Genomic DNA, 112,992 nt, shown 5'->3' with positions numbered 1-112,992 from the left:
AATTCGATTCGCCCGAAGGGCTGCTCAAGATCGACCCCGGCAACCATCACGCGATCCTCACGCCGAGGGTCGCTGTCTGCCGTCCGGACGGCGCGTTCGACGTGGTGTGGGAAAGCCGCGGCGTCGTGAAGCCGGACCCGTATCTGACGGCTTACGGCTTCGGTGAATTCTGGCTGGATGGGGACCCGGCATGAGCGGCAGCGCGCGTCGCCTGTTCGACGATCTGCGCACGCTGCGGGTCGCCATCATTCATCCACCGGGCGAGGACCGTGGCGTGCTTGAGGAACAGCTGCGCCGGATCGGCTGCCCGGTTCGCGCGGTCTGGCCGTTTCCCGCGCAGTTGCCGGCGGATGCCGACGTGATCTTCTTTCTCGTCGGGCCGGAGTGTCGCAGCGCGGGCCACTGGTGCGCGGCGGACAGCAGCGCGACGCTCATCGCGCTGTCCGACTACGAAAACCCGACCGCGCTGAAGATGCTGGTCGACACGCAGCCGCATGGTGTCATCACGAAGCCGTATCGCTCCACCGGCATTCTCAGCACGCTGGTGCTCGCGCGTGCGTCGTCGGGGTATCAGCAGCGTTTGAACAGCAAGATCGCGAAGCTCGAAGAAGCGATCAAGGCACGGCGGCACATCGAAAAGGCCGTGCGTATCCTGATGGACTCGCAGCGGCTCGGCGAAAACGAAGCCTACGAGCATATGCGGGCGCGCGCGACGAGCCTGCGCATCACGGTCGGCGAGATCGCGACGATGGTGATCGACGCGCATGAAGCGATGGAGAAGCTGGGCTTCGGCAAGCACGCTGGCTCATAATGCGGCCATGACCGCGGCCGGAGCAGCCTCGCATGAATCTTCACCGTCTGGACCTCGTCTCGCTTTCGCTGTTCGCGCTCGTGGTGCGCACGGGCAGCATCAGCAAGGGCGCGGAGCTTGCCCATCTCGCGGTCGGTGCCGCCAGCAAGCGGATCGCGGACCTCGAAACCGCGATCGGCACCGAACTGTTCGAACGTCACTCGCGCGGCATCACGCTCACCGCGGCGGGTGAAGCGCTGAAGCAGCACGCGCAGCGCATCCTCAACGACGTCGACCTGATGACCGCCGACATGTCCGACTACGCGGCGGGCGTGGTGGGCGTCGTGCGGATGTGGGCCAATACGTCGGCGGTCACGCAGTTCCTGCCGTCGGACATCGCCGAGTTCATCGCGGCCAATCCGGAGATCCGCATCGAGCTCGAAGAGCAGGACAGCGAGCAGGTCGCGCTGGCCGTGGTGGACGGCAATGCCGACTTCGGCATCATGGCCGACCAGATGCCGACCTTCGGCCTGCAGACCATGGTGTACCGCCAGGATCACCTGGTGCTCGTCGTGCCCCGCAATCATCCGCTCGCGCGCCAGCAGTCCGTCGCGTTCAACGACGCGCTGGAATTCGACTTCGTGAGCCTGTCTCGCAACACCTCGCTCGCGAAGCGCCTGCAGGCCGCCACCAGCGATGCCGGCGGACGCCTGAAGCTGCGTATCCAGGTGCGCAGCTTCGATGCGATGTGCCTGATGGTGGCGGCCGGGCTTGGCATCGCCGTGTTGCCGGATGCGGCCGTGAGCCCGCATCTGCGGTCGATGCATCTGCACCGGATCCCGCTTGCCGAAGACTGGGCGCACCGCGAACTGCTGATCTGCGCGCGCGACTTCAAGGCGCTGCCGAAGCCCGCGCGCCTGCTCGTCAACCATCTGACGCGCGCGACGCCGGATATGGCGCTGGCGGGCTGAGCGCGACGACCATCAACGCGCGAGCGACCCCGCGCAACGCCGCGCCGGCCGGTGTTTTCGCAGCTTTCGCGAATCGAGAAAGCTCGCTTCCGCGATGTGTCATTCCCTCGCGCTCGCGTCCCGCGCACAATTGTCTTCATCAAGCGCCCAACCGCAAAACTGCAGAAGCAGCGCATGTTGCATCGCGGTGAGGCGACACCAGACAAGCTTTTGTCTGAATGTTCGGAGACATCCCCATCATGAGTGGTCAACTTTCCTTCCCCACCCCCGCCGCGCTGAAGGGCGTGCGCGTGATCGAGATGGGCCAGCTCATCGCCGGCCCGTTCGCCGGCAAGACGCTCGGCGAGTTCGGCGCGGACGTGGTCAAGATCGAGCCGCCGGGCAGTGGTGACCCGCTCCGCAACTGGCGGCTGATGAAGGACGGCACCTCGGTCTGGTGGCAGGTGCAGTCGCGCAACAAACGTTCGGTGGCGCTGGACCTGCGTAGCGCCGAAGGTCAGGACATCGCGCGCAAGCTGATCGCGGAAGCGGACGTGCTGATCGAGAACTTCCGCCCCGGCACGCTCGAAGGCTGGGGCATGAGCTACGAACAGCTCTCGGAACTCAACCCGCGGCTCGTCATGCTGCGCATCTCCGGTTACGGGCAGACGGGCCCGTATCGCGATCTGCCGGGCTTCGGCTCGATCGGCGAAGCGATGGGCGGCCTGCGTCATCTGACCGGCGAGCGGGGCCGCGTGCCGGTGCGCTGCGGCATCTCGATCGGCGACACGCTTGCCGCGCTGCATGGCGTGATCGGCGTGCTGACCGCGCTCTATCACCGCGATGCGAACGGCGGCAAAGGCCAGGTCATCGACGTTGCGCTGCACGAAGCGGTGTTCAACGTGATGGAGAGCCTGACTCCCGAATACAGCGCGTTCGGGAACGTGCGCGAAGCGGCGGGCAGCGCGTTGCCGGGCATCGCGCCTTCGAACGCCTACCGTTGCAGCGATGGCTACGTGCTGATCGCGGGCAACGGCGACAGCATCTTCAAGCGGCTGATGGCGGCGATCGGCCGCGACGACCTCGCGAACGATGCGGCACTCGCGAACAACGCGGGCCGCGTCGCGCGGGTCGACGAGCTGGATCAGGCGATCGATGCCTGGACCGGGCAGCGTTCCACCGAACAGGTGCTGGCTGCGCTGACCGAAGCGCGCGTGCCGGCGGGCAAGATCTACACGGCCCGCGACATCGCCGAAGACCCGCACTACCGCGCGCGCGACATGATCCTGCAGCAGACCACGCGCGACGGCTACGACGTGGAGGTGCCGGGCATCGTGCCGAAACTGATGGGTACGCCGGGCTCGATCCGGAACTCGGCGCCGAAGCTCGGCGACGATACCGACGACGTATTGCGCGAACTCGGCGTATCGGAAGAACGCATCGCCGAACTGCGCGACAAGGGAGCAATCGCATGAACATCTGGAATGGCGAGCATCGTCGCATCTACATGCAGGAAGTCGGCACGCGTGACGGCTTCCAGTCGGAAGGGACGTTTGTCGAGACGCGCGACAAGATCGCGCTGATCGACGCGCTCTCGAACACCGGCATGGCGAAGATCGAAGTGACGGCCTTCGTGTCGCCGCAGGCGATTCCCGCGCTGCGCGACGCCGAGATTGTGCTGCGCGAGATCCAGCGCAAGCCGGGCGTCGTCTATACGGCGCTGGTACCGAACGTGCGCGGCGCCGAACGCGCGATCGACGCGCGCGCCGACGAACTGAACCTCGTGATGTCGGCGAGCGAAAGCCACAACCTGTCCAACCTGCGCATGACGCGCGAGCAATCGTTCAATGCGCTGAAGCAGGTCGCGACCCTCGCGCGCGGCGCGGGCCTGCCGGTGAACATCTCGCTCTCCTGCGCATTCGGTTGCCCGATGGAAGGCGACGTGCCGGTGAGCACGGTGCTCGAATGGACGCGACGCTTCATCGAAGAGATCGGCGCGCGCGGCGTCACGTTGTGCGACACCACCGGCATGGCGTATCCGCGCCAGGTCGCGGACCTGACGGCGCAATGCATCAAGCGCTGGCCGCACAGCGAGTTCACGCTGCACTTTCACAACACGCGCGGCATGGGTCTCGCGAACGTGCTCGCCGCGATCGATGCGGGCGCGGACCGCTTCGACGCGTCGCTGGGCGGCATCGGTGGATGTCCGTATGCGCCGGGCGCGAGCGGCAACGTGTGCAGCGAGGAGATCGTGCACGCGCTCGAGCTGATGGGCTTCGACACCGGCATCGATCTCGATGCGCTGATCGCCGCGTCGAAGTGCCTGCCGCCGCTGATCGGCCACGATACGCCGAGCCAGATCGTGAAGGCCGGGCGCAGGCTCGACCTGCATCCGCTGCCGGCGGATTTCGCGGCGATCCGCGAGCGCGCATGGCAGCGCGATAGCCCGGAACGCGCGCGCGGCTGATTGCGTGGCGGGCGAAGCGCATGCCGGAGTGATCGGGTGTATCGTGACGACGGTGCGGGCTTCTGTAAGCTTGGCCGGCCGCGCACCCCTCGGCGGGCGAAGCCCGGTCACCACGCGCGGCCATGGACGCTACACACGGATTCGATGCGGATCGCGGCTTCCATATCCTGTGGGAGGACGGCGAACGCGTGTTCTGCCGCGAGCGGTCGCGCGACGGTAGCAACAGCGTGCTGGTGGCGCGCATCGCGGTAGAACATCCGCCGCCGGCCAGCTATGCGCGCCTCGCGCACGAATTCGCGCTGCGCGATCAACTGGGCGACGCGTGGGCGGTGCAGCCGAAGGAACTGCTGCGGGCTGATGGCCGTACGGTGCTGGTGCTCGCGGACCCTGGCGGCGAGCCGCTCGAACGGCTGATCGGCGCGCCGATGGAGGTGGCTGCGGTGCTCAGAGTGGCCGCCGGCATCGCGGCGGCGCTCGCCAAGCTGCATCAGCGCGGCCTCGTCCACAAGGACCTCAAGCCTGCTCACATTCTCGTGAACTGCACCGATGGCCTGGTGCGGCTCACCGGCTTCGGCATTGCCTCGCAACTGCCGCGCGAACGGCAACGGCCCGAGCCGCCCGAGACCATCGCCGGCACGCTGGCGTACATGGCGCCCGAGCAGACCGGCCGGATGAACCGGTCGATCGACTCGCGCAGCGACCTGTACGCGTTCGGCGTCGCGCTCTATCAGATGCTCACCGGCGCGCTGCCGTTCACCGCGGCGGACCCGATGGAATGGGTGCACTGCCACGTCGCCCGCAAGCCGATGCCGCCCAGCGCGCGCGTGGACACCGTACCCGCCGCCGTCTCCGCGCTCGTGATGAAGCTGCTCGCGAAGACGCCCGAGGAGCGCTATCAAACGGCAGCCGGCGTCGAGCGCGATTTGCGGCACTGTCTGACGGAATGGGTGCGCCTGCGTCGTATCGATGCATTCCGGCCGGGCGAACACGATACGCCGGATCGTCTGCTGATTCCCGAAAAACTCTATGGCCGCGAGCGCGAGGTCGGTGCGCTGGTCGCCGCGTTCGATCGGGTGATGAACAGCGGCGCGCCGGAACTGGTGCTCGTGTCCGGTTACTCCGGCATCGGCAAATCCGCGGTCGTCAACGAGTTGCACAAGGTGCTGGTGCCGCCGCGCGGACTGTTTGCGTCGGGCAAGTTCGATCAATACAAGCGCGACATTCCGTATTCGACGCTGGTGCAGGCGTTTCAGGGACTCGTGCGGCCGCTGCTCGGCAAGCGCGAGGCAGAGCTCGCGATCTGGCGCGACGCGCTCAGGAAGGCGCTGGAGCCGAATGCTCGGCTGATGACGGACCTCATTCCGGAACTGAAGCTGATCGTCGGCGATCCGCCGCTCGTTCCCGAGCTCGAACCGCATCAGGCGCAGCGCCGTTTCCAGCTCGTGTTCCGGCGCTTCATCGGCGTCTTCGCGCGGGCCGAGCATCCGCTCGCGCTGTTCCTCGACGATCTGCAATGGCTCGATGCCGCAACCGTCGATCTGCTGGAAGATCTGCTGACGGGCCCCGACCTGCAGCATGTGCTGCTGATCGGCGCGTATCGCGACAACGAGGTCGATGCCGCGCATCCGCTGCGTCACAAGCTGCAGGCCATCCGCAACGCCGGTGCGCGGCTCGATGAGATCGCGCTTGCGCCGCTCGCGCGAGACCACGTCGAACAGATGATCGCGGAGGCGCTGCGCTGCACGATGGAACGCGCCGCACCGCTCGCGCAGCTGGTGCACGAGAAGACCGCCGGCAATCCGTTCTTCGTGATCCAGTTCCTGCACGAGCTCGCCGACGAGGGCCTGCTCACGTTCGATCATGATCGCGTGTGCTGGTCGTGGCATCTGCCGCACATCCACAGCAAGGGCTATACGGACAATGTGGCCGACCTGGTGGCGGCCAAGCTGACGCGCCTGCCCGCCGATACGCAACAGGCGTTACAGCAGTTCGCGTGTCTCGGCAACACGGCGTCGATCGCGATGCTGTCGAATGTGTCGGTGCGTTCGAAGCAGCAGGTTCGCGCGCTGTTGCAGCCGGCCGTTCAGCAGGAGCTGGTCGAGCATCTGGACAGCGCGTACCGGTTCGCGCACGACCGCGTGCAGGAAGCCGCGTATTCGCTGATTCCGGTTGGCTCGCGCGCGGCGACCCATCTGCGGATCGGACGCGTGCTCGCGAAGCTCGCGCCGCCCGCGAAACGCCAGGACGTCATCTTCGAGATCGTCAATCAGCTGAACCGCGGCACGGCGCTCGTTTCGCTGCAGGAAGAACGCGAGCAGCTGGCGGGCTTCAACCTGATGGCCGGACAGCGCGCGAAGGCGTCGTCCGCGTATGAATCCGCGCTCACGTATCTGACGGCCGGCGCGGAACTGCTGACCGACGATTGCTGGACGCGCAAACGCGACCTGATCTTCGCGCTGGAGTTGAACCGCGCCGAATGCGAATTCCTGACCGGCCGCCTCGCGGCGGCCGAAGCGCGCCTCGAAGCGCTGTCGCATCGCGTCGCGAACGTGCCTGAACGCGCGAACGTGACCTGCCTGCGCATCGACCTGTACATGACGCTCGACCGGGCCACGCGCGCGGTGGCCGTCGCGTTGGATTACCTCGAACATCTCGGCATCCGCTGGTCGCCGCATACCGCGGAAGAGCAGGCGCGCCGGGAATACGAGCGGATCTGGCTGCAACTGAGCGACCGCACGATCGACGAACTCATCGATCTGCATCTGATGACCGACCCGGACTCGCTCGCGACGATGGACGTGCTGGTCAAGGTGATGCCCGCTGCGCTCTTCACCGATACCAACCTGTGGTTTCTCGTGGTCTCGCGGGCCGTCAATCTGAGCCTCGAAAGCGGCAACTGCGACGGATCGTCGTCGGCGTACATCCGGCTCGGCATGACGGTCGGCGCGCGCTTCGGTCACTACACGATCGGCTTTGAGTTCGGACAGCTCGGCTTCGATCTGGTCGAACGGCGCGGGTTGATGCGGTTTCGCGCGCGCACCTACATGCACTTCGGCAACGTGATTCTGCCGATGACGCAGCACCTGCGCGCCGGCCGGGAGCTGATGCGCCGCGGCCTCGAAGCGGCGAGGAACACGGGCGATCTCGTGTGCGAGGCGTACTGCTACACGCACATGATCACCAACCTGCTGATGGCGGGCGATCCGCTCGCGGACGTGCAGCAGGAAGCGGAAGCGAGCCTCGCGTTCGCGCAGAAAGCGCACTTCGGATTCGCGATCGACGTCAGCGCGACGCAGCTCGCGCTGACCCGAAGCTTGCGCGGTCTCACGCCCGCGTTCGGCACGTTCGACGACGGGCAGTTCGACGAGAAGCGCATCGAGCGGCACTTCAAGGACAACCCGGACCTCGTGATCGCGCATTGCTGGTACTGGATCCGCAAGCTGCAGGCGCGCTTTTGCGCGGGCGATTACGCGGCCGCCGCCGATGCCGCGGAACAAGCAGCGAGCCTGATGTGGGCGTCGGCATCGTACCTGGAAGAGGTCGAATATCACTTCTATGGTGCGCTCTCGCTCGCCGCATGCTGCGACGATGCAACCGTGGGCGCCGAGCGCAGCGAGATGCTGGACACGATTGCCGCGCATCACAAGCAGCTGCAACTACGGGCCGAAAGCTGCGCGGACAATTTTGCGAACCGCGCGGCGCTGGTGAGCGCGGAGATCGCGCGCATCGAAGGACGCGATGTCGACGCGATGCGGCTCTATGAAGAGGCCGTGCGGTCGGCGCGTGCGAACGGCTTCGTGCAGAACGAAGCGCTGGCGAGCGAACTCGCGGCGCGCTACTACGTGGCGCGCGGCTTCGAAAAAATCGCGCGCGTGTATCTGCAGGACGCGCGGCAAGGCTATCGACGCTGGGGCGCGGACGGCAAGGTGCGGCAGCTCGACGAGCAGTACCCGTATCTGCACGAAGGCGAGCAGGCGCTGGGGCCGACGAGCACGATCGGCGCGCCGGTCGAGCATCTCGATCTCGCGACCGTGATCAAGGTGTCGCAGGCAGTATCCGGCGAGATGGTACTCGACCGGCTGATTGATACCGTCATGCGTACCGCGATCGAACAGGCCGGCGCCGTGCGCGGTCTGCTGATTCTTCCCGACAGCGACGGCCCGCGCATCGCCGCCGAAGTGACCACCGATGGCGACACGCCGAGCGTGCAGCTGCGCAATGTGCCGGTCAGCGCGGCGATGCTGCCGGAGTCGGTGCTGTATCACGTGCTGCGCACGCGAGAGAGCGTGATGCTCGACGATGCCGCAAGCGAGCCGCCGTTTTCCACGGACCCGTATGTCCGTCAGCATCGCGCGCGTTCGTTGCTGTGCCTGCCGCTGATGAACCGCGCGACGCTGATCGGTGCGCTCTACCTCGAAAACAATCTGATCACGCGCGTGTTCGCGCCGGCACGCATCGCGGTGCTGAGGCTGCTGGCGTCGCAGGCCGCGACGTCGCTGGAGAACACGCGGCTGTATCGCGATCTCGCGGAACGCGAGTCCAGGATCCGGCGGCTCGTCGACGCGAACATCATCGGCATCTTCGTGTGGCGCACCGACGGCGATATTCTCGAAGCTAACGACGCGTTCCTGCGCATGGTCGGCTACGAGCGCGACGATCTGGTGTCGGGCCGCGTGCGCTGGTGGGACCTGACGCCGCCGGAGTGGCGCGAATCCACCGAGCACGCGCTCGAAGAACTCGGCAAGTCGGGCAGCGTGCTGCCCGCGGAGAAGGAGTACCTGCGCAAGGACGGCTCGCGTGTGCCCGTGATGATCGGCCGCGTCGCATTCCAGACCGGCGGCAGCGAGGGCGTGGCCTTCGTGGTGGACCTGACCGAGCGAAAGGAAGCGGAGCACCGGCTGCGCGAATCGTACGAGATGCTGCGCGAACTCACGTCCCGCCGTGAGACCGCGCGCGAAGAAGAGCGCAAACACATCGCGCGGGAAATGCACGACGAGCTCGGGCAGTATCTGACCGCGCTGCGCATGCGCGCATCGACGTTGCGGATGCAGTTCGGCAACGACCCGCGGCTGTTCGACGAGACACGCGCGCTGATCGCGCTGGTGGACGAAACGATGCACGTGGTGCGCGGGGTGATCACGTCGCTGCGTCCGCCGGCGCTCGATCAGGGCATCGTGGCCGCGCTCGAATGGCTGGCCGCCGAATTCAACCGCAATGGTCGGACGGTATGCCGGCTGCGCGTGCAGGACGAGAACATCGCGATGAGCGAGGACTGCGCGATCGTGCTGTTCCGTCTCGTGCAGGAAGCGCTGACGAATGTCGCGCGTCATGCGGCCGCGAAAGAAGTGACCATTGTGCTCGAACGTACGCACGATGCCTTCGTGCTCGAAGTGCGCGACGACGGACTCGGATTCGACGCGCAGGCAATCAGAAAAACTTCATTCGGCCTTGCCGGCATGGAAGAACGCGTGATGATGCTGGGCGGCCATATCGAGGTGGCCAGTTCGCCGGGAACCGGCACCGCAATCAAGGTCACGCTGCACGACCAACGCGCCCCTTCGGCGTAGCCACGCCTTAGCCTCTGCCTTTTTGTATCGCTCTGTATCTGTCACGTACGCAGATACGGAGCCTCGCACATCCCCCTCTCCCGGGACACAAGCCGGATACTTCCGCGCCTTCAAATACGTCCCATGCCAGGCGATGACGCCGCCCCGGAAAAAGACAGGGCGCGGCGGTAGCGAAACCCAGCCTGGACGCCCTGTGTCGGGATCGGTCCCGATCCATCCATTCTTCTCTTGCTGGAGTCCATCATGAAACTCGTTCAATCGCTGATCGTTGCCGCTGTCGTTGCTATCCCCGCTCTGTCGTTCGCACAAACGAGCCAGCCCGTCACGCGCGCCCAGGTGCGCCAGGAACTGATCGATCTGGAGAAAGCCGGCTACAACCCGGCCGGCGATCAGGCGCAGTACCCGGACAACCTCGAGCAGGCGCAAGCGAAGCTCGAAGCGCAGAAGGGTGACGCTGCTGCTTCGTACGGCGGCGCGGTCGCGAGTACGTCGGCTTCCGGTTCGGCTGTGCATGGAATCCACCTGCACCTGCACCTGCACGTGCCGCACGCGCTCGACAGCGCCGACGCATCGCACGCATACAACGGCTCGGACGTCGTTGGCCTCGGCCCGATTTACGCGCATCAGTAAGCACCGCGATTCGCCGCTCGTCTGGCGCGCACTCAAAGGAACCCAACAGGAACCGAATATGTTCGCTTCGCTGAAAACCGTCGCGGCCGCCTGTGCGTGTGCCGCCTTCACCGCCGCGTGCGGCGGTGCCGTGGCGGGCACGCCGTCCGTCGTCGGCACCGCGGCGCCGGAATTCGTCGGCATCGATCAATGGATCAACAGCCAGCCGCTGACGGTGAAGCAGTTGCGCGGCAAGGTCGTGCTTGTGGACTTCTGGACCTATAGCTGCATCAACTGCGTGCACACGCTGCCGTACGTGAAGAGCTGGTACCACAAGTACAAGGACCAGGGCCTCGTCGTGATCGGCGTGCACACGCCGGAATACGCGTTCGAACGCGTGACCGGCAACGTGAAGACGGCGATCCGTCAATACGGCATCGACTACCCGGTCGCGCAGGACAACCAGTACGCGACGTGGAACGCGTACGACAACCAGTACTGGCCGGGGTTCTATCTGATCGATCGCAACGGGCAGATTGCATACACCCACTTCGGCGAAGGCGATTACGCGCAGACCGAAGCGAAGATCGCGAGCCTGCTCGCGCAGAAAGGTTGAGAGTCGACATGCCTGAACAACACCTTCTCGAGTCGACGTCGCTAAGAGCGTAGCGGCGAGTTCGAAACGAAGGTAGCTCAGCGACGCGGATCAGGGCATCAGATGCCTTGATTCCCGTCGTCGTCATCCTTGCCGTAGAACTTCACGCCGATCCGGATCGGTTCGCGATGGTTGGCTTTGCGATGCAGGTTGGTGTCGCGCAGCGAATACGCGCAGCCGCAGTATTCCTGCTGATAGAACGCCTCGCGCTTGCTGATTTCGACCATGCGCGCGGAACCGCAGCCTTTGCGCCAGTTGTAGTCCCAGTAGGTCAGATCCGGATAGTGCGAGGCCGCGCGAACGCCGCAGTCGTTGATCTGCTGCATGTTCTTCCAGCGCGAAATGCCAAGCGAACTGGTCATCACGGGAAAGGCATGCTCGTGCGCATAGAGCGCGGTGCGCTCGAAGCGCATGTCGAAGCACATCGTGCAGCGTGCGCCGCGCTCGGGTTCGTTCTCCATGCCCTTCGCCCGTGCGAACCAGTTGTCGCGGTCGTAGTCGGCATCCACGAACGGGATGCCGAACTGCTCGGCAAAGCGGATGTTTTCATCCTTGCGCAGGTCGTATTCCTTGCGGGGATGGATGTTCGGGTTGTAGAAGAAAATCGTGAAGTCGATGCCCGACGCCACCATCGCTTCCATCACCTCGCCGGAACACGGCGCGCAGCACGAATGCAGCAGGACCTTGCGATGGCCATCCGGCAGCGGAAGCGGCTTGCGTTCAGCGGTGGAGGTCATCGCAGGTCCTGTGGGTCGGTCAGTGCAGCTCAGCGATACACCGGGAAGCGGCGCGTGAGCGCGGCCACCTGTTCACGCACGCTGGCGATGGTCGCCGCATCGTGCGGATTATCCAGCACGTCGGCGATCAGGTTGCCCGTGAGGCGCGCTTCCTCTTCGCCGAAGCCGCGCGTGGTCATCGCGGGCGAGCCGAGACGGATGCCGCTCGTCACGAACGGCTTTTCCGGGTCGTTCGGAATGGCGTTCTTGTTGACGGTGATGTGCGCCTCGCCCAGCACGCGCTCCGCTTCCTTGCCCGTGATGTGCTTCGCGCGCAGGTCGACCAGCATCACGTGGCTTTCCGTGCGGCCGGAGACGATGCGCAGACCGCGCGCGATCAGCGTTTCGGCCAGCACGGCTGCGTTCCTCACGACCCGCTGTTGATACGCCTTGAATTGCGGCGATGCGGCTTCCTTGAACGCGACGGCCTTGCCAGCGATCACGTGCATCAGCGGACCGCCCTGAATGCCGGGGAAAATCGCCGAGTTGATCGCCTTCTCGTGTTCCGCCTTCATCAGGATCACGCCGCCGCGCGGACCGCGCAGGCTCTTGTGCGTCGTCGTCGTGACGAAGTCGGCGTGGGGTACCGGGTTCGGATACACGCCCGCGGCGATCAGGCCCGCGTAGTGCGCCATATCGACCATGAAATACGCGCCGATCGCTTTCGCGACGCGGCCGATACGCTCGAAGTCGATATGCAGCGCGAACGCGGAAGCGCCCGCGATGATCAGCTTCGGCTGCTTCGCGCGCGCTTCGGCTTCGAGCGCGTCGTAGTCGATGTCTTCCTGCGCGTTCAGGCCGTAGCTCACCACGTTGAACCACTTGCCGCTCATGTTGAGCGCCATGCCGTGTGTCAGGTGGCCGCCTTCCGCGAGGCTCATGCCCATGATCGTGTCGCCGGGCTTCAACATCGCGAAGAAGACACCCTGATTCGCCTGCGAACCGGAATTCGGCTGCACGTTCGCCGCTTCGGCGCCGAACAGCGCCTTCACGCGGTCGATCGCAAGCTGTTCGACGATATCGACGTACTCGCAGCCGCCGTAGTAGCGCTTGCCCGGGTAGCCCTCGGCGTACTTGTTGGTCAGTTGCGAACCTTGCGCCTCCATGACGGCCGGCGACGTGTAGTTTTCCGATGCGATCAGCTCGATGTGATCTTCCTGCCGCTGATTTTCCTGACGGATGGCAGCGGTGATTTCGGGGTCGATCTGGTCGAGAGTGTAGTGGCTGCGTTCGAACATGGCGGGAGAGGACTCCAGTGAGGGCCCAAATGAAGCGTCCCGAGACCGGCTCGGGACGTGATGTGAATAGTGCGTTGCGTCGGCGCGCCGCGTGCGGCATGCAGCACGCAGCGGACCGGCGTCAGCGTTACTGCGCCTGGCTACGCAGCGTCTTCGCCGCCGCAACCATGTTCGTCAACGCGGGAATCACTTCTTCCCACTGACGCGTCTTCAGGCCGCAGTCCGGGTTCACCCACAGGCGTTCCGCCGGAATACGTTCGGCGGCTTTCTTCATCAGCTGAGCGATGTGATTCTGCGTCGGGATGTTCGGCGAGTGAATGTCGTACACACCCGGGCCGATTTCGTTCGGATACTTGAAGTGATCGAACGCGTCGAGCAGTTCCATATCGGAGCGTGACGTCTCGATAGTGATCACGTCAGCGTCCATATCGGCGATCGACGCGATGATGTCGTTGAACTCCGAATAGCACATATGCGTGTGGATCTGCGTTTCGTCGCGCACGCCGTTCGCGGTGATACGGAACGATTCCACGGCCCAGCGCAGGTACTCGTTCCATTGCGCGCGGCGCAGCGGCAGACCTTCGCGCAGCGCGGCTTCGTCGATCTGGATCACGCGCACGCCGGCCTTTTCAAGGTCTAGCACTTCGACGCGGATCGCGAGTGCGAGCTGATAGCACGACACCGAGCGCGGCTGGTCGTCACGCACGAACGACCAGTTCAGGATCGTCACCGGGCCCGTGAGCATGCCCTTCATCGGCTTGTTCGTGAGCGACTGTGCGTACGTGATCCATTCGACGGTCATCGCGTTCGGGCGGCTGATATCGCCGAACAGGATAGGCGGCTTCACGCAGCGCGAGCCGTACGACTGCACCCAGCCGAACTGGCTGAACGTGTAGCCGTCCAGCTGCTCGCCGAAGTATTCGACCATGTCGTTGCGTTCCGCTTCGCCATGCACCAGCACGTCGAGGCCGAGCGATTCCTGCTCGCGCACGCTGCGTTCGATCTCGCGACGCATCGCGGCCTGGTAGCCGGCGTCGTCGAGTTTGCCGGCCTTGTACTCGCTGCGCGCGTGACGGATCTCGGCGGTTTGCGGGAACGAGCCGATCGTCGTGGTCGGATACGCCGGCAGGTTCAGGATCGCGGACTGCTTGTTCGCGCGATCGCCATACACGCTCGTACGCTTGCCGAGCGCCGCGTCGATTTTCTCGACGGCAGCCTTCACGGCAGGGTTGTGCACACGCGGCGACGTGCGGCGGCTTTCGATCGCGGCGGCGTTCGCAGCCAGCGCGTCAGCCACCGATGCGCGGCCATGGTTCAACGCACCAGCCAGCACCTTCAGCTCGTCGAGCTTTTGCAGCGCGAACGCGAGCCACGAGCGGATTTCGTTGTCCAGCTTCTGTTCGCTTTCCAGATCGACCGGCACGTGCAGCAGCGAGCACGACGGCGCGATCCACAGCCGCGAGCCGAGCGTCTTCGCGAGCGGTTCGAGCCATTCGAGCGCGGCGGTCAGGTCCGTCTTCCAGATGTTGCGGCCGTTGATCGCGCCAACCGACAGCACGCGGTCGGCCGGCAGCGTTTGCGCGGCCTTGGCGACTTCGTCGCGCGCGTTGATCGCGTCGATATGCAGACCGTCCACCGGCAGCTTGCACGCCAGCGCGAGGTTGTCCTGCAACTGGCCGAAGTACGTGGCGAGCAGCAGCTTCACACGGCGCGTCTCCAGCGCCTCGTAGGCCGTCACGAATGCTTGTTGCCACGCCGGATCGAGTTCGGTGACGAGCGCCGGCTCGTCGATCTGCACCCACTCCACACCTTGCGCCGCGAACGTGTCGAGTAGCGCGCCGTACACCGGCAGCAGCTTCGGCAGCAGCGCGAGGCGATCGGAGTCGTCCTTCGCTTTGCCAAGCCACAGATATGTGACCGGTCCGATAATGACCGGCTTCGCCGTCACGCCGGCGGCGCGCGCTTCGGTCAGCTGCGTGACGAGGCGCGATGCGTCGAGCGAGAAGCTCGTCGATGCGGTGAATTCCGGCACGATGTAGTGATAGTTCGTATCGAACCACTTGGTCATCTCGCCCGCCGCGACGCCGCCGCAGCATGCGCTATGGTCTTCGGCACCCTGCGCCGAACGGCCGCGCGCGACGCGGAAGTAGTTGTCGAGCGCATCGCCGTGGAAGCCTTGCACGCGTTCCGGCAGGTTGCCGAGCGTGAAGCTCATGTCGAGCACCTGGTCGTAGAACGCGAAGTCGCCGACCGGCACGAGGTCGAGGCTTTGCTGCTGCGCCCAATGGCGCTGCCGTAACGACGCACCCAGTGCCTTCAGTTCGTCGCGCGACGATTGACCTTTCCAGTAGCTTTCGAGAGCGAACTTGAGTTCGCGCTTCGCGCCGATGCGCGGGAAACCGAGATTGTGCGTCGTGACCATGTGGGACCTGTGAGGCGAATTGAAAAAGGACAGGCCCGATGATAGGGATTTCGATGCATGAAATAAAATGGCATTATTTCATTCATCGATTAAATTCGTTCATGGATTGGTGAAATCATGCTGGAACGCATCCATCTCGTCATCATTCGCGAAGTCGAACGGCAGGGCTCGCTCACGGCCGCCGCCGGCGTGCTCAACCTCACGCAGTCCGCATTGAGTCACACCGTGAGGAAAGTCGAGCAGCAGCTCGGCACGCCGGTCTGGGACCGCGAGGGCCGTAGCCTGCGGCTCACGCAAGCCGGCCAGTATCTGCTCGCGCTCGCGAACCGGCTGCTGCCGCAGTTCGAGCTGGCCGAGGCGCGCATGAAGCAGTACGCCGAAGGTCAGCGCGGCACGCTGCGCATCGGCATGGAATGTCACCCGTGCTACCAGTGGCTGCTGAAGGTCGTGTCGCCGTATCTGTCGCGCTGGCCGGACGTCGACGTGGACGTGAAGCAGCGCTTCCAGTTCGGCGGCATCGGTGCGCTCTTCGGCTACGACATCGATGTGCTCGTCACGCCCGATCCGCTGCAGAAGCAGGGCCTGCGCTTCGAACCTGTGTTCGACTACGAGCAGGTGCTGGTGGTCGCGGAGCAGCATCGGCTGGCGAATGCGCGTTACGTGAAGCCCGAGCAGCTCGCGGACGAGATCCTGATTACGTACCCCGTCGAGACCGACCGGCTGGACATCTACAACCAGTTCCTCATACCAGCGGGTGTCGTGCCGAGACGGCACAAGACGATCGAAACCACCGACATCATGCTGCAGATGGTGGCGAGCGGTCGCGGCGTGACCGCACTGCCGCGCTGGCTCGCGGACGAATACGCGGACCGTATTCCCGTGATGCCGGTGAAGCTCGGCAAGGAGGGCATCGCGAAGCAGATTTTCCTCGGTACGCGCGAAGCGGATGCATCGATCGACTACCTGAAGGCGTTCGTCGAACTCGCGCGCGAATCGGACTGGGCGTCGTCGCGGATGCGTCGATAGCGGGCTCGCGTTTGCCGTTCGCGTGGGCCGTTATGCAACACCCGTGGCCCACGAACATTGACTGCATCGCGCATAAATCGTTACGCTTGCGCCCTGATGGTTCCCGTCACCGGGATCAAAAGGGAACGCAGTAGAAGCGCTCATGCTTCGAGTCTGCGGCTGCCCCCGCAACTGTAAGCGGCGAGCTCGTGCCAATCGCGACCACTGGACACATCCGGGAAGGTCGGCACGGGCAGCGACCCGCGAGCCAGGAGACCTGCCATCAACCGAGGTCCAAGCAGCCGCAAAGGGCGGGGTGTCCCGAAGCGCCAGCACCGCATTGCGCGGATGCATGTTGCAAGGACAGTTCCGACCTCAGGATCTGTCATGTCCACCACCATCGTCAAAATGACTCCCGTCCAGGGAGCTTTGTGCCGTCGCGTTGCCGTAGCCGGCACGTGTACGGTCCTCGCGCTTTCGTTCGGCGCGCAGGCCGCCCACGCCGCGGACGATTCCGCCTCTCAGCAGGCTGCTCAATCCGCCGCGCAGATCACGCTGCCCAATATCGTCGTGACCGGCGATACGCAGCATCTGCCGCAGTCGTTCGACCAGCGCTATGCGACGACCAACGTGCTCACGCGCCAGGACCTCGACCGCCTGTCTCCCGCCGACCCCAGCATCGCCGATGCGCTGGCTACGCTGCCCGGCATCACGGTGTCGCAGAACGGCGGGCCGGGTTCGTCGGCGTCGGTCAGCATTCGCGGCTCGACGGGCGAACAGGTCGCGGTGTTCATCGACGGCATTCGCGTCGGCTCCTCGACGCTGGGCGTCGCCGAATGGGCGGACCTGCCGACCGCGGCGTTCGATCGCGTCGAAGTGATTTCCGGGCCCGCGGCCGCTTCGTTTGGCGCGGATGCGGTGGGCGGCGTCGTGCAGTTGTTCACGCGCCATGCGTCGGGACAGCCGAACCAGACCACGGTGTCGTTCGGCGGCGGCTCGAACAAGACCTTCGATACGCAGGTGCGCACCAGCGGCACCGTGCCGTCGACCGGTCCGCTGTCGGCGCTGGCCGGACTCACGTATTCGCTAGGCTTTCACGACTACAACACCGCCGGCATCGACTCGACGCAGCCTTGGCAGTACGGTCATGAAGACGGCCGCAATCCGTATCACGCGCAGGACTTCGATGCGCGCCTCGGCTACGCGCACGGCGACTGGTCGGTGTCCAGCTTCATGCTGTATCACCAGTCGAACCTTTCGTACGACAACGCCGGCGGCGACGACTGGCAGCGCGATCACCAACTGACCACCGGCCTTGCGTTCCACTTCGATATCGCGCCGGATACGCAGTTCGATCAGTCAGTCGGTTATTCGACCGACCGTCAGTTCCTCTACGCGGCCGACCCGACCATTCCGACCGATGAAATCGATTCGACGCGCCTGAGCACGTCGACGTCGCTGACGCATCAGGAGCGCGGCTTCAAGCTGTTCGGGCTGCCGCTGTCAGGCGAAACGAAACTCGCCTACGACTTCTCGCGCGAGCAGGCTTTCCTGCCCATCGACATTCCGGATGGCGTGCCGACCCGCAACGACTCCGCGGTGTCGCTGCATCAGTCGACGACGCTCGGCGCGTTCACGGTGTTCCTGGCGGGACGTCACGAGATCGCGGAAGGACAGCCGGTCAATACGGGCAACGTCGCGCTGTCGTATGCGATCACACCGGTCTACACGGCGCGGCTCTCGTACGGCAACGCATTCCGCCTGCCGACCTTCGACGAGCTGTACTACCCGGACTTCGGCAATCCGAACCTGCGGCCCGAACGTAGCGATACGGTGGAAGCGGCGCTCGACGCGAACACGTCGTTCGGCAAGTTTTCCGCGGCGGTGTACGACACGCGCGTGCACGATCTGATCGCGTACGACGCGGAGACGTTCATCCCGAGCAACATCGGCGAGGTGCACATCAAGGGCGTCGATCTGTCGTACAAGGGGACGATCGCGTCGACGACCGCGGTGAGCGTCGCGGTCGGTCTGCTCGATCCGCAGGACGTGTCGGATGGCACGTGGCTCAATCGGCGCCCGCGTCAGACCGCGAGCGTGAGTGTCGATCACACGTGGGACGAACTGCATCTGCACGCGCTCAGCACGGGTATTTCGCTGCTGTACGGCGGCACGACCTTCGACGACGAAGCGAACACGATTCCTCTGGGATCCTATACAACGGTCAGCCTGCGTGCGTCGTACAAGATCAACGCGCATCTGACTGCGTCCGCGAACCTGTCGAACGTGTTCAACCGGCAGTACATCACGGCTGCTGGGTACAACTCGCTGGGCCGCACGGCGTTCGCGAAGCTCGCCTATACGTTCTAGGCCAGCTGCTCGCGGCCGGCGGAGAGTCGCAAATGTCGACACTGCAGCTATCCGAAGTCGACTGGGCGCCCGGCGCGCAGCGTGAGCGCGCCGCGAAAGTGCTGCGCTCGGTCAGCCTGACGACGCAGCCAGGTGAGTTCGTCGGGTTGATCGGACCGAACGGCAGTGGCAAAACCAGTCTGCTGCGCTGTGCGTTTCGCTACACCACGCCGTCCGCAGGCACGATACGCGTGGACGGCGAAGACATCTGGAAGCAGTCGCCGAAGTGGCTCGCGTTGCGCGCCGCGGTCGTGTTGCAGGAATTTCCGGAGGACTTCGGGCTGACCGTGCTCGACGTCGTCTACATGGCCCGCACGCCGCACAAGACCCGCTTTGGCGGCGATACGCCGGAGGATGCCGCCATCGTGGACGGAGCGCTCGAACGGGTCGGTCTGTCGGCATGCCGCGACCGGAATTTCGACACGCTCTCCGGCGGCGAAAAGCAGCGCGTGCTGCTGGCGCGTGCGCTGGCGCAGCAGCCCTCGCTGCTGATCCTCGACGAGCCGACCAATCATCTCGATCTGCGGCATCAGATCGAACTGCTGTCGCTGGTGCGTCGCATGGGCATCACCACGCTGGCGACGATTCACGACCTCAATCTGGCCGCGGCGTTTTGCGATCGCCTGTACGTGATCCACCACGGGGAGATCGTCGCGCAGGGCACGCCGCGTGAGGTCATCACCGAGTCGCTGCTTGCGGACGTATTCGAAGTTCGGGCGATCGTCGACGCCCATCCCGTGTCCCGCTATCCACGCATTACCTTGCTCACCGATGGAGAGAACGCCCGTGCATAACCGCCCGTTGTTTCGCCTGATGCTGCGTCTGACGACCGGCGCACTCGCCGCCGGATGGCTGGCCGCGGCCACCTTGTCGACGGCGTCGGCCACCACCTATCCCGTGACGATCCGTAGTTGCAACCGTGACGTGACGTTTGCGGGACCGCCGCAACGCGCGATCAGCAACGACGTGAATCTGACCGGCATGATGATCGCGCTCGGCCTGAAGGACCGGATGGTCGGCTACACCGGCGTGAGCGGCTGGAACACCGGCACCGATGAACTCCGGCAATCGCTCGGCTCGCTGCCGGAGCTTTCGAAGGAATATCCGTCCGTCGAGACGCTGGTGGGCGCGAACGCGGATTTCTACTTTGCCGGCTGGAACTACGGAATGAAGGTGGGCGGCGAGGTCACGCCCGCCACGCTGGCGCCGCTCGGCATCAAGGTCTACGAACTGACCGAATCGTGCGCGCACGTGATGAAGCGGCCGCCCGCGTCGCTCGACGACGTGTATCGCGATCTCGCCAACCTCGGCACGATTTTCGATGTCGAGAGTCGTGCCAATGCGCTGATCGAAAGCATGCGCGCGAAGATCCGCGCGATCTCGTCGAAAGCGGCCCACGACGGCAAGCCGGTCAGCGTGTTCGTCTATGACAGCGGCGAGGACCGGCCATTTACCGCGGGCCGCGAGGCGATCCCGACAGCGCTGATCGCGGCCGCGGGCGGCCGCAACGTGATGGACGATCTCGACGACAGCTGGACGCGCGTGAACTGGGAAACGGTGGTGGCGCGCAATCCGCAGGCGATCGTGATCGTCGACTATGGGAATGTCACCGCGGCCCAGAAGGAAGCGTTCCTGCGTGACAATCCGGCGCTCAACGGCATGGATGCGGTAAAGCACAACCGCTTCATCGTCGTGCCATATGACGACGCGACTCCCGGCGTCGCCAATGTGCGCGCGATCGCGACGATCGCGAAGGTGCTGCATCCTGCCGCGTTCCAGCCATGATGGCGGTCTTCATCGATGTCAGGCGAGGGCTGTGACGAGATGAGCCGACCGTCATCGAGCCCGGCCTGGGTGACTGCTATGGAGGCCCGGTCGTTCGGGCATACGCTGCTGATCGGCTGTCTGCTGGCGCTGCTTGCCGTTTCGGTGGTGGTGGCAGTCGGCATTGGCCCGGTGCCGATCGCGCCGGCGGTGACATGGAAGATCCTGTCGAGCCGTGTGGTCGCGTGGCTCACCGGGCACGAAGCGTCGGCGGCCTGGACCGGCGGCCAATACAGCATCGTCTGGCTGATCCGCTTTCCGCGCGTGATTCTGGGCGGGCTGGTCGGCGCGGGGCTCGCGCTGGTGGGCGCGGTGTTGCAGGCCGTCACCCGCAATGCACTCGCCGATCCTCATCTGCTTGGCGTGACATCCGGCGCGACGCTCGGCGCGGTGGTGGTCATTCTGTACGTGGGCGAGTCGATCGGCATCGCAACGCTGCCTGTTGCGGCGTTCGCGGGCGCGTTGCTTGCGATGCTCGTGGTGATGTCCGTGGCGATGCGGCATGGCCGCCTGAATTCCGACCGGCTGCTGCTGTCGGGTGTCGCGGTGTCGTTCTTCCTGATGGCGATGGCGAACCTGTTGCTGTTCCTCGGAGACCATCGTGCGTCGTCATCGGTGCTGTTCTGGATGCTCGGCGGTCTCGGGCTTGCGCGCTGGAATTTGCTCGCGATTCCGGCCATCGTGCTGACCGGCGGATTCGTGATGCTGACGACGTCCGCGCGCTCGCTGAACGCAGTGATGGCGGGCGATCAGACGGCGACGACGCTCGGCATCGCCGTCACTTCGTTGCGCATTCGCGTGTTCGTGGTCGCCTCGCTGATGACTGGCGTGATGGTCGCGATGAGCGGCTCGATCGGCTTTGTCGGGTTGATGATTCCGCATATCGCGCGACGCTTCGTCGGCGCTGATCATCGGCGGATGTTGCCAGCGACCGCGCTGCTTGGTGCGATCTTCCTGATCTGGGTCGACGTCGCGGCGCGCACGCTGATCGCTCCCGAGGATCTGCCGGTTGGCGTCGCGACGGCCGCGCTGGGTGGCCTCTTCTTCATCTGGCTGATGAAGCGCCGCTAGCTTCGCGGCGCGAACTGCCGCTCGTCAGGCGCGCGACCCAACCAGCGCGCCACGCTCGACCCACGCGCCGAACAGCAGGCCGATCGTGGTCCACATGATCACCTGCATGCCGATCGCCGCGACGCGGAACTTCCACAGCACGACCGCCGGGAACGCCGCCGGCACTTCATTGATCACGGGCAGCCCAAGCTGCACCGCCGCGATGATCACGATGAACACGAGCCCCGCCACGATCGATGCGTTCCATTGCCCCAGCTTCGCCGACAGATGACGGCGCAGGTTCAGCGAGAACACCATCGTCGCGATCGAGATCGCGATCATCAGGAAGAACAGGCCTGTTCGATAGCCGATCGTTTCCGGGTCGCCCACCGAAGGTGGATTCGCCGGGTACTTGATGTTCGGCACGATCACGAGCGTGACGAATGCCGCGAGCGCGAGCCACGCAGCCAACGGCCGCGCCGCGATGCGACCGACGCGGCCATACGCATACGCGAAGGTGAGCGCGAAGAGGCCGCCGAACGCGGCGCCATAGGTGACGACGCCCGTTAGAAGACCGAGGCCCGCCTGCGTGTGGCGGCTGACGATTTCAGGTTCCGGCGCTTCACCCTTGGCGGCGTCGAGCTTCGCTTCAAACGAAATCGCCTGATCGACCTGAGGTTCGCCGACCACCTTGGCGAATGCGAACGTGAGGAGGCCCGCGGCGATGCCTGCGAGCATCCCGCGCATGAGCAATTTTCCGACCATCTTGAACTCCGCGTTAGTGGCAGGGGAAGCCGAGCAGATGGCGGCCGTCATGCACGAACTCATGCACGTACATGCCGGGCACGATCGACGTCGCGCCTTCTTCCGCGCCGACGAAGTAGATTGCGAGCAGCAGGATCAGGCCGACGAACACGACCCATGGCAGGAGTTCACGAACCGGGATGGGAGCCGGCGCAACCGCCGGCTTCAGGACTGCTTCGCTCATATGGCACCTCTGGGGGTATCGCGCCCCGATGGAAGGTTTAAGGGAGAGTCGAAACGGGGTCTGGCTTCCGGGATTCGCTATGCCCGGTTACAGTGGCGCGACCGCGCCGGATTTGCACCGGCTTCCGCATTTCGTAACGAGGGATTGTACGCGTGAACGTAGGGCCATTGAAAACCGATTGCAAGAGCCTTTCCGGGCTTTGTCGGATGGCGTGGGGTACGGCGTGAGCGCTCAGGCATCGCTGCGACTCGTTGCGCATGCCGCGACCCACGCGATGCGCGCCGGCTGCTTTCCGGACGACGACCCACTCGACGAGCGGGGCCTTGCCGAAGCGACCGCGCTGCGTGACCAATGGTCGATTGCAACGGAAGCGACGACGGTGCTGTGCAGCCCCGCGCGCTGCGCGCGGCAAAGCGCGGTGGCATTGGGCGTGCAGGCAAGCATCGATGCGGCGCTGCGCGACGCCGACTACGGCTGCTGGCGCGGCAAGCGCCTGCGCGACGTGACTCGCGACGCGCCCGCGGATCTCGACGCCTGGATCCATGATCCGCGTTCCGCGCCGCATGGCGGCGAGTCGTTCGAAAGCGTGCTGCGCCGCGTCGGTGCGTGGATGGATGCGTTGCCGGCACAGGGCGATGTGATTGCGATTACGCACGCGGTGGTGGTTCGCGCCGCGATCCTGCATGCGCTGCGCGCCGAGCAGGACGCGGTGCCCAGAATCGACGTCGTGCCGCTGTCGTGTACGACGTTCGCGCTTTCGTCCGATGGGTGGAAGCTCGCCGCCGGCTGATTGCGCGCGCCGCCGCTATACTGGTGCGGCCAAACAGCAATCCACGCGTCATCGCGCCCCTCATTGCGTCATTCCCATGCCTGAATACGTGCAATACCAGCGAATTTCCGAGGTGCCCGGCCTCGTGCTGGGCACGGCGCGCTTCGCGGAATTCGGTTTCGAACGGCACTTTCACCTCGATGTGCATGTGGGCATCGTGACCGAAGGCGTGCAGCGTCAGCGGAACAACGGCAGAACGGAATGGCTCGCGCCCGGGAGCGTCTACCTGATGCCGCCCGGCGAGATTCACGACGGCATGCCGGAAGGCGACAGCGCGTACACGCTGAAGACATTCCGGCTGGCGCCGGAACTCGTCGCGAGCGTGGCGGAAGAAATCAGCGGCATGCACCGCGAGCCGGCATTCACGGGCACGCTGCTCGAAGACCCGGTGCTTGCGGGTCATCTGCTGCGGCTGCACGATGCGATGCATCGCAGCAACGGCGCGAGCGGCCTCGAAGTGCAGTCGGAATGGCTGACCTTGCTGGCGTTTCTGTTCGCACAGTCGCGCGCGGTAGTGCCCGAAAACGTGAAGGGCGCGTTGTCGCCGGTGCAGTGGCGACTCGTGCGGGACTACTGCTTCAGTCATCTCGCCGACAAGATCACCCTCGATGAACTGGCCGCGCTGTGCGGGCTCGGCCGCTTCCAGTTTCTCAAGCAGTTCAAGCAGACCATCGGCATGACGCCGCATGCGTGGCTCGTGCGGCTGCGGCTGGAGCGTGCGTGTTCGCTGCTGTCGCGCGGCCCGCAGGCGATCGCGGACGTTGCGCAGGAGGTCGGCTTCTACGACCAGAGCCACTTCAATCGCGCGTTCCGGCAAGCGTTCGGCGTTGCGCCGTCCGGATATCAAACGTAAGCGCGTCATCTTCGCGTGGTGTTCGCGTTTGCGTCGCTCGATCAATTTTTTACAAGCGACGCGGTTCCGTTCCGCCTACGATGCATCGATCGTAGGCAAGCTCTTCGAACAGGAAACGCAACATGACGCAACGTCTCTATCTGCAGCGTGACGAACTGGACGCACAGTCCACCGTGATCAGCTGTGCTCCCACCGACGACGGCACGTATCACGTCATGCTGTCTGCCACGCTGTTTCATCCGCAAGGCGGCGGGCAGCCTTCGGATGTCGGCACGATCGGCGAGGCGAACGTGATTCGCGTCACGCAGGATGGCGAGCAGGTGATCCACGTCTGCGACCGGGCGGTGCCCGTTGGCGAGGCTCATCTTCAGGTGCTGCCCGCGCCGCGTTTGCTGCACGCGCGGCTTCACTCGGCCGGCCATCTGATCGGCTACATCGGCGAGACGCTAGGTTGGCGCGCGGTGAAGGGGCATCACTGGCCTGGCGAAGCGCGCGTCGTGTTCGAAGGCGGCGAAGCGTTGCAGCCGATGACACCCGACGTTATCGAGCGTCTGGTGAACGAGCAGGTGGCGGGCGATCTGCCGCGTCACACCACGCTGGAAGGCAGTTTGCGCAAGATCGGCTTTGGACCGCAACCGGCGTATCCGTGCGGTGGAACGCATGTGACGTCGTCGGGTGTGGTGGGCAAGGTGACGATCTCTAAGGTCAAAGAGAAGAAAGGGCAGGTCTCGGTTCACTACGCGCTAGCGGAGCAGTGAGCGTCAGTCGTTTTCTTTAGCGACCGTCGCTCCCGCAATATGATGGCGCGCCAGCGACGCTGCCACGAACCCCGATGCCTTCATCGCTTCGACGAATTGCGATAGATACGCCGCTGCGTCGTTCCCTCTTGCCTTAGGTACGCCGACTGCCTGGCGAATCACCATGAAGCGCTGATCGAGCAGACGCAGCCCGCTGGTTTGAGCGGCGTCGGCTTCGAGCTGCTGCTTGACGCCTGCCGCCACGTCCAGATGCTGATCCATGAAGCTCTGCACCACAGCCGGCGACGTGGGAATGCGCACGATCGTCGCGTGATGCAATTCGCGGGAGAGGTACAGGTCGTACGCGCTGCCTTTGCCGACCGCGACGGTCACGCCCGCCCGATCGACCTGATCGTTGGTCTTGATCGGCGAGGCGTCACGCACAAGGTAGAAGCCTTCGATCAGCACATACGGCCTCGTGAAGCTGATTTCATCTCCGCGCTTAGGGTCGACGGCGAAGAAGCCGATGTCCGCCTGATCGTGATCGACGTTATCGACGGATGCCGCGGCCGATTTGACCGCAACGAGTTCGAGCGGCACGCCGAGGCGTTTTGCGAATTCGGTGGCGAGGTCGACCGAAACGCCAACGGGCTTGCCGGTTGCGGGATCGAGGGTGGCCAGCACCGGATTGCCGAGGTTGATCGACGCGCGCAAGGTGCCGGTGGGGGCGAATAGTTTGGTGATCGCGGGGCTCGCCTGGATTACTGGTGCGGCGGCTTGCGTGGTGGCATCGGTCTGCGCGAGTGCGGGCAGTGTTAGCGCGATGCACGCTGCCAGCGCGACGTATTGTGTTGCGGCGAGGTGGAGACGGGGGCGGCGCGTCATGGTCGGTCGATTCCTCGTGTCGGAGGGGTCCGTTGCTCAGGGGAATTCTTGCACAACGGGGAATATTACGGACGCCACCTGAGCGTCGCCTCGATGGAAGTTTCGGTAACGACTTCGAAGCCGAGCCGCTCGTAGAGTCGCCGCGCCGGGTTTCCGTGCAGTACGCTCAGCGACATATGCACGCCCTTACATCTTGCTTCGTCCAATACTGCGCTCAAGACGCGCTTGCCGATGCCGCTGCCTTGATGTGTGGGCAGGATCTGGATCTGGTGCACATGCCACTCGTCAGGCGCCCGGTTCAATTTGAGCAGCCCGATGCTTTCGTCATTCGCGCGAATGATCTGTGCGTCATCGAAATTCGACCAGACCCGCTGCAAGTGGGCGTCTTCGTCGACCGGCTCGCCCATTCGTTGCAGATGCTCCGTCATTGTGAGCTTGCGAAGCTGCAGGAGAAACGGCACGTCGGCCGGGGTTGCAGGGCGGAGGTCGATGCGCGGAGTCATGAAGTTCATTGTATTCGACCACCTGACGCCTGCATCCCATACCGACGCCGCTTCCGTTCTATCGGCAGCTTTTGCGCTTTGCTCTACTGGTGGCTTACCTCAGCGTCGGATAAAGCACGATGAAGCTGACCAGGTTCGCCTTCGTTCTGCTCGGACTCGTCTGGGGATCGAACTTCATCTACATGAAGTGGGCCTCGGTTCTCATCACGCCCACGCAGATCGCCTTCCTGCGGGTGCTGTTTGGTTTCCTGCCGCTGGCGTGTGCAGCATGGCGCGCACGCGCGATCAATCGACGCCAGGTGCGCCATCTGCCTCACTTCTTCGTGATGGCCGCCGTGGCCACGGCGTTCTACTACGTGTCGATCGTCAAAGGAACCGCACTGCTGCCTTCGGGCATCGCGGGTGTGCTGGGCGGCTCCATCGCGTTGTTCACCGCGCTCTTCTCGGTGCTGTTCCTGCGATCGGAAAAGCTCAACTGGCTGATGGCGCTTGGCGTGACATGCGGATTCGCCGGCATCGCGCTGATTGCGCGACCGTGGGAAGGCGCGTCCAGCCCTATCGATCCGGTCGGCGTGTCGTGGATGGTGGCTGGCGCGTCCGTCTTTGGGCTGTCGTACGTATACGTACGCCGCTTTCTGTCGCCGCATCAATTGCCGCCTTTAGCGCTGGTCACATGGCAGATGGGCATCGCGCTCATTCTGCTGGCACTGGCGACGGACTTCACGGGCATCGGGCGGCTATTCACGGATTGGCGCGCGGCAACCGGAGTTATCGTCGGGCTCGGGATTTTCGGAACCGGTATCGCATTCCTGATCTACTATTTTCTGCTTCAGGAACTGGGTGCGGTTGCGGCCTCGAGTTCGACCTACATCACGCCTGTCGTCGCATTGTTGATCGGCCAGGCGTGCGGAGAGCGCATCGGCATTCTGGAGGGGATCGCGATCGTCGTGATACTCGGTAGCGTCGCGATCCTGCAGATCGGCCGACAGCGCGCAGCAATCGTTCAACCCTCCGCTGCACCCCAGCCCGCGATCCGCTCCACATCCAGCCCGAACTGATCCGGCGCCTGGGTTATCGCAGCAAGAACTCCGCGATAACCGCCGCAATTTCCGCGGCATGCGTTTCTAGCGCGAAGTGCCCGGTATCGAAGAACCGCACTTCCGCATTCGGCATGTCACGCTTGAACGCTTCGGCACCCGGAGGCAGGAAGAACGGATCGTTCTTGCCCCACACCGCGAGAAACGGCGGCTGATGCGTGCGGAAATACGCCTGAAACTCCGGATACAGCGCGACGTTGTTCCGATAGTCGCGGAACAGATCGAGCTGCACTTCGTGCGCGCCCGGACGGCTCATGTAGAAGTCGTCGAGCGAATAGCCGTCGGGCGATACCGAGGCCGCGTCCTTCACGCCATGTGTGTATTGCCACACAGTCGTCTCGTGCGTGAGCAGCGCGCGCAGCGCATCGCGATTCGCTTGCGACGGGTCCTTCCAGTACGCGCGAATCGGGTTCCAGCCGTCGCTCAAGCCTTCTTCGTACGCGTTGCCGTTCTGCGAAACGATCGCCGTGATCCGCTCGGGGTGCTTGAGTGCGAGACGAAAACCGGTGGGAGCACCGTAGTCGAACACGTACACCGCGAACCGGTCGAAGCCGATCACTTCCGTGAAGCGCTCGATCACGTTGGCGAGGTTGTCGAACGTATACGCGAACTCGTCGCGTGACGGCAGATCGGATTGCCCGAAGCCCGGCAGATCTGGCGCGACGATATGAAAGCGGTCCGCGAGCAGCGGCATCAGATCGCGAAACATGTGGCTGGAGCTCGGGAAACCGTGCAGAAGCAGCAGCTTCGGCGCGCCCGCGCGGCCCGCTTCGCGATAGAACACGTTGAAGCCGTCGACGTTCGCGCGGCGATAGGTGATGGTGCTCATGATTTCTATCCTCGAATGCAGTGAACAAAGTTAGTGCGCTTATCGCGCGGCAACGGACTGAACGGCTTCGACGATCACGTTCGCGACTGCATCGGGCGCCGTGACGATGGGCGTGTGATCAGCGTCGTACGAACGCACGTGCGCCTTCATCCGGCGCGCCATAAAGTGCTGCGTCGCCGGGTTGATCATCCGGTCCTGTTCCGCGATCAGGAACCAGCTCGGCACGTCCTTCCACAACGGCCGCTTCACCGCTTCGCCAATGCACACCGCAGCAATCGGCCGCTGCACCGCGGCGAGCACCGCAAGCTCTTCTGGCGTCGCGTGCTGCGCGAATGCGGATGCAAATGCGTCGTCGGGAAGCCAGATCCAGCCGTGCGCGTCCGGCGCGAGCTTCGGCGCCTGCGGATGCGTCTCGTCGCGATAGAACACATCCGCGACGGTTTCGCCTTCGTCCGGCGCAAGCGCGGCCGCATACACGAGCGCGGCGACGTTCGGCGCCCGCGTTGCACCGATCACGGCGCCCGCGTACGCGTGCCCCACCAGCACGACCGGCCCGTCGATCCGTTCCAGTGTGCGATCCAGCGCGGCCACGTCGTCGCCCAGCGACGTCAGCGGCAATGGCGCCGCGACAGCACGGATGCCGTGACCCTTCAGACGCTCGATCACCTTGCCAAAGCTCGATCCGTCAGCCCATGCGCCGTGCACCAGCACCGCGCTCACATTGCCAAGAGACATGTCCTGCTCCTTTGAAGAAAAAGGTTGCCGCTCGTGACGCACACCTGTCTGTCGTGCTCTATGTAACCTGCAAATTTATGTTTTAGAGGTTACTAACGAGATATGTAACTTGTCAAGATGATTTTTAGTGGTTACACTATTTTCATCGTGATTCCGATCGTCATTCATTCGTCAGGTTGCTTATGGACTACCGTCAGATTCCCGCGATCTTGGTGGCCGACGCGCCCGGACTCGATTTCCTGAACTCGATCGCCACGCCGGTGGACGAGGAAGTCGACTGGATCAGCGATGGCGAAGGGCTACTCGGCTGGCTCGAACAGGCCGGGCTCGTACCCGCTGCCGCGCTTGCGGCAATGCGCGCGCAGTCCACCGCCGCGCAGCTCGATGCGGTTGCGGACCAGGCGCGCGGGCTGCGCGAATGGTTCAGAGGCTTCGTGCAGAAGCGCAAGGGCCGGCCGCTGACGGCGAAAGACGCGCGCGAACTCGCACCGTTGAATCAGCTGCTGGCGCGCGACGAGCGCTTTGGCGAGGTCGTCGCGCACGTCGAAGAGGGCGCCGCGCGCTTCGAATTCCGCGAGAACCGGCGCTGGACTTCGGCGGAATCGTTGCTGATGCCGATTGCGGAAGCATTGGCGAAGCTGGTATGCGACGAAGACTTCACACACGTGAAGGCATGCGAAGGGCCGCGCTGCACGCTGCTGTTCGCGGACCACACGCGCGGTCACGCGCGCCGCTGGTGCAGCATGGCGATCTGCGGCAATCGCGCGAAGGTCGCCGCGCATCGCGCGCGGCTGAAGGAGCGGGAAGGGCATTGAGCTGCATCGTGTCGCGCATGCTGGAACGCCGCATGCGGATCCACATCAGGACAACGATCGATCTGTTCCGCCCAATGAGGCAGAGCGGCGATCCGCACCCGGATGTGTGATGAAAGGAGATCGACATGACCAGCAGCACACTGGACCCCGACAACGAATTGCCGCAGAAAGGCAGCCCAGGGAACACCACAGGCGCATTGGGCCCGAGCGACTCGTCGGATAGCGGGAGCGACGTGGCGGGCGCGAAGCGTCACGACTTCGATCGGGATACCGAGCTGGACAACCACGCGCTGGAAACCGGCGACACGGAGCTGGATAGCGATACGGACCGCGCGGGCACCGGCGAGCGCGCCGCGGCCGACGGTGACGAGACGTTGCAGTTCGACAGCGATATCGAACCGGATCGCGTCGGCGATGCGTTCGCGCCGGATGAAGACGCGCTGAATGAAGAAGCGCAAGAGTCGCCGAAAGCGAAGAAGGCGCAGCGGCGCTGACTCAACGCTGATTCACGCCGCCTCTGCCACCACCCGGTGCGATTTCTTCAATCGCACCGGTATCGATTTCGCGGCCGGCACCTTGCTCGATTCCGCGTGATGCGACAGCGGAATCAGCGGGTTGCATTCGGGGTAGTAGCCCATCAGGCAGCCGCGCGGAATATCGAACGCATGCACGCGCATACCGTCAATTTCGCGCGTCACGTTGTCCCGGGAGACCGTTGAAATACAGACCGCATCCCCTTCGCTCAAGCCGAGCCGTTCCATGTCGTCGCGATGCATCAACAGCACGTTGCGCGTGCCTTTGACGCTACGGAAGCGATCGTCGAGCGAATAGACGGTGGTGTTGAACTGGCTGTCGCCGCGTGTCGTCATCAGGCGCAGCACGTCGGGGCCTGAGGAGGGCATGTCGGCGTCTTCGTCGAGCGTCTCGGGTACGATGAAATTCGCCTTCCCGTTCGGTGTTTTCCAGGTCCGCTCGGTGGCCGGCAACGGACGATGGAAGCCGCCGGGTTGCCACATGCGCCGGTTGAAGTCCTTGAATTGGTCGGGATACGTGCGCTCGATCGCATCGCGCACCAGCGAGTAGTCGTCCACCCATGCGTCCCAGTCGACGTGCGGATTGCGCGGCAGCAGCGCTTTCGCGATGCCCGCGACGATCGCGGGCTCGGAAAGCAGCATGTCGCTAGCGGGTTCCGCATAGCCATGTGAACCGTGGATGCACGCGGTGCTGTCTTCCACCGTCACCGCCTGTTCGCCGCTTGCCTGCCGGTCCACCTCGATGCGTCCAAGGCAGGGCAGCAGATAGGCCACCTCGCCGTGCAGCAGATGGCTGCGGTTGAGCTTCGTCGCGATCTGCACCGTGAGGCGCGTGTTGCGCCACGCGGGTTCCATCACATGATGATCCGGTGTCGCGACCTGGAAATTGCCGCCCAGTCCGATGAATGCCTTGACGCTGCCATCCAGCACGCCTTTGCAGGTATCGACGGTGGTGAGTCCTGTGTCACGCGGCGGTTCGAACGCGTAGAGCTCCTTCAGCTTGTCGAGCGGCGCGAGCGCGGGTTTTTCGGTAATGCCCACCGTGCGCTGACCCTGCACGTTCGAATGGCCGCGAATCGGACAGATGCCCGCACCGCGCTTGCCGATGTTGCCGCGCAGTAGCAGCAGGTTCACCAGCATCTGCACGTTGTGCACGCCGCTGCGATGCTGCGTAATGCCCATCCCGTACAGCACCATCACCCGCTCCGCGGCCGCGTATTCGGCAGCGGCTTCCGCAAGCGCTTCGCGCGTCAGTTGCGAGTGCCGCTCGATCTCCTCCCATGTGAGTCGGCGCATCGCATCGACGAAGGCGTCGAAGCCTTGCGTGTGCTCCGCGATGAACGCGTGATCGAGCACCGGCGTCTCGCCTTTCGCGCGCGCCGCGTCGTCCCATTTGATCAAATGCTTGCAGAGGCCCGCTATCGCGGCCGCGTCGCCGCCCACCTTGACCTGATGGTATTGCGTGCTGATCTGCGTGCCGCCTGGCTTGAGCATCTCAGGCACCGATTGCGGGTTCGCGAATTCCACGAGCCCGCGTTCGCGCAGCGGGTTGAACGTGAGGATCTTCGCGCCGCGGTTACGCGCATCCTGAAGCTGATGCAGCATGCGCGGCGCGTTGGTGCCGGTGTTGTGGCCGAAGAAGAACAGGCAGTCGGTGTGATCGAAATCCTCGAGCGTCACCGTGCCGACCGACGCGCCGATCGAAGGCGGCAAACCCACGGACGTGCTCTCGTGGCACATGTTCGAACTGTCGGGCAGGTTGTTCGTGCCGTACATTCGCGCCAGCAGCTGGTACATATACGACGTTTCCAGCGATGCGCGACCCGACGCGTAGAACACCACGCTCTTCGGGTCCAGCGCTCGCAACTCGCGCGCGATGTCCGCGAATGCGTGTTCCCAGGTGGTCTGCACATAGCGGTCGGTGTCCGGGTCGTAGCGCAGCGGAGCGGTCAAGCGTCCGGACGACTCCAGCTCGAAGCCGGACCTCGACATGAGCTCGGTCACCGTGTGTTCGGCGAAGAAATCCGCGTCGATACGTTTGTTCGTGATCTCCCACGCGGTTGCCTTGGCGCCGTTCTCGCAGAACTCGAACAGATGCGGATCCGCCGGCTTCGCCCATGAACAGCTGACGCACGCGAAGCCGTCCGGCTTGTTCTGGTGCATCAGTATCTGGCTGCCTGGCACTACGACGTGTTCCTGCACGAGGATCGACGCAACCGCTTTCGCCGAGCCCCAGCCTCCTGCCGGATGCCGGTATGCCTTGAGTGGAGTGGTATCGCTCATCGTGGTGTCCTCAAGCATGGCGGATGCGCATGCGCATCCCGAACGTGAATGACACCGCAAGCGGTGGGCCAGCTTTGATTTCGCATCACGTGGATCGAGCAGCGCGCGCACGTCCACGCATCGATTTCGCGTTGCATTGCAGCGAACGAGGTATGGCGGTTGCTGCGTGTTGCGCGAGAACGGCAACGTTCGTCGCGGATCCTTGCGGATCCATCCAGAGTCCGAAGAACCGAAGGAGAAGTTCATGAAATCATGCAGACAGGCACTGCCGGTACTCCTCATCTCGCTGCTGTGCGCGTCGGGCAGCGCGTTTGCGCAGGGTAACGGGGGCGGCGGCACAGGTGGCGCGGCAGGCGCCGGCGGCGGCTCCCAGGACACGCAGAACGCCGCCGATGCAACGATGGGCGCATCGCACGCGAAGGCATCGCACAAGAAGATCATGCATCACAAGAAGGCAACCAAACCGGCGACCGACACCACCAACATGCCGGGTGCGGACGCAAGCAGCGATACGAAGGGGAAATAGCGCTTTCCAGCCAAGCGGGTGTCACGACCGCCAGCGCAGATGGCCCGCGCCGGCGGTCGTTCTTTGAGGCCGCGCGTGCTGCGCAATGCGCTCAGCCGTCTCGACGCGTCAACATCCAGAAGCGTTCCGGTGCGTCGAGATCGCGCACGGGCAGATGGGTGAGCGCCGGCAACTGGCTGCGGTAAGCCTGTATCGCGGCATGCTTGCGATGTCGATGCTGCGCCTGTGCCGCTTCGTTCATCGCCGCGTGGGGCGGCTCGAATCGCGTCAATTCGAACTCGGGGTGTCGCGCTGTGAGTTCGGCGATGCGCGCGTCGACGGTGCCCGGTAGCGCGCGATACAGCGCTTCTTCGTAGACGATGCAGCGTTCCAGTTTCAACGCCTGCAGCACGAGCAGACACGCGTCGCTCGCGAGCGTATGGTCCGGATGCGCGAGCCCGAGCGGCATCGCCAGCCGATGCGCGCCGCGCTGGCGCAATTCATCCGCGATCGCCTGCGCGATCTCGCGCGGCGTGGCCGGCTGGCCGTACTGATGATCGAAGAACGGTAGATGCAGCGCGGTGGCATGCAGGAAGACCAGCGCGTCGTGGTCTTCGTGCAGACGTGTACGCATCGCTTCGGTCGAATCGCGAAATCCTGCGCCCCGGTCCCACTCGGTCCGTATCGCGACCGGCGGTATCGCGGCGCACACGGTGCACACTGTCGAACCCGGTTGCGCGGCCAGCCACGTGCCGCAGCCGAACACGCCATCGTCCAGGTGCGGCGAAACGACGAACAGCGGCGCTTCGTGCGCCGTGGAGTTAACCGTCATCGCGCTTGGCATCGTCACGCTGCGCATCGTCGATCAGGTTCTTCGCCGCATCGACGCTGAGCGTCTCGCGCATGGCCTCGGCAAGCACCGCCACCGCGCGCTCGCGGTTGCAGGCCAGCACAGCGAGCACCTGGCCGTTGCGCGCGAACAGCGTGACGAAATCGTCGTTATCGAGCGAACCGACGGTCAGTTGCTGATCCCATTCGCCCGCGCGCACGTGACCTACGTAGTCGAACTGTTTGTCGTAGTGGTAGGTCCAGAAAAACGGCACCGCCGCTTGCGCGGCTTTGAGGCCGAGCATCGCGCGTGCGGCTGCGCGGGCCTGTTGCTGCGCGACGCGCCAGTGCTCGATGCGAATGCGCTGCGCGCCGGGGCCGAAACGCGCCGCGGCGATATCGCCGGCTGCATAGAGCGCATCGGCGACGCGCATCGATTCGTCGACATCCACGCCGCCATCGTCGTTCCTGTCGACACCTTTCAGGAACTCGGCGGTTGGCTGCACACCCGTGCCGATGACGACGAAGTCGCACTTCAGCGTTTCGCGGCCCTGTAGGTGCACGCTTAATTGCGCACCGGCGGCGTCGATCGCTTCGACCTGCGTGTCGAGCCTGAACGTGGTGCCGTTCTGTTCGTGCAGACGCTGAAAGTGCGCGCCGATCGCGTCGCCGAACTGCGCGGCAAACGGCGTGCTTTCAGGCGCAACGACGGTCACCTGCAGTTTGCGATTGCGCAGCGCCGATGCGACTTCGAGGCCGATGAAGCTGCTGCCGATCACGACCGCGTGTCCGCCCTTGTCGGCAAGACCATCTAGACGGCGCGCGTCATCGAGATTGCGCAGCATCACGGTTCGCTCGCGAACGGCCGGGTCGTCGAGTCCGCGAATATTCGGTGCTTTCGGCACGCTGCCGGGTGCGACGAGCGCGGCGTCATAGCGTAGCGTCTGCGCGCCGTCGATCGTGATCTCGCGTGCATGCGCATCGAGCTTCATCACCTGTCCGCGCAGGCATTCGACGTGATGCGTGCCGAAGAAATCGTCGGGCAGCAGCGGATAGACGTCGTCGGGTTTCAGTTCGCCGGCGGGCACGAATTTGCTGAGCGCGGTGCGATCGTATGGCACGTCGGTCTCGGCATCGATCAATACCAGGCGCCCCGCGAAGCCGAATTCGCGCAGCGACGCGCACGCGGCCGCACCGGCCGCTCCTCCGCCGACGATCGCGAAGGTCTGGTTCTTGCGCGAGTTTTCTCCATCGACCTGTGCGGCGGGAAGCGGATCGTCCGCGGTGGCGGACACCAGCACGTCGTCGCCTTCCACCTCCACGGAATAGCGCGGCAAACCTTGCAGCGCGGGCGGTTCGAGCAGCGCGCCATTACGGATGTCGAAGGTGGCCTTGTGCCACGGGCACACCAACCGGCCGTGGCAGATCGCGCCTTCATCGAGCGGCGCACCCGCGTGCGGACAGTCGGCGCCGAATGCGCGCACGCCGTCGTCATCGCGAATCAGCAGGATCGCCGTTTCGCCTGCCTGGACCCGTGTCGGCACGCCTGAACGCAGCCCGGCAAGCGACGCGACCTTTTGCATGGGCGTGGAAGCGGTCATCGCGAACCTCTCGTAAGTGATCGCTTACGCTGCCGCAAATTGCATGCCGTCCATGGCCTCGGTTGCCAGCTATCACTCGGTCGACCACGCAGCCAGCGTATCGCCGAAGCCGCCGCGCGCGCGGCTGTCCAGGCGGCCGCTCGTCGTGACGCGCGGCGCGGCGCTCCACGCGATGCGCGCGCCGGTGACGATCAGCATGTTGACGAGCGCGACGTCCTCGTCGCACGCGAGCGGCGGGAAACCTCCCGCGCGCTGATACGCGTGCGCGGCGACGCCGAGATTCGCGCCGTGCACATGCCGGTGGCCATCGATGGGCTGGTAGCGGCGCTGCCAGATTTCGCGGGTGCGCGTCGGATGCATCTGCCAGTCGTCGACGTGGACCGATACACAGCCGCACACGGCTTCGACGTCGAGCATCAACTGCGTGATGAGCCAGTCGTGCGCGACCACGCTATCGGCGTCGGTAAACGCGAGCCAGCGCGCGCCACGCGCGAGCAGCAGATCCGCGCCCGCGGCGCGCGCCTTGCCGACGTTGCGTTCCGCGACGACGATCGTTTCGATGCACAGCGTCCGCGCGATCGCATGCGAGCGGTCGGTGCAGCTATCGAGCGCGACGATGATGCACACCTCTTCGCCACCCAGCGACGGATGCGCGGCCGCGATGCACACCGCGCCGAGACAGGTGGCGAGAAACGCCTCCTCGTTATGGGCAGGAATCACGACGCCGATCATGCGATGCCCTCCCGCGCCGCGACCGGGCGTGCATCGTTCGACCAGACTTCGAGCAGCAGATCGGCCTCCATATGCCTCACGAGCTTCGTGAGGCACATGCATGCATCGAAGGCGGCGTGCGCCTGGCGTGCGGATTGCAGAGCGCCTTCGAACGGATGCGTCCAGTGGCACGCGAGCAGCGTGCCGTCTTTCGCGAGCGATCCCTGCGCGAGCGCGGCGAGTTGCGCAGTCGCCTGCGTGGTGAGGTAGTACAGGAGTTCGCTGATGACGATCAGGTCGAAGCGCCCGTCGTCGGGCCATTCCGTAGGCATCGTGCGCTGTTCGACGCGCACGTGCGGCCATGACTTGCAACGCTGCGTGGCGAGTTCGACCGCGCGTGCGTTCAGGTCGGCGCACAGCAACGCATCGCAGCGCGGCGCGAGACTCGCAGCCAGTTCGCCATTCGAGCAGGCCGGTTCGAAGCCGCTGCGATAACGCTCGCGCGGCAGACAGGCGAGCGCGAGCTGACGCTTGCGGGACTCGTACCAGCGGCCGCGATAGTCCCACGGGTCGTCGCTCGTCGCGTACAGCGCATCGAAGTAGGCGGCGTCACAGATCGTGGCCGTCGTCGTGGCGCTCATGCGTGCGCTCCGCCTGTGGGTTCGAGCGACCAGTGCGCGAGATCGCCTGCGATCAGCGTGTCGGCCAACACTGCTGCATCGCGTTCCGCATGGCTCTGTCGCAGGAAGACGGGCAAATCGGCCATCGCGCGCGCGAACCAGCGATCGCCGCAGAACGGCATTGGGCCAAGCACGCGGCCAGTTCGCTCGATGATGTCGAACGCGGCAGCCTCGACCGAAAGGCGCGCGCGCAGTGCCCACGCACGCGCGTCGGTGCGGGGCGCGCGATCGATCGCCGCGGCGGTTTCGCGCAGCAGTGCGGCCACTTCGCTGATGCGCGCATCGACGGCGCCAAGATGTGCAATCGCGTGCGGGTCGCGCGGATCGGCGCGACCCGCGATGCCCGCATGCAGTGCCCGTGCGATCGCTTCCAGCGAGCCGAACCAGCACGCGGCGATGCCCGCGCCGCCATGCCAGAAGCCGGGCCGCGCCAGATATGCGTCAGCGGGTCCGATCTGCCAGCCGAGCGAGCGTTCGAACGTCACATCGCTGGTACCGGTGGCTGCCATGCCGAGCGCCTGCCAGCGGTGGCCGTCGATCGTAACCGACGGTTGTGCGAGGTCGATGGCCACGAGTATCGGGTCGCCATTGAGCCACGCCGTGACGAGTGCATGCGAGCAACTCGGGCCGCCCGAGCACCACGGCTTCATGCCGTCGAGTCGAACGCGGTCGTCGCGATCGGGCGTTGCGATCACGCGCTGGCGCGGCGGGTCCGCGGCCCACACGCCCCAGATGCCGGTGGCGACGAGTGGATGTGCGCCGAGTTCGGTGAGGATCGTGAGCGCGTCGGTGTGGCCTTCGTACAGTTTCACGAGCGCGAGATCGCACGCGGCGACGGCAGCGAGCGCAGCCCATCGTTCGAGCGTACGGCCGCGGCCCGGCAGCGGCAGGCACGCGAGGCCCTGTTCGTGCAGTGTGCGCAGCGCGGCAGCGCGATCTTCCGCGCGTTCGTCTTCGAAGTGGAAGGTCGCGAGCATACGGCGCAGCGCTGCGATATCCGAGAATGTCGCTGTGTCGGCTGCGTTTGCCGTATCGCGCCGACGGCTACGCGTGCGCGGCGCAGTCGTCACGCGTTCGGGGTGGCTGTCGATCTCGCTCATCGCTGCTCCTGCACAAGAGGTCGGCATGACGTGGTGCGGCGTTACGTGCCACTGCGATGGTCTGCAGCAGAGCGCTCGCGGCAAATAAAGCGCAAGCGTCATGCCACACGGTTCGTGTGGCGCGGTGAGGGGCAGATGGGGTTCGGGTTTTGCGCTGAGGTTCGAGCGCAGGGATTTACTTCCTCTTGCGCACCGCCACCTTCGCGGTCGATTCGCGCACCTCGAGCGTTGCGTGAAGTTCGTGGCCGGCGATCGTGCCGCGACCGTTCATCACGTCGAGCAGTTGCTGCGCGGCGAGCCGGCCGATTGCGCCGGTGTCGACGCGCATCGTGGTCAGCGCCGGCTGAATTTCTTTGGCCAGCGCGAGGTCGTCGAAACCCGTGACTGACAAATCGCGCGGCACGTCGATGCCGAGCGCCTGCGCTTCGAGCAGCACGCCGACGGCGAGCGAGTCATTGCCGCAGACGATGGCCGTTGGCCGTTTCGCCGACTGCCGCCAGATCGAGCGCAAGCTTTCGCGGCCAAACGCGATCGTGGACGGGCCTTCGCGCACGTTGTCGGGCCGCACCGCGAGTCCGTGCCGCGCGAGTGCCTCGCGAATGCCGCGCACGCGCGCCTGCACGCGGTCGTTGTCGTGCGTGGGCTGCATCACGACGCCGAGTTCGCGATGCCCCAGCGCGATCAGATGGCTCGTCACATCGAAGAATGCCTTCGCGTTGTCGAAGCCGACGCACGGATGCGGACTGTCCGCGCGATACGCGTACGTGACGACATACGGCACGCGATACTGGCTGAGCGCCTGGAACAGCTCGGGCGAATAGGCCTCGCCGACGATCGCCATGGCTTCGACGCCGCGCGCGAGCATCGCGCGGACCTGCGTCAGCGCCTGCGCCGGATCGTAGTTCGAGCAGCCGAGAAACAGCGTGATGCCATGTTCCGCGAACACGGCCTGCATCTCCGCGACCTGCGAAGCGAACACCTGATCGTCCAGCGTCGGAATCACCGCGCCGGCGATGTGCGTGCGTGTCGACGCGAGCGCGCGGCCCGCCGCGTTCGGAATCCAGTTCAGCGTGAGGGCGGCCTGGCGCACGCGTTCCTGCACGTCGGCGGAGACCTTTGCCGGTTCGTTGTAGACCCGCGACACCGTTGCTGTGGAAACGCCCGCGAGCTTCGCGACGTCGCTCAGCACCGAACGGCCGGTCGAGCGGCGCGAACGCGGCGGTGTGGGCGTCGTGGCGGTGGAAGGCGAGGAACGGCTCATCGGTGCGAAAGAGGTGGAGGACGGACGTGAACGGTCGCGGTGGGCGTGCCGTCGCCATCTTACCCGCGATGCAGGCACTCAGACGCGGGTCGGAATCGATAAACCATGCGGCCCGGCGTGAGTCTCCGCGTAAACCCCGAAGTGCTCATCCAGGGGCTTGCTTCAAAAGCCAGTTATGGTAAAAATGTAAGCGCTATCATGAATGCCTCCGAGGGCCATGGGCTAACAAAAGCCGTAAAAAATAGGGAACTGAGAGCCCTGCCGAACGGCCCGTCACAGTTGGCGGGCCGTGATGGCGAAGCAGAGTGTAAGCGCTAATATCAAGATGCGCGCTCAACAGCGAACCAGCGAATACCAATGCACGGAGACGACGGGCATGAGCGAAAACCAGGCGCAGCCGGTGCCGCGCCGCATACGCCGCGCGCAGACGGTTGCGCTCGCGCTGCTGATGGTGAGCGGTATCGTCAACTACCTCGATCGCGGCACGCTCGCGGTCGCCAATTCGTCGATCCGCTCGAGCCTTGGTTTGTCGCTCGGTGAGATGGGGCTCCTGCTGTCCGCGTTTTCGTGGAGCTACGCGATGTGCCAGTTGCCGGTTGGCGGCCTCGTCGATCGCATCGGGCCGCGGCGCCTGCTGGGGGTGGGGCTGATCGTGTGGTCGCTCGCGCAGGCGGCGGGCGGTTTCGTCGGTTCGTTCGGCGCGTTCATCGTCGCGCGCATCGTGCTGGGTATCGGCGAAGCGCCGCAATATCCGTCGGCGGCGCGCGTCGTCACCAACTGGTTTCCGCTGCGCGCGCGCGGCACCCCCACCGGCATCTACAACGCGGCTTCGCCGCTCGGCACCGCGCTTGCACCGCTGTGCCTGTCGGTGCTGATCGCGTCGCTCGGGTGGCGCGCGGCGTTCGTCGGCACCGGCGCGATCGGTCTCGTCGTCGCGCTCGTGTGGCTCGCGCTGTATCGCGACCCAGAGGCGCTGCGTCTCAACGACGAAGAGCGCCGCTATCTCGCGGGCGATGCCGACGAAACCCACATCGCACATCGCCGGCTGAGCTTCGCGGACTGGCGGCGCCTGTTCTCGTACGGCACGACGTGGGGCATGCTGCTCGGCTTCTTCGGCTCGGTGTATCTGAACTGGGTCTACCTGACGTGGCTGCCGGGTTACCTGACGATCGAGCGCCACATGAGCCTGATGCGCACCGGCTTCGCGGCATCGGTGCCGTTTTTGTGCGGCTTCATCGGCGCGCTCGTAGCAGGCTGGTTCTCGGATCTCATCACGAAACGTAGCCGCTCCGCGGTTGCAAGCCGCCGCAACGCGGTGGTGATCACGATGCTCGGCATGGTCGTGTTCACGATTCCTGCTGCGCTCGTTCAAAGCAACACCATTGCGCTTGCGTGCATCTCGGTCGTGATTTTTCTCGCAAACGCGGCTTCCGCATGCTCGTGGGCACTCGCGACGGCGGCCGCGCCGCCGGACCGTGTCGCTTCGCTCGGTGCGATCCAGAACTTCGGCGGCTTTCTTGGCGGTGCGCTCGCGCCGATTCTCACCGGCTATATCGCGCAGGCGTGGTCGTTCGTGCCTGCGCTGCTGACGGCGGCGGGCATCGCGTTTGCCGGCGCGCTCGCTTATCTGTTGCTGGTGCGCAAACCCATACCCGAACAGGACGGCGCGGAGGCTCGCACCGTCTTGACCGCCTGATGCGCAGCGGCTTCTTTCTGCGCCGGATTCGTCGCTCAAAACAAGGAGAACACATGTCTGCCGTTTCGCATTCGCCTGCTGTGATCGAGGGGATCGTGCCGGTGATGCTCACGCCGTTCGACGACAGCGGCGCGATCGACTACGCCGGCCTCGAACGTTTGATCGAGTGGTATCTCGCGCATGGCGCCGATGCGCTGTTCGCGGTCGCGCAGTCGAGCGAGATGCAGTGCCTGAGTCTTGCCGAACGCCGCGAGCTTGCGCGCTTCGTCGTCGAGCGCGTGGCGGGGCGCGTGCCGGTCGTCGCGTCGGGTCACATCAGCAACGATCTGGATGCGCAGGCCGAGGAACTCAACGCCGCGGCCGCGTCCGGCGCGCAGGGCGTCGTGCTCGTGACGAACCGGCTCGACCCCGAGCGCAAGGGCACCGAAGCGTTCCTCGCGAATCTGCGTTATCTGCTCGCGCGCCTGCCATCCGACTTGCCGCTCGGTCTGTACGAATGCCCGGCGCCATACCGGCGTCTGTTGAGCGACGACGAGCTGAAGGCCTGCATCGACACTGGCCGCTTCATGATGCTGAAGGACGTGAGCTGCGATCTCGCCACCGTGAAGCGCCGCGTGAAGCTGGCCGAAGGTTCGCCATTGAAGGTCCTCAACGCGAACGCCGCGATTGCATGGGACGCGATGAAAGCGGGCTCGGCCGGTTTCAACGGCGTGTTCACGAATTTCCACCCGGATCTCTATCAATGGCTGCGCACGAGGAGTGCATCGGACCCCGCGCTCGCGGAAGAACTGTCCACGTTTCTCGTCGTCGCCGCGGTATCGGAAGCGCTCGGCTATCCGGCGTTCGCGAAGCTCTATCACCAGCGGATCGGCACGTTCGCATCGATCCGCTGCCGCGCGATCGACTACGACGTGCGCGAACGCTTCTGGGCGCTCGATGCGGTGCTCGACAAGATCGTCGCGGGCACCGAGCACTTCCGCGCGCGCATCGCCGTGCAGCCTGAGTTACGCCGTCGCGCGTGACGGTCTAACATGAGATTTGCAGGTAGGCACGTCCGGACGAGTCTTGCAGTTCGATGACAGGAGAACGACAGCCATGGCTTTGCAAAGTAGCAACGGAGAAGGTGCGTACGCAGCGGTCGCCACGCCGCTCGATGCCGAGAATCGCGTCAACGTGCTGTTGCTGGCGCGACATTCGCACGATCTGATCCGGCGTGGGCTGACCGGCATCACGCTGTTCGGCACCACGGGCGAAGGCCCGTCGTTCACCGTGGACGAACGGCGAGCGACGCTCGATGGTCTGCTCGCGGCAGGCATCGAGCCTCATCAACTGATCGTTGCGGCCGGCGCCGCGGCGCTCGGCGATACGATCGAGCTCACGCGGCACGCGCTCGCGCAGGGCTGCAACCGCGTGCTGGTGCTGCCGCCGTTCTTCTTCAGGGACGTGAGCGGCGCAGGCGTGGCGGATGCGGTGGGCGCGGTGATCGACGCGCTCGACGATCCGCGTTTGCGCGTGATCCTTTATCACATCCCGCAGGTGTCGGGCATCGCGATCGACGACGTCGCGATCAGCACCTTGCGCGAGCGTTACGGCGAGATCATCGACGGGATCAAGGACAGCAGCGGCGATCTGGAACACTCGCTGGGGCTGATCGAACGACATCGCGGGCTGAAGGTGTATGTGGGCGCGGAGAACGCGATCGCGCGTGCGCGTGCGGCCGGCGGCGCAGGCACGATTTGCGGTCTCGCGAACGTGGTGCCGGAAGCGATTCTCGCGAGCTATGCGGGCGGCAGCAACGAGAGCCGCGAAGTGATCGATACCTTGCTGGCGAGCGTGAGCGGGCAACCGTTCATGCCGTGGCTGAAGGCACTGCTTGCCGTGCGTCAACGCGACGACGGCTGGCGGCGCGTGCGCCGGCCGCTGGTCGAAGCGGGCCCGGACGCGCTGAAGGCGCTGCCGCGTGCGTTGCTCGAAGCGTGACTTCGGCCGCGATCCTGCCGAATGAAAAATCGATCGGATAACGAAACGATCTGGAGGACGACATGAACGATGAAACCGGCGCGCGGCAACTCGACGCGTCGCAACGCGACGGCTTGCTCGCGGCACTGCGCGATGCGCTCGGCGCCACCGCAGTGCTGAGCGGCGCTGACATCCCCGCGCGCAACGAAAAAGACTGGAGCACGCTCGCGCCGCAGCGGCCGCTTGCGGTCGTGCGGCCGGTGGATACGGAAGGCGTCGCGAACGCGATGCGCCTGTGCGCGCAGTATCGCGTGCCGGTGGTGCCGCAGGGCGGGTTGACTGGGCTGTGCGGCGGCGCGCGGCCCATCGAAGGCGCGGTGGCGTTGTCGCTGGAGCGGATGGTCGGCATCGAGGAGATCGATGCGGCATCCGCGACGATCACCGTGAAGGCGGGCACGCCGCTGCAGGCGGTGCAGCAGGCCGCCGACGAAGCCGGCTTCTTCATTCCGCTCGATCTCGGCTCGCGCGGTTCGTGCGCGATCGGCGGCAACCTGTCCACCAACGCGGGCGGCAATCGCGTGATCCGCTACGGCATGGCGCGCGAAATGGTGCTGGGGCTCGAAGCGGTGCTCGCGGACGGCACCGTCGTGACGAACCTGAACAAGATGCTGAAGAACAATGCGGGCTACGACCTGAAGCATCTGTTCATCGGCAGCGAGGGCACGCTCGGCGTCATTACGCGCGTCGTGCTGAGGCTGTCGCCGAAACCCGGTTGCACGATGGCGGCGCTGTGCGCGCTCGATAGCTACGCGCACGTCGTCGATCTGCTCGGCGAGGCAAGGCGTGGGCTTGGCCCGCTGCTCTCCGCATTCGAAGTGATGTGGCCGGACTACTGGAACACGGTGACGCAGCGCGTGCCTGGCGTGCGCGATCCGATCGGCGGCGAGCACGCGTGCTATGTGCTGGTCGAAGCGCAGGGCATGGACGAAGCGCTCGATGCGCCGCGCTTCGAGCACTGGCTCGAAACGCAGATGGAAAACGGCGTGATCGCGAATGCCGCGCTCGCGCAGTCGCTCGCGGACGTGCATGCGTTCTGGGGTGTACGCGATGCCTGCGCGGAATTCCCGCAGGTGCTCGGACCGCACGAATCGTTCGACATCGGTCTGCCGGTGTCCGTGATGGACGACTACGTGAGCGCGTGCCGCGATGCGTTGCAGGCGCGTCTGCCGGGCGTGGTCGCGCTCTTCTACGGCCATATCGGCGACGGCAATCTGCACATCGTTTCGTGTGTGCCGGGCAGTTCGCCGCAGCCGAAGGAGGCGATCGCCGAGACGGTGTACACGCTCGTGCAGCGCTTTGGCGGCACGATTTCGGCGGAACACGGCATCGGCATCACGAAGAAAGGGTGGCTGCCGTGCACGCGCAGCGAGCCGGAACTCGCGCTGATGCGCCGCCTGAAAGACGCGCTCGACCCGCACCATCTGCTCAACCCGGGCAAGGTCGTGTAGCAACCGCAGTTCGACACCCGATGACGGAGGCCGGCAAAAGATCGGCCCCGTGATCCATCGCAGGACCCGACAAGGAGACAGCATGCAGACGACCCCGCAGACCGATGCGGCGACGGAGACGCTTTTGCTCGAACGCGCGGTAAGCCGCGCGAAGCGGCGGATCATCCCGTTCCTGATCCTGATGTACATGCTCTCGTACCTCGACCGCGCGAACATCGGCTTCGCGAAGCAGGCGTATCAGGCGTCGACCGGCGTGAGCGATGCGGCATTCGCGTTCGGCGCGGGCATTTTCTTCATCGCGTACGCTTTGTTCGAAGTACCAAGCAATCTGATGCTGCACCGGGTCGGCGCGCGCCGCTGGCTGTCGCGCATCATGGTCACGTGGGGCATCATTTCCGCGGTCATGGCCTGCGCGCGAAGCGACTCGCTGTTCTCGACCATCCGCTTTCTTCTCGGTGCGGCCGAAGCGGGCCTGTTCCCCGGTGCCGTGCTGTATCTGACCTACTGGTTTCCGGCGCGCTCGCGCGGCCAGATCATGGGTATCTTCTATTTCGGCTCGCCGCTCGCGTTAATGCTGGGCGGTCCGCTATCGGGTTATCTGCTCGAACTCGATGGGCTGTTCGGGCTGCATGGCTGGCAGCTGATGTTTCTCGTCGAAGGTGGCCTTGCCGCGATCGTCGGCGTGTGGGCGTTCTTCTATCTGTGCGACCGTCCTTCCGAAGCGCGCTGGCTGCCGCGCGACGAAGCGCAGGCGCTGGCCCGCGCGCTGGCCGCCGAGGAGGAGCAGAAGGTGCTGCACGGCAAGACCAGTTTTCGCGCGGCGCTGGCGGACCCGCGCCTGCTGCATTTCGCGGTGCTGTATTTCTGTATCCAGATCGCGGGCTACGGCGTCGCGTTCTATCTGCCGACGCAGGTGAGCGCGCTGCTGCATGTGAAGGTCGGGCTGCACGTCGGGCTCGTGTCGGCGATCCCGTGGGCGTGCGCGATCGTGGCCGGCGCATGCTATCCGGGATTCGCGGTGCGCAGCGGCTACCGGCGCTTCTTCGCGGTGCTGTCCGCGTTGTCGATCACGATCGGGCTCGTGGTGTCCGCGCACACGTCGCCGGTCGTGGCGATCGCCGCGCTGTGCTTCGTGACGATGGGCATCATGACCGTGCAGCCGATCTTCTGGACCTTCCCCGCTGCTTATCTGGGCGGCGCCGCGGCAGCGGGCGGATTCGCGACGATCAACGCGATCGGCAACCTCGGTGGCTTCTTTGCGCCGAACGTGAAGAACGCGGTGGAAGCATCGTTTCATTCGCCCGCGGCCGGGTTGTATGCGATCGCCACGAGCGGCATTGCGGCCGCAGTGTTGATCTGCGCGCTGCGGCCGGGCACGCGGGAAGAGCAGGGTGAGGTTCGGTTGAGCCTGAATTGATTGGGCGTGCCGAGTCGCCCGTGAAGCGACCGTAACGACTACGCGCGGCTGATTTTCATCAGCCGCGCGTTGAGCGAAGGCGTTCCCGCTTACTGCGGGATCAGCCGGCCGAGCGGCATCAGCGGACCCACCGGCGTCAGCTCGAACTTCATGAAACCGCCTTGCGTCAGCGGCAGTTCGTCGACCGTCGCCTGCGCTTCTTCGACCGTGCCGTTCATCAGAAAAATCACGCCGGGGCGGTCCTGGCGAAACCAGAACTGGTCGATCTTTTCGTCGAGATAGAGCTGCAGTGTATGCGGCACTTCCTTCGGCATGATCTGATCCTTCTGTTCATCCGTGAGCGGCTTGATGATCGTTCCGACCGCGAAAACCTTCATGGTGTGCTCCTTGATCAATCGTGGTTGCGGGATGCAACGGTGCTCACTGTAGCGGCCGGGCGTAAAACGCGGTATCGTCGCAAATGACAACTTTAGGGTCATTTACGCCATGCGGATTTCCGTGCTCGCGCTCGAGGGACTGTTCGATACCGCGCTTGCCGTGACGCTCGACGCGCTGCGGGTAGCCAACAGCATTGCGGCTAAAACGATGGGTGGGACGCCGCGTTTCGACGTAACGGTCGTCGGCGTGCGAAAACGGGTTCGTTCGGGTCAGGGCTTCACGATTCCCGTGCAGACCATCACGCCAGACTTGAAGCCGGACTGGGTGATCGTGCCGGCGCTGGGCACCTCGACACCTGACGTGCTGGTGCCCGCGCTGGGACGCGCGGACGTCAATGACGCAAAAGCGCAACTGCTGGAGTGGCGTGCCGAAGGTGTGCAGATCGCGGCGTCGTGCATCGGCACGTTCATTCTGGCGGACGCGGGCCTGCTCGATCATCGCGAGGCGACGACGACGTGGTCGCTTGCGCCGCTGTTTCGCCAGCGCTATCCGAACGTGCTGCTCGACGAAACGCGCATGCTGGTGCGAACGGATATCGGCGTGACGGCCGGCGCGGCGCTCGGGCATCTCGATCTCGCGCTGTGGCTGATCCGCCAGGTGAGCCCCGAACTTTCGACGGTGGTGTCGCGCTATCTGCTCGCGGATATTCGCAGCTCGCAGGCGCCGTACATCATCCCCAATCATCTGGCGCAGGCTGATCCGCTGATCCAACGCTTCGAGCTATGGTCGCGGGATCGTCTCAAGGATGGGTTCTCGTTGCAGGATGCCGCCAGTGCGCTCGCCACGAGCCCGCGCTCGCTGCAACGCCGATGCCAGGAAGTGCTCGGCAAATCGCCGCTCGCGTATTTCCAGGACCTTCGCGTGGAGCGCGCGCAGTCGCTGCTGCGTGGCAGCGGCCTCGATGTCGACGCCATCGCGGCCGAAGTCGGATACGTCGACGGTGCCACGTTGCGAACGCTCCTGCGTCAACGCCTGGGACGCGGCGTGCGCGATCTGCGCGCGGATCTTCGCTGATCACGGCATCGCTTGCCGTGCCATCGTCACGCTGCGGACCGACGTGGCGCCAACTCCCCTTGACCCTCACGTAGCGTGAGGGTCTAGCCTTTAGCGTGCGCACTGAACGGAGGCTTGCATGCTGTTGAAAGTAGGGGAACTGGCGAAGAGGAGCGGGCTGACCGTCCGCACGCTGCATCACTACGACGCCATTGGCCTGCTTACGCCTTCGGCGCGCGCCGACAACGGCTATCGGCTGTACAACCGCGACGACATTGCCCGGCTCCACCAGATCCAGGCGTTGCGCGGCTTCGGCCTCACGCTGGCCGATATCGGCGCTTACCTGGCCCAGCCCGACAGGCCGCTTGCCGACCTCATCGCACAGCAGATCGCGATGCTTGACGAGCAGATCGACAAGGCGGCACGCCTGCGTGCCCGTCTTCAGGAGCTGCACGTCATGCTGCTGCACGGCAAGGAGCCTGAGCTGGCCGACTGGCTCAACACGCTGGAGTTGATGACGATGTTCGACCGCTACTTTTCAAAGGAAGAACTGGACCGCCTGCCCATGTATCGGCAGACCCAGACGCAGTCCGCCAAATGGACGGAACTTGTGGCGCAGGTGCGTGCGCTGATGGATGCGGGCGTACCGCCTGCCGACGAACGTCCGCGCGAACTCGCCGACCGCTGGATGACGCTGCTCGCACGCGATACCAATAACGATCCGCGCATGCTCGCGAAGCTGAACCAGATGCACGACAACGAGCCGTCGATGCAGGCGAGCATCGGCATTTCGCCGGCGTTGCGCGACTACGTGATCCGCGCGTCCGGCGAATCGAAGCTGGCGATTTACGAACGGTATCTGTCGCCTGAAGAGTTTCGCTTTGTCCGCGACAATTACGGCGAGCGCGCGATGGAATGGCCGCAACTGATGGCCGATGCGCGCGACGCGATCGATGAAGGCGCGACGCCGGATTCTCCGCAAGGCCGTGCGCTGGCGCAGCGCTGGATGGAGCTGTTTCGCAGCTATGCGGGCGACGATCCGGCAACGCACGCAAAGATCCGCCACGCGCTACAGAACGAGCCCGAGCTGATGAAAGGATCGTGGGCGGACGAGACGTTGCTCGGTTTCATGCGGGAAGCGGTGAGGGGGCTCGCCGCGTAGCGTTCGGCGCAGCCGCGTAACGACCTCACGCCACCCGCGCTTCCCCACCTTCCGCCATCGCGCCAAACCGGTCGATCGCAAACGGCTCGACCGGCAACGTGCTGCTGCCCGACGTAATCAGCTGCGCGATGATCCTTCCGACGATCGGCGCGAGTTCGAAGCCGTGCCCGCAATAGCCGAACGCGTGCACGAGCTTCGGCATCATGCGGCTTGGGCTGATCACCGGAATGCCGTCGGGCATGAAGCCTTCGATGCCGGCCCACGTGCGGTTGATGCCCACGTCGCGCAGATGTGGGAAGAGGCTCACGGCGGTGCGTACGTTCGTCGCGAGCTGCGCAAAATTGACTTCGCCGCAGCGCGCGTGCATGTCGACGCTGCCGCGCACGCCGCCGCCGATCAGCACCGTGCCGTTGTCGAACTGCTTGAACGACAGAGGACGCCCAGCCGCGCCGACCACCGGCGAGCAGAACGCCGGCACGCGCTGCGTGATCGTCAGCAGCAACGCGACGGGTTCTTCGGGCACCGCCTCGCCCACTTCACGTGCGAAGGTGCTTGCCCATGCGCCGGCCGCGTTCACCACGTATTCGGCGGTGAAGTGCTGGCGCAGCGTCGTGACTTCCCAGCGCTCGCCGACTCTTCGCACCGTCTCCGCGCGCGTGTTCTCCAGCACCGTTACGCCAAGACGCTGCGCGGCGCGACGAAACGCAGTAACCGCGCGAAACGGCAGCGCGTGCCCATCGCGTTCGCACCAGATGCCGCCCGTCACGTGCGGCGCCACGGCGGGGAGCAGTTCGCGCACGGTTGCCGCATCGATCAGCGCTTCGTGATGGAAGCCGCGGCGGTTCAGGTCCGCAACGCGCGCGCGCAGCATCTCGAGCTCCGCTTCCGTTTCCGCAACCTTCAGCTGTCCGCTCGGCATGAAGCCGCCGCTGTCGCCGACGAGGTCCGGCAACTGATGCCACAGTTCCAGCGAAGCGAGCGACAGCGGAATCTCGGCGACGTGGCGCCCAAGCGTCCGCACGCCGCCTGCATTGACGCCCGACGCATGGCGGCCGCAATACTCCGCTTCGAGCACGGTCACGCGTGCGCCGGCGCGCGCCAGATGCAGCGCGCTCGACAACCCATGAAAACCGCCGCCGATCACCAGCACGTCGGCGCCCGATGGCTTCGCGTGCGAAGGCGAAGACGAAGAGTGGGGGACGAACGCGCTCATGCTTCGCGCGCCAGTTCGCCAAGTGTGATCGGTTTGATCGGCGGACGGATCCGGTAATAACCGACTTCCGCGGGCGTGACCTTGCGCGCGTCCGCGATCACCTCGGTCACCGTCAGTCCGCACAGCCGACCCTGACACGGACCCATCCCGCAGCGGCCGAACGACTTCGCCTGGTTCGGACCCGTGCAGCCGAGCGCGACGTGCTCGCGCAACGTGCCGGCCGTCACTTCTTCGCAGCGGCAGACGAGCACGTCGTCGGCGGGAATGCGGTTTTGCGGTTTGGGCCGGTACAGTGCGTCGAGGAACGGTCGCACGCGCAGATGTGTCGAGAGTTCTGCACGGACGGGCGCTGCGCGCCGGTCGCGTTCGGCGGCGGCGATGCGTCCGGTCGCGGACACCGCGCCGAGGGCCGCAAGCTGTCCCTGCAACGCCGCAGCGAGCGCGCCGCCGATGCCGCGGCCGTCGCCTGCCACGTAGAGTCCGGGCAGATCGAGCGCACCCCATTCGTCGACCTCGGGCACGAAGCACAATTGCGCATCGTCCCAGCGATGCTTCGCGCGCAGCGACCACGTGAACTGCGTGTTCGGCACGACGCCCTGATGCAGCAGCACGACGCGGCTCTCGATGCGCTGTTCGCGTCCGTTGCACGTGAAGCGCAACGCGCGCGCCGCGTCGTCGCCTTCCACCGCGAGTCCGCTCGCGCCTTCGTAGAACGGCACACCGGCGCGCCGCAGCACGCGCATCATCGCGAGGCCTTTTTTCAGGTAGCGCCAGCCGGCCAGCGCGCCGCCGAGATGAGCCAGCGCGCGGCGCCGGTCGGCGGAATCAGTTGTATCGACGATCGCGCGCACCGGCACGCCGGCGCGCACGTACTGCCAGCCGAGCAGATACAACAGCGGTCCGCAGCCCGCGAGCACGACCGGCTCCGAAGGCACCGTATCAGCCGATTTCAGCAGGATCTGCGCGGCGCCCGCGCTGAGCACGCCGGGCAGCGTCCAGCCCGGAATCGGGAACGGCCGTTCCATCGCGCCGGTGCAGAGGATTACCTGTTGCGCCTGCAGCGACTTCACTTCGCCGTCGCGCAGATAGTTGACCTCGCGCTGCGCGGTGACTTGCCATACGGCCGCGCCGCCCACGTGCCGCGCTTTCGACGCGCGAAACGCGTCGACCAGCGCGCGTCCCGCTGTGTAGTCGGGGCCGAGCACGTCGAGCCGACCTTGCGGCGCATCGCTCACGTTGCGATAGATCTGTCCGCCGGGCGTTGCCTGCTCGTCGAGCAGCACGACTTCCACGCCAAGATTCGCGGCGAGCGTTGCCGCGGCCATGCCCGCCGGTCCGCCGCCGACGATCACGAGTTCCGCCGGATCAGCCCGCATGGCGCACCTCCGCCGTCTGCGCATGCAGGTCGCGCGCGCCGTGCTGGGTGCTCAGCTTCATGCCTTCGCGCACTTCGACGAGACAGGTCTGCCGGTTCGGCACGCCATCCACTTCCATCAGGCACTCGAAGCACACGCCCATCATGCAGTACGGCGCGCGCGGACTGTCGCTGACCGGCGTCGTGCGAAAGCGCGTGACACCGGCGTCGAAGAGGGCCGCCGCGATGCTGCGTCCCGACGCGACGCTCAGCGCGACGCCGTCGAGTTCGATTGTGACGCGCGGTGTGCTATCGCCGCCGCGTTCGAGTCGTTTGAAGAGGCTAGTGGGCATGGTGAAGGGTCCGTTGCGGATTCAGGAAGCGGTCGCCCGCGAATACGTCGAGGTCCTGCGGCGCGTCGCCGCCGGCAATCCACGCCGCGACGCGCAACGCGTGCGCCGCGGCCAGCGTGACGCCGCTGTGGCAGGTGGTCACGAATGCGCCGGGACACTGCGTTGACTGCTGGTAGATCGGAAAGCCATCCGGGCTCATCACGCGCAGCGCGCTCCACGCACGCACGAGTCGCAACCCGGCCAGCACCGGAAAACTGCGCACGCCGCGCTGTGCGATCGAACCGAGCACGGGCGTCGTCGTGGTGTCGTCGAAGCCGACGTCTTCCATCGAATCGCCGAGCTGGATCGTGCCTTCGTCGGTCTGGCGCACGTAGGTGGTCGGATAGTCGAGGAACGGCGCAGTGCGCTCGCCGACCAGCACCTGGCCGCGATTGGGACGCACGGGCGCATGCAGCCCGACCTGCGGCGCGAGCCGCGCATTGCCGAGACCGGCGGCGAGCACGACCTTCGGCGCCTGCCACGTCGCGCCGTTGCCGTGCACGGTGAAGGTTCCGTTCGCGTGTTCGATCCGCTCGACGTGCTGGTTGCGAACCCATTCGACGCCGCGCCCCGCGCATGCCGCATAGAGCGCGCGCAGCAGCTTCAGCGGATTCACGTGGCCGTCCATCGGCGTGTAGCTCGCGCCGATCACCTGCGGTCCGATTAGCGGAAGCCGCGTCTTCAGCGCCGCGTGATCGAGCATCTCGTACGGATAGTGGCCGCCGAGTTCGTCGCGCAGCCACGCGAGCCGCGTTTCGCGTTCGCGCCATTCGTCCTCGCTATAGACGAAGTGAAAGCCGCCCGGCTGGCGCAACTGCACGTCGACGCCGGTTTCTTCGAGCAACGCTGCCGCGAGTTCGGGCCAGCGCCGCGCGGACTCCATCGACCAGCGCGCGTATTGCGGCAACCCATAGCCTTTGCCCTGCACCCACACGAGGCCGAAGTTGCCGCGCGACGCGCGAAACGCGTCGTCGCCTTCGTCGATCACGACGACCTGCGCGCCGCTGCGTGCAAGCCCCCAGGCGACCGCCATGCCGACCAGACCGCCGCCGGCCACGATCACGTCCGTTGCTTTCATCGATAGGGTTCCCGTCATGAGCCTTTGCCGATCAGTACGCGGTCGAGTCCGACGATGCGGTCGAGCGCCAGCATCAGCAGCACCGTGCCGACGATCAGCACGGTCGAAATGGAGGTCACCAGCGGATCGATGTTCTGCGCGATGTCGTTGTACATCGCAACCGGCAGCGTGGTGGTGCCGGGCGTTGCGACGAATACGGTCATCGTCAGTTCGTCGAAGCTCGTGATGAACGCGAGAATCCAGCCGCCCGCGACGCCGGGTATCAGCATCGGCAGCACCACGCGCCGGAACGCGGTGAAGCGGCTCGCGCCGAGCGACAATGCGGCGCGCTCGCCGTCGCGGTCGAGGCCGGTCGCGGCCGCGAGCACGAGGCGCAGCGCGTACGGCATCACGACGATCACGTGGATCAGCGCGAGCCAGAAGAACGAACCGGTCAGCCCGGCTAGCGTGAAGAAGCGCAGAAACGCGACGCCGAGCACCACGTACGGAATCATCAGCGGCGACAGGAAGAAGCTCATCAGCGCGCCGCGCGCGGCAAAGCGATAGCGAGTCAGCGCAAGCGCAGCCGGCACCGCGAGCACCACGGCGACCGTCGCTGCGACCGCGCCGAGCCGGATGGACAGCCAGAACGCGGTGATGAAATCGTCGGCGCGCCACAGCGCACGGAACCAGCGCAGCGAGAGGCCAGACGTGGGCAGCGAGATATAGCCCTTGCCCGTGAACGACACCGCGATCACGACGACGAGCGGCGCGAGCATGAACGCGATGAAGAGCGTGTGATAGAGCAGCGAAACCGGTCCGTTTCTACGCATCGCGCCGCTCCGTCAGGACTCGAACACGGCGCGGAAACGCCGTTCGACGAGCCGGTTGCAGCCGAGGATGATCACGACGTTCGCGATCAGCAGCAGCACCGCGATCGACGCGCCGAGCGGCCAGTTCAGCGTGCTCAGGAATTCGTCGTAAGCGGCGGTCGCGACCACCTTCAGCCGACGTCCACCGATGATCGCCGGCGTCGCGAACGCGGAGGCCGACAGCGCGAACACGATGATGCTGCCCGACAGCACGCCCGGCAGCAGCTGCGGAAACACGACGCGGCGGAACACGGTGAAGCGCGGGCCGCCGAGCGAGCGGCCGGCGTGCTCGATCTGCGGATCGAGCTTTTGAATGGACGCCCACACGGAGATCACCATGAACGGCACCAGCACGTGCACGAGCGCGATGGTGACGCCGGTCAGCGTAAACAGCAGCCGCAGCGGCGAATCGATCAGATGCAGCGAGCGCAGCGCGGTGTTGATGAGGCCGTCGCGGCCCATCAGGATCGCCCAGCCGAGCGTGCGAACCACCACGGAAATCAGCAGCGGCCCGAGCACGACGAGCAGAAAGATGCTGCGCCACGGCGAGCGCATGCGCGCGAGGATCAGCGTCTCGGGCACGCCGAGCAGGATGCACAGCACCGTGACGAGCAGCGACAAACCGGCGGTGCGGATGAAGATCGAGTGATAGTACGGGTCACTGATCACTTCGATATAGTTCGACAACGTGTAGCGCGGCAGGATGCCTTGAGTGCCGTCGAATGCATGGAACGACAGGATCGCGATCAGGATCATCGGTACGATCAGCAGGCCGGTGAACAGCAGCAGCGCCGGCGCCGACAGCAGCCACGGCGCGCGTTCGATGCGGCGCGGCGCCGTGGCGAGCGTGAGGTCTGCCATCTCAGGCCTCCATCGTCAGAATGCGCAGGTCGTCGTCGGACCATTCGACATGCACCGACTCGCCTTCGGGCGGCGGCGGCTCGCCCGTGTTCGGCTGGCTGATGCGGAACACGCCGAGCGCGCTGTCCACTTCGAGCATCCAGTGACTGCCGAGGAATACGCGGGTGCGCACGCGGCCCGGCAGCGTGTCGCCGGTGCCGTTGTGCGCGAGGCGCAGCTTTTCCGGGCGCACGTACACGTGCACGTCGCGGCCGAATTCGCGACCTTCGTGCCGCACGTGCAGCTGCCGCGAGCCGACCTGCACGACGCAGCAGTTCGGCTTGCGCTCTAGCACGGTGCCTTCGAACGCATTGGTACGGCCGAGGAAAGTGGACGCGAACGGCGATTCGGGCCGCTCGTACGCATCGAGCGGCGACGCGACCTGCACGATGCGGCCCGCGTGCATCACCGCGATGCGGTCGCTCATCGTCATCGCTTCGACCTGATCGTGCGTGACGAGGATCGTCGTGATACGCAGCTTGCGCTGGATCGCGCGCAGCTCGATGTGCATCTCCTCGCGCAGCTTCGCGTCGAGGTTCGACATCGGTTCGTCGAGCAGCAGCACGTCGGGCTGGATCACGAGCGCCCGCGCGATCGCGACGCGTTGCCGCTGGCCGCCGGAAAGCTCGCGCGGGTAGCGCTTGTCGAGACCTTCGAGCCGCACCAGCGCAAGTGCTTCGCGGATCCGCCCGACGCGCTGCGCGCGCGGCACACGGCGCATTTCGAGCCCGAAGCCGACGTTGTCCGCGACGGTCATGTGCGCGAACAGCGCGTAGCTCTGGAACACCACGCCCATCCCGCGCTTTTCCGGTGCGAGTTGCGTGATGTCGCGGCCGTTCAGCGCGATGCGGCCCGCGTTCGGCGTGACGAAGCCGGCGATCATCTGCAGCGTGGTGGTCTTGCCGCAGCCGGACGGGCCGAGCAGCGAGACGAACTCGCCGCGCTCCACGTCGAGCGACAGACCATTGACGGCGACGAAGTCGTCGTAGCGTTTCGACAGGCCTTCAAGGTGCAGGAATGTCATGGGGACCGGGCGGGTGGAGCGGCAGCCTGCAGGCCGCCGCGTTCTCGTTTCGGAAGAGCCGGCGTGCGTTCAGGCCGGCTCGGGCCCTGCTGCGATCAACCTGTCAACGCTCGACCTGCCGGTTCCATTCGTTGGTCCAGTCGGCGCGTTTCGCGTTGACGATGTCCCAGTTCGTGGGCAGCAGCTTCGCGATTTCGTCCTTGCCGTACGGCACCGTCGCCGCAACATTCGGCGCGAGCTTCGTTTTCGTATTCACCGGGCCCCACGCCTGGGTCTGCGCGAGCACTGTCTGGATTTCCGGCGTGAGCAGGTACTGCACGAACTGCTGCGAGAGCTGCGCTTCCTTGTTCTGCACGACGGGGCACGCTGCCGTCATCAGCGCCATCGCGCCTTCCTTCGGATAGACGAAACGGATCGGGAAGCCGGTTTGCTCGAGCGTCTGCACGCGGCCGCTGCCCCATACCGCGAGCGTCACGTCGCCGTCCTGGAAGAGCTCGGTCATCTTGCCGGGCGACGGCTCCCACGCGAGCACGTTCGGCGCGACGTTCTTGATCAGCGCGGTGAAGCCCGGCGCGATGTTGCTCTCGCTGCCGCCGTTCAGGCGCGCGAACATCAGCAGCGTTTGCAGGCCGTAGGTGTTCGAGATCGGCGGTACCGCGATCTTCTGGTTGAAGCGCTTGTCGGTCAGCGCTTTCCACGAATCGGGCGGCGGCAGGCCAGCCTTCTTGAATGCGTCCGCGTTGTACGCGAGGCCGGTTGCGACCACACCCAGCGCGACCGCCTTGTCGCTCAGGTGCGCGAGCGGATACAGGTCGTGATAGACCGGCGCGTCGGCGAGCTTGTCGCAGAAGCCGAACTGCACCGCCTGATACATCGGGCCATCGTCGAGCAGCACGACGTTCAGCTCTTCCTTGTCCTTCTGCGCCTGAAGTTTCGCGAGTGTGTCGGTGGAATTGCCCGGTACGTAGACGATCTTCACGTCATGCGCCTTTTCGAACGCCGGGATGATGCTTTTCTCGAATGCATCCTGCGTCGAACCCCCGTACGACCCGACGTAGAGCGTCGGTTGCGCGAATGCGCTGGACGCGGCCAGCGACGCAAAAGCCGCGAGCGCCGCTGAAACCACGATGGTCTTCATCATTGCTGTCACTCCCTGGGTTGGCTGCGCGACCGTGGCCGTGCGTGTGCGAATACACATTGCTATGGCATCCACGTGAACCGTTCACGCCCTGGCTGGGGCATCTGGTGCCACCATAGGCAGGCCAAAAACGGATGCAAAATGCTTTTTTTTAGAAAGACAATAGCATTCTGTTATAGGACGCTATCGATGAAACTCCGCCAGCTGGAAGCCTTTCGCGCCGTGATGCTTTGCGAGACGGTCACTCGCGCGAGCGACATGCTGCATATCTCGCAGCCCGCCACCACGCGTCTGATCGCCGATCTCGAACAGTCGTTAGGGTTTTCACTATTCGAGCGGGTAAAGGGACGGCTGCACCCGACGGTCGAGGCGCAGGCGCTCTACGAAGAAGTGCAGCGCTCGCTGGCTGGCGTCGACCGTATCGCGCGCGCCGCCGACGAAATTCGCGCGCTGCAGCGCGGCACGCTGCAGATCGCGGCGGCGCCTGCTATCGCGCTGTCGTTCCTGCCGCATGCCATTGCCGATTACATCAAGACCCATACCGAGGCGCACGTCGGCGTGCTCGTGCATTCGTCGCGTTCGGTGGTCGACATGGTGGTTGGGCAGCGCTGCGATGCGGGCATCGCGATTCTGTCGATGAATCATCCGAGCCCGCACGGCGAGCGGCTGATCTCGGCGCGCATCGTCTGCGCGTTGCCGGTTGGGCATCCACTGTGTTCGCGCGACATCATCCGCCCCGCCGATCTGGAAGGGCAGCCGTTCGTCGCGCATCCGCGCACGCTCGATTCGCGCCTGCAGATCGATGCGCTGTTCGCCTCGCACGGCATCCAGCCGAAGCTGCAGGTGGAGACGGGCGTGTCGCATGCGATCTGCTCGTTCGTCGAAGCGGGGGTGGGTGTGTCGCTGATCGATGCGGTCAGCGCGTGGGGATATCGCGGCGGCGGCGTGGTGTTCAAGCCGTTCGAACCGGCCTTGACCATCGACTTTTCGCTGCTGAAGCCATCGCAGCGTCCGGCGGCGCTGCTGCTCAACTCGTTCGTCGAGCACGTGCGGGCTTTCGCTCGCGCGCGGCTGGATCCGCGCTTCCTGGCTGAGTGCCGGTGAGATGTGCGGCTCGCCGAGCGAGACTACGGAACGCACCTGGAACTCGTGAAATACCCGTGTGTCAGCTTCAATGCCCGAGGGTTCGATGCCAAAGGCACCCCGGGAACATGAGCAATTTCACCAGGAGATGACGATGACTGAACTCGTGACATGCGTGTGGTTCGATCAAGGCAGCGCGCGCGAAGCGGCGGAGTTTTACGCCGCGACGTTTCCGGATAGTCATGTCGGCCCGGGCCATGTTTCACCCAAGCCGGGCATCGGACAAGGCAACGAACTGACGCTGGAATTCACCGTGCTCGGCCAGCGTTTCGTGGGGCTGAACGGCGGCCCGAACTTCACGCCGAGCGAAGCGACCAGCTTCATGGTGGTGACCGATAGCCAGGAAGAGACCGACCGGTACTGGAACGCGATTGTCGGCAATGGCGGCGAGGAACGGGCGTGCGGCTGGTGCAAGGACCGCTGGGGGTTCTTCTGGCAGATCACGCCTAAACGTCTGCTCGAACTCGTGAACCACGCGGACCGCGAAGTGGGCGCACGCGCGATGGACGCGATGATGACGATGAAGAAGATCGACATCGCCGGAATCGAGCGCGCAGCGGCCGCGAAGTAATGCGGGGGAACGCACGTCGATAGCAGGATTCAATTGGAATCCTGCCTGTCACCATCCTGTAATGGCTTTTGAATCGCGTTTTCGCTAAACAAAAACAAACCAGCCTGATAGTCCGGCTGCTCGCGTTGCCGCCGTTGTCGCCTTCGAAAAGAATCGTGGGACTGGCAAGTGTGCATGAGACGTCTTCATGAGCGATGTCCCGCATCACGTTCGGCCGGGAGACCACTATGAGGACATCGCGCTTCCTGATGGCCGCGCTGCTGTTTAGCGTGTTCGCTGGCCCGAGCTGGTCCGGCGGCATCACCGGCGTGGGCAGCACGTTCGCCGAACCCCTGTACGCCCGCTGGGCCGCCGACTATCAAAAGTCAGGCGGAATGCAGGTGACGTACCGCGGCACGGGTTCGTCGGACGGGCTCAGGCAGATCACCGCGAATACGGTCGATTTCGCCGGCTCCGATGCACCGCTCACCGACGACCAGCTTAGCAAGAGCGGACTGCGTCAATTCCCGATAGCGATTGGCGGCGTCGTGCCGGTCGTGAATCTGCCGGGCCTCAAGCCTGGGCAAGTCATGCTGACGGGGCCGGTGATCGCGCAGATCTTTCTCGGCAAGATCCTGTACTGGGACGATCCGGCGATCATGCGGCTGAATCCGAAGCTCAAGATGCCCAACTATCCGATCGCTGTCGTGCGGCGTCAGGATGGCTCGGGCACCACGCTGATCTGGACGCATTACCTTGCGCAGGTGAGCCCGGAATGGAAGCAGCGGGTCGGCGAGGGCATCAGCGTGCGCTGGCCGCTTGGCATCGGCGGCAAAGGCAACGAGGGCGTCGCGACTTACGTCGGATATTTGCCGGGCGCGATCGGTTATGTGGCGTGGGACTTCACGAAGCAGAACCGCCTGACGTATATCGCGATGACGAATGCGGCGGGCAACGTCGTTCAGCCTGGCGTCGAGAGCTTCAAAGCGGCGGCCGCGAGCGCTGACTGGTCAGGCTCGCTCTCGCAGTTGCTGACTAATCAGCCGGGCAAGGATGCATGGCCGGTCATGGGGGCTACGTACGTGTTGCTGCACGTGTCAGCCGGAAAGCCTGGCCAGGACGCAGCGACGCTGAAGTTCTTCGACTGGGCGTTCAATCACGGCGGCCCGACAGTCCAGGCGCTTGACTACATTCCGTTGCCGGATATGGTGGTGACGAAGATCCGCGCGCAATGGCCGGCGAACGGAGGCGATGACGTTGCGCGCAAGCCTATCGTGGCCGGGCAGTGATCGCTTCAGGGATTAAGGATGTGGTTTTGCCATGTCACCTAGCGTGACCCGGTAATCCTCGATCTTCTTCAGGTCGCTCTCGGCAGCAGGCGCGCCCGTGCGCAGATGCACCGCGAGATCGTAGGTCGTCGAGGGTCGCGTCAGCATCAAGCCCGTTACTTCATCCTGCAGCACGCGCGTGGCATGCCACGTGTCCCGGTGCATGCACAGACCTTGACCCACCGGCACGACGAACGCGCGCAGCGAACGCAGATCCGGCGAACCGTCGTCCAGCGAGGTCGCGACGATCTGCACGAGCGCGCCCGTCAGCGGCACGATCGCCTGCTGCGTCAGATGGTGTGCTTCTAGCGCGTTCAACGATTCATCGCAATTGCGATAGCGGACCCAGAGAATTTCGGTTTCGCTGCGCGTGCCGTTGTCGAACAGATGCTCGCGCCAGAAGTCCGACGATGGGCTGAAGAACGCAGGCCCGCTCGCGTCGTCAGGCGGTGTCTTGCCGAGCATCACGCCATAGGGTGCACAGGCGTCGGCGTCGAGCGGTTCGATCGGGATCGCGATGGATGTCATGGCATCGGCAGCGGCTGGAAGGGTTCAGGACGCGTCCGCGCTGCCGGTGGCAGTTGCGGCGTCGGTGGTTTGCGGAACGAGCGCGAATTGCGGCCCGTGCCGCAGGCTGTAGTCGAGCATCACGGCGCGCGCGAGCCGCGCGATCGATTCGGCGAGCAGGCTGTCCGGACTGCGGCGGTACGACACGACGAGCGGCAGCGCCGGCACCTGATGCGCGACCTTCAGCGTCTGCAACTGGCCGCCTTCGAGTTCGCGCATCACGAACGCAGCGGGCAGCACGGCAATGCCGAAGCCGTCGACGACGAGCCGGATGATCGCCGCCACCGACGACACGCAGTTGATCCGCACCGCCGTTTCTCCGGCCGCGGCGAACAGGTCCGCGAGGAACGCGTGCGGCGGCGAGTGCCGCGCGAAGCTCACGATCTGGAACGCGGCAAGCTCCGTCTCCGAAAGCGGCTCGGCCGACAGATTCAGCGCGGGGCTCGCCATCCAGCCCATCGGCAGGCTGCCGAGCGGCGCATTCACCGCATCGGCGCCGGTGACGGGCGTGGTGAGCAGCGCCGCATCGAGATGCCCGTTGGTCAGCTGGAGCGATAGATTCGCGGAGGTGTCGCTCGTCAGTTCGAGCGTGAGATTCGGGTATTCGTCGCGAACGCGCTTTAGCAGTTCGGGCAGCCACGTGTGCACGATGGATTCGATCGCGCCGAGCCGCAGCAGACCCGCGATCTTCGAACGGTCGCCAACACTTGCGAGCATCGCGCGGTTGAGCTGCAGGATCTGCTCGGCGAACGGCAATGCCTTGGTGCCGTCCTGGGTCAGCGTCGCTTCACGCGGACCGCGCTCGAACAGCCGCACGCCAAGTTCTTCTTCGAGCGCCGAAATGCGGCTCGATACCGCGGCCTGGGTGGCGTGCAGCCGCTCGGCCGTGAGCCGGAAGCTGCGCAGACGCGCCAGCCAGACGAAGGTTTCGAGGAAGCGGACGTTCATGCCGGTGGGGTTGCCGTAGCGGGGCCGCGGGACGAGTCGGGATGCGGCCAGTGTACCGCCGCGCAAAACGCCGCGTGACAAGAAAAAGCGCGCGCACGTCTCAACTTTTATTTGTTGGACAGCGCGCGCGGACCCGCGAAGACTTGGCGTCATCACTTTCTTCCCGGGACGGATGCGGCAATGACGCGAATCACCTGTGCAATCGACGGCGGACCCTCGGTCGTCGTGGCTCCGCGGCAACTCGTGATTGCCGGATGGGCGGGCCGCGATCGCGACGAGATCGAGCATCACATCGCGGAGCTCGCGGCGATCGGCGTGAAGCGTCCGTCGTCGGTGCCGTGCTTCTACGAGGTGTCTCCATCGCTGCTGACGACCGATGCGCGGATCGACGTGATCGGCACGCAGTCGTCGGGCGAAGTCGAGGTCGTGCTGTTGCATGACGCTGAAGCGGGGCTGCTGGTCGGCATCGGCTCGGATCACACGGATCGCAAGGTCGAAGGCTATGACGTCGCCGTGTCGAAGCAGGTCTGCGCTAAGCCACTCGGCGCGACGCTGTGGCGCTATGACGAAGTCGCGCCGCACTGGGATGCGTTGATTGCGCGTAGCTGGTGCATCGATGCCGCCGGCGAGCGTGTGCGCTATCAGGAAGGCACGCTCGCGCGTCTGTTGCCGCCGCAGCGTTTGATTGGCGATGCGTTCGGCGATGCCGGCTTGCCAGTCGGCGCCGTGCTCTTCTGCGGTACGCAATCGATTATCGGCAAGCTGTCGCCGTCGCCGGCATTCGAGATCGAGCTGCACGATCCGGTGCTGGACCGCAGCCTGCGGCATCGCTATGCGGTCGATGCGCTCGCGCACGTGGAGTGACGGCGATGCGGACGATTCGTGACTGGCAACACGCGCTCGGCACGCGGCAGATTTCAGCGGCGGCGCTGCTCGATGCATCGCTGTCGGCGATCGATGCCGACGCGCATCGATTCGGCAACGCGTACATTGCAATCGATCGCGACGCGGCGCGCGCGGCGGCCGCGACGAGCGACACGTTGCGGCAGCGGGGCTACGTGCCGTCCCAGCTCGCGGGCATTCCAGTGTCGGTAAAAGGCCTGTTCGACGTCAAAGGGCAGGTGACTACCGCCGGCTCGCGCGTGCTGCGCGATGCAGAACCGGCCGCGCGCGACAGCATCGCGGTCTCGCGTCTGCGCGATGCGGGCGCCGTGCTGGTGGGGCGTACCAACATGAGCGAGTTCGCGTTCTCGGGGCTCGGCCTCAATCCGCACTACGGCACGCCGCGCAATCCGCACGATCCTGCGCGGATCGCGGGCGGCTCCAGTTCGGGCGCGGCCGTATCGGTGGCGCTTGGACATGCCGCGTGGGCGCTCGGCACGGATACCGGCGGCTCGGTGCGCATCCCGGCCGCGTTTTGCGGGCTGAGCGCATTCAAGCCGACTGCCGCGCGCGTGCCGCTCGACGGCGTGCTGCCGCTGTCGACGTCGTTCGATTCGGTGGGGCCGATCGCGCGCAGCGTCGACTGCTGCGTGCTGGCGGACGCCGTTCTGTCGGCGCAGACGCTCGATACGGCCGCGCGTCCGTTGCACGCGGTGCGCTTCGGCGTGACTTACGACTATGTCGCCGACGATCTCGACGATGAGGTGCGCATCGCGTTCGATCGTGCGATTCACCGCTTGCGCGAAGCCGGCGCGACCGTCGAGCATTTCGCGTTTCCCGAACTTGCGGAGCTGATGCAGCGCACGCCGCCCGCGGGTATCACCGCGGCGCAGGCGTGGGCATGGCATCGTCATTACGTTGCCGATGTACCGGAAGACTACGATCGGCGCGTGTTGCAGCGTCTGCGTAAAGGCGAGCACCTGAGCGCCGCCGACTACCTCGATCTGCTGGCGGCGCGCGAGCGCTTCGTGCGCGATGCGCGCGCCCGGCTCGCGCGTTTCGATGCGTGGCTGATGCCGACGGTCGCGACAGTGGCGCCGCGGCTCGACGACATCGAAGCGGACGACGAACGCTTCTTCGCCGCCAATGCGAAAGCGCTGCGCAATCCGTCGGTCGTCAACGTGATGGACGGCTGTGCGTTGACGGTGCCGTGTCATGACGACGGTGCGCTGCCGGTCGGCCTGTCGATCGTTGGTCGTGCGTTTGCCGATGCGTCGGTGCTGGCGATTGGCCGCAGCGTGGAAGCTGCACTTGGCGGTAGTGCGCAAGCAAAGACGCATGCAGACGATGCAGTGCCCGCGTCCGCATAATGTTTCTTTATTGCCGGCCAACAGAATAAGTCGTTGGACGGCGAATTTCGGCGCTCGAATACTGGTTCTCATCCGCCGCGCGTAGTTGCACTGCACGTATCGCATGTATCGAACGAAGCGCCGGAGGCTGTTCCGGCGGATTCGCCGGCTGTCCACTCACTCAATCGAGGTCCGCACGTGAACCATCATCCTGAAGCGAAACGCGATGCGCGATTCGTACCCCTGACGATTGCGGCAGCGGTGGCCGCTATCTGCGCTATGACCGCCGCGAGTCTCGCCGATGCGGCGGATGTCACGAGCACCGCGAACGCCAAGCCGACCGTCGTGCTGATCGGGCACGCTGCGCCGATGACGGGTCAGCTCGCGAACATGGGCAAAGACAGCGAAAACGCCGCGCGTCTCGCGATCGACGAGATCAACAGCCAGCATCTCGTGATCGGCGGCAAGCCGGTGACCTTGCAGCTCGATTCGCAGGACGACGCGGCTGATCCGCGCACCGGCACCCAGGTCGCGCAGAAGCTCGTCGACGACGGCGTCGTGGCGGTGGTCGGCGACATCAACTCGGGCGTGTCGATTCCGGCGTCGCGCATCTACAGCGAGGCGAACGTCACGCAGATTTCGCAGGGATCGACCAATCCGGCGTTCACGCAGCAGGGCTTCCGCACGACTTATCGGCTCGTTGCGACCGATGCGATGCAAGGCCCCGCATTGGCGCGCTATGCAGTCGGCCCGCTGCACGCGAAGCGGATCGCCGTGATCGACGATTCCACCGCCTACGGACAAGGCCTTGCGGACGAGTTCGAAAAAGCCGCGAAGGCCGCGGGCGCGACCGTCGTCGCGCATGAAGCGACCAACGACAAAGCCACGGATTTCCGCGCGATCCTGACGAAGATCAAGGGACTGCGGCCCGACGCGATCATGTACGGCGGATCGGATGCAACGGCGGGGCCGCTCGCGAAACAGGCGGCGGCGCTCGGCATGACCGCGCACGTGCTGGGCGGCGACGGCGCGTGCACCGACAAGATGATCGATCTCGCGGGCGATGCGATCGACAACGTCGTGTGCTCCGAGGCGGGCCTCGCGCTCTCGAAGATGCCCAAGGGCGCGTCGTTCGACCAGCGCTACGTGGCGCGCTACAAGGTGCCGATCGATGCGTATGGCCCCTTCGCCTACGACGCCGTGTACGTGATCGTCGATGCGATGAAGCGCGCGAATTCGACGGACCGCGCGAAGATTCTCGCCGCGATGCCGGCCACGCAATACGACGGCGTGATCGGCAAGATCGCGTTCGATCCGCACGGCGACCTGAAGGACGCGGCGATCACGATTTATCAGTTCAAGGACCACCACAAGGACGTGGTCGATGTGATCCACATGTAGCGGGTCTTCGTTTCGCTTTCGTTTCGTCCTCGTTTTGGCTAGCGCGCGGCTGGGGGCGCCGCGCTATCGCCGGCCAGATCGATCGCGCTCGCCGACTTCACGCGAGCGCGCAGTTCATACTTCTGGATCTTGCCCGTCGACGTTTTAGGCAGCTCGCCGAACTCCACCTTCTTCGGCACCTTGAAGCCCGCCAGGTGCTGCCGGCAGTGCGCGATGATCTCCTCCGCGGTTGCGGCCTGCCCTTCCTTCAGCTCGACGAATGCGCACGGCACTTCGCCCCACTTCGCGTCCGGCATCGCGACGACCGCGGCCACGGCAACCGCCGGGTGCCGGTACAGCACGTCTTCCACTTCGATGCTGGAGATGTTCTCGCCGCCCGAGATGATAATGTCCTTGCTGCGGTCGCGGATGCGGATATAGCCGTCCGGCGCCATCACGCCGAGATCGCCGGTATGGAACCAGCCGCCGCGAAATGCGGCGTCGGATGCCTGCGGGTTCTTCAAGTAGCCCTTCATGCAGATGTTGCCGCGGAACATGACTTCGCCGAGCGTCTCGCCGTCGGCGGGTACCGCCTGCATCGTGCCGGGATCGAGCACGGCGACGCCGGCCTGCAGGTGATAGCGCACGCCTTGCCGTGCGTTGAGCGCGGCGCGTGCATCGTCGTCGAGCGCGTTCCATGCGTCCTGCTGCGCGCACACCGAAGCCGGACCGTAGACCTCGGTCAATCCGTAGACATGCGTGAGATCGATGCCGATGTCCTTCATGCGCGCGATCACGGCAGGCGAGGGCGGCGCGCCCGCGACCATCGTCGCGACGCGATGCGTGATCCCTTCGCGCCATGCGGCCGGCGCATTCGCGAGCGCGCCCTGCACGATCGGCGCGCCGCAATAGTGCGTGACGCGTTCGCGGCGGATCAGCTCGAACACGAACTGCGCATCGAACTTGCGCAGACACACGTTGACGCCCGCGCGTGCCGCCACCGTCCACGGGAAGCACCAGCCGTTGCAGTGAAAGAGCGGCAGCGTCCACAGATACACCGCGTGCTTCGGCATGTCCCATTCGAGGATGTTCGAGATCGCGTTCAGATACGCGCCGCGATGGTGGTAGACGACGCCCTTCGGGTCGCCTGTCGTGCCGGACGTGTAGTTGAGCGCGATCGCGTCCCACTCGTCGGCGGGCGGTGTCCACACGCACTCCGGATCGCCGCTATCCAGAAACGTTTCGTAGCTGGTGGCGGTGGCGAATGCTTGAGGGTCCGCAGGCATCGCATCAGCCACGTTGACGATGCGCAACGATGGAAACTCCGCGGCGGCCGCTTTGGCGACCGCCGCGTATTCCGTGTCGACGATCAACGCTTTCGCTTCGCCGTGACGCAGCATGAAGAGGATCGACTTCGCGTCGAGCCGCGTGTTCAGCGTATTGAGCACCGCACCGGACATCGGCACGCCGAAGTGCGCTTCGACCATCGCCGGGATGTTCGGTAGCAGCGCCGCTACCGTGTCGCCGCGTTGAATGCCCGCGCGTTGCAAAGCGCTCGCGAGGCGCCGCGTGCGCGCATAGGTTTCGGCCCAGTTGCGACGGATCTCGCCATGCACGACCGCGAGACGGTCGCCGTAGACCTCGGCCGCGCGCGCGATGAAATCGATGGGCGTGAGCGGCACGTAGTTGGCCTCGCGGCGCGCGAGGCCGGCCTCGAACATGTGTTCCATCGCGTGTCTCCAGGGGCGCGGCGGCCCGTCGGTTGCGCGCCGTTTTGCTCAGACATGGCGCGGCTTGTCGTGTGGATTTCGCTGCGTGATTCAGGCAAGCATAACCTGGCGCACGAGCCAATCCACAACGCATAAGTCATTGTTTTTACTGAGGGAAAATACCGAGATGGTAGTGAGGATGTAGTGAGGTTACTTGCGTAAGATAAGGGAAGACGGAGTTTCGCTACATCGATCGAAGCTCACAACAACCGAGCGTAGCGGCTGATGCGATCCGGATGATCGCGTGAGTCCGCATCGCCGCTCTGTCTGCGCCGCGATCTTGCGTCCGGCATCGGGGAATAGAACTCGCTATTCATTTCGCAATGCTAATAACATCCCGAACTGGAGAGACAGATGCGGATCACTCGATTGTCCATGGCCCTGATGCTGGCGGCGGCGCTCACTGCTGCGCACGCGGGCGAGAGCGCTAGCGAAAATCCATTTCCATTGCCCTACGCATCAGCCGAAGACTACGGCGCGCATCTGCGCGCGGACCGGCTCGTGCAGCAGATGACGCTCGATGAAAAGCTGCAGTTCATTCACTCCGAGTACCAGATGAGCCAGGTGCCCGGTGGCGGCGCGGGCTATATCCAGGGCGTGCCGCGGTTGGGCATCCCCGATCTGAACATGGTCGATTCGGCAACCGGATCCGGCAGCACGACGCAGCCGAGTACCACCTTCCCCGCGACGATCGCGCTGGCGGCGAGCTGGGACCCGCGTCTCGCGTATGACTTCGGCTCGGAGATCGCGAGAGCGATTCGCGCGCAGGGCTTCGGCATGGGGCTTGGCGGCGGCACCAATCTCGCGCGCGAGCCGCGCGGCGGCCGGCTGTTCGAGTACCTTGGCGAAGATCCGGTGCTGGCAGGCGAGATGCTGGCCGCGCGTACCGTCGGCACGCAGAATCACAAGGTGATCGCGACCATCAAGCATTTCGCCGGCAACGAGCAGGAAACCAACCGCATGGGCGGCAACAGCCAGATCGACGAACGCACGCTGCGCGAGCTCTATCTGCTGCCGTTCGAAATCGCCGCGCGCGATGCCCGCCCCGGCAGCGTGATGTGCAGCTATAACCGGCTTAACGGTACGTATGCGTGCGAGAACTCGCACCTGCTGAGCGACGTGTTGAAGAACGACTGGGGTTTCGAAGGGCAGGTTCAGTCGGACTGGGGCGCGACGCATAGCACCGCGCCCGCGATCAATGCAGGTCTCGACGAGGAAGAGGATGTCGGTGCGACGGTCTATCTGACGCCCGATCTCGTCAAGCAGGCGCTGTCGACGCATGCCGTCTCGGAAGCACGCCTCGACGACATGGTCCGGCGCAAGCTGTACGAGATGATCCGGATCGGCGTGCTCGACGATCCGGCGAAGGCGGGCGGCTCGTTCGACTTCGCGAAGGCGAATGCGTTTACGCAGGCCGCGGAAGAGCAGTCGATCGTACTGCTGAAGAACGACAACGCGCAGCTGCCGCTGTCCAACGCGGGCTTGCGGCATGTCGCGGTGATCGGCGGTCATGCGGACGTGGCGGTGCTGACGGGCGGCGGCTCGGGTAATACGCGCGATCCGGTGACGGGCAACTTCTCCGGCTGCGGCGGACTCGTATTCGGCACGTCGACGGGCTGCGGCTGGTGGACCAATCCGTGGCTCAAGCTGAACGTGCCGATCGTCAAGGCCATTCAGACGCTGGCGCCGTCGGCGCGGGTAAGCTTTGCGGGCAACACCGATCAGACGCAACCGTTCAGGGCCTATACGCAGCAGGAAATCGATTCAGCGGTGGCGCTCGCGCGGCAGTCGGACGTCGCGATCGTCGTGGTCGCGCAGCCGGCGGGCGAAGACTTCGGCGACCTGCAGAGCCTGAGCCTTGCGAATCCGTCGAACCAGGATCAGCTGGTGGAAGCGGTCGCGCAGGCCAATCCGCGCACCATCGTGATTCTCGAGAACGGCAACCCGGTGCTGATGCCGTGGAAGGACCAGGTATCGGCGATCGTCGAGGCGTGGTATCCGGGCGAAGGCGGCGGCCAGGCGATCGCGAACGTGCTGTTCGGCGCGGTGAATCCGTCGGGCAAGCTGCCTGTCACGTTCCCCGTGCACGATCAGGACACGCCGACGTGGGGCACCAATGGCGTGTTCGCGCAGGACCCGGTGTACTCGGAGAAGCTGGACATGGGGTACCGCTGGTACGACGCGAAGAACATCGCGCCGTTGTATGAGTTCGGCTATGGGCTCTCGTACACGAACTTCAGCTTCACGAATCTTAGCGTCCATCGCGGACCGGGCCATACGTTGACTGCGAGCTTTACGGTCAGAAACGACGGACGTGTTGCGGGCGCTGAAGTGGCGCAGGTGTATCTCGGTGTGAACTACAACGGCGAGCCGCCGCGGCGCCTGGTGGGCTGGCAGAAGGTGTATCTGAATCCGGGCGAAACGCGGCCGGTGAGCGTGACGGTTCCTGAGCGCATGCAAAGCGTGTGGGATACGTCCAGCAACAAATGGAAGTACGTGCAGGGCAATGCGGTTTATGTCGGCGCGTCGTCGCGGGATATCCGGTTGCAGAGCCGGTAACGCGAGGTACTTGTTGCGTTGCGGAGGGCACGACATGCGATGTTGTGCTCTCCGCGGATCGCGCTCACGTCATGAGATCCGGCAATGCGTCCGCCAGCGCATCGACAGCGAGACGAATCTTCCGAGGCAACTGAGGCGTCTGCAACCACAACGCGTAGGCATCGTAGAGAAATCCCGGCTGCTTCGGTAAAAGGTGAATCAGCGCGCCTGCCTGAATGCGTTCGCGCACGAGCCAGTATGGGAGCCAGGCCAGCCCCATGCCGAGGGTCGCGGCGTCGGCGATCGCATCGAGGTCGTCGAGTCGCAGCCGGTTCGCGGGCAGGATCTCCAGCGCGGATTGGTCCTCGCTCGGGAACAGCCACGGGCGGACACGGCCCGACCGCCTGTAGACGATGGCCTGGTGCTGAGCGAGATCCGCGATTTGCCGTGGCCTGCCATGTTTCTTGACGTAGGACGGCGACGCGCAGACAACCATACGCTGACGCGCGACGCGGCGCGCGATCACGCCGGCCTTGCTCTCCAGATCGCCAGTCCGGATAGCCAGGTCGTGGTCTTCCTCCGCGAGGTCCGCGAAACGGTCGCTGAACGACAAATCCAGCTCCAGCGCCGGATACTGCCTCGCGAGCTGCAGCAACACAGGGGCAACACAGCGCCGGCCGAAGTGCACGGGCATGGTGACGCGCAGCTTTCCGCGCGGTTCGGCCAATTGATCGGCCGCGAGCGCATCCGCCGCTTCCGCTTCAGCCAGCACGACACGGCAACGCTCATAGTACGCACGCCCAAAATCGGTCAGGCTCTGGCGGCGCGTGGTCCGCGTGAGAAGACGCATGCCCAGCCGCTCCTCCAGGAAACGGACGTGCTTGCCGACCATCGGTCCGGATAGCTCGAGCGAATCCGCAGCCGCCGCGAACGAGCCTAGATCGACAGCCTTGACGAACACCGCCATGCTGGTGAGGCGATCCATATTGGAAACTCCTGGTTACGACTGGTTTTGTCTTCCCGCTATTTATCGGCGAACGGCGCACTGCCATAGTGTATTCGGTTCAATTACTTTCGAGTTGAGACGACATGGCACGCGTGATCCGCTTCCACGAGCATGGTGGCCCCGAGGTACTGCGCATCGAGAACGTCGATGTTCCGCTGCCCGCCCGGGGTGAAGTTCAAATTCGCGTCAAGGCATTTGGCCTTAACCGCGCCGAGGCACTGCTGCGTGCGGGGTCTTACATCGAGACGCCAACCTTGCCTTCCGGTCTTGGCCTCGAAGCCGCGGGCATCGTCGAAACGATCGGAGCGGATGTGGAAGGCTTCGTCCCAGGCGACGCTGTGAGCGTGGTGCCGCCACTTTCGATGGTCCGCTGGCCTGCCTACGGCGAGCTTGTCACCTTTCCTGCCGAACACGTCGTCAAGCACCCGCCGTCCCTGGGTTGGGAAGCGGCCGCGGCTGTCTGGATGCAATACCTCACCGCTTACGGTGCACTGGTCGACATTGCCAGGCTCAACAGGAAAGACTGTGTCGTGATCACTGCAGCATCCAGCAGTGTCGGCCTCGCCGCGATCCAGATTGCCAACCTGATTGGCGCAACCCCAATCGCGGTCACGCGAACGTCCGTCAAGAAGGACGCACTGCTTGCGGCGGGCGCCGCCCATGTCATCGCCCTCGCGGAAGACGACCTCGTTGCCCGGCTGACGGAGATTGCCGGACCGCAGGGCGTGAGAGTGGTACTGGACCCCATCGGAGGGCCGATATTCGAGCCGCTCACGGCCGCGATGTCACGGGGTGGCATCCTCATCGAATATGGCGGCTTGAGCCCGGAGGTCACGCCGTTCCCGCTGTTCGCCGTGCTTGGCAAGATGCTGACGCTGCGCGGCTACCTCGTCCACGAGGTTATCGGCGATCCGGAGCGACTGGCGGCAGCCAGGGCGTTCATCCTCGATGGGCTGGCGTCAGGTGCGCTCCAGCCAGTCATCGCAAGAACCTTTGCATTCGATCAGATCGTTGACGCGCATCGCTTTCTGGAGTCGAACGAGCAATTCGGCAAGATCGTCGTCACGGTTTGATCAAACAGGGGATATTCCGTCCGAGGCCGCTTCTGCGGGATCATGGCTTACCCAAGCGGGAAATAGGTAATGTCCAGCGCAGGTGGCACGACGGGCGTCTGCGAGAGCAGCGCATGAACCTGGCCGCGATGGTGGGCGTGATGGATGAAAATGTGGGCGAGTATGAGTTGACGAGGCTTTCGTTGTGGCTTCCCATCCATACTGATGTAGTCGATATCTTTATCTGGATCGCTATGTACGGCAGTGCTAACAATGCGGACAAGCCTCTCATCCTCCGCCAGGCGTTCGGCTCGAAGGCTCTCAAAATCCCGGCAGACAATATGGTCTAAAGACGGGATGTCATGTCCTTCGCCAGAGAGCCGGCCGAGCCAGATACGGTCTGTGGCAAGAAGATGATTGAGGGTATTGTGGATCGAACCAAAGGCGCATGCGCGTTCGATAAAATAGTCGTCTGATGAAAGTCGGGCGCACGCATCGTAGGTGAGACCATTCGCCCAGACAGTCCAACGGGCCAACATCTCAAAGTTATTCCCCATTGCCAGTCCTTTGTCTTTTGATAGCCGTACGGGTAATCTATTGACGCGGATGGCCCCTGTCGATGGAGTTTTTCTTATGCGCTATAAGGTCCGGTAATGCCTGTGCGCCGTGATCCACCCCAGACTCACATGCTGCGGGCTTTTGAGGCTGTCTCCCGGCTGAAGAGTTTCAAGCGGGCCGCCGTCGAAATTGGTGTGTCGCAGAGCGCGGTAAGTCAGCGCATAGCGGCGCTTGAAACTCGCCTTGAAACCTGTCTGATTCGTCGAGAACATGGTCGCTTCGAATTGACCAGAGACGGCCTTGCCTATCTGGCGACGGTGGAGAGCGTGCTAAAAGCGCTGGCGCAGGCTGACAACAGGCTTTCGGACCGTCGGACAACGGTTCGCATGACCGTTGTTTCCTCCTTTGCGCGCTGTTGGCTCGTCCCCCGACTCGAATCGCTCTCCCTAAGTTTCGAAGATATCTGTCTCGATCTCCACGTTTCGGACGAGATCATATCGATCGACGATAGCGAATACGATCTCGCGATCCGTTTGCATCCGAGGGGCGGTATCCCAGGCGAGCGGATGACGGCAAGCGACGATGTTCTCATACCGGTCTGCATGCCCGGCAATCGTGCAAACCATGTCGATCGCCGCTCGGACCCGCTCGAGGATGTGAGGTTGCTCGAGGATGACTGCAGCCGTCTCGGCAGCGCTCGTCACCAATCGTGGGACGCCTGGTACGAGTCCAACGGATACCGTTTCCCGCGAGAGCGCAGGCGGATCGTGTTCAGTGATGCGGGCTTGATGATCGAGGCCGCTCGACGCGGGGTCGGCGTCGCACTTGCGCGCCAATCATTGGTTGCGGACTATCTGGCTGCTGGCGAGTTGATCAAACTTGACGGAATGCCGCTCGAAAGCCTGGGGCAAACATGGTTGATTCAACGACAGGTGAACAGTCGTAGCAAGGCGAGTCAGCGCGTCGCAAAATGGCTTCTCGATGCTGTGTCTTCTGATCTTGCTTAGAGATGCTTGTCGTATTTCTCGCAGACGTTCCGTTGTCAGAGCGAATCCGCCGCTGACTATTGGGACGCCGGCGTCGCCGCTTCGCTCGGCAGTTTGACGGTGAGTGAAGCGTTGTAATACGGCACCGTGATCGGCTGGTCGACGTCCTCGTCCGAATCTCCTTCGAAGCGAAAACGGCGTTGCTGAATCTCGGTGGACCCGGCAGCGACCACCAGCGTGCTGTCTCCGTAGCCGCTCCGGGGACAGGTGATGGTGAGATCGCCTTTGGAGCGGAGGATGGTGACGGTGTCGGGAGCCGTGGCCGACCAGTCGCCCCGGTCGTTGGACAGCTTGCATTTCGCTTTGCCCACCGGGCCGTTCGCGTCGACGACCTGCAGCGAAATATCTTCGCGCTGGCGATCCTGCCCGCCACCGCCGGCGCTGCCGTCGGAGATCATGTGCACCTTGTCCGACTGCGCTCCCAGCAGCGTATTCAACGAAACCGGCGCCTGGCCGGAAGGCGGCGCCGCAAATGCCGGTAAGGAGATCATAAGGACGCCTGCAATTGCGAAGTTCGTTACCATATCGACACCCCTAATTGGCACTACAGAGAATCTGGCCGGGTGGCCGCACTACTCGTTGCGGCCCGGCTCGGCACTGCAACAAGCATACCAGTCTGCCAGTTCAGCGGTTGATCGTGCGGGAGCCGCTGGTGTCAAGGCTCGCATGGAAAGGACCGATCTGCTGCCGTCTGACGCGGAAGGCCGGGTTCGACCCATAAGGGGCGACCGCGACTAGCGGAAGCGGACATTGGTAAGCCTCGAAGAAGCCTGATGCTCCTATGTCACAATTGCGGCAACTCGGCCTACCCGCGACGACATGACTCTGCCTGAACCAAGCACGAACTCGGTCCAATCCAGTTGGTTAGCAACGGCATTTCCGGAAGCGCTGCGCTCCGACGTGAGGGCCGTCGCGGATTTGATTCGCAGTGGCAATGTGACCGGCCATGGATTACCAGTCGTAGTTCGAGGCGAATCGCTTAATATCCCATATCGGATTTGCAACAATCCAGATGAAACACTGTTCGCGAGCCTGAATGAAATTCAAGCCACTGTATATGCGTGCGTGCTAACGAGACACCATGATGGGCATGTGCGCCAACGCCAGATCGAGCGGATAATTGCCTCATCTGAACCTTGGGTGGCACCATTCGTTACACAACTCTGCGGCGAGTATGTCATTGAGATTCTCGGTGCTGTCGAAGCGAATCTACCGTCTATGGATCAGTCCACGTACGGGGTGTTCTTCAGGGAGAATCCGCAATTTTTTCAAGTAACAAGCGATAGAATGATTAGCTACTGGGATTGCTACTACCGTTGGCTATACAAGCGAAAATCCGACTACGTCGGTTTCCGATTGTTCGATCGGTTCCGCGAGTGGAGTGCTGCTGCCTAGAGTGTAACGCACCTACGATTGCCAAGGATTCTCATCACACGGGCGAGCGTCCCGTTCTGGCCGAACAGCGAAGATGACGTCGAAGCATAGGGTCTATGGGTTTCGCTTGAATCGTAGTTCGACGAATGTTTCACCAGAAGCCAAGAAGGTGCCGATCTGGTCCGTTGCGCTCGGATTGAGTCCTGGATGTTCATGGCTCAGGTATTCGATTGTCTCGTCTGAAGACCAAGGGCCCAGCGAAGCCATGTAATCAGCAAAGTCGTCTTGGATCTGGAGCCACGACTCATAAGGCCGACGCGAGATGAGGATGCGATCACTTCGTGTATAAATCAAATGTAGATCCGTGGGCATTTCTGGTCGCCGAAAGAGGTTTCAAAATCCTGCGGTTTGCAAACGGGGGGGGAGCAGCAGCTAGCTGCGATCGGCTGGACCCGACCCTGAAGAGACCTTCGGTTTTCCCGTTAACGGACAGTCGTGAGCAACGATTCGTATCGTTCGCTCGGGGCGATCAAATATTTGGCTAGCTCCGCAAGGTCGATATACTTTCGTCGCGGCGGGGGGACGGACACCCCGTCAGGGGCACCAGTGGGTAATGCCGACCGCGCCCAGGGTCTTGGGCACCGTCTGCGTAAGAGTCAGGCGCAGACCATGCCCCGCCGCACCGCTTGGTTCAAGCTTGCCGCTATCCGTCGCGACTATTCTTGCCGAGCCCAATCTACCTCATCGTCCGCCGGTCTTCGAACATGCGGTAATGCTCTTTCCTCACACGCACCGATCATTTCGTAATTGCGGCGAGCCTCCGAGAGAGACGGTCGATTTGCCCCGCCAGAGAAATCAGGATCGCGTGTTTGAATCAAGTCATCCTCCCAGAAGCAGACCGGGCAGATTTCGTATGATCCAGGACAGAGATCGCGAAGGGTACGGTGGCCACAACACTCACACACTCTACGGTAGCCTGGCATACATCGCTGCAAGTCAGAGTTTGGAATAGTCGCCAGCGCCGATTGGCCTGCCCCAAGCGGGAATTCGACTTCATAAGCGGCAACCAATCCGAGACTTGAATGGACGAGCGCGACCGTTCCTACAGTTCCTGCCCTAACCAAGGTTGGGGCGAAACGATAGCGGCATATCGCTTCTTCGATAACGGGAAGGTCCAGTGGCATGCGATTCTGGAGCCGCATTGGCAGCAGACGCAAAAGCGGATGCAGGCGCATCAGGTCGTGCTCTGCCTTCAAGACACCACTGAGCTTGATTTCAATGGTCAGAATGCGCTCGGACTGGGGCCGCTGACCTACGAGGCGCAGCGCGGAATGTTTGTTCACCCGACCTATGCGGTGACGCCGCAGCGCGAACCGTTGGGCATCCTGGACGCCTGGATGTGGGCCCGCGAGAAGAAGGACGACTCGGGCCAGCGTGGCGGTCCGAAGGAAAGCTTGCGCTGGATCGAAGGCTACGAGCGCATCGCCGAGATGGCGCCGGAAATGCCGTCGACCCGCCTGGTGTATGTGGCAGACCGCGAAGCGGATTTGATGGCGCTGATGGAACGCGCCGATGCGATGGGCAATCCGGCCGACTGGCTGGTACGTGCCTCGCATAACCGCAGCTTGCCCGAGGGTGACAAACTGTGGGAGCGAGCAACGTGCGGCGAAGCGGTGGGCGAAATCGCTTTCCCGATGGCCGCGCGCCAGGGCGTGAAAGCGAGAACAGTTCGCCAGCGCCTGTGGCTTGAGCGTGTGCAGTTGCCCGCAGGCAAGGGCAAAAGCATCGCTGCAACGTGCCTGGTCGCGCGCGAGTTCAACGCGCCCGCTGGCGTCAAACCGATCGAATGGCGCTTGCTGACCAACCGCGCGGCAAGCACGCTGGATGAAGCGACCGAATTGATCGAGTGGTATCGGGCCAGATGGGAAATCGAGATTCTGTTCAACGTTCTGAAGAACGGCTGTCAGGTCGAAGAATTGCAGTTGGGCTCGATTGAGCGACTCGAGCGCGCATTGGCGCTGTTTCTCGTGGTGGCTTGGCGCGTGACACACCTGATGCGTCTGGGTCGAACCTGTCCTGATCTGGACGCGCGTCTGTTCTTCGATCCCGATGAAACCCGGGCTGTGTACTTGCTCACGAAAACGCCTCGATCTGCGCAACCCACGCTCAACGAAGTGTTGCGCCTGGTAGCACGCCTCGGTGGTTTCCTCGCTCGCAAGAGCGACGGCGAACCCGGCGCCGAGACGATTTGGAAGGGACTCACGAAAGTTCATATCGCCGCGGAAACCATGCGCCTATTACGCGAAGACGGTGACGCCGACACTTCTGTATAACGACATGCGTTGAACCGACCTTCATAACGTCAATTGCGACGCAGCCACTTTTCAGGTCGGCACGGGCCAACATGGAGACTGTCTCGACGAACAAATATCGGCCAGTTTCCCACGAGAGAAGCGTTCATATCTCCAGTCGTCAAGAACTCAACCGACTGATAAGGGAAGTACCATCCCTCGTCATCTTCCACGATTCGAGAATCAACAATGGAATAAGGCACTCCTCCAGGTTTGGTCTGTTGTTCCGCGAGATATTCAAGCGCCATCCTCTTCGCAGTGACATGATCCAGCGTCATGGCAGTATCCCAAATTGAAAGTGCGAGAAGTTCTGGAAGTTGGCAGCGCCACCACCACCAATTTGACCATCGATGTAGTTCACACTGCCATTTTGCACGACAGCATTCCATACGTGCCCAGTATCCCCGTCCGTTCCGTACACAACAGCTCGTGTCCCGTCCCCACCAGCGAGCAACGCGGACTCGATATTCTCTTGTGTCGTCCAGACGCCCGACTATCTGTCCTGTAGCCGCGCACGGAACGCGGTCCGCTCATTTGATGCGCGATGCGGCTTGTCCGGGTGGGTACCGCGTGGTTCAATGCGCGGCTGTTCCAGCCCCTACTGTCCATGCCGATCGACGTCTACTCCGCGCGCCACGCCGGCTTCGTCCACCCTGCCGAGGAGCGCGTGCTGCTGCGCGTGGTCCGGATCCTCGAAACACGTGGACTGGACGCGGTTGTGGTCATCAACATCACGACGGCGAACGGCGAATGTGACCTGCTGGTCGCGACCGACTCGACCACGCTGACGATGGAGATCAAGCGGTGGCGGGAGCCCGTCGCCGGGGGGGGGGGTGACGGCGCCTGGCAGGGTCTCTGGACGGGCAGCCATCGCGTGAAAACCGGCGCTGGGATCCGGTGATGCTGCGGCGCTGGGCGCAGGCACAGGGATTCCGGCCTGTCATGGCGGCCGCGGCTCCCGTCCCGGGACCCACCGTGTACCCGCCGCTGCCGAGCGTTCCGCAGCCAGCCCCCCGCGTGGTGGATGTGCTTGCCATTACGGTTCTGGAGCCCGCCCGGTCGGGAATGCAACGCCAGGCTCCCCGGAGGCGCGTAGGAAAGCTGATCGCGTTCATGCTGGGCACGGCGTTCACCGTGCTCGCCCTGTGGATGTGGCGCTTTCACCGCGTCGTGCCCTCCCCTGCAAGCCCCGTGCAGGTAGCGGCGTCCGGCCATTCTTCGACAGCCGGCCGGCGCACCCAAATCCACCCTCCCGGTCGACTCCGTGCACGAAACGAAGCGCCAGTGGCCGCCTCGATCGAAACCGCGCGCACTTCCGCCGCACTGGAATCGCCCCCGGATGCGGCCTACACGCCTGTGCCGCAACCGCTGGCACCCCCTGCATCACTGCCACCCTGTCCGACCGGGATTGACCGCCTCGGCTGCCAACCTGATCCACAGACGCTCAAGGTCCTTCGGGGCCAATAGGACGGGCCGGCAAGCCTGAACGCATGACTCGGTACCCGCCACGGTGCCGGCCTGAAGAAGAGAAGGCCGAGAGCGCCGGAGCGCAGGTGGTCACGACCGGATCCGGTCCCGGTCCACGTTTTTTCTACTCATCGAACAGGATCGCGGCGTAGTTGCGCGCACTGTGAATGACGTGAAGCACATCCACCCGCGTCACGGGTTCGCCGATGGTCCGGTAGAAGATCTGGTAGTGCCCGTGTACGCAGTGACGTACGCCCTGGTCCTCATAGCGCCGGATCAGCGGAAACGACAGCGCCATCGGCCCGAGCGACAGGCACCGTTCACGCAGCTCGCGCACAAAGGTCAGCGCGCGCCGCGGGTTGTCACGGGCAATGTAGTCGCCGATGGCCTCGAGCTCGGCCAACGCCGCCGGCGTGAGACGGACGCGTGGTGTGGCGGCAGGCGTCACGGGCGCCGATCCGCGATCGCCTGATATTTCGCCTCGAGGCGGTCGAACGCGGCTTCGGCGTCGACGCCTTCGCCAGCCTCGGACTGGGCGACGCTTTGCGCGACCGCGGCATCGAGCGCAGCCAGCTGGGCCTCGCGGTCCTGGATCAGGCGCACGCCCTCCCGCAGCACTTCGCTCTTCGAGCCGTATCGGCCCGACTCGACCAGTTGGGCGACATAGCGTTCCAGCTGGTTGCCCAGTTCGGCACTGATCATGATGGCACTCCTGTTCGCCGCCGATGCCGGACGGCACCGCTCCGCGCCAGTATAGTCCGCTTGATAACAGTTATCAAAAATCTGACGCGACGGGCAGGCACGACGGGATTGTCTCGCAGATCGCCCCTCAGGCTCGATGTTGCTAATAGCAATGAGCAACATCGACACCCTGCCCCTGAGCGCCGTCGACCACCGCCCGGCGCTTTTTCGCATTCGAAAAAGTGGTCGCAGGCCGCCTGTCAGCGGTCCCTTGCCTGCAAACACGCATTATCAGGCAAGCCGCGCCGCACAAAAAACCCGGCCGCAGCCAGGTCTCGTTCTTCCGCCCGCTCAGGGCGCGCGTCGCCCTGTCGGGTGACCGCGGTCTTGATCAGGGCGTCACCGGCCGGCGCGACCGCGCCCGGTGTCGATTTCGCGACCACCATGCGGCGCGCCGACCGCAGGCCGGACAGGGCTGCCGCGCGGACGTCGCTATCGCCGTCGTACAGCAGTTGTTCCAGCGCTTGCACACGGCGTTGCCAGTCTTCGAGAGGTGCAAGTACCGAGGGCGCGGCAGGAATGACAAGTGCCATGATCGAGTCCCTCAATATCGTTTCGGAAACCGGGCGCGCGTCAGGGTCGCCTGGATCACTTCGTGCACCTAGGAATCATGCGCCCACCCACCGCCCAGCGGATCGCGAGTGCTGGTGTGTAGTTAGTCAACTTTGGCTGCGCGTGGCCAAGATAAAGGTCGTCCCCTAGAACGAATGGCACTTACTTAAGCCCGTGGAGCGTGCCCATATTTTCGGACGCGCTCGCGTGCGATGTGACGATGCTCTTTCAGCCATGGGTAAGACTTCGGTCTTCGTTTTCGCATTCGTGGTTCGATGCGGCCGGGGCGATTCCCAACTCAACGCAAGACTGCGCGATCAGGTTGAACAGGAGACTCTGATCGTGAGTTGCCGTCAGACCTCTGGCCAGCCATTCAGTCCATAGCTGCACGGTGTGCTTGAAACTCAGTGTTCTCGGATCGGTGGCGTAGTGGCTGGCGGCTTGGGCCATCAGCAGCCGAATCACGTTGTAGGCCAGCAGATGGACCCAGATCTCCTTCTCGTTCATGTGGGCAGTTTGGCAATGCAGCACATCCATGCCCATCGTCGTCTTGATGTTACGTAGATCCAGTTCCACGTTCCAACGCCTGGCATACAACTGCGAGAGGTCTTGTTTGCTCGTCTTGCGTGCATCAAGCATCGTGGTGACCAGCACCCGGTGATGCAGCCTGGACTCGCGCACCATCAGTTCATCGCGGAAGGCCTGGTACTGCTCACGCGTCATCCAGGTGGGGCAATGCCGGGGTTTGGGCCACGTCACAATGTGATCGCGCGTACCCAGGGACTTGCCTCTCCGAAAGTCGGTGCGGCGCGCCCCATGCTGTTCCATCACGACATCCACCCCGGCGGCGATCATTGAGGCCATCAGAAAGTAGTGGCAGTACAAGGCATCGGCGACGATCACGTCACCTCTACGAAACGTGTTTTGCAGCATGCGAAACGCCGTCAGCTCTTCACTGCCTTTGCCCGCGTAAGTTCCGACAGCCGCCTCCAGCACTGCGCCGCTTGCCAGACAGATCACCGCAACCAGATAGGCTAACGGAAACCCCACTCCTTCGGCCTGAGAACTGGACTGCGGGAAGCGGGCCTGGTTCGACGGCGTATCGGGCATCGAGATCCCGGTGCCGTCAACCAGCTTGACCGGGCGCCCGCGCCACTTCCAGGCCGGCTTGGCCTGTTCGTGCAGTTGATGCCCCGTCTCGCGCGCCAACTCCCGGACCAGCGTCAGCGGCAGTCTCTGGCGAGCGCGGCAGTAGCCTCCCGTACGCACACTCATGGGCCGCAGCCCGTCGGCAGCTCGCTGCGCGGCCCATCCGTTGACTGCCTTCTGACACGAAGCGTCCTCTTCCAGCGCCTGGCGCATGAACATCGACAGCGTCACCGTCGGCGGATACAGCCATTCTCGATGCTCTGGCAAATACGCTTCCGTTATGCCTAACAGCCGCGGGCTCGTCAGTATGTTGAAGTAGTCCACGGCCTGAGTCCTGCGCGCCCGGTTTTGAACTGTGCTTCGTGTTTGCCTACGATGACTTCGTGCATTACGATCCATGCTGGCTGATCTTTGGAATGAGACGGTGTTTGCTTGGTAACAACCATCCTATCAATCCTTGGATCAGCCTCCTCTCTTTCTCTTCAAGTACTTACCCGCGTCTTCTCCTCCTTGCGGGCTTAAGTAAGTGCCATTCTCCCTAACTAACGTCTCCGCATTTCGAACCCGCCATTCCTTACGGTCGAAGACGCAAGGCTTTTCGGGTTCATCAATCGATCGGAGCGATGCGGTCGTCTGAACGGCAGGGCCTCCGCGCTGGCAACAGGCAATGAGGCTGCTCGCCGGTGCCGCGTGACGGCGTCACACTCGCGCGCGGATGGTCTCCAACGCGTCGTGAAGTCGCTTGACTCCCTTTTTTATGTTGGCCACGGAAGGCGCCGCGAAGGAAAGGCGAAGTGTCGTCGGGTCGGGATCACCTGCATGGAAGCCCGCGCCCGGTACGAACATCACCTTGCGCTCGATGCATTCCTTCAGCAGTTCGGCCGCTGTGAGATCACCGTTGAGTTTTGCCCAGATGAACATTCCCCCTTCGGGTTCGTGAAACGTGAGCGCATCACCCATCAGTTCGCGCAATGAGTGGCAAAGCACACGGCACTTTTCACCGTACCCGTTACGGATGCTTTTCAGATGGCGCTCAAGGCTCCCCGCGGCGAGGTACTCGGCGGCGATGCCTTGCGTCCATGGCGAACTACCCACATCCGCGCTTTGCTTCGCAACATAGCAGCGATGTGCGATGGGCAGCGGGGAGATGCTCCACGCGACGCGAAGTCCTGGGGCAACGATCTTCGAGAGGCTTGCCATGTGGACGACCCAATCACTGCTGCCGTCGACTTCACGGGTAAGCGCTTGCAGTGACGGAATGCCATCCCCGCCGAATCTCAGGTCTCCATACGGATCGTCTTCTGCGATCAAGAAGCGATGTTTCACTGCGAGTTTGAGGAGGTGCAGACGACGTTGAAGACTCAGCGTCGCGCCTGTGGGATTTCCGAAAGAGGGCACGGTGTACAGCAGTTTTGGCCTGTCTGCGTCGGAACGAATGGCGTCTAGCAACCGCTCGAGTTCAACCACGTTGAGGCCGTCGCTGTCCGTGTTCACAGGCACGATGCGCGCCCCTTGCGCGCGGGCCGCCAGGATGTTCATCGGATACGTGGGAGTCTCGACGAAAACCACGTCACCATCGTTCACCATGACCCGCAAGAGCAAGTCAAACGCTTGCTGCGAACCGGTCGTCACAACGAGATTCTCTGCGCAGGTTGCAACGCCTCGCGAAGCCATGAGGTGAATGATCTCCATTTTCAGCTTGGCGATCCCGTCCGTACTGCCGTACTGGAGGCATGACAGGCTATCCCCGTACGCACGTCGGGACGCTGCTTCGAGGCCATCCACGTCGAACAGCGTGGGATCCGGGTAGCCTCCGGCAAAGGAGATCATTTCCGGATCGTCGAGATACTTGAACAGATCCCGAATCGGCGAGCTCGCAGGGTTAACAAACGCGCGGGAGAATGGGTACATTGTCGTCAGTGATGCCTGGTTAAATCCACGAAAGGCGACCGGGTCGCGATCGACTTGCCGGTGCGGAGGATTTATTCCGCGATGCTGTCACCATTTGCCAGCTGCGCCTCGATATAGAGTTCACGCAGTCGCTTGCTGATGGGCCCAGGAATTCCGGAGCCTATTTGCCGTCGATCGATCGAAACAACTGGCGTCAGCAAGCCGACGGAATCCGTGATGAACGCCTCTGACGCCTCCCTGGCTTCGTCCAGCGTCAAGGCTCGTTCCTCGACACGAAGTCCCGTTGCGCGTGCAATGTCCAGAATCGAGCGACGTGCGGTGCCGTGCAACAGCGCATTCGACAGCTGACGGGTCACGAGCGTGCCATCGGCAGTAATGGCGTGGAAATTCGCCGATCCACTCTCGGTGATATAGCCGTCCTCCACGAACAGCACGTCGTCGAAACCCTGACGAACGGATTCGCTCTTTTGCAGCGACGAATAAAGCAGCTGCGTAGTCTTGATCTGACGCAGTGCCCAGCGCCCATCCGGCGAGGTTCGTACCGCGATACCACTGTCCCACTTCGGATTGTCACGGATGCGCTTCGCCTGTGTGAACATTGCGATGGTCGGTCGCAGATCGTCCGGCATGAGAAAATTTCGGTCCTGTACGCCTCGCGAGATCTGCAAATAAATCAGACCTTCCGTGACTTCATTACGTCGCGCGATTTCTTTGTGCGCATCCAGCAAAGTGCATTCCGAAGCGGGCATAGCGATGCCAAGCGTGTCGAGTGACCTCCGAAGGCGTGCAAAATGACTGCCGCAATCAAAAAGCTTTCCATCGACAATGGCCGTCACTTCATACACCGCATCCGCGAACAGGAAACCACGATCGAAAATCGAAACTTTCGCTTCATCTTCCGGCAACCATTCGCCATTGAGATAGACGGTGCGGATCGGCTTCAAATTTTTGACCATGTAGTTGATTCCTCTAAGATCGAATCCAGGCCAGGCGTTCTTTCGCAATACTGACTAGCAAGCCGCAAGTTGTTCCCTGTTCATGGAGCATCGGGCTGAAGCTGCTGCTGCGCATTCTCCCGGCGACGGCCGGCAATGATTACGTAAGTGATCGCCGACAGGAAGAGCACGCCCTCCATGATGAGAAGATGGTTTGGCAGACCTGCGAGGAGGTAGTAAGCCTGCCCCGCCATGCATATCAATGCCGCGGCGATGCACGGGTACAGCAGAGCCGGCTTGAGGCGAAATGGGGCGTTGGCATACTCCTTTGGATACTTTCTCGGCAAAAGCGCGCATGCTACGGCGGGAATCATATTGACGGTCAGCAACGCTCCAAAACCGATACGAGCGATGTCGACGACCGTGATGCCGGTCCAGATCACCAGCACGCCAAGGAGGTAGAAAAAGAGCAAACAGAAGTGCGGCGTACCAAAACGTGCGTTCACTGCGCCAAAGCCCTTTGGAAGCCAACCATCTTCACAGGCAACGACGAACCCCTTCGTGATCCACTGGAAGGCTCCATTGAGCGTCGCACCGATCGACACAATCGCGCCGGCGATGATGAAATAGACGTAGAACCCATGTGGCATGAAGTTTTTCGCGACGTACATCAGAGGCTTGTTTGCAACTTGAGCGACCGGGAGAACACCCGCGGCAACGAACGCAACCAGCACGTAGACAGCCGTCACGACGAGCGTACCGAGCACGAGTCCGATCGGAAGATCCCGCGCTGGCCTTTTCATCTCGCCACCGAGTTCAGCAATGGCCACGGCCCCAAAGCTTGAGTACGCGACAAGGCCTACGGCCTGCATCAAACCATTCACACCGTTGGGTAGCAATTCACTCGTGTGTGTGAAGCTGGAGAAATCGACCGCAGAGATACCCCAGATGACGAAAACCGCAAGGCCCGACAGTTTGATTACGACAAGCCAGCGCTGCACAACCGCGGAAGATCTTAGCCCTACGACATTGATGACGAAAAAGAACGTCAAAACCACAAAGGCGGTCAATTGAATGGGTAACGTGGGGAACAACCCCTGTGCGTACTGGGCGAACGACAGCGAGAACAGGCCGATCGTTACCTTCGACATCAAGACGCCTAGCTCGAACAGAAAGCCACATCTCGGACCGAGCAACAGCGATGAGTATCGGTAACCGGCGCCGGTGGTCGGCATCGCCGAGCACAACTGCGTCATCGGAATCAGGTTGATACAGTTCGTGATGCCGGATATGAAAAAGGCAAGAACGACCCCTTTCCCAGTGAGTCCGATGCCTGGCCCCATGAGAATCAGGATCCCTGTGCCAATAGTCAGGCCGACCGCCAGCGCCAGGACGTCCTGCAATCCCAGGACCTTCTTTAGTTTCGCTTCCTCAGTATTTGCCAAGGTCATCTCCATCACGCGGCGCCCGCCAGTTGATTCCACCAGCCGGTCGCCCGGGTTTTTATGTTCTCCACCTGCCCTGTACGCGATGTACGCGGAATCAAAGCAAGCTCCGATTCACTTCCGTCGTAAGAAAGTATCGACGCTGAATACAAGCGTATGCCGCCAAATCTTCGGTCGTGCATGGCTGTTTTGAACAATGGAACAGCGAGTTACCTCGATTTTGGCTGTGCTAGTGCCTGAGCCTGAGCCTGAGCACAGATTGCTTCCACAAGCTGCCTGTTTTTGAGTAGATTGGCATGGCCCGATAGCCGAACCCGCACTGGATGCCGACGTGACCTCTCCATCCGATTCCCTCCCGCCAGGCCGCGACCTGACGAGCCCGGACAGCTCGCATGACGAAGCGGGCGACCGGCAATTTTCGACCAATCTGGCGCGCGGCCTGGACGTACTGCGGGCTTTCAGTGCGTCCGAGCCTGTGCTCACCAACCGCGCCATCTCCGATCGAACTGGTCTTCCGAAAGCGACGGTATCGCGCCTCACCTATACGCTTTCGCTCTACGGCTATCTGATTCAGGAGGAGTCCGGTGCATTCAGGCTGGGTACCGCGCTGCTCGGACTGAGCCACCCGGTCCTCACGAGCATGCCGATCCGCCAGGTCGCACGCCCCTTTCTTCAGGCGCTCGCTGCCGAAACCGGCTTTACGGTCAATCTGGCCGTGTGCGAACGCGTCAGCGCTTTTCACATCGACACGGTACGAGTCGATCTGGTGAATCCGTATCTGCCCGATGTCGGCACGGTCAGCCCGCTTCTGCACAGCACGATCGGGCGGGCGCTGATCCTGGGCCACGCGGGTACAGACCGCGAGCGTCTGCTGAACCGCATCAAGGTGCGCGTGCCACAAAGCTTCGACGCTGGCATGCAGTTACTCGCAGACGATGCAAAGCTGTTCCAGACGAACGGCTATTGTCGGGCGCGCGGCCCATGGCTCGCCGACATCGACGCGATCGCGGTGCCGCTGCCACTGCCACGCCGGCTGCAACCGGCCGCGATCAACTGCACGGTATCGATCAACGCGCCGCATCGGGCACGGCTCGAGCTTTCGGCCAACTCGCTGAAGGCGACCGCCCAGGCGCTTGCCGACGCCTACTCGCACGCCGCAGGCCAGACCCGATAAGCAGGCCAGACCCGATAATCGGCCGCCGCGAACGAATCGCGCTACCAGCGTTCAGCTCATCGTCTGCACGAGGATTGCGCCGCTACTCACTTGCACTTCGAAGTATTCAACCTCGGGATCGAACGAATCGAGCAGCTTCTGGGTGCTTTCCTTCACGACGGCCCGATGGATGTCTTCGCCATGCGCGAACTGGCGCACCGCATCCATGTCACGCCAGTAGCTCATGAAAAGAATCTCGAACTTGTCACCCAACTGCCTGGCCAACATGCTGGCACCTATGTGACCATCGAGTGTGCGCATCTCACGAAACGTATTGCGCTCGAGATGCGCTCCGTAAGTGTCGACGACGTTCTGATTTGCGGCGATAGCCCGCCAGGTACGGATGATCATGACTTTCCTGTGGAAGAGGCAGCCCAGGTAAAAACAAGCTGCGTGATGGGCCCTCGGCCCGACCTCGGTGGCCACCCGTTGCTCGCTGGATAGCTTCCAGTAAAGATATGCAGCCGATTTGCGGCTGTACTGGAGTGTTTTGAACAGTGGAACAGGACGTTGTCCAGGCGTCGTTGGTGCAGGCACTCAAGTTCGGCAATCAAGCCGCGGCATGTGCGGTAACACGAGGCGGCAATCACCAGAGCCGCGACTGGAGCGAACCATGGATCAAGGCGAAGACTTTATCGTGCGTACGATGTCGGCCGGCGAGGTGGCCATGTCGGTCGAATGGGCGGCTACAGAAGGGTGGAACCCTGGCCGGCATGACGCGTCCTGTTTCATGGAAGCGGGTCCCGCTGGTTTCTTCGTCGGTGTTTGGCGCGGCGAGCCGGTCGCGTGCCTCGCCGCCGTCGCCTATGACGAGCGCTTTGGCTTCATTGGTCTCTACATCGTGAAGCCCGGGTTTCGCGGCAAAGGCTTCGGTATGCGAATCTGGCAGCACGGCATGCGTTATCTAGGCGACCGCAACGTCGGTCTCGACGGTGTCGTTGCCCAGCAAACGAACTACAGGAAGTCCGGATTCCGCCTTGCGCACCGTAACGTCCGCTATCAGGGGCGCGTGCATGGTATCGGGTGCGCGCAGGTAGCGGCAGCGGCTGACGTGCCGTTCGAACAGTTGCTTGCCTACGATCGCGGGTGTTTTCCCGCGGCGCGCGAGCGTTTTGTCTCCGTCTGGATTGCGCAGCCGGATGCCGTTGCGCTCGCTACCGTCGACGCTGGCCGTGTCGCCGGATACGGTGTCGTGCGCCGCTGCAAGGCCGGGTGCAAGATCGGCCCGCTCTTCGCAGATGATGCAGACGTTGCCACCGGGCTGTTTCGCGCGCTGGCGGCGAGCATGCCCGGTGAGGTCATCGTGCTCGACGTGCCGGAAACGAATCCTGCGGCTGTCGCGCTGGCGGAACGACATGGCATGACGAGCGTATTCGAAACCGCACGGATGTATACGAAAGACGCGCCCGCGATCGCGATCGATCGCGTGTTCGGGGTGACGTCGTTCGAACTGGGGTGATGGGACGGACGGGGCTGAGCCCGCCGCGGGCGATAACAACTACTCACTGCAAGCCCGGATCGATTGATTAAATTCATTCTTGTGAACATTGACCACCCAGATTCATCCGACTAATCTGGATGTGAGGAACTTCAATTAAGCGCTTGATTCATCTCTATTTAATCGAGCCGTATCACTGAGAAATTTTTGCCACCATGGAGCAAGACTTGCATTTAGCGTAGTCGGCGATGTTGAGCGACCGAGGCTAAAAATCATGAATACTCTCGATATCCAGGAAAGCATTCGCGAAGTCAATCTGTCCTATCTCATGTTGGCGCAAAACCTGCTGCGTCAGGATCGCGCGGTCGGCATGTTCCGGCTCGGGTTATCCGCTGAGGTCGCAGACGTTCTGGTCAATTTCTCGATGGCCCAGGTCGTGAAGCTCGCATCGTCGGATCACTTGCTGTGCGCGTTCCGTTTCAACGATCAGATGCTGCTGTCCGCGCTCATGCAGCCCTCGAAACACGTCGGGATTGCGTCCACTCATGCGGCCATTCTTATGGCAGGCCACCCAGTCGAACTCGTGGTCTAGGTTCTGTCCGCCATGAATACCCATCTCCGAAAGACCGTTGCGGAAGACGCGCAAGAAGTGTTTCGCGCAATAGCGCTCATCGAACTCGGCGCACGCATGCAAGTGCTCGAAAGCGAGTTGTCGCTCTCGCGCGAGCGTCTGATTCGCCTTTACCGTGAAGTGCGAGGTGCGTCGCCGCCTAAAGGCATGCTGCCTTTCTCTACCGATTGGTACATGCCGTGGCTGCCGAATATTCACTCGTCACTGTTCTTCAACACGTATCTTTTTCTGAAGAAGGAAGCGAGTTGCTCGCACCTCGACGCGCTCACCAAAGGATATCGGCTGTATCTGGAGCACTGCACACGGAGCAATGCGGAACCGCTGCTCGACCTGACGCGCGCATGGACGCTCGTGCGCTTCTTCGAAGCCGAGATGCTGCAATTGACCCCTTGCTCACGATGCACGGGCAAGTTCGTTGCTCACAAGCATGACTTGCAGAAGGGCGTGGTGTGCGGAGCTTGCCAGCCGCCATCGCGCGCGGGCAAGACCCGGAAGGCGGCGGTATGCGCGGCGGTGGAGGCCTTTGTCGAAGTTGCGGGCGAAGAAGCTGTCGAGGCGGCGAACGAAATTTCCATTGCGGCTGCCTGACTCAACCGTGCCCATCAGACTTCGCTGCGGAGTACGCACGTCCATGTCGAAAGCCGGGCGGCCGGAATTGGCCGGACCGCGACAGCCGATCTAATCCAGACTTATACGCACCAGTCAGTCCGCGTCTCCCGTTTCAAACTGCGCCGCCAGCTGCCGCAGCCACTTCTCGTTCCAGTTCATCTCGCCCGATTCGAGTTCCGCGATCAATCCGCCTAGCCATTTGATCTCGGCTTTCAGCAGCACCTGCTTGTATTCGTCGTCCAGCATCATCAGCCGCGGCAGGCCCTTGCCCTGCCATTCCCTGAACGTCGCCGACGATGCCGCCAACTGCTGTTTCAGCGTTTCGCTGCGTCGCTGCAGTTGCGCCAGCGCGATGTCGGGCGTCAGCGCCATGATCGTGGCGAGCGCAGCTGGAAACTCGTTGAACTCGCGACGCGGCTCGCCAAGCATCGCCTCCAGCCACGCATAAAAAGTCTTCCTGCCGAGCGGCGTGATCTCGTACACCACGCGTTCCGGGCGCCCCTCGTCCTGCGCGGTTTCGCGCACGCGGATGAGCTCGGCCGTCTTCAGCTGCGAGAGCGTCTGGTAGACGCTATTGCGTTGCGCCACGTTGACCACGTTGTCTTTGCCGCGCTGTTTGATGAGCTCGTGCATCCGGTATGCGTGCGATGGTGCTTCGAGCACGAAGGCAAGTATCACCATGGCGAGGGGAGAGCGTTGTCGTGTGCGGGACTTCAATTGCGGTTCCTGGGGTCGGGTAGGTGGCCGGGACTGGCAAACTTGCTTCCATAATCATACTTTGACTATACTATAGTTATATTATGACTATTGGAGGAGAAAAAATGGACGGCACGAAACACGCGCTGGTGATCGGCGGCGGTATTGCGGGGCCAGCCGTTGCGCTGGCGCTGGCCAGGGCAGGCATCCGCGCGACGATCTACGAGTCTTACGCAGCCTCCGCGGACGGCCTGGGGGCGGGCTTGATGGTCTCGCCCAATGGCCTCGAAGCGCTGAAGATCATCGGCGTGGATAGCGAGCTGCATGCGGTCAGCCAGCCGATTCCACACATGCAGCTAGCCGATGGTCGCGGCAAAGTGCTGAGCCGCTTCGATGGGCTGAGCGGCATGCAACCCAGCCGCGTGGTGTATCGCTCCGACCTGTACCGGGTGCTGCGCGAAGCGGCGGTAGCTGCTGGCATACCGATCCTGCACGACAAGCGGCTGGTGAGCGCGAGCGAGACGGTGGATGGCGTACATGCGCGGTTCGCAGATGGCAGCGACGCCAGCGGCGATATCCTGATCGGCGCGGATGGCATCCGGTCCACGGTACGCGGCTTGATCGATCCCGGCGCGCAGTCGCCGCACTATGCGGGAACCTTGGGTTTCGGCGCGCTGGTGCCGCTCGATACATTGCAGGTTCCCAAAGACACGATGACCTTCGTGTTCGGCAAGCACGCCTTTCTCGGTTACTGGGCGGACCCTGATCGAGGCATCTGCTGGTTCGGCAATCTGCCGTATGCAGAGCCTCCGTCGATGGCAGCGGTGCGCGAGATCCCTTCGGCAGATTGGCTTGCGCGACTACGCGAACTCTACGCCGACGATCATCCGGCGCAAACGCTGCTCGCGCGTACCGATCCGGATCAGCTGTTCGCACCCATCGCCAGCGAATTGATGCCGCCTGTGCCTCACTGGCATAGCGAACGAATGGTGCTGATCGGCGATGCGGTGCATGCGCCGTCGTCCAGTTCCGGGCAAGGCGCTTCGCTTGCAATCGAAAGCGCGATTCAACTTGCGCGTTGCCTGCGCGATATTCCAGCGCCTTCACAAGCGTTCGCTTGCTACGAGCAATTGCGTCGCGAGCGTGTCGAAAAGATCGCCGCCGGCGCGGCGAAAACCAACACCCAGAAAGCGTTGGGACCGTTGGGCAAGGCGTTGATGCACATCGTCATGCCCATCGCGCTGAAGACGGTTTTCAATCCGGCCAGAACGTTCGCTTCGCACCACGCCTACCGGATCGACTGGGCCGCCACCGCGCTGCCGGTGTCGGGCTGACGTCCCATCAGCAGCCCGAGCACCAGCATGCCGATCGCGAAGCCCAGCGCGACCATGCACACGCCGCTCCATCCGGCCGCGGCCCACGCCGCGCCGGACAAGACAGCACCAATTGCCCCGCCGATGAAGAAGATGCCCACGAACAGCGCGTTCAACCGGCCGCGTGCCTCCGGCTTGATCAGGTTGATCGCGCGGCGCCCGAGCGTTTGATCGAAGATCACGCCAGCGTCGAGCGCTGCCGCGCCTGCTACCAGCAGTGCGAGTGCAAGCATCGGATGCGCCGCGGGCGAGAAGCCGCCCCACCCAGCGCCCGCCACGCCGAGCACGAGCACGGCGGCAATCACGAGCAGATGCGCGCAAACCTGGGTGACGCGCCCGGCACCGCGATCGCCAAGATAGCCGGCAAGCGGCGTGACGATCGCGCCCGACGCGCCAGCCAATGCAAACGCGGCGATGCCATGCATGCCGAGCGAAAACGGCGGCTGCGCGAGTCGCAACGCGATGGCGGTCCAGAACGCGCTGAACGCACCGAGCGCGAGCGCCGCGAGCGTGGCGCGCTGTTGCAGCACGCGTTCCGTGCGCAGCAGCGTCCACAGCGAGCCGAGCAACGCGGTATAGCGTGTCTGCGCGAAGGGCTTGCGTGTCGGCAACTGGAGGTACAGCACGACGGCGAACACGGCATCGGCGCAGGCCTCGATGCCATAGAACGCGCGCCAGCCGAACGAACCTGCGACGAGACCCGCGAGCGGACGCGAAAGCAGGATCCCGAGCATCAGCCCGCTCATCACATTGCCGACTGCGCGTCCGCGCCGCTCTTCGGGCGCCATCGAAGCGGCCATCGGTACGAGCATCTGGATCACGCTCGACGTTGCGCCGGCAAGGAACGCCGACACGAGGAACAGCCCGCCCGACCGTCCGGCCGCCGCGAGGCCGAGAAACACGGCGCAACACGCCAGCGTCCGGAAGATCAACCGGCGATTCTCGACGAGATCGGAGAGCGGCACGAGCAGCAGCAGGCCGGCGGCGTAGCCGAGCTGCGGCAGCATCGCGACCAGCCCGGCGAGCTCGGCCGGCAGCTTCAGGTCGTGACTGATCGGACCGGTCAGCGGCTGCGCGGCCGTCAGATTCACGACGATTACGCCGACGGTGGCGGCGAAGAACAAGGTGAGCGGTCCGGTCAGGACCGCGGCGGGTGCGGCGGGGGCGGCAGGTAAGGGCGGCAGGTGCTGCCGCGTGCAGGTGTCGGCGGGTTGGCTCATCGTTCCTGTTCCGGTTGAAGTCCTCAGACGTATGCTAGAGACGCCGACTTTATGCGACAATTGAAATATCTAGATAATGTTTATGCGAGTTTGTTTGGATGGTGTGCCTGGATGAATACACGTGACCTCGAAGCGTTCGTCGCAGTGATCGAAAGCGGATCGATGGTTCGGGCGGCCGAGAAGCTCTTTCTCACGCAGCCCGGCCTGACGCGCCGCGTGCAGAACCTGGAAACGATGCTGGGCGCCGAGTTGCTGGACCGGCAGAGCAAACCGCTCAAGCCGACCGCGGCTGGCAACGAGGTGTATGGCCTCGCGCGCAACGTGTTGCGCGCGGTCGACGACCTGATGGCCGTCGCATCGCCGGACAGCGAACCGATGGGCGAGATGAAGATCGGCGTGCCGCCGTTCCTGTCCGAGATGGCGCTGGAGCAACCGATCGACCGCCTGCGCGGCGCGTTTCCGAAATTGACGCTGCGGGTGACCGCGGGCTGGTCGCCGGGTCTGCTGAAGAACGTCGAGCGGGCCGCGCTCGACGTGGCCGTCGTGTTGATGCCCGCTGGTGTCGCGATGCCCGAAGCGCTGACGTCTACGCTGATCGGCAGCAAACCGACGGTGGTCGTCGCGCCGCGCTCGTTCGGTTTAAGCGCCGAGCCGAAGACGCTCGCCGAACTCTCGCGCTTTCCTTGGGTGCTGAATCAGGACGGTTGCGGGATGCGCTCCGCGCTGAGCCGCGCGATGTCGACGGCGGGCCTGGCTTTCAACGTCGCGGTCGAAGCATTCGGCTCGGATCTGCAACTTTCGCTGGTGGCGCGCGGTTTAGGCGTGGGGCTGGCCGCGCCGGAAACGCTCGAGCACAGTCCGCACCGCGAGTCGCTGCAGATCGTCGACGCAGCGGACTTTCGCAACGTGCTCAGCGTGTGGCTCGTGCATGGCGCGCTGCCAGGACGGCTGGTGCGACCCGTTGGGGTGTTGCGGGAAGCGCTGGTCGAGCGACTCGGAGGTGGTGCGCCCGATTGCGCGGCTGCGGAGTCGGGCGTGGTTGCCGCTGCGAGCCGCTGCTGATCAGCGTCAAACCCGCGCTTCTTCCTTCGCCCGCAATCTGGCCGGCAGCCCAAACATCAAAATCGCCGCGCACACCAGCGACAGCGCGCCGATCGCATACAGCGCCGGTGTCGTGCTGCCGGTCACGTCCTTGATGTGTCCCACCATCACCGGGCTGACGATGCCGCCCAGCTGCCCCAGCGTGTTGATCAGCGCGATGCCGCCCGCAGCGCCGACGCCGGTGACGAGCTTCGGCGGCAACGCCCAGAAGGCCGGAATCGACGCGATGGTGCCGGCACCCATGATCGCGAGCGCAGCGATCAGGAATCCGATATGTTTTTCGAAGATGCCCGCGGCGAAGAAGCCGATCGCGGAGAGCACCATCAGCGCGACGACGAAGCGGCTGCGATGTCCGCTCGCATCGGAAAGACGCCCGACCAGCGCCATCGTCACGGCACCGCAGATATACGGGATCGCGGTGATGAAGCCGATGGTGGTCGGATTAACGATACCCGATGTGCGAATCAGTTGAGGCGCCCAGAAGTTGAGGCCATAGGAACTGATCTGGATCAGGAAGTAGACGAGCGCGAGCGTCAGAAAGCCCGGCGTCTTCAACGCATCGAGCAGCGAGTGGCCGCCGATGTCGCGGTTCTGGTGCGTGATGCGGCTGGCGAGCAACGCCTGCTCGTCCGGCGTGAGCCATGCTGCATCCTGGATGCGGTCTTTCAGCGAGACCAGCACGAGAAGGCCCAGCGCGACGCACGGCAAGCCGCCGAGGAGGAAGAGCCAGTGCCAGCCGCGCATCGACAGCACGCCTTCCATGCCGGACAGCACGAGTCCCGCGATGGGCGCGCCGAGAATGCCGGCAAACGCCGATGCAAGAAACAGCAGCGACGTGATGCGCCCGCGAAAAGCCGTCGGAAACCATAGCGTCAGATAGAACAGCACGCCGGGTGCGAAGCCCGCCTCCATCGCGCCGATCAGAAAGCGCAGCCCGTAAAACTGCCACTCCGTCTGCACCACCGCCATCAACGCGGTGGCGATGCCCCACGAAATCATGATGCGCGCGATCCAGCGGCGCGCGCCCACCTTGTAGAGCATCAGGTTGCTGGGCACTTCGAACAGCACGTAGCCGACCACGAACAGGCCTGCACCGAGGCCATACGCGGTGTTGCTCAGATGCAGATCGCTCTGCAGCGCGAATTTCGCGAAGCTGATGTTGATGCGATCGAAGAACGCGAACAGGTAGCAGATCATGATCAGCGGCATGATTCGCCATGCCGCTTTGCGCACGATATGCGATTCGTCGAGCGAGACCAGCGGCGTGTCGCCGATGGCCGATGAGGTCATCTCGTTCAATGTTGTCTCCGGATGTGTGCCGAGGGCGAGCGCTCTCGGGGGCGCGTGGAGACAGTTTGGTGAGCCGCCGGCTAACGGAGAAGCTCAAAGCGAAGAAGCCAGCTTTCGTGCTTCACGAAAGCTGGCTTCTTTTCAGGTGTGAGGTGACGCAGTTGAGGATGAAGCGGAAGCTCAGGCAGCCACTGCGGTTGCTACGTCCGCTTCCGCATTCGCGACCGCCGTCTCGTGCTCACGAATCAACCGATAGACCGTTTCGCCCGGCACGGTCTCCGATTCGAGCAGTGCTTCCGCAATCGCACGCAGCACCGGTTCGTTCGCGCGCAGCAGCGCAAAGCACGCGTCGTTCAGATCGTGCAGCAGCGTGTTCGCGTGCTCGATCGAATTCTTCAGTTGCAGGCCGGCGTACTGTTGCGGCAGCGCCGCGAGGCTGAACAGATTGCCGTCCGCGTTGAAGCCGTGCTTCGACACCATGTCGAGGCTGATCCGCGACGCTTCCTGCAGATCCTGCGCCGCGCCGCTCGATGCTTCGTTGAACATCAGCAGTTCCGCGTTGCGTCCGCCGAGCAGCACCTGGATCTCGTTGCGCATTTCGGTTTCGCGATACAGGTACTTGTCCTGCATCTTCGTGATGAGCGCGACACCCAGCGCGCCACCGCGCGGCAGGATCGTCACTTCTTCCAGCACGCCCGTGTTCAGCAGCGCGGCGACGAGCCCGTGACCCGCTTCATGGATCGCGATGCGCGTGCGCTCGTCGTCGGAGAGCGCGCGCTCGGCACCGTTGATGTCGCCGATGCGCGCGATCTTGATCGCTTCGAGAAAGTGCGCCGCGGCCACTTCATGCTCGCCGGCTTTGCGCGCGACGAGACCGGCCTGATTGACGATCATCGACAGCGTAGCCGGCGACAGGCCCGTGGTCAGACGCGCGAGCTGATTGAAATCGATATCGCCGGCTTTCGTCTTCAGCGTCGCGGCGTAGAAGCGCAGGATTTCCGCGCGGTCTTCGAGGTCCGGCAGACGCACCTGCACCGTGCGGTCGAAACGCCCAGGACGCCGCATCGCTTCGTCCAGATTGTCCGGGTGATTGGTTGCCGCGACGATCACCACGCCTTCGTTCGACGCAAAGCCATCCATCTCCGCGAGCAGCTGGTTGATGATGCGGTTGCTCTCCGCTTCGACGGGGCCGCCGCCCGTGTCAGTACGCTTGCCGAGGCCGTCGGCTTCGTCGATGAAGATCACCGTGGGTGCGTTCTTGCGCGCCAGTTCGAACAGATGCTTGACCTTCTGGATACCGACACCGTAGTACTTCGCGCTGAAATAGCTGCCGGTGATCGCGATGAAGTTCGCGCCGCATTCGCCCGCAAGCGCCTGCGCAAGCCGCGTCTTGCCGACGCCGGGGCCGCCCGTCATCAGAATGCCGCATGGCGCGCGCACGCCCATGCCGGTGAATTTCGCCGGTTCCGTCAGCCACGCGCAAACGTCGGCGAGTGCCGCTTTCGCTTCGCCCGCGCCGATCACGTCGTCGAAACGCATGGTTGGCGATTTGCCGAGCAGTTGCGCGCCGCCCGTCATTTCGCGCCGCATGAACCAGAGAATGCCGCCGAGCATCAACACGGGCAGCAGCAGGCTGAATGCGTCGCGCAGGTGATCGAACGTATCGTTCCAGCGCGCGAGGCCGGTATGCACGTTCGCGTCAGGCAGCCACACCAGTTGATACGGCGTGCTGCTGTCGGTTTTCAGATCGCCGAGCAGCAACGCGTTCGAAAATGCGCCGTTGTGATCGGCCACGAAATATTTGTCGCCCTTGAGCGTCGACACGAGAATCGCATCGCGGCTGATGCCGATCGCGGCCACGTCGCGATCGTGGAGATCGCGCAGCATTTCCGACGCGTCTTTTTCCTGATGCGTCCACGCGGACGCATCGTGACGCATCTGCGTTGCCACCGCGCCTAGCGCCGTGGATTGGTCATGCGAGAGATGCTGCTCATGCCGCCAATGCAGGAAGCTCACGGTTGCCGCAAGCGCGGCGGCGGTCACACCAAACATCACGTAGCGGCCAATGCGTGACCACAGCGAGTTCCTTGCCGGTTTCATCAATCCATTCCTGAATGGGGCCGCAAACGCGGCACCCGATACCATCGACAATGCGAGCACGACCCTTTTTATTCGCACTGCTCCATTGGCATTATGCCCAGGCTTCGTGACGCTCAAAAACCCGGAATGGCAGGCGAATTGCGGTCAATCCTCTGATTTGGCGGTGAAGGCCGGGCAGCCGCGCTGTCTGGCGAGGAACACCGCTTGCTGATGTCGTGACGCCGTCCGTGCTGCTGGGCCGCACGGCGCACCCAACCCGACGGAGGTCACATCATGCTGTATTACGCGCTGGTCTTCTTCATCATCGCGATCATCGCCGCCGCCCTGGGCTTCGGCGGCATCGCGGCGGGCGCCGCGAGCATCGCCAAGGTGCTGTTCTTCATCTTCCTGGTCGTGTTCCTCGTCACGCTCGTCATGGGCCTCATGCGACGGTGACCGACCTCGCAGGCCGGCATCGCTTCTGCCGCGATGCCGGCCCTCATCGCTCACTGCCCGTTACCCCCATACATATCGAGCAGCATCAGCGTCACGCCATTGGTCCAGCCGAAGCCATCCTGCAACGGATATTCGCCGCCCCCGCCGCCGCCTTCACCCGAGCCTTCCACCACGTATTTCTCGACGAGCTTCTGCTGCGTCTTGTAAACGTTTTCGACGTCCGCCAGAAAGCGCGTGCCGATCGGCTTCGCGAGATCCGCGCGGCCATACTGCTTGAGACCCTGGATTGCGATCCAGTGCAACGGCGCCCAGCCGTTCGGCGCGTCCCATTGCTGCGTGGTGTCGTAGATCGACGTCGCGAGGCCACCTTGCTTGAGCAGCACGTTCTGCACGGTCTGTGCGGTCTTCCATGCACGGTCGGGCCACGCGACACCCGCCATCAGCGGATACAGCATCGCGGGCGTCTGGTTGTCGCGCGCTTTGCCGAGCTGCCAGTCGTAGTCGCCGTAATAGCCCTTTGCGTTCCACAGATAACGGTTGATGCCTTGCGCGCGCCGCGTCGCGTTACCGATGAACTGCGCGACGCAGGCGAAGTCGTGCGTGATCGTGCAGCCGTGCGCGATCGTCGTCTCGAGATGGAACATCAGGCTGTTCAGGTCGACCGGAATGATCGACGTGGTGCGGACCGTGTACAGGTTCTGGTTGTCGCCGAACCAGCGCGAACTGAAATCCCAGCCGCTTTCGGCGGTGGCGCGCAGATCGCGATACACCTGGTTGGCAGGGCGGCCGGTTGCCTGCTGCGCGGTCTGCACGTCTTCGATATACGACTCGTCGCGTGGGGTGTCGAGCGCGTCCCAGTAGCGGTTCAGCACGGTGCCGTCCGGCAGCACCACGACGTTCTGCGTCGCGCTGCCGCGCGGTGTGCTGGTCGAGCCCGTCATCCAGTACGCGTATTCCTTGCGCAGTTCCGGCAGGTACTTCTGATAGATCGTGTTGCCTTCCTTCTGCGCGGCGAGTTCGACCATGTACGAGAAGAACGGCGGTTGCGAACGGCTCAGGTAGTACGTGCGATTGCCGTTCGGGATATGGCCGAAGGTGTCGATCTCATACGCGAAGTTGTCGAGCATGTCGTCGACGAGATCTTCGTGTCCTGACTCCTGCAGACCGAGCATCGTGAAGTAGGTATCCCAGTAGTAGCCTTCGCGAAAACGTCCTCCTGGCACGACGTAGGGTTTCGGCAGCGGCACGAGCGAACTGTTGTCGGGCGCGGTCGGCGTGTTGCGCGTGAGGCCCGCCCATAGCCAGTCGATGTGCTGGCGCAATGTCTGGTTCGGCGGCGGCGTGACGGTCTGGTCGGGCGGTGGCGTGAAGTACGTATTCACGAAGTTCAGCAGCGAAAAGCCGGACTGACCTTTCTGCTGCTCGTACAACTGCACGATGGTCGCGGGATCTTCGTTCGGCGTGTAGTCGACGAAGGTCTTCTGGTCGTCGAAGATCTGCGCGGTTTGCACGGCGACGAAGAGATCGCCGTACAGGATGTCCGGCGCGGGCGGCAACGTGCCGCCCACCTGGGTGTCGGCGAAACCGCTCGCGGATGCGAATACGAGCGTTGCGATGCATGCGGCGCGAACGGCGTGTGAAGCACGCTGCGGCAGCGCAGGGCTTCGGCCGCAAGACAACAACGAAATCGATGCTCGATATGCGGCTTCGATGCATGACGCGTTGGGTGAAGACGCGGCGTTGCGTTGAGACTGTGACTGGATGCTCATGTCGCCTCCATGGTGTATGGGCACTTCACAGGTCTCATCGCACCATGCCATCCGATGCCGTCTCGATGCGGCATGCGTGTCCGGCACGGCACTGCCGGATCACAGGCATCGAGAGCATCGCATGCGTCTGGATAAGTAAGCAAACGGCGGCGCAGCATCTATTCGATGCGCATTTGATGCGGGGGGATGGTCCTTTTTTTGCTGCTTTTAGCGAACCCTGCGACGCGGCCTCGCACTACACTTCGAGGTCCTCTCCCGCCCATCGCCACACACCGCGTCCACCTTCTTTCGCTGCGTAAAGCGCGAGGTCCGCGGCTTTGTAGAGCGACATCGCATCCGGCGCATCCTGCGGGCACAACGCGACGCCGATGCTTGCGCTGACTTCGAGCGACAACGCTTCATGCGATATCGGCTGCGCGATCGTCGCGATGATCCGCTCGCACACGGCGGCTACGTTATCGCGGTCGCCCGGATGCGTGAGCAGCACCGCGAATTCGTCGCCGCCCAGGCGCGCGACGAGATCGGCATCGCGCGTCGCGACACCTAAGCGTGCAGCAACGGTCTTTAGCACCGCGTCGCCGGCGTCATGTCCGTAGAGGTCGTTGATCGGCTTGAAGCGATCGAGGTCCACCAGCACGAGCGCAAATCCGCCGCCGCGATGCATCTGCTCGACCATGTGCTGCAGGTCGTCGTTGAAATGCCGGCGGTTGGCAAGGCCGGTCAAGCCATCGAAATAGGCGAGTTGTTCGAGCCGCTGTTCGCTCGCCTGCAGTTCGGCGGTGCGAAGCACGAGTTCGTCGGAGCGTTGCTGAAGTTCCTGCGTGCGTTGCGCAATCAGCGTTTCCAGCGCGGCGGCTCGACTGCGCAGCAGGCGCGTGCGCAGCTGCATCAGCGCGACGACGAGCGCGACCAGCAACACGGCAAGCAGCACGCGGAACGACGTCGTCTCGTACCACGCCGGCACCACGCGCACGGGCAGATTCACCGATGCCGTCCACTCGCCGGCGCGGTTCGATGCGCGCACCTGCAGCGTGTAGTTGCCCGGCGGCAGGTTTGTGTAGTGCGCGATGCGCAGCTCGGCGGGCGAGTCGGTCCAGCCGTCTTCCAGGCCGGCCAGGCGGTACGCGTAGCGCGTGCGTTCCGGCGCCGTGTAGTCGAGCAGCGCGAAGCCGACCTGCAGCGAACGTAGAGACGGCCCGAGCGTGATGCCCATTGGCGAGATCGGCTGGCCGTCCTGCGCGGTGAGCATGATCGGCGCCTTGAAGCGCGATGGCTGAAATTCGCTGGGATGCACGATGGTCAGCCCATCGCCGCCGAACAGCAGGTCGCCACGTGGCGTGGTGCCCGCGGACGCTGTCCAGTACGGCAGCAGTCCCACGCCGTTCGCCTGTTGCAGCAGCGTGGCGGTCAGCGTGTCGCCATCGATGCGCAAAATGCCGCTGTCGGTGCTTACCCATGCGTTGCCGTCTGCATCGAGCAGCAGCGCATTCGCGGCGTTGTTGCGCAGGCCCTGATTGTGACCGATGCGTCGCACGCGCACCGCTCCGCCGGGCTGCGGTTCGATCACGCGCACGCCGGCGCCATAGTACGAAACCCACAGTCGCCCGCGCTTGTCCCGCACGACGGACGTCACATGGGCACCGGGCAAACCCACACGCCCAGGCTGCTCGGGCCACGGCTGCTCGATGCGGCCGGTTTTTGGCCAGTACCGCTGCAGTCCGGTCGCGGTGCCCACCCACAGCGAACCGTCTTCGGCGCGATCGAGGATATCGACATCCGCGCCTTGCAGCGCCGGCACACTTTCGGCCGTGCCGCCTTGCGCAATCCGGTTGACATAAACGAGCCCGCTGGCGCCGCCGATCCACATCCGGTCGCCGTCCACGCACAACGCGCGGATCAACGCGGTGACGGACAGCCCTGCCAGGTCCACCCGCTCGACACTGTGGCCGTCGTCGCGGGTTCGATACAGACCTTTGGCCGTGCCGATGTAGACGGCGCCGTCCGGCGTGCCCGCCATCGCCAGCACGGCGCTGCTCGGAAGCGCCGTGCGCGGCTGGCCGTCCTGCGGCACGAGGTGCCGGCCGCGGCTGCCGTCCGGCGGGACGATATCGAGGCCGCCGTTATCGCTGCCGAACCACACGCTGCCGTCCGGCCGCACCAGCACAGATGTGACCTCTGCCCGCGTGCCGACGGACAGGTAGCCGTCGTTGCCGTACCAAGTGGAGATCGCGCGCTGGGTCGGGTCGATCGAATCGAGCAGGTTCGGACCGCCGGCCCACACCAGGCCGCTGCGGTCGCGCAATAGCGCGGGCACGTCGTTCATCGCGATGCTGCCGGGCACCGCGGGGTCGTGGCGCAGCTGCCGCGTGGCCCAGGTGCGGGTGTCGACCTGCACGATGCCTTGCGCCCAAGTGCCGAGCCACACCCGGTCGCCGCCGGCATCGACGATCGAGACCACCCAGTCGCTTTCCAGCCCTTTGCCGTCGAGATGCTCGCTGTCGCGCACCTGCCGCGCGCTGAACGTGCCCGGCTCGACCACGAAGGCGCCCGTGCCGCGCGTGCCGACCCAGATGCGTCCGGACTTGTCCTCCGCCAGTTGCCATATCTCGATGGCGTCGCGCGTGGCGATTGCCGTCGGTACGGGCTGGAACGAACGGGAGCCGGCGCGCAGCACGTAGAGGCCCTTGAACGTGCCGACCCACAGATTGTCGAGCCGGTCGACGAGGAGGGCGTTGACGCGTTCGGCGGGCAGGCCTGGCGGGGTCGCGCCATCCGCCTGACGCCGGACTTTACCGGTTGCGAAGTCGAGCCGGTCGAGCCCGGCGCCCGTGCCGACCCACAAGCCGTTCGCGCCATCGGGCGCAAGCGCGAACACGCGCGGGCTGCTCAGGCCGCCCGCGCCGGCGCCGATTTTCCAGAAGCGGCCGCTGGTGCGGTCGAGCCGCGCGAGTCCGCCGCTATCGGTGCCGACCCACAGGCGGTTGTCGTGGTCCTCGTACAGCGCGTTGACGTACGACGACGGCAGGCTGTCCGGCATGCCCGGATCGGAAATGTAGGTGCGAAACCGGTAGCCGTCCCAACTGACCAGGCCCGTCTGCGACGCGATCCAGATCAGGCCTTCCCGGTCCTGCAGCAAGGCCGTCGGCGAGATGTCGCTCGGCATGCTGACGTGACGGAAGACCGGCGTCGCGCCGCCGTCCCACGCATTCGCGGCACCGGCGAGCGGCATCGCCGCAAGCATCAGCAGCGGTACGAGCAAGCAGCGAAGGATAGGCCCCCAACGGGGTTGGCGTTCCAGCATGGAACTGTGGTCCCTGGTCGTTCGACGCGGCGTCCGGGCGCGCCGCGTTCGTGTCAGCCCGACAGATTGAATATCGGCCAACGGCGGCGCCGCTTTAGGCGGCATTGCAACAGCGGGCTCCGCGTTTTCCCCTAACCGCGCCCGCTTGCGTTTTCGCGTAAACAACTTATGATCGATAACAAATATATTCAATAAGTAACTATCGAGGCACCTCGCCGGCGAAAGGAGACACTTCATGAGTTCCGCGTTGCACCACGACTCGAACCACAACGGGCTAGCGCATGACACGGCCTACGAACGAAAAACGCTGATTCTGCTGGGCCTGGGCTTCGGCCTGGTCGGGCTCGACCGCTGGATCGTCGCGCCGCTGTTCCCGCACATGATGCGCGACCTCAACCTGAATTTTCAGCAGCTGGGCAGTTTGATCGGCATCCTGAGCGTGGCCTGGGGTGTCTGGGCGATCGCGATGGGGCCGGTGTCCGACCGCATCGGCCGCAAGAAGATTCTGGTCGTCACGATGGTCGCGTTTTCGCTGCTGTCCAGCCTCTCGGGTCTCGCGTCGGGCTTCGCGAGCCTGATGCTGATCCGCGCGGTGATGGGCGTCGCGGAAGGCGCGTTCACGCCGGCGAGCGTCGCGGCCACCGGCGAAGCCTCGCTGCCGTCGCGGCGCGGCTTCAATCAGGGGCTGCAGCTGAGCATGTTCTCGCTGCTTGGCCTCGGCTTCGCGCCGATCCTCGCTACCCAGCTGCTGCGCGTCGTGCCGTCCTGGCACTGGGTGTTCATGATCTCCGCGGTGCCGGGGCTGATCGTCGCCGTGCTGATCTCGCGCACGCTGCGCGACAAGCCGAAGAGCGAGTTGCCCACGGTGGCGACGGGCGCGGGCCGTCCGCGCTGGACCACGCTCTTCGCGAGCCGCAACGTGTGGCTCGCGATGCTAGCCATCCTGTGCGCGATGGCGGGCATCTTCGTGGTCAGCGCGATGGTGCCGACCTATCTCGTCGAAGTGCTGCATCTCGACACCCAGAAGATGGGCTTCGTGGTGTCCGCGATCGGCTTTGGCGGCTTCATCGGTTCATTCGGCGTGGCGGGCGTGTCGGACTTCATCGGCCGGCGCAATGCGGCGCTGATCGCGTTCGTGTGCGCAGCCGTGCTGCTGTATCTGTTCGCGCAGACCGGTCCCAATCCGCAGATGCTCTTCATCCTGCTGTTCGGCGTGTCAGTTTTCGCGCTGGGTCTGCTCGGACTCCTGAGCGGCCCGATCGCGACCGAAGCGGCGCCGGCGGGTCTCATCGCGTCGTCGGTGGGCTTCGTATCGGGCGCAGGCGAGATCTTTGGTGGAGGCCTCGCGCCGGCTATCGCAGGGTCCGTCGCGCAGCACTTCGGTCTGCCGTCCACGCTCACGTTCGCGCTTGGCGGTCTCGTCGCGGGCGGCGTGGTGTCGCTGTTCCTCGTCGAGACGTCGCCGCGCAAACGGGGTGCCGCATCGTCGGCCGCGCTCGGCGTGTCGCAGGACATCGCCTGACGCGAATCGAAAAACCATCACGCACTACACCATCACCGGCGGCGTTACGCCGCCAGACAAGAATCGGATCAGGAGACAGTCAATGAAAGCGAAAGCCCTTTGCGCAGCCGCCGCGCTGCTGTTTGCGTGCCACGCGTACGCGCAAAGCAATGTCACGTTGAGCGGCATGCTGGATGCCGGCGTGTCCTACGTCAGCAATGAAGCCGGCAGCCACGTGCTGAAGTTCGACGACGGCATCGCGGTGCCGAACCTGCTGATGTTCAGCGGGCAGGAAGACCTGGGCGGCGGCACGCACGCGGTCTTCAAGCTCACGAACCAGTTCGAGATGGGCACGGGCTCGTTCATGCCGGGCGGCAGCCTGTTCAGCCGCGAGGCGTTCGTCGGTCTCGACGACAATCGCTTCGGCAAGCTGACCTTCGGTAACCAGTACGACTTCATGACCGACTCGCTGTTCTTCGGCCTGAACGACGCGGCGATCTACACGCAAGGGATCTACGATTTCCGCAACGGGCCGTTCGCGAAGCTCGCGTTGCCCAACAACCCGACCGGCGCGTTCGACTGGGACCGCATGGCGGGCGTCGCTGTCAACAACTCGGTCAAGTATCAGAGCGTGAGCTATGGCGGCTTCTCCGCGGGCGCGATGTACGGCTTCGGCGGCGTGGCGGGATCGTTCGGCTCGAACAGCGGGGCGAGCGCCGGCATCAACTACACGCACGGCGCGTTCGGCGCGGCAGCAGCCTATACGGAGGTGAAGACGGCCGTTTCCGGCGTGCAGGACAGTGTGCGCAACTGGGGCGTGGGCGCGCACTACCGCATCGGTTCCGTGACGGCCACCGCGCTCTACACGGCGGTGCGCAACGAGCTGAATGGCGCGCAAGTGTGGCAGACGGAGTTCGGCGGCCTGTGGCAGATCGCGCCCGAGTGGTCGCTGAGCGGCGCGTACATGTACATGAAGGGCAATGACGTCGTGGACAACAACCACGCGCATCAGCTGACCGCGATGCTGAACTACCAGCTGTCGAAGCGCACCGGCGTCTACGTGGCCGGCCTCTATCAACGGGCGAATCAGGGGGCGAATGCGCAGATCAACGACGTGATGGTCGCGTCGGGCAGCGCGTCGCAGTTCATCGGCCGGATCGGCGTGCAGACGCGCTTCTAACTTCTAACGCGCATGCGAGCGCTGCTTCAGACGTGCCGTCCTTGCTCCGCTAAAGCGCGCGGCAATGGACGGCGCAAGCGCTTCTCAGGCTTCAGTCCGCAAAGATCTTCCGCAGCAGTGTCTTGAGTTGCTGACGCTCTTGCGCGTCGAGCTTTGCGATCGCGGCGCTGTCCGCTTCCGCGGCGGCCTTCAATGCGCGCGTATAGAGCCGCGACCCTTGCGCGGTCAGTTCGACGAGCTGCACGCGCTTGTCGTCGACGCTGCGCTGCCGCGTCAGCAGCCCGCGCGCTTCGAGCCGGTCGAGCAGCGTCGCGAGATTGGGCGGCGCTACCGCAAGCGCCTCGGCGAGCGCCTTCTGGTTGATTCCCGGATTCCCGCGCAGAATCGACAGTACGCTGAACTCCGCCTGGCGCAGATCCAGTTTCTCCATCCGCTCGTCGAAATGGGACTGCACGACGAGATACGCGCGCCGGATGTTGTAGCCCGCGAGCTCGAGCAGTTCGGACTGGTCGGCCTGACCGGTCAGATCGTCGGCGTCATTCGAGGAGGGCTTGGTGGACATGGCGGTTGAACGCTTTCGTGAAGGAAAGGGCGCGCCGATCATAACATGCGGTACCGCCGCGCGAAGCCTGGCATGGCGTTGCATGCGGACAGTGTTTGCGGCGTAAATAGTTATGGTGTATAACTAACGTCATGACGCAACATCGACGACTGAAAGACATGAACATGATGCAAGCCCCTTATCAGTATCTGACCGTCCAGTTCGAGGAACCGATCGCACTGGTGTGCCTGAACCGGCCCGAAAAGCGCAACGCGATCAGCGACGCGCTCGTTGCGGAACTGCGCCACGCGTTCGAATCGATGCCCGCCACCGTGCGCGCCATCGTGCTGCACGCGGAAGGCGAGCACTTCTGCGCGGGCCTCGATCTCACCGAGATGCGCGAAGTCGGCACCGTCGAAGCGATGCATCACTCGCGCATGTGGCATGCGGCGTTCGAGCAGATCCAGTTCGGCCGCGCGCCGGTGGTGGCCGTGCTGAAGGGCGCGACGATCGGCGGCGGGCTCGAGCTCGCATCGGCGTGCCACGTGCGCGTGGCGGAGGAATCGTCGTTCTACGCGCTGCCGGAAGGCAGCCGCGGCCTCTTCGTGGGCGGTGGCGCTTCCGTGCGCGTGCCGCGGTTGATCGGCGTCGCGCGCATGGCCGACATGATGCTCACGGGCCGCGTGTACGACGCGCGGGAAGGCTACGACGCGGGTATCGCGCAGTATCTGGTGAAGAGCGGCGAAGGGCTCGCGAAGGCGCGTGAACTGGCTGCGCGCATCGCGCAGAACTCGCCCACCACCAACTACGCGGTGACCCAGGTGCTGCCGCGCATCGCGGATCAATCGATCCAGGATGGCCTGCTGACCGAATCGCTGATGGCCGCGATCGCCAGCAGCGATCCGCAGACCCAGGCGCGGCTCGCCGATTTCCTCGAACGCAAGATCGGCCGCGTGCAGCCGAAATAGCGCGGCGGCGCTAAGCGACCCGTTTTCGCAACGAGATGGCCGCGCGACGGCCGCCGCAAAACAGGACGATGGACGGAGACAACTGATGGCAGCACACACCTATCGGCGCGTGGAGATCGGCGTCGGCCCCGTGGACGTGGTGGAAGACCGCGACGGCGCGCTGCACGTGCGCTCGAAAACGCCGCTCGGCGCGTTTCCCGACCGCGTGATCGACAGCCTGTTCGCGCATGCGGCGCAGGCGCCCGGGCGCACGCTCGTCGCGCGCCGCGATGCGAACGGCGCCTGGCAGCGCGTGAGCTATGCGGAAGCGGCGGCGGCCGCGCGCAGCATCGGCACCGCGCTGCTCGCGCGTGGACTTTCGGCGGACCGTCCGGTCGCGATCCTGTCCGGCAACTCGCTGCAGCACGCGCTCGTCGCGCTCGGCTGCATGTGCGCGGGCGTGCCCTATGTGCCGGTTTCGCCGGCGTATTCGCTGCTCGATAAAAGCTACGGCAAGCTGCGCCATATTCTGACTCTGCTCACGCCGGGTCTTGTATTCGCCGATGACGGCGCACGCTTCGCTGCCGCGCTCACTGACGCGGTGCCGGACGACGTCGAAGTGGTCGTCGACACGTCGCTGCCGGCGGGACGCGCGGCCACGCCGTTCGCCACGCTGCTCGATACGGTGCCGGGTGATTCGATCGACCGGGCACGCGCCGCGACCGGGCCCGACACGATCGTCAAATTCCTCTGCACGTCCGGCTCGACGAAGATGCCGAAGGCGGTGATCAACACGAACCGCATGTGGGCCAGCAATCTGGTGATGGAGAGCGCGGTGTGGCCGTTCCTCGCCGAAGAACCGCCGGTCTTCATCGACTGGCTGCCGTGGCATCACACGTTCGGCGGCAACCAGAATTTCGGCCTCACGCTCTTTCACGGCGGCTCGCTTTACATCGACGACGGCAAGCCCACGAACGACGGCATGGCCGAAACGCTCGCGAATCTGCGCGAGATCTCGCCGACCGTGTACTTCAACGTGCCGAAGGGCTGGGAAGAAATTGCGCGCGCGCTCGAACAGGACACGGCGCTGCGCGAGACTTTCTATCGCCGTCTGCGGATGCAGTTCTATGCGGGCGCGGCACTCGAACAACCCGTGTGGGACCGTCTGCATGCGAGCGCGATCGCGCATTGCGGCGAGCGGATCGTGATGAACACGGGCCTCGGCATGACGGAGACCGCGCCGTCCGCGCTGATGGTGACCGAAACGGAAGTGATGGCAGGGCAGATCGGCGTGCCGCTGCCGGGCATGGAGCTCAAGCTCGTGCCGGTAGGCGATGGCCAGAGCCGCAAGCTCGAAGTGCGTTACCGCGGGCCGAACGTGACGCCGGGCTACTGGCGCGCGCCGCAGCAAACCGCCGAAGCGTTCGACGACGAAGGCTTCTTCTGCTCCGGCGATGCCGTGCGCTGGCTCGATCCGCTCGCGTATGACCGCGGCTTCGTGTTCGACGGCCGCGTGGCCGAGGACTTCAAGCTGAACACCGGCACGTGGGTCAGCGTGGGACCGTTGCGGCAACGCGTGATCGCGGCGGGCAGCCCGTATGTTGCCGATGTGGTCGTGACCGGACATGACCGTCACGAGATCGGCGTGCTGATCGTGCCGAATCTGGCTGCGTGCCGACAGCTTGCGGGCGCGGCGCACGATGCGCCGCTCGCGCAGTTTTTCGCGCACGCTGAAGTCGTTGCGATGTTTAGCGAACTGGTGGAACGGCTGTACGCGGAAGGCACGGGCAGTGCGAACCGCGTGGCGCGCGCGGCGCTGCTCGATCCGCCGCCGTCGCTCGCGAGCGGCGAGATGACCGACAAAGGCTCGATCAACCAGCGCGCCGTGCTGACGCTGCGCGCCGCGACGATCGAGGCGCTGTATCGCGACGACGGCACGCTCGCGGTATGGCGGCCACGTGCGAGCACGGCCGCCTGACGTACTGCACTGGAGAAAGACCCGATGGATATCGACAACCTGATCGCAATCGACACGCACGTGCACGCCGAAGTGTCGTGCTGCCAGCCGCCGGACCTGTTCGGCAAGGAATTCGACGACGCGGCGGACAAATACTTCGGCACCGTATGGCGCCAGGGCAAGCGACCGACGATTCCCGAGACGATCGAGTACTACCGCGAACGCAAGATCGGCTTCGTGATGTTCACCGTGGATGCGGAGAGCGAGATGGGGCGCCGCCGCATCCAGAACGAAGAGATCGCGGAGTTCGCGGCGAACAATCGCGACATCATGATCGCGTTCGCGAGCATCGATCCGCACAAGGGCAAGATGGGCGCGCGCGAAGCGCGTCGATTGATCGAAGAGTACGGCGTGCGCGGCTTCAAGTTTCATCCGACCGTGCAGGGTTTCTATGCGAACGACCGGATGGCGTATCCGCTTTACGAAGTGATCGCGGAATATGGCTTGCCCGCGGTGTTTCATAGCGGACATTCGGGCATCGGCAGCGGCATGCCGGGTGGCGGCGGTTTGCGCCTCAAGTATTCGGAGCCGATCTATCTGGACGATGTGGCCGCGGATTTCCCCGACATGAAGATCGTGATCGCGCACCCGTCGTGGCCGTGGCAGGACGAGGCGCTGTCGATCTGCCTGCACAAGCCGAACGTGTATATCGACCTGTCCGGATGGTCGCCGAAGTATTTTCCGCCGCAGCTGATCCAGTACGCGAATTCGCTGCTGAAAGAGCGGATGCTGTTCGCGTCGGATTTTCCGCTGATCAAGCCCGAGCGCTGGCTCGAAGATTTCCATAAAGCGGGCTTCAAGCCTGAAGTGCATCCGCTGCTGCTGAAGCAGAACGCGATTCGTTTGCTGGGGCTGGATGCCGCGGCTGGCGCGAAGAACGAAGCACACGCTGCCGGCTGATCATCGATCGACAAGGAGCAGGACATGCAGGCAACAGGACAGGCCGCGCTCGTCACCGGCGCGGCATCGGGGCTGGGCGCACAGACCGCACGCGCACTCGTCGCGGCAGGCGCGCGCGTGACGCTGCTCGACGTGAACGAGGGCGCCGCGCAGGCGCTTGCCGAAGAGCTCGGTCACGCGAACGCGCTTGCACGGCGTTGCGACATCACGGATGCAGCGTCGGTGGAAGCGGCCATTGCGGACGGCGAGCGCGCGCATGGCGTCGCGCGGATTCTCGTCAACTGCGCGGGGATCGGCGGCGCGAAGCGGCTGGTCGGCAAGGACGGTTCGCCGATGCCGCAGGAAGACTTCGCGCGCGTGATCAACGTGAATCTGCTCGGCACGTTCAACGTGATTCGCGTTGCCGCGGCGCGCATGACGCAAGCGGAGCCGCTTGCCGATGGCGAACGCGGCGTGATTGTCTGCACCGCATCCGTCGCGGCTTACGATGGTCAGGTGGGGCAGGCGGCGTATGCAGCGTCGAAGGGCGGGCTCGTGTCGCTGACGTTGCCGCTCGCGCGCGATCTCGCGCAGTACGGCGTGCGCGTGATGACGATCGCGCCGGGGCTCTTTCTGACGCCGCTGCTGTACGCGTTGCCGGAGGACGTGCAGCAGTCGCTGGCCGCATCGATTCCGTTTCCGAAGCGTCTCGGCAAGCCGGAGGAGTTCGCAGAACTGGCGCTGCAGATCGTGCGGAACGTTGCGCTCAATGGCGAAGTGATCCGGCTGGATGGCGCATTGCGGATGGCGCCGCGTTGAGGTATGGCGTTTTACCAGGGCAAGGATTTGAGGACCTCGTCCTCGACCACCAATGGATCGAGCAGGTTGTAGAGTACCTCCAAACCCATCAACACGATAAAGAAAGCGAGTGCGCCAACGAACCAGCCCATTGAAGCGTTGCTCATGATGAGCCAGAGCACGATCACACCGACCACGCTGCAGATGGCAATTGTCGTCCACACGCTGACGAAGATGCGCGGTCTGTCCGCTACGGGTGCAATCGGCGCGAGACTTTTTCCGACCAGATTCAGCATGAGCCCGTCTTCGTGGGGTGTTGCGAGCAGGTGGGTGCCCTGGCCGTGTTGCACCATACGGGTGGCGAGTACCTGGGCCAGCAGCGCATTCACCGGCCCTGGTACCCCGATGGCCGCATCGACATCGTGAACGGCCACCTCGAGTTCCGTGTCTTTCAATGCCGAAATGGCGGCATGTTTGCCGGAGCCAGGCAGATGAGTCAGCCATAGATGCTTGATGCGCTCGGTCGGCACTTGCCGTGCTTCCAGCAAGATTTTGAGTTTGTCGAAAACCGTGTCGTTGGCGGCTGGAACCGGCCGGAACAACCACGCGTCCGGGTTGAGTGTGCCTCGACTATTGGCAACGGTTTCGCTTGAAGCGAACAACGCCGAGACCGCCGCCTCCGAACACGTCGGCTCGGCCTTTGCTTTGTGCAGCTGCCAGGCGAGTACAAGACAGTAATCCGGCGTCGGGCCTTCCGTTATCCACTTGTCGACCAGTCCGATATCGAGCGGCTTTTCGGACCAGACGATTTTCACGTAGTCCGCTTCGCGCGGGTTCAGTGTGCGCAGCAGTGCGCGAACGTGGTCGACATCTTCCTTGCGCTCCGACTGCACGATAACGCTGAATTCACGCTTGCCGATAATTTTCGACAGACGCGATGCGAACGGCTCGACGAGTTGCTGCACGATGCGAGCGACGCGAGGTTCGGACGATTCGGGGTCGTCCAGAACGATGGGGAGCATTTTGTTCGCGTTCGCGGGCGCGCTGCCTTCGAGCCCCAGCATGCGCTCGGCGACGTCTTTCTCGGGTGTCAGCGCAACGCTGCCGAGAATCGCCACGCGTTGCTGTGCCCAGCAGCGCCAGATCGTATGCATCCGCGTGCGTGCGCTGTTCCAGTACTGAACGTGCTGCTGCGATAGTTCGTGAGGCAGGTAGATCAGGCTGATGACGCCCGCCGAAAACAGCGCGGGGAGCAGCAGCACGCGCACGAAGAACCCCGCGCAGATGACGGGCTCGCCTTGTTTCCAGATGAGGATAGTCAGAACGAACGTCGCAACGTAGATGGCAAAAGAGGCGGCGACGCCGAACCAGATTGAAGGCGCCTCTTTGTGCTTCAACTCAGCGATGTCTAGTGGCAGCCATTTCATGAGCGGATCTTCATTCCCGATTGACTCGCGATGACAAGACTGCCGCATTGCGTGCGGCATGCGTCGACCACCCATTTGCGGCCGGCTTCTGCGTACCCTTCGCCGTGGTCGATGATCGGGTTGTCGCCATGCTCGGGGCACGTCACGATGTCGAGATGCAAAGCGACGCGACGTCCTTCGAGCTTGAATGTGGAGGAGGCGGTTTTGACGATGCCGCCATGGGTGGTTGTGTCGCCTTCGCGGACGGGGGTTTTCATTGGCGGTCTTTGGCGAGTGGCGCGTTGGGGTTGGTCGGCTTGATTGAGGCGTCGCAGGTTACGTGGTCCTGGTAGGATGGACTGTGCAACCCTCGCGGGGCTTCGACGTAGAACTCAATGTGTTTCCCGCCTGGCAATTCCCGGTTAGGGAAGTACACAAAGCCAGGAATCATCGGATACTTGATCGTCTCCACGATGCGAGGGTCTGGAGTCACTCTTTGGCTCACATAGATGGCATCTTCATTTGCGAAAACCTTATAGTTCCTCGACTCTTTGTACGGATCGAAACTACGCGGAATATAGGTAAGCGCGTGAAATGTCTGGCCGCTGTCTGTTGAGTACCAGAGGAACGTCGCACAGCCTTGCTTACCGCAGGCGACATGCGGCGGATATGCCAGTGGAAGCACGATGTTGTTGCCGCTCGGGTCGGCGTTGACGATCTTCCCTCGATAGTTTTCGAAGTAGCCGTTGCCGATCTTGCTGCGAAGGTTTTTCTTCGTGTCGTTGTAGAACGATTCTCCGTGGTTGCAGTCCCGGTAATGTTCTAACGTGACGAAGCGGTGATCGTCGATGCGATAGATGACTTGCGCCGGCGAGTCATAAGGCAAGTCCTCGGTCATCGTGAATTCGGCGAGGTTGAACTGCGGCGGTTGCTTTAGGGTGCAGCCGAATGCTGCGGCTGAAAGTGCAAAGATGATGAGGTTGCGAATCAAGGTCCACTCGGCTATGCGTGCAAGATTGTTCATCGACGCTCCCGGATGATTTGGGCGTCGGGGTTGGTCGGCTTGATCGAGGCGTCGCAGGTTACGTGGTCCTGGCCGGAGGGGGACCGGAGGCCCTTGGGCATCGTGGTGTTGAACTCGATTTCCAGTCCCTCGGGAAGTTCCTCGTTGTTCGAGTAAACGAGACCCGGAATAAGGGGATACGAAACCACATAGGGATCGCGGCCGGGATCCTTTGCTACATAGATGCGCAGCTTGTCCACGACGATGGCGTACCGTTTTGAATCCTCGTATGGATCGAAGCTATGTGGCATGTAGGTGAGCACATGAAACGTCTCGCCGCCGTCCGTTGAATACCAGACAAACGTTGCGCAGCCTCGATCACTGCAGGCGACGTGCGGTGGATACGCGAACGGAAGCACGATATTGTTGCCGCTCGGATCGGCGTTGACGATCGTCCCCTGATAGTTTTCGAAGAGGCCATTTCCGATTTTGTCGTGGAAGCCTTTCCTCGTGTCGTTGTAGAACGATTGTCCGTGATTGCAGTCCCGGTAATGCTCCAGCGTGACAAAGCGGTGATCGTCGATGCGGTAGATCACTTGGGGCGGTGAATCATAGGGCAAGTTCTTGGCAGACCCGAAATCGCCCTCGTTGAACAACCATGGTGGTCGCGGAGTGCAGCCGATCGCTGCAGCAGAAAGTACGAATATGATGAGGTTACGAATCAAGGTCCACTCGGCTATGCATGCAGGGTTCTTCATCGACGCTCCCGGATGATTTGAGCGTCAGGGTTGGTTGGCTTGATCGAGGCGTCGCAGGTTATGTGGTTCTGGCCGGAGGGGGATCGC

Annotated in this window: 103 protein-coding genes, 2 pseudogenes and 2 riboswitches (1 of these 107 running past the window's edge); of the genes and pseudogenes, 52 read left to right on the top strand and 53 right to left on the bottom strand. The window is 63.9% G+C overall.

Going from position 1 to position 112,992, the window contains the following annotated elements:
* The 8 genes from DVS29_RS01705 to DVS29_RS01670 form a co-directional block, all read left to right on the top strand.
* Positions 1–194, top strand: partial view of a transporter substrate-binding domain-containing protein gene (locus DVS29_RS01705; protein WP_118178680.1) — the 3' portion only. It extends 1,021 nt beyond the left edge of the window; 194 of the gene's 1,215 nt are visible here — the last part of the coding sequence; its start codon lies off the left edge, out of view; it ends in the stop codon at positions 192–194.
* A complete protein-coding gene (locus DVS29_RS01700; RefSeq protein ID WP_118178679.1) occupies positions 191–811 on the top strand; it encodes an ANTAR domain-containing response regulator in 621 nt (206 codons plus the stop codon). The genes DVS29_RS01705 and DVS29_RS01700 overlap by 4 nt, the downstream gene beginning before the upstream one ends.
* A gap of 32 nt (positions 812–843) precedes the next feature.
* Positions 844–1,761, top strand: coding sequence for a LysR family transcriptional regulator (locus DVS29_RS01695; RefSeq protein WP_118178678.1), 918 nt, complete (start codon positions 844–846; stop codon positions 1,759–1,761).
* Positions 1,762–2,000: 239 nt separating this feature from the next.
* The gene (locus DVS29_RS01690; protein WP_118178742.1) at positions 2,001–3,215 is read left to right on the top strand and encodes a CaiB/BaiF CoA transferase family protein; all 1,215 of its coding nucleotides are present in this window, start codon (positions 2,001–2,003) and stop codon (positions 3,213–3,215) included.
* Positions 3,212–4,207 carry a hydroxymethylglutaryl-CoA lyase gene (locus DVS29_RS01685; RefSeq protein ID WP_118178677.1) on the top strand — a complete coding sequence of 332 codons (996 nt, stop codon included), beginning with the start codon at positions 3,212–3,214 and terminating at the stop codon, positions 4,205–4,207. The genes DVS29_RS01690 and DVS29_RS01685 overlap by 4 nt, the downstream gene beginning before the upstream one ends.
* Before the next feature lie 122 nt (positions 4,208–4,329).
* Positions 4,330–9,774, top strand: coding sequence for an AAA family ATPase (locus DVS29_RS01680; protein ID WP_118178676.1), 5,445 nt, complete (start codon positions 4,330–4,332; stop codon positions 9,772–9,774).
* Between the two features lie 243 nt (positions 9,775–10,017).
* On the top strand, positions 10,018–10,404 hold the full coding sequence (locus DVS29_RS01675; RefSeq protein ID WP_118178675.1) for a DUF4148 domain-containing protein: 387 nt from the start codon (positions 10,018–10,020) through the stop codon (positions 10,402–10,404).
* 58 nt (positions 10,405–10,462) lie between these two features.
* Positions 10,463–10,999: a thioredoxin family protein gene (locus DVS29_RS01670; RefSeq protein ID WP_118178674.1), complete on the top strand. Its 537-nt coding sequence runs from the start codon at positions 10,463–10,465 to the stop codon at positions 10,997–10,999.
* A gap of 98 nt (positions 11,000–11,097) precedes the next feature.
* Here the strand turns inward: DVS29_RS01670 and DVS29_RS01665 are convergent, their stop codons facing one another.
* The 3 genes from DVS29_RS01665 to metE form a co-directional block, all read right to left on the bottom strand.
* The gene (locus DVS29_RS01665; protein WP_118178673.1) at positions 11,098–11,775 is read right to left on the bottom strand and encodes an epoxyqueuosine reductase QueH; all 678 of its coding nucleotides are present in this window, start codon (positions 11,773–11,775) and stop codon (positions 11,098–11,100) included.
* Positions 11,776–11,804: 29 nt separating this feature from the next.
* A complete protein-coding gene (gene glyA, locus DVS29_RS01660) occupies positions 11,805–13,052 on the bottom strand; it encodes a serine hydroxymethyltransferase (protein WP_118178672.1) in 1,248 nt (415 codons plus the stop codon).
* Positions 13,053–13,179: 127 nt separating this feature from the next.
* Positions 13,180–15,474: a 5-methyltetrahydropteroyltriglutamate--homocysteine S-methyltransferase gene (gene metE, locus DVS29_RS01655; protein ID WP_118178671.1), complete on the bottom strand. Its 2,295-nt coding sequence runs from the start codon at positions 15,472–15,474 to the stop codon at positions 13,180–13,182.
* A gap of 117 nt (positions 15,475–15,591) precedes the next feature.
* Between metE and DVS29_RS01650 the strand changes: the two genes are divergently transcribed.
* The 5 genes from DVS29_RS01650 (at position 15,592) to DVS29_RS01630 (ending at position 21,783) form a co-directional block, all read left to right on the top strand.
* The gene (locus DVS29_RS01650) at positions 15,592–16,500 is read left to right on the top strand and encodes a LysR family transcriptional regulator (protein WP_118178670.1); all 909 of its coding nucleotides are present in this window, start codon (positions 15,592–15,594) and stop codon (positions 16,498–16,500) included.
* 80 nt (positions 16,501–16,580) lie between these two features.
* Positions 16,581–16,778: riboswitch (cobalamin riboswitch) on the top strand.
* 88 nt (positions 16,779–16,866) lie between these two features.
* Positions 16,867–18,849 carry a TonB-dependent receptor domain-containing protein gene (locus tag DVS29_RS01645; RefSeq protein WP_240655413.1) on the top strand — a complete coding sequence of 661 codons (1,983 nt, stop codon included), beginning with the start codon at positions 16,867–16,869 and terminating at the stop codon, positions 18,847–18,849.
* A gap of 32 nt (positions 18,850–18,881) precedes the next feature.
* Positions 18,882–19,682, top strand: a complete 801-nt coding sequence (locus DVS29_RS01640; RefSeq protein ID WP_118178669.1) for an ABC transporter ATP-binding protein — start codon at positions 18,882–18,884, stop codon at positions 19,680–19,682.
* A gap of 19 nt (positions 19,683–19,701) precedes the next feature.
* Positions 19,702–20,673, top strand: coding sequence for an ABC transporter substrate-binding protein (locus tag DVS29_RS01635; RefSeq protein ID WP_118178740.1), 972 nt, complete (start codon positions 19,702–19,704; stop codon positions 20,671–20,673).
* Positions 20,674–20,712: 39 nt separating this feature from the next.
* The gene (locus DVS29_RS01630; RefSeq protein ID WP_338069316.1) at positions 20,713–21,783 is read left to right on the top strand and encodes a FecCD family ABC transporter permease; all 1,071 of its coding nucleotides are present in this window, start codon (positions 20,713–20,715) and stop codon (positions 21,781–21,783) included.
* A 24-nt stretch (positions 21,784–21,807) separates the two neighbouring features.
* Here DVS29_RS01630 and DVS29_RS01625 read toward each other — a convergent pair whose 3' ends face one another.
* A complete protein-coding gene (locus tag DVS29_RS01625; RefSeq protein ID WP_118178667.1) occupies positions 21,808–22,527 on the bottom strand; it encodes a CbtA family protein in 720 nt (239 codons plus the stop codon).
* A gap of 13 nt (positions 22,528–22,540) precedes the next feature.
* A complete protein-coding gene (locus DVS29_RS01620; RefSeq protein WP_118178666.1) occupies positions 22,541–22,750 on the bottom strand; it encodes a CbtB domain-containing protein in 210 nt (69 codons plus the stop codon).
* A gap of 56 nt (positions 22,751–22,806) precedes the next feature.
* A riboswitch (cobalamin riboswitch) is annotated at positions 22,807–22,876 on the bottom strand.
* A 97-nt stretch (positions 22,877–22,973) separates the two neighbouring features.
* On the opposite strand from DVS29_RS01620, the gene DVS29_RS01615 reads away from it, so the two are divergent.
* From DVS29_RS01615 to DVS29_RS01605, 3 genes are all read left to right on the top strand, one after another.
* Entirely contained in the window at positions 22,974–23,540 is a 567-nt protein-coding gene (locus DVS29_RS01615; RefSeq protein ID WP_118178739.1) for a histidine phosphatase family protein, read from the top strand.
* Between the two features lie 76 nt (positions 23,541–23,616).
* Entirely contained in the window at positions 23,617–24,432 is an 816-nt protein-coding gene (locus DVS29_RS01610; protein WP_118178665.1) for an AraC family transcriptional regulator, read from the top strand.
* Positions 24,433–24,554: 122 nt separating this feature from the next.
* Positions 24,555–25,190: an alanyl-tRNA editing protein gene (locus tag DVS29_RS01605; RefSeq protein ID WP_118178664.1), complete on the top strand. Its 636-nt coding sequence runs from the start codon at positions 24,555–24,557 to the stop codon at positions 25,188–25,190.
* 3 nt (positions 25,191–25,193) lie between these two features.
* Here the strand turns inward: DVS29_RS01605 and DVS29_RS01600 are convergent, their stop codons facing one another.
* Together DVS29_RS01600 and DVS29_RS01595 are read right to left on the bottom strand one after the other, a co-directional pair.
* Positions 25,194–25,931 carry an ABC transporter substrate-binding protein gene (locus tag DVS29_RS01600; RefSeq protein WP_240655422.1) on the bottom strand — a complete coding sequence of 246 codons (738 nt, stop codon included), beginning with the start codon at positions 25,929–25,931 and terminating at the stop codon, positions 25,194–25,196.
* A 188-nt stretch (positions 25,932–26,119) separates the two neighbouring features.
* A complete protein-coding gene (locus DVS29_RS01595; RefSeq protein WP_118178738.1) occupies positions 26,120–26,557 on the bottom strand; it encodes a GNAT family N-acetyltransferase in 438 nt (145 codons plus the stop codon).
* A gap of 119 nt (positions 26,558–26,676) precedes the next feature.
* Between DVS29_RS01595 and DVS29_RS01590 the strand changes: the two genes are divergently transcribed.
* Complete coding sequence (locus DVS29_RS01590; RefSeq protein WP_118178662.1) at positions 26,677–27,615, top strand: DMT family transporter; 939 nt, start codon at positions 26,677–26,679, stop codon at positions 27,613–27,615.
* Positions 27,616–27,628: 13 nt separating this feature from the next.
* On the opposite strand, the gene DVS29_RS01585 is transcribed toward DVS29_RS01590, so the two are convergent.
* On the bottom strand, positions 27,629–28,483 hold the full coding sequence (locus DVS29_RS01585; RefSeq protein WP_118178661.1) for an alpha/beta fold hydrolase: 855 nt from the start codon (positions 28,481–28,483) through the stop codon (positions 27,629–27,631).
* Between the two features lie 39 nt (positions 28,484–28,522).
* Entirely contained in the window at positions 28,523–29,218 is a 696-nt protein-coding gene (locus DVS29_RS01580) for an alpha/beta fold hydrolase (RefSeq protein WP_118178660.1), read from the bottom strand.
* A 182-nt stretch (positions 29,219–29,400) separates the two neighbouring features.
* On the opposite strand from DVS29_RS01580, the gene DVS29_RS01575 reads away from it, so the two are divergent.
* Together DVS29_RS01575 and DVS29_RS37160 are read left to right on the top strand one after the other, a co-directional pair.
* Positions 29,401–30,033 (top strand): CGNR zinc finger domain-containing protein, encoded by a 633-nt coding sequence (locus tag DVS29_RS01575; protein WP_118178659.1) that lies wholly within the window; start codon positions 29,401–29,403, stop codon positions 30,031–30,033.
* A 125-nt stretch (positions 30,034–30,158) separates the two neighbouring features.
* Positions 30,159–30,527, top strand: coding sequence for a chemotaxis protein (locus DVS29_RS37160; RefSeq protein ID WP_164707821.1), 369 nt, complete (start codon positions 30,159–30,161; stop codon positions 30,525–30,527).
* A gap of 12 nt (positions 30,528–30,539) precedes the next feature.
* On the opposite strand, the gene DVS29_RS01565 is transcribed toward DVS29_RS37160, so the two are convergent.
* The gene (locus tag DVS29_RS01565) at positions 30,540–32,849 is read right to left on the bottom strand and encodes an FdhF/YdeP family oxidoreductase (protein ID WP_164707820.1); all 2,310 of its coding nucleotides are present in this window, start codon (positions 32,847–32,849) and stop codon (positions 30,540–30,542) included.
* A gap of 244 nt (positions 32,850–33,093) precedes the next feature.
* Between DVS29_RS01565 and DVS29_RS01560 the strand changes: the two genes are divergently transcribed.
* The gene (locus DVS29_RS01560; RefSeq protein WP_118178656.1) at positions 33,094–33,375 is read left to right on the top strand and encodes a hypothetical protein; all 282 of its coding nucleotides are present in this window, start codon (positions 33,094–33,096) and stop codon (positions 33,373–33,375) included.
* A gap of 91 nt (positions 33,376–33,466) precedes the next feature.
* On the opposite strand, the gene DVS29_RS01555 is transcribed toward DVS29_RS01560, so the two are convergent.
* The 6 genes from DVS29_RS01555 to DVS29_RS01530 all read right to left on the bottom strand — a co-directional run bounded on the left by DVS29_RS01555 (position 33,467) and on the right by DVS29_RS01530 (position 39,535).
* Positions 33,467–34,186, bottom strand: a complete 720-nt coding sequence (locus DVS29_RS01555; protein WP_164707819.1) for a PIG-L deacetylase family protein — start codon at positions 34,184–34,186, stop codon at positions 33,467–33,469.
* The gene (locus DVS29_RS01550) at positions 34,176–35,783 is read right to left on the bottom strand and encodes an FAD-dependent oxidoreductase (RefSeq protein WP_118178654.1); all 1,608 of its coding nucleotides are present in this window, start codon (positions 35,781–35,783) and stop codon (positions 34,176–34,178) included. The genes DVS29_RS01555 and DVS29_RS01550 overlap by 11 nt, the downstream gene beginning before the upstream one ends.
* A gap of 72 nt (positions 35,784–35,855) precedes the next feature.
* The gene (locus DVS29_RS01545) at positions 35,856–36,515 is read right to left on the bottom strand and encodes a glycosyltransferase family 2 protein (protein ID WP_118178653.1); all 660 of its coding nucleotides are present in this window, start codon (positions 36,513–36,515) and stop codon (positions 35,856–35,858) included.
* Complete coding sequence (locus DVS29_RS01540) at positions 36,512–37,135, bottom strand: SAM-dependent methyltransferase (RefSeq protein WP_118178652.1); 624 nt, start codon at positions 37,133–37,135, stop codon at positions 36,512–36,514. The genes DVS29_RS01545 and DVS29_RS01540 overlap by 4 nt, the downstream gene beginning before the upstream one ends.
* On the bottom strand, positions 37,132–38,274 hold the full coding sequence (locus tag DVS29_RS01535; protein ID WP_118178651.1) for an acyl-CoA dehydrogenase family protein: 1,143 nt from the start codon (positions 38,272–38,274) through the stop codon (positions 37,132–37,134). The genes DVS29_RS01540 and DVS29_RS01535 overlap by 4 nt, the downstream gene beginning before the upstream one ends.
* 175 nt (positions 38,275–38,449) lie before the next feature.
* On the bottom strand, positions 38,450–39,535 hold the full coding sequence (locus tag DVS29_RS01530) for a LacI family DNA-binding transcriptional regulator (protein WP_118178650.1): 1,086 nt from the start codon (positions 39,533–39,535) through the stop codon (positions 38,450–38,452).
* Positions 39,536–39,911: 376 nt separating this feature from the next.
* Here DVS29_RS01530 and DVS29_RS01525 point away from each other — a divergent pair, with 376 nt between their 5' ends.
* From DVS29_RS01525 to DVS29_RS01505, 5 genes are all read left to right on the top strand, one after another.
* Positions 39,912–41,231, top strand: a complete 1,320-nt coding sequence (locus tag DVS29_RS01525; RefSeq protein ID WP_118178649.1) for an MFS transporter — start codon at positions 39,912–39,914, stop codon at positions 41,229–41,231.
* A 53-nt stretch (positions 41,232–41,284) separates the two neighbouring features.
* A complete protein-coding gene (locus tag DVS29_RS01520) occupies positions 41,285–42,253 on the top strand; it encodes a dihydrodipicolinate synthase family protein (RefSeq protein ID WP_118178648.1) in 969 nt (322 codons plus the stop codon).
* Between the two features lie 73 nt (positions 42,254–42,326).
* The gene (locus tag DVS29_RS01515) at positions 42,327–43,211 is read left to right on the top strand and encodes a dihydrodipicolinate synthase family protein (RefSeq protein WP_118178647.1); all 885 of its coding nucleotides are present in this window, start codon (positions 42,327–42,329) and stop codon (positions 43,209–43,211) included.
* Between the two features lie 62 nt (positions 43,212–43,273).
* On the top strand, positions 43,274–44,698 hold the full coding sequence (locus tag DVS29_RS01510; protein WP_118178646.1) for an FAD-binding oxidoreductase: 1,425 nt from the start codon (positions 43,274–43,276) through the stop codon (positions 44,696–44,698).
* An 82-nt stretch (positions 44,699–44,780) separates the two neighbouring features.
* Positions 44,781–46,115 (top strand): MFS transporter, encoded by a 1,335-nt coding sequence (locus DVS29_RS01505; RefSeq protein ID WP_118178645.1) that lies wholly within the window; start codon positions 44,781–44,783, stop codon positions 46,113–46,115.
* Between the two features lie 89 nt (positions 46,116–46,204).
* Here DVS29_RS01505 and DVS29_RS01500 read toward each other — a convergent pair whose 3' ends face one another.
* On the bottom strand, positions 46,205–46,492 hold the full coding sequence (locus DVS29_RS01500) for a hypothetical protein (protein WP_118178644.1): 288 nt from the start codon (positions 46,490–46,492) through the stop codon (positions 46,205–46,207).
* Between the two features lie 109 nt (positions 46,493–46,601).
* Between DVS29_RS01500 and DVS29_RS01495 the strand changes: the two genes are divergently transcribed.
* Positions 46,602–47,567 (top strand): GlxA family transcriptional regulator, encoded by a 966-nt coding sequence (locus tag DVS29_RS01495; protein ID WP_118178643.1) that lies wholly within the window; start codon positions 46,602–46,604, stop codon positions 47,565–47,567.
* Between the two features lie 118 nt (positions 47,568–47,685).
* Entirely contained in the window at positions 47,686–48,708 is a 1,023-nt protein-coding gene (locus DVS29_RS01490) for a MerR family transcriptional regulator (RefSeq protein WP_118178642.1), read from the top strand.
* A gap of 25 nt (positions 48,709–48,733) precedes the next feature.
* Here DVS29_RS01490 and DVS29_RS01485 read toward each other — a convergent pair whose 3' ends face one another.
* From DVS29_RS01485 to DVS29_RS01450, 8 genes are all read right to left on the bottom strand, one after another.
* Entirely contained in the window at positions 48,734–49,921 is a 1,188-nt protein-coding gene (locus tag DVS29_RS01485; protein ID WP_118178641.1) for an NAD(P)/FAD-dependent oxidoreductase, read from the bottom strand.
* Positions 49,918–51,297, bottom strand: coding sequence for an FAD/NAD(P)-dependent oxidoreductase (locus tag DVS29_RS01480; protein WP_118178640.1), 1,380 nt, complete (start codon positions 51,295–51,297; stop codon positions 49,918–49,920). Before DVS29_RS01480 ends, DVS29_RS01485 begins: the two co-directional genes overlap by 4 nt.
* On the bottom strand, positions 51,287–51,628 hold the full coding sequence (locus tag DVS29_RS01475) for a (2Fe-2S)-binding protein (protein ID WP_118178639.1): 342 nt from the start codon (positions 51,626–51,628) through the stop codon (positions 51,287–51,289). The genes DVS29_RS01480 and DVS29_RS01475 overlap by 11 nt, the downstream gene beginning before the upstream one ends.
* On the bottom strand, positions 51,618–52,745 hold the full coding sequence (locus DVS29_RS01470; protein WP_118178638.1) for an NAD(P)/FAD-dependent oxidoreductase: 1,128 nt from the start codon (positions 52,743–52,745) through the stop codon (positions 51,618–51,620). The genes DVS29_RS01475 and DVS29_RS01470 overlap by 11 nt, the downstream gene beginning before the upstream one ends.
* A gap of 14 nt (positions 52,746–52,759) precedes the next feature.
* On the bottom strand, positions 52,760–53,557 hold the full coding sequence (locus DVS29_RS01465) for an ABC transporter permease (RefSeq protein ID WP_118178637.1): 798 nt from the start codon (positions 53,555–53,557) through the stop codon (positions 52,760–52,762).
* Between the two features lie 12 nt (positions 53,558–53,569).
* Complete coding sequence (locus DVS29_RS01460) at positions 53,570–54,457, bottom strand: ABC transporter permease (RefSeq protein ID WP_118178636.1); 888 nt, start codon at positions 54,455–54,457, stop codon at positions 53,570–53,572.
* 1 nt (position 54,458) lies between these two features.
* Positions 54,459–55,520 carry an ABC transporter ATP-binding protein gene (locus tag DVS29_RS01455; RefSeq protein WP_118178635.1) on the bottom strand — a complete coding sequence of 354 codons (1,062 nt, stop codon included), beginning with the start codon at positions 55,518–55,520 and terminating at the stop codon, positions 54,459–54,461.
* A gap of 103 nt (positions 55,521–55,623) precedes the next feature.
* Positions 55,624–56,658, bottom strand: a complete 1,035-nt coding sequence (locus tag DVS29_RS01450; RefSeq protein WP_164707823.1) for an ABC transporter substrate-binding protein — start codon at positions 56,656–56,658, stop codon at positions 55,624–55,626.
* 189 nt (positions 56,659–56,847) lie between these two features.
* Between DVS29_RS01450 and DVS29_RS01445 the strand changes: the two genes are divergently transcribed.
* From DVS29_RS01445 to pstS, 3 genes are all read left to right on the top strand, one after another.
* Positions 56,848–57,762 carry a LysR substrate-binding domain-containing protein gene (locus tag DVS29_RS01445; RefSeq protein WP_118178633.1) on the top strand — a complete coding sequence of 305 codons (915 nt, stop codon included), beginning with the start codon at positions 56,848–56,850 and terminating at the stop codon, positions 57,760–57,762.
* A 133-nt stretch (positions 57,763–57,895) separates the two neighbouring features.
* A complete protein-coding gene (locus DVS29_RS01440) occupies positions 57,896–58,372 on the top strand; it encodes a VOC family protein (RefSeq protein ID WP_118178737.1) in 477 nt (158 codons plus the stop codon).
* A 227-nt stretch (positions 58,373–58,599) separates the two neighbouring features.
* The gene (gene pstS, locus DVS29_RS01435; protein WP_118178632.1) at positions 58,600–59,640 is read left to right on the top strand and encodes a phosphate ABC transporter substrate-binding protein PstS; all 1,041 of its coding nucleotides are present in this window, start codon (positions 58,600–58,602) and stop codon (positions 59,638–59,640) included.
* Between the two features lie 12 nt (positions 59,641–59,652).
* On the opposite strand, the gene DVS29_RS01430 is transcribed toward pstS, so the two are convergent.
* Positions 59,653–60,207 (bottom strand): ureidoglycolate lyase, encoded by a 555-nt coding sequence (locus DVS29_RS01430; protein ID WP_118178631.1) that lies wholly within the window; start codon positions 60,205–60,207, stop codon positions 59,653–59,655.
* Between the two features lie 24 nt (positions 60,208–60,231).
* Positions 60,232–61,194, bottom strand: coding sequence for a LysR family transcriptional regulator (locus DVS29_RS01425; protein WP_118178630.1), 963 nt, complete (start codon positions 61,192–61,194; stop codon positions 60,232–60,234).
* 180 nt (positions 61,195–61,374) lie between these two features.
* Here DVS29_RS01425 and DVS29_RS01420 point away from each other — a divergent pair, with 180 nt between their 5' ends.
* The 3 genes from DVS29_RS01420 to DVS29_RS01410 all read left to right on the top strand — a co-directional run bounded on the left by DVS29_RS01420 (position 61,375) and on the right by DVS29_RS01410 (position 64,826).
* On the top strand, positions 61,375–62,058 hold the full coding sequence (locus DVS29_RS01420) for a DUF2848 domain-containing protein (RefSeq protein ID WP_118178629.1): 684 nt from the start codon (positions 61,375–61,377) through the stop codon (positions 62,056–62,058).
* A gap of 5 nt (positions 62,059–62,063) precedes the next feature.
* Positions 62,064–63,446, top strand: a complete 1,383-nt coding sequence (locus DVS29_RS01415) for an amidase (protein WP_118178736.1) — start codon at positions 62,064–62,066, stop codon at positions 63,444–63,446.
* A gap of 258 nt (positions 63,447–63,704) precedes the next feature.
* Complete coding sequence (locus DVS29_RS01410; RefSeq protein ID WP_118178628.1) at positions 63,705–64,826, top strand: branched-chain amino acid ABC transporter substrate-binding protein; 1,122 nt, start codon at positions 63,705–63,707, stop codon at positions 64,824–64,826.
* Positions 64,827–64,864: 38 nt separating this feature from the next.
* On the opposite strand, the gene DVS29_RS01405 is transcribed toward DVS29_RS01410, so the two are convergent.
* Entirely contained in the window at positions 64,865–66,535 is a 1,671-nt protein-coding gene (locus DVS29_RS01405) for an acyl-CoA synthetase (protein ID WP_118178627.1), read from the bottom strand.
* A gap of 414 nt (positions 66,536–66,949) precedes the next feature.
* On the opposite strand from DVS29_RS01405, the gene DVS29_RS01400 reads away from it, so the two are divergent.
* Positions 66,950–69,133 carry a glycoside hydrolase family 3 C-terminal domain-containing protein gene (locus DVS29_RS01400; protein WP_420816057.1) on the top strand — a complete coding sequence of 728 codons (2,184 nt, stop codon included), beginning with the start codon at positions 66,950–66,952 and terminating at the stop codon, positions 69,131–69,133.
* A 64-nt stretch (positions 69,134–69,197) separates the two neighbouring features.
* On the opposite strand, the gene DVS29_RS01395 is transcribed toward DVS29_RS01400, so the two are convergent.
* Entirely contained in the window at positions 69,198–70,097 is a 900-nt protein-coding gene (locus tag DVS29_RS01395) for a LysR family transcriptional regulator (protein WP_118178626.1), read from the bottom strand.
* 104 nt (positions 70,098–70,201) lie between these two features.
* Between DVS29_RS01395 and DVS29_RS01390 the strand changes: the two genes are divergently transcribed.
* On the top strand, positions 70,202–71,191 hold the full coding sequence (locus DVS29_RS01390; protein ID WP_118178625.1) for a zinc-dependent alcohol dehydrogenase family protein: 990 nt from the start codon (positions 70,202–70,204) through the stop codon (positions 71,189–71,191).
* Positions 71,192–71,238: 47 nt separating this feature from the next.
* Here the strand turns inward: DVS29_RS01390 and DVS29_RS01385 are convergent, their stop codons facing one another.
* Positions 71,239–71,727, bottom strand: a complete 489-nt coding sequence (locus tag DVS29_RS01385; protein ID WP_118178624.1) for a DinB family protein — start codon at positions 71,725–71,727, stop codon at positions 71,239–71,241.
* A 129-nt stretch (positions 71,728–71,856) separates the two neighbouring features.
* On the opposite strand from DVS29_RS01385, the gene DVS29_RS01380 reads away from it, so the two are divergent.
* Positions 71,857–72,735 carry a LysR substrate-binding domain-containing protein gene (locus DVS29_RS01380; protein WP_164707818.1) on the top strand — a complete coding sequence of 293 codons (879 nt, stop codon included), beginning with the start codon at positions 71,857–71,859 and terminating at the stop codon, positions 72,733–72,735.
* 56 nt (positions 72,736–72,791) lie between these two features.
* Here DVS29_RS01380 and DVS29_RS01375 read toward each other — a convergent pair whose 3' ends face one another.
* On the bottom strand, positions 72,792–73,265 hold the full coding sequence (locus DVS29_RS01375; RefSeq protein WP_118178622.1) for a hypothetical protein: 474 nt from the start codon (positions 73,263–73,265) through the stop codon (positions 72,792–72,794).
* A gap of 328 nt (positions 73,266–73,593) precedes the next feature.
* Here DVS29_RS01375 and DVS29_RS01370 point away from each other — a divergent pair, with 328 nt between their 5' ends.
* Positions 73,594–74,169 (top strand): hypothetical protein, encoded by a 576-nt coding sequence (locus DVS29_RS01370; protein WP_118178621.1) that lies wholly within the window; start codon positions 73,594–73,596, stop codon positions 74,167–74,169.
* A 695-nt stretch (positions 74,170–74,864) separates the two neighbouring features.
* On the opposite strand, the gene DVS29_RS01360 is transcribed toward DVS29_RS01370, so the two are convergent.
* Positions 74,865–75,131: a CPCC family cysteine-rich protein gene (locus DVS29_RS01360; protein ID WP_118178619.1), complete on the bottom strand. Its 267-nt coding sequence runs from the start codon at positions 75,129–75,131 to the stop codon at positions 74,865–74,867.
* Between the two features lie 138 nt (positions 75,132–75,269).
* Between DVS29_RS01360 and DVS29_RS01355 the strand changes: the two are divergent.
* Positions 75,270–76,481 (top strand): annotated as a pseudogene (locus DVS29_RS01355) (IS4 family transposase); the annotation flags it as partial.
* 29 nt (positions 76,482–76,510) lie between these two features.
* Here the strand turns inward: DVS29_RS01355 and DVS29_RS01350 are convergent.
* Positions 76,511–76,777, bottom strand: coding sequence for a YrhB domain-containing protein (locus tag DVS29_RS01350; RefSeq protein WP_164707817.1), 267 nt, complete (start codon positions 76,775–76,777; stop codon positions 76,511–76,513).
* Positions 76,774–76,965, bottom strand: coding sequence for a toxin glutamine deamidase domain-containing protein (locus DVS29_RS38290; protein WP_118178617.1), 192 nt, complete (start codon positions 76,963–76,965; stop codon positions 76,774–76,776). The genes DVS29_RS01350 and DVS29_RS38290 overlap by 4 nt, the downstream gene beginning before the upstream one ends.
* A 141-nt stretch (positions 76,966–77,106) precedes the next feature.
* Here DVS29_RS38290 and DVS29_RS01340 point away from each other — a divergent pair, with 141 nt between their 5' ends.
* Positions 77,107–77,400, top strand: coding sequence for a hypothetical protein (locus DVS29_RS01340; RefSeq protein WP_124800583.1), 294 nt, complete (start codon positions 77,107–77,109; stop codon positions 77,398–77,400).
* Between the two features lie 690 nt (positions 77,401–78,090).
* Here DVS29_RS01340 and DVS29_RS01335 read toward each other — a convergent pair.
* The 7 genes and pseudogenes from DVS29_RS01335 to DVS29_RS01305 form a co-directional block, all read right to left on the bottom strand.
* On the bottom strand, positions 78,091–78,414 hold the full coding sequence (locus DVS29_RS01335; RefSeq protein ID WP_118178615.1) for a type II toxin-antitoxin system RelE/ParE family toxin: 324 nt from the start codon (positions 78,412–78,414) through the stop codon (positions 78,091–78,093).
* Positions 78,411–78,668 (bottom strand): type II toxin-antitoxin system ParD family antitoxin, encoded by a 258-nt coding sequence (locus DVS29_RS01330; RefSeq protein ID WP_118178614.1) that lies wholly within the window; start codon positions 78,666–78,668, stop codon positions 78,411–78,413. The genes DVS29_RS01335 and DVS29_RS01330 overlap by 4 nt, the downstream gene beginning before the upstream one ends.
* A gap of 239 nt (positions 78,669–78,907) precedes the next feature.
* Positions 78,908–79,240, bottom strand: coding sequence for a hypothetical protein (locus DVS29_RS01325; protein WP_124800582.1), 333 nt, complete (start codon positions 79,238–79,240; stop codon positions 78,908–78,910).
* Positions 79,241–79,425: 185 nt separating this feature from the next.
* Positions 79,426–80,807 (bottom strand): annotated as a pseudogene (locus DVS29_RS01320) (IS4 family transposase).
* 300 nt (positions 80,808–81,107) lie between these two features.
* The gene (locus DVS29_RS01315; protein ID WP_118178612.1) at positions 81,108–82,319 is read right to left on the bottom strand and encodes an aminotransferase-like domain-containing protein; all 1,212 of its coding nucleotides are present in this window, start codon (positions 82,317–82,319) and stop codon (positions 81,108–81,110) included.
* Between the two features lie 71 nt (positions 82,320–82,390).
* Entirely contained in the window at positions 82,391–83,275 is an 885-nt protein-coding gene (locus DVS29_RS01310; protein ID WP_118178611.1) for an aminotransferase class IV, read from the bottom strand.
* 80 nt (positions 83,276–83,355) lie between these two features.
* Positions 83,356–84,711, bottom strand: a complete 1,356-nt coding sequence (locus DVS29_RS01305; RefSeq protein ID WP_118178610.1) for an APC family permease — start codon at positions 84,709–84,711, stop codon at positions 83,356–83,358.
* A gap of 319 nt (positions 84,712–85,030) precedes the next feature.
* Between DVS29_RS01305 and DVS29_RS01300 the strand changes: the two genes are divergently transcribed.
* On the top strand, positions 85,031–85,873 hold the full coding sequence (locus DVS29_RS01300; RefSeq protein ID WP_118178609.1) for an IclR family transcriptional regulator: 843 nt from the start codon (positions 85,031–85,033) through the stop codon (positions 85,871–85,873).
* 51 nt (positions 85,874–85,924) lie between these two features.
* On the opposite strand, the gene DVS29_RS01295 is transcribed toward DVS29_RS01300, so the two are convergent.
* Positions 85,925–86,263, bottom strand: a complete 339-nt coding sequence (locus DVS29_RS01295; protein WP_118178608.1) for an antibiotic biosynthesis monooxygenase family protein — start codon at positions 86,261–86,263, stop codon at positions 85,925–85,927.
* A gap of 262 nt (positions 86,264–86,525) precedes the next feature.
* Between DVS29_RS01295 and DVS29_RS01290 the strand changes: the two genes are divergently transcribed.
* The 3 genes from DVS29_RS01290 (at position 86,526) to flhC (ending at position 88,569) form a co-directional block, all read left to right on the top strand.
* A complete protein-coding gene (locus tag DVS29_RS01290; RefSeq protein ID WP_118178607.1) occupies positions 86,526–87,371 on the top strand; it encodes a GNAT family N-acetyltransferase in 846 nt (281 codons plus the stop codon).
* 253 nt (positions 87,372–87,624) lie between these two features.
* Entirely contained in the window at positions 87,625–87,942 is a 318-nt protein-coding gene (gene flhD / locus DVS29_RS01285) for a flagellar transcriptional regulator FlhD (RefSeq protein WP_118178606.1), read from the top strand.
* A 12-nt stretch (positions 87,943–87,954) separates the two neighbouring features.
* Positions 87,955–88,569, top strand: a complete 615-nt coding sequence (gene flhC, locus DVS29_RS01280) for a flagellar transcriptional regulator FlhC (RefSeq protein ID WP_118178605.1) — start codon at positions 87,955–87,957, stop codon at positions 88,567–88,569.
* Positions 88,570–88,683: 114 nt separating this feature from the next.
* On the opposite strand, the gene DVS29_RS01275 is transcribed toward flhC, so the two are convergent.
* The gene (locus tag DVS29_RS01275; RefSeq protein ID WP_118178604.1) at positions 88,684–89,271 is read right to left on the bottom strand and encodes a PadR family transcriptional regulator; all 588 of its coding nucleotides are present in this window, start codon (positions 89,269–89,271) and stop codon (positions 88,684–88,686) included.
* Between the two features lie 164 nt (positions 89,272–89,435).
* Between DVS29_RS01275 and DVS29_RS01270 the strand changes: the two genes are divergently transcribed.
* Positions 89,436–90,620 (top strand): FAD-dependent oxidoreductase, encoded by a 1,185-nt coding sequence (locus DVS29_RS01270; protein ID WP_240655412.1) that lies wholly within the window; start codon positions 89,436–89,438, stop codon positions 90,618–90,620.
* On the opposite strand, the gene DVS29_RS01265 is transcribed toward DVS29_RS01270, so the two are convergent.
* On the bottom strand, positions 90,575–91,879 hold the full coding sequence (locus DVS29_RS01265; RefSeq protein ID WP_118178602.1) for an MFS transporter: 1,305 nt from the start codon (positions 91,877–91,879) through the stop codon (positions 90,575–90,577). The two genes, DVS29_RS01270 and DVS29_RS01265, sit on opposite strands and share 46 nt — an antisense overlap.
* A 111-nt stretch (positions 91,880–91,990) precedes the next feature.
* Between DVS29_RS01265 and DVS29_RS01260 the strand changes: the two genes are divergently transcribed.
* On the top strand, positions 91,991–92,941 hold the full coding sequence (locus tag DVS29_RS01260; protein WP_118178601.1) for a LysR family transcriptional regulator: 951 nt from the start codon (positions 91,991–91,993) through the stop codon (positions 92,939–92,941).
* A gap of 6 nt (positions 92,942–92,947) precedes the next feature.
* Here DVS29_RS01260 and DVS29_RS01255 read toward each other — a convergent pair whose 3' ends face one another.
* Positions 92,948–94,270: an MFS transporter gene (locus tag DVS29_RS01255; RefSeq protein ID WP_118178600.1), complete on the bottom strand. Its 1,323-nt coding sequence runs from the start codon at positions 94,268–94,270 to the stop codon at positions 92,948–92,950.
* Between the two features lie 180 nt (positions 94,271–94,450).
* Positions 94,451–96,370, bottom strand: a complete 1,920-nt coding sequence (locus tag DVS29_RS01250) for an AAA family ATPase (protein WP_118178599.1) — start codon at positions 96,368–96,370, stop codon at positions 94,451–94,453.
* A gap of 273 nt (positions 96,371–96,643) precedes the next feature.
* Here DVS29_RS01250 and DVS29_RS01245 point away from each other — a divergent pair, with 273 nt between their 5' ends.
* Positions 96,644–96,805, top strand: coding sequence for a DUF1328 family protein (locus DVS29_RS01245; protein WP_118178598.1), 162 nt, complete (start codon positions 96,644–96,646; stop codon positions 96,803–96,805).
* Positions 96,806–96,855: 50 nt separating this feature from the next.
* On the opposite strand, the gene treA is transcribed toward DVS29_RS01245, so the two are convergent.
* Entirely contained in the window at positions 96,856–98,574 is a 1,719-nt protein-coding gene (gene treA, locus DVS29_RS01240; protein WP_118178597.1) for an alpha,alpha-trehalase TreA, read from the bottom strand.
* 235 nt (positions 98,575–98,809) lie between these two features.
* Entirely contained in the window at positions 98,810–102,112 is a 3,303-nt protein-coding gene (locus DVS29_RS01235) for a ligand-binding sensor domain-containing diguanylate cyclase (protein WP_118178596.1), read from the bottom strand.
* On the opposite strand from DVS29_RS01235, the gene DVS29_RS01230 reads away from it, so the two are divergent.
* On the top strand, positions 102,111–103,397 hold the full coding sequence (locus DVS29_RS01230) for an MFS transporter (protein ID WP_118178595.1): 1,287 nt from the start codon (positions 102,111–102,113) through the stop codon (positions 103,395–103,397). The genes DVS29_RS01235 and DVS29_RS01230 overlap by 2 nt on opposite strands.
* Before the next feature lie 82 nt (positions 103,398–103,479).
* Positions 103,480–104,556 carry a porin gene (locus DVS29_RS01225; protein ID WP_118178594.1) on the top strand — a complete coding sequence of 359 codons (1,077 nt, stop codon included), beginning with the start codon at positions 103,480–103,482 and terminating at the stop codon, positions 104,554–104,556.
* A gap of 91 nt (positions 104,557–104,647) precedes the next feature.
* Here the strand turns inward: DVS29_RS01225 and DVS29_RS01220 are convergent, their stop codons facing one another.
* Complete coding sequence (locus DVS29_RS01220) at positions 104,648–105,118, bottom strand: MarR family winged helix-turn-helix transcriptional regulator (protein ID WP_118178593.1); 471 nt, start codon at positions 105,116–105,118, stop codon at positions 104,648–104,650.
* A 164-nt stretch (positions 105,119–105,282) separates the two neighbouring features.
* On the opposite strand from DVS29_RS01220, the gene DVS29_RS01215 reads away from it, so the two are divergent.
* From DVS29_RS01215 to DVS29_RS01200, 4 genes are all read left to right on the top strand, one after another.
* Entirely contained in the window at positions 105,283–106,065 is a 783-nt protein-coding gene (locus tag DVS29_RS01215; protein ID WP_420816056.1) for a crotonase/enoyl-CoA hydratase family protein, read from the top strand.
* Between the two features lie 85 nt (positions 106,066–106,150).
* On the top strand, positions 106,151–108,022 hold the full coding sequence (locus DVS29_RS01210) for a feruloyl-CoA synthase (protein ID WP_118178592.1): 1,872 nt from the start codon (positions 106,151–106,153) through the stop codon (positions 108,020–108,022).
* Positions 108,023–108,046: 24 nt separating this feature from the next.
* Positions 108,047–108,961, top strand: a complete 915-nt coding sequence (locus DVS29_RS01205; protein WP_118178591.1) for an amidohydrolase family protein — start codon at positions 108,047–108,049, stop codon at positions 108,959–108,961.
* A gap of 24 nt (positions 108,962–108,985) precedes the next feature.
* Positions 108,986–109,759: an SDR family NAD(P)-dependent oxidoreductase gene (locus DVS29_RS01200; RefSeq protein WP_118178590.1), complete on the top strand. Its 774-nt coding sequence runs from the start codon at positions 108,986–108,988 to the stop codon at positions 109,757–109,759.
* An 11-nt stretch (positions 109,760–109,770) separates the two neighbouring features.
* On the opposite strand, the gene DVS29_RS01195 is transcribed toward DVS29_RS01200, so the two are convergent.
* From DVS29_RS01195 to DVS29_RS01180, 4 genes are read right to left on the bottom strand one after another with little or no spacing between them, the layout of a single operon-like run.
* Positions 109,771–111,165 (bottom strand): hypothetical protein, encoded by a 1,395-nt coding sequence (locus tag DVS29_RS01195; protein ID WP_118178589.1) that lies wholly within the window; start codon positions 111,163–111,165, stop codon positions 109,771–109,773.
* Positions 111,162–111,422 carry a PAAR domain-containing protein gene (locus DVS29_RS01190; RefSeq protein WP_118178588.1) on the bottom strand — a complete coding sequence of 87 codons (261 nt, stop codon included), beginning with the start codon at positions 111,420–111,422 and terminating at the stop codon, positions 111,162–111,164. The genes DVS29_RS01195 and DVS29_RS01190 overlap by 4 nt, the downstream gene beginning before the upstream one ends.
* On the bottom strand, positions 111,419–112,168 hold the full coding sequence (locus DVS29_RS01185; protein ID WP_118178587.1) for a T6SS immunity protein Tli3 family protein: 750 nt from the start codon (positions 112,166–112,168) through the stop codon (positions 111,419–111,421). Before DVS29_RS01185 ends, DVS29_RS01190 begins: the two co-directional genes overlap by 4 nt.
* Positions 112,165–112,905 (bottom strand): T6SS immunity protein Tli3 family protein, encoded by a 741-nt coding sequence (locus DVS29_RS01180; RefSeq protein WP_118178586.1) that lies wholly within the window; start codon positions 112,903–112,905, stop codon positions 112,165–112,167. Before DVS29_RS01180 ends, DVS29_RS01185 begins: the two co-directional genes overlap by 4 nt.
* Between the last annotated feature and the right edge of the window lie 87 nt (positions 112,906–112,992).

The organism is Paraburkholderia phosphatilytica (assembly GCF_003443895.1).
Lineage (GTDB): Bacteria > Pseudomonadota > Gammaproteobacteria > Burkholderiales > Burkholderiaceae > Paraburkholderia > Paraburkholderia phosphatilytica.
This window is presented reverse-complemented; position numbering and strand designations above follow the sequence as displayed.

Bases quoted from the DNA above. Each gene is read 5' to 3' on its own strand.
- DVS29_RS01700 (WP_118178679.1), top strand. From the start codon at position 191: ATGAGCGGCAGCGCGCGTCGCCTGTTCGACGATCTGCGCACGCTGCGG.
- DVS29_RS01695 (WP_118178678.1), top strand. From the start codon at position 844: ATGAATCTTCACCGTCTGGACCTCGTCTCGCTTTCGCTGTTCGCGCTC.
- DVS29_RS01690 (WP_118178742.1), top strand. From the start codon at position 2,001: ATGAGTGGTCAACTTTCCTTCCCCACCCCCGCCGCGCTGAAGGGCGTG.
- DVS29_RS01685 (WP_118178677.1), top strand. From the start codon at position 3,212: ATGAACATCTGGAATGGCGAGCATCGTCGCATCTACATGCAGGAAGTC.
- DVS29_RS01680 (WP_118178676.1), top strand. From the start codon at position 4,330: ATGGACGCTACACACGGATTCGATGCGGATCGCGGCTTCCATATCCTG.
- DVS29_RS01675 (WP_118178675.1), top strand. From the start codon at position 10,018: ATGAAACTCGTTCAATCGCTGATCGTTGCCGCTGTCGTTGCTATCCCC.
- DVS29_RS01670 (WP_118178674.1), top strand. From the start codon at position 10,463: ATGTTCGCTTCGCTGAAAACCGTCGCGGCCGCCTGTGCGTGTGCCGCC.
- DVS29_RS01665 (WP_118178673.1), bottom strand. From the start codon at position 11,775: ATGACCTCCACCGCTGAACGCAAGCCGCTTCCGCTGCCGGATGGCCAT.
- glyA (WP_118178672.1), bottom strand. From the start codon at position 13,052: ATGTTCGAACGCAGCCACTACACTCTCGACCAGATCGACCCCGAAATC.
- metE (WP_118178671.1), bottom strand. From the start codon at position 15,474: ATGGTCACGACGCACAATCTCGGTTTCCCGCGCATCGGCGCGAAGCGC.
- DVS29_RS01650 (WP_118178670.1), top strand. From the start codon at position 15,592: ATGCTGGAACGCATCCATCTCGTCATCATTCGCGAAGTCGAACGGCAG.
- DVS29_RS01645 (WP_240655413.1), top strand. From the start codon at position 16,867: ATGTCCACCACCATCGTCAAAATGACTCCCGTCCAGGGAGCTTTGTGC.
- DVS29_RS01640 (WP_118178669.1), top strand. From the start codon at position 18,882: ATGTCGACACTGCAGCTATCCGAAGTCGACTGGGCGCCCGGCGCGCAG.
- DVS29_RS01635 (WP_118178740.1), top strand. From the start codon at position 19,702: ATGCTGCGTCTGACGACCGGCGCACTCGCCGCCGGATGGCTGGCCGCG.
- DVS29_RS01630 (WP_338069316.1), top strand. From the start codon at position 20,713: ATGAGCCGACCGTCATCGAGCCCGGCCTGGGTGACTGCTATGGAGGCC.
- DVS29_RS01625 (WP_118178667.1), bottom strand. From the start codon at position 22,527: ATGGTCGGAAAATTGCTCATGCGCGGGATGCTCGCAGGCATCGCCGCG.
- DVS29_RS01620 (WP_118178666.1), bottom strand. From the start codon at position 22,750: ATGAGCGAAGCAGTCCTGAAGCCGGCGGTTGCGCCGGCTCCCATCCCG.
- DVS29_RS01610 (WP_118178665.1), top strand. From the start codon at position 23,617: ATGCCTGAATACGTGCAATACCAGCGAATTTCCGAGGTGCCCGGCCTC.
- DVS29_RS01605 (WP_118178664.1), top strand. From the start codon at position 24,555: ATGACGCAACGTCTCTATCTGCAGCGTGACGAACTGGACGCACAGTCC.
- DVS29_RS01595 (WP_118178738.1), bottom strand. From the start codon at position 26,557: ATGACTCCGCGCATCGACCTCCGCCCTGCAACCCCGGCCGACGTGCCG.
- DVS29_RS01590 (WP_118178662.1), top strand. From the start codon at position 26,677: ATGAAGCTGACCAGGTTCGCCTTCGTTCTGCTCGGACTCGTCTGGGGA.
- DVS29_RS01585 (WP_118178661.1), bottom strand. From the start codon at position 28,483: ATGAGCACCATCACCTATCGCCGCGCGAACGTCGACGGCTTCAACGTG.
- DVS29_RS01580 (WP_118178660.1), bottom strand. From the start codon at position 29,218: ATGTCTCTTGGCAATGTGAGCGCGGTGCTGGTGCACGGCGCATGGGCT.
- DVS29_RS01575 (WP_118178659.1), top strand. From the start codon at position 29,401: ATGGACTACCGTCAGATTCCCGCGATCTTGGTGGCCGACGCGCCCGGA.
- DVS29_RS37160 (WP_164707821.1), top strand. From the start codon at position 30,159: ATGACCAGCAGCACACTGGACCCCGACAACGAATTGCCGCAGAAAGGC.
- DVS29_RS01565 (WP_164707820.1), bottom strand. From the start codon at position 32,849: ATGAGCGATACCACTCCACTCAAGGCATACCGGCATCCGGCAGGAGGC.
- DVS29_RS01560 (WP_118178656.1), top strand. From the start codon at position 33,094: ATGAAATCATGCAGACAGGCACTGCCGGTACTCCTCATCTCGCTGCTG.
- DVS29_RS01555 (WP_164707819.1), bottom strand. From the start codon at position 34,186: ATGACGGTTAACTCCACGGCGCACGAAGCGCCGCTGTTCGTCGTTTCG.
- DVS29_RS01550 (WP_118178654.1), bottom strand. From the start codon at position 35,783: ATGACCGCTTCCACGCCCATGCAAAAGGTCGCGTCGCTTGCCGGGCTG.
- DVS29_RS01545 (WP_118178653.1), bottom strand. From the start codon at position 36,515: ATGATCGGCGTCGTGATTCCTGCCCATAACGAGGAGGCGTTTCTCGCC.
- DVS29_RS01540 (WP_118178652.1), bottom strand. From the start codon at position 37,135: ATGAGCGCCACGACGACGGCCACGATCTGTGACGCCGCCTACTTCGAT.
- DVS29_RS01535 (WP_118178651.1), bottom strand. From the start codon at position 38,274: ATGAGCGAGATCGACAGCCACCCCGAACGCGTGACGACTGCGCCGCGC.
- DVS29_RS01530 (WP_118178650.1), bottom strand. From the start codon at position 39,535: ATGAGCCGTTCCTCGCCTTCCACCGCCACGACGCCCACACCGCCGCGT.
- DVS29_RS01525 (WP_118178649.1), top strand. From the start codon at position 39,912: ATGAGCGAAAACCAGGCGCAGCCGGTGCCGCGCCGCATACGCCGCGCG.
- DVS29_RS01520 (WP_118178648.1), top strand. From the start codon at position 41,285: ATGTCTGCCGTTTCGCATTCGCCTGCTGTGATCGAGGGGATCGTGCCG.
- DVS29_RS01515 (WP_118178647.1), top strand. From the start codon at position 42,327: ATGGCTTTGCAAAGTAGCAACGGAGAAGGTGCGTACGCAGCGGTCGCC.
- DVS29_RS01510 (WP_118178646.1), top strand. From the start codon at position 43,274: ATGAACGATGAAACCGGCGCGCGGCAACTCGACGCGTCGCAACGCGAC.
- DVS29_RS01505 (WP_118178645.1), top strand. From the start codon at position 44,781: ATGCAGACGACCCCGCAGACCGATGCGGCGACGGAGACGCTTTTGCTC.
- DVS29_RS01500 (WP_118178644.1), bottom strand. From the start codon at position 46,492: ATGAAGGTTTTCGCGGTCGGAACGATCATCAAGCCGCTCACGGATGAA.
- DVS29_RS01495 (WP_118178643.1), top strand. From the start codon at position 46,602: ATGCGGATTTCCGTGCTCGCGCTCGAGGGACTGTTCGATACCGCGCTT.
- DVS29_RS01490 (WP_118178642.1), top strand. From the start codon at position 47,686: ATGCTGTTGAAAGTAGGGGAACTGGCGAAGAGGAGCGGGCTGACCGTC.
- DVS29_RS01485 (WP_118178641.1), bottom strand. From the start codon at position 49,921: ATGAGCGCGTTCGTCCCCCACTCTTCGTCTTCGCCTTCGCACGCGAAG.
- DVS29_RS01480 (WP_118178640.1), bottom strand. From the start codon at position 51,297: ATGCGGGCTGATCCGGCGGAACTCGTGATCGTCGGCGGCGGACCGGCG.
- DVS29_RS01475 (WP_118178639.1), bottom strand. From the start codon at position 51,628: ATGCCCACTAGCCTCTTCAAACGACTCGAACGCGGCGGCGATAGCACA.
- DVS29_RS01470 (WP_118178638.1), bottom strand. From the start codon at position 52,745: ATGAAAGCAACGGACGTGATCGTGGCCGGCGGCGGTCTGGTCGGCATG.
- DVS29_RS01465 (WP_118178637.1), bottom strand. From the start codon at position 53,557: ATGCGTAGAAACGGACCGGTTTCGCTGCTCTATCACACGCTCTTCATC.
- DVS29_RS01460 (WP_118178636.1), bottom strand. From the start codon at position 54,457: ATGGCAGACCTCACGCTCGCCACGGCGCCGCGCCGCATCGAACGCGCG.
- DVS29_RS01455 (WP_118178635.1), bottom strand. From the start codon at position 55,520: ATGACATTCCTGCACCTTGAAGGCCTGTCGAAACGCTACGACGACTTC.
- DVS29_RS01450 (WP_164707823.1), bottom strand. From the start codon at position 56,658: ATGAAGACCATCGTGGTTTCAGCGGCGCTCGCGGCTTTTGCGTCGCTG.
- DVS29_RS01445 (WP_118178633.1), top strand. From the start codon at position 56,848: ATGAAACTCCGCCAGCTGGAAGCCTTTCGCGCCGTGATGCTTTGCGAG.
- DVS29_RS01440 (WP_118178737.1), top strand. From the start codon at position 57,896: ATGACTGAACTCGTGACATGCGTGTGGTTCGATCAAGGCAGCGCGCGC.
- pstS (WP_118178632.1), top strand. From the start codon at position 58,600: ATGAGGACATCGCGCTTCCTGATGGCCGCGCTGCTGTTTAGCGTGTTC.
- DVS29_RS01430 (WP_118178631.1), bottom strand. From the start codon at position 60,207: ATGACATCCATCGCGATCCCGATCGAACCGCTCGACGCCGACGCCTGT.
- DVS29_RS01425 (WP_118178630.1), bottom strand. From the start codon at position 61,194: ATGAACGTCCGCTTCCTCGAAACCTTCGTCTGGCTGGCGCGTCTGCGC.
- DVS29_RS01420 (WP_118178629.1), top strand. From the start codon at position 61,375: ATGACGCGAATCACCTGTGCAATCGACGGCGGACCCTCGGTCGTCGTG.
- DVS29_RS01415 (WP_118178736.1), top strand. From the start codon at position 62,064: ATGCGGACGATTCGTGACTGGCAACACGCGCTCGGCACGCGGCAGATT.
- DVS29_RS01410 (WP_118178628.1), top strand. From the start codon at position 63,705: ATGACCGCCGCGAGTCTCGCCGATGCGGCGGATGTCACGAGCACCGCG.
- DVS29_RS01405 (WP_118178627.1), bottom strand. From the start codon at position 66,535: ATGGAACACATGTTCGAGGCCGGCCTCGCGCGCCGCGAGGCCAACTAC.
- DVS29_RS01400 (WP_420816057.1), top strand. From the start codon at position 66,950: ATGGCCCTGATGCTGGCGGCGGCGCTCACTGCTGCGCACGCGGGCGAG.
- DVS29_RS01395 (WP_118178626.1), bottom strand. From the start codon at position 70,097: ATGGATCGCCTCACCAGCATGGCGGTGTTCGTCAAGGCTGTCGATCTA.
- DVS29_RS01390 (WP_118178625.1), top strand. From the start codon at position 70,202: ATGGCACGCGTGATCCGCTTCCACGAGCATGGTGGCCCCGAGGTACTG.
- DVS29_RS01385 (WP_118178624.1), bottom strand. From the start codon at position 71,727: ATGGGGAATAACTTTGAGATGTTGGCCCGTTGGACTGTCTGGGCGAAT.
- DVS29_RS01380 (WP_164707818.1), top strand. From the start codon at position 71,857: ATGCTGCGGGCTTTTGAGGCTGTCTCCCGGCTGAAGAGTTTCAAGCGG.
- DVS29_RS01375 (WP_118178622.1), bottom strand. From the start codon at position 73,265: ATGATCTCCTTACCGGCATTTGCGGCGCCGCCTTCCGGCCAGGCGCCG.
- DVS29_RS01370 (WP_118178621.1), top strand. From the start codon at position 73,594: ATGACTCTGCCTGAACCAAGCACGAACTCGGTCCAATCCAGTTGGTTA.
- DVS29_RS01360 (WP_118178619.1), bottom strand. From the start codon at position 75,131: ATGCCAGGCTACCGTAGAGTGTGTGAGTGTTGTGGCCACCGTACCCTT.
- DVS29_RS01350 (WP_164707817.1), bottom strand. From the start codon at position 76,777: ATGACGCTGGATCATGTCACTGCGAAGAGGATGGCGCTTGAATATCTC.
- DVS29_RS01340 (WP_124800583.1), top strand. From the start codon at position 77,107: ATGCCGATCGACGTCTACTCCGCGCGCCACGCCGGCTTCGTCCACCCT.
- DVS29_RS01330 (WP_118178614.1), bottom strand. From the start codon at position 78,668: ATGATCAGTGCCGAACTGGGCAACCAGCTGGAACGCTATGTCGCCCAA.
- DVS29_RS01325 (WP_124800582.1), bottom strand. From the start codon at position 79,240: ATGGCACTTGTCATTCCTGCCGCGCCCTCGGTACTTGCACCTCTCGAA.
- DVS29_RS01315 (WP_118178612.1), bottom strand. From the start codon at position 82,319: ATGTACCCATTCTCCCGCGCGTTTGTTAACCCTGCGAGCTCGCCGATT.
- DVS29_RS01310 (WP_118178611.1), bottom strand. From the start codon at position 83,275: ATGGTCAAAAATTTGAAGCCGATCCGCACCGTCTATCTCAATGGCGAA.
- DVS29_RS01305 (WP_118178610.1), bottom strand. From the start codon at position 84,711: ATGGAGATGACCTTGGCAAATACTGAGGAAGCGAAACTAAAGAAGGTC.
- DVS29_RS01295 (WP_118178608.1), bottom strand. From the start codon at position 86,263: ATGATCATCCGTACCTGGCGGGCTATCGCCGCAAATCAGAACGTCGTC.
- DVS29_RS01290 (WP_118178607.1), top strand. From the start codon at position 86,526: ATGGATCAAGGCGAAGACTTTATCGTGCGTACGATGTCGGCCGGCGAG.
- flhD (WP_118178606.1), top strand. From the start codon at position 87,625: ATGAATACTCTCGATATCCAGGAAAGCATTCGCGAAGTCAATCTGTCC.
- flhC (WP_118178605.1), top strand. From the start codon at position 87,955: ATGAATACCCATCTCCGAAAGACCGTTGCGGAAGACGCGCAAGAAGTG.
- DVS29_RS01275 (WP_118178604.1), bottom strand. From the start codon at position 89,271: ATGGTGATACTTGCCTTCGTGCTCGAAGCACCATCGCACGCATACCGG.
- DVS29_RS01265 (WP_118178602.1), bottom strand. From the start codon at position 91,879: ATGAGCCAACCCGCCGACACCTGCACGCGGCAGCACCTGCCGCCCTTA.
- DVS29_RS01260 (WP_118178601.1), top strand. From the start codon at position 91,991: ATGAATACACGTGACCTCGAAGCGTTCGTCGCAGTGATCGAAAGCGGA.
- DVS29_RS01255 (WP_118178600.1), bottom strand. From the start codon at position 94,270: ATGACCTCATCGGCCATCGGCGACACGCCGCTGGTCTCGCTCGACGAA.
- DVS29_RS01250 (WP_118178599.1), bottom strand. From the start codon at position 96,370: ATGAAACCGGCAAGGAACTCGCTGTGGTCACGCATTGGCCGCTACGTG.
- DVS29_RS01245 (WP_118178598.1), top strand. From the start codon at position 96,644: ATGCTGTATTACGCGCTGGTCTTCTTCATCATCGCGATCATCGCCGCC.
- treA (WP_118178597.1), bottom strand. From the start codon at position 98,574: ATGAGCATCCAGTCACAGTCTCAACGCAACGCCGCGTCTTCACCCAAC.
- DVS29_RS01230 (WP_118178595.1), top strand. From the start codon at position 102,111: ATGAGTTCCGCGTTGCACCACGACTCGAACCACAACGGGCTAGCGCAT.
- DVS29_RS01235 (WP_118178596.1), bottom strand. From the start codon at position 102,112: ATGAAGTGTCTCCTTTCGCCGGCGAGGTGCCTCGATAGTTACTTATTG.
- DVS29_RS01225 (WP_118178594.1), top strand. From the start codon at position 103,480: ATGAAAGCGAAAGCCCTTTGCGCAGCCGCCGCGCTGCTGTTTGCGTGC.
- DVS29_RS01220 (WP_118178593.1), bottom strand. From the start codon at position 105,118: ATGTCCACCAAGCCCTCCTCGAATGACGCCGACGATCTGACCGGTCAG.
- DVS29_RS01215 (WP_420816056.1), top strand. From the start codon at position 105,283: ATGATGCAAGCCCCTTATCAGTATCTGACCGTCCAGTTCGAGGAACCG.
- DVS29_RS01210 (WP_118178592.1), top strand. From the start codon at position 106,151: ATGGCAGCACACACCTATCGGCGCGTGGAGATCGGCGTCGGCCCCGTG.
- DVS29_RS01205 (WP_118178591.1), top strand. From the start codon at position 108,047: ATGGATATCGACAACCTGATCGCAATCGACACGCACGTGCACGCCGAA.
- DVS29_RS01200 (WP_118178590.1), top strand. From the start codon at position 108,986: ATGCAGGCAACAGGACAGGCCGCGCTCGTCACCGGCGCGGCATCGGGG.
- DVS29_RS01195 (WP_118178589.1), bottom strand. From the start codon at position 111,165: ATGAAATGGCTGCCACTAGACATCGCTGAGTTGAAGCACAAAGAGGCG.
- DVS29_RS01190 (WP_118178588.1), bottom strand. From the start codon at position 111,422: ATGAAAACCCCCGTCCGCGAAGGCGACACAACCACCCATGGCGGCATC.
- DVS29_RS01185 (WP_118178587.1), bottom strand. From the start codon at position 112,168: ATGAACAATCTTGCACGCATAGCCGAGTGGACCTTGATTCGCAACCTC.
- DVS29_RS01180 (WP_118178586.1), bottom strand. From the start codon at position 112,905: ATGAAGAACCCTGCATGCATAGCCGAGTGGACCTTGATTCGTAACCTC.